The 115,343-nt window shown below is 49.1% G+C and carries 106 protein-coding genes (2 of these 106 running past the window's edge); 43 read left to right on the top strand and 63 right to left on the bottom strand.

What is annotated here, in order from left to right:
- On the top strand, positions 1-504 hold the 3' end of the coding sequence (locus ACTHTQ_RS04590) for an alanine/glycine:cation symporter family protein (RefSeq protein ID WP_440363232.1). 927 nt of this gene lie to the left of the window's left edge; 504 of the gene's 1,431 nt are visible here — the last part of the coding sequence; its start codon lies off the left edge, out of view; the stop codon is at positions 502-504.
- A 58-nt stretch (positions 505-562) separates the two neighbouring features.
- On the opposite strand, the gene trhA is transcribed toward ACTHTQ_RS04590, so the two are convergent.
- A complete protein-coding gene (gene trhA / locus ACTHTQ_RS04585; protein WP_049329915.1) occupies positions 563-1,189 on the bottom strand; it encodes a PAQR family membrane homeostasis protein TrhA in 627 nt (208 codons plus the stop codon).
- 385 nt (positions 1,190-1,574) lie between these two features.
- Here trhA and ACTHTQ_RS04580 point away from each other — a divergent pair, with 385 nt between their 5' ends.
- Positions 1,575-2,138, top strand: a complete 564-nt coding sequence (locus tag ACTHTQ_RS04580) for an RBBP9/YdeN family alpha/beta hydrolase (protein ID WP_440363231.1) — start codon at positions 1,575-1,577, stop codon at positions 2,136-2,138.
- 128 nt (positions 2,139-2,266) lie between these two features.
- Here ACTHTQ_RS04580 and pyrC read toward each other — a convergent pair whose 3' ends face one another.
- From pyrC to ACTHTQ_RS04565, 3 genes are all read right to left on the bottom strand, one after another.
- Positions 2,267-3,301 carry a dihydroorotase gene (gene pyrC / locus ACTHTQ_RS04575; RefSeq protein WP_440363230.1) on the bottom strand — a complete coding sequence of 345 codons (1,035 nt, stop codon included), beginning with the start codon at positions 3,299-3,301 and terminating at the stop codon, positions 2,267-2,269.
- Between the two features lie 97 nt (positions 3,302-3,398).
- Positions 3,399-3,992, bottom strand: a complete 594-nt coding sequence (locus ACTHTQ_RS04570) for an NMCC_0638 family (lipo)protein (RefSeq protein WP_440363229.1) — start codon at positions 3,990-3,992, stop codon at positions 3,399-3,401.
- A gap of 12 nt (positions 3,993-4,004) precedes the next feature.
- Positions 4,005-4,229 (bottom strand): sulfurtransferase TusA family protein, encoded by a 225-nt coding sequence (locus ACTHTQ_RS04565; RefSeq protein WP_003681929.1) that lies wholly within the window; start codon positions 4,227-4,229, stop codon positions 4,005-4,007.
- Positions 4,230-4,338: 109 nt separating this feature from the next.
- Here ACTHTQ_RS04565 and ACTHTQ_RS04560 point away from each other — a divergent pair, with 109 nt between their 5' ends.
- The gene (locus ACTHTQ_RS04560) at positions 4,339-4,950 is read left to right on the top strand and encodes a CNP1-like family protein (RefSeq protein WP_440363241.1); all 612 of its coding nucleotides are present in this window, start codon (positions 4,339-4,341) and stop codon (positions 4,948-4,950) included.
- Positions 4,951-5,013: 63 nt separating this feature from the next.
- Here ACTHTQ_RS04560 and ACTHTQ_RS04555 read toward each other — a convergent pair whose 3' ends face one another.
- The gene (locus ACTHTQ_RS04555) at positions 5,014-6,129 is read right to left on the bottom strand and encodes a porin (RefSeq protein WP_440363228.1); all 1,116 of its coding nucleotides are present in this window, start codon (positions 6,127-6,129) and stop codon (positions 5,014-5,016) included.
- A 388-nt stretch (positions 6,130-6,517) separates the two neighbouring features.
- Here ACTHTQ_RS04555 and ACTHTQ_RS04550 point away from each other — a divergent pair, with 388 nt between their 5' ends.
- On the top strand, positions 6,518-7,264 hold the full coding sequence (locus ACTHTQ_RS04550; RefSeq protein WP_440363227.1) for a carbonic anhydrase: 747 nt from the start codon (positions 6,518-6,520) through the stop codon (positions 7,262-7,264).
- Between the two features lie 62 nt (positions 7,265-7,326).
- Here ACTHTQ_RS04550 and ACTHTQ_RS04545 read toward each other — a convergent pair whose 3' ends face one another.
- From ACTHTQ_RS04545 to ACTHTQ_RS04425, 25 genes are all read right to left on the bottom strand, one after another.
- Positions 7,327-8,961: a CTP synthase gene (locus tag ACTHTQ_RS04545; RefSeq protein WP_063076388.1), complete on the bottom strand. Its 1,635-nt coding sequence runs from the start codon at positions 8,959-8,961 to the stop codon at positions 7,327-7,329.
- Positions 8,962-9,084: 123 nt separating this feature from the next.
- Entirely contained in the window at positions 9,085-10,740 is a 1,656-nt protein-coding gene (locus ACTHTQ_RS04540) for an AMP-binding protein (protein ID WP_440363226.1), read from the bottom strand.
- 94 nt (positions 10,741-10,834) lie between these two features.
- On the bottom strand, positions 10,835-11,938 hold the full coding sequence (gene mnmA, locus ACTHTQ_RS04535) for a tRNA 2-thiouridine(34) synthase MnmA (protein WP_440363225.1): 1,104 nt from the start codon (positions 11,936-11,938) through the stop codon (positions 10,835-10,837).
- 126 nt (positions 11,939-12,064) lie between these two features.
- Positions 12,065-12,538, bottom strand: a complete 474-nt coding sequence (locus ACTHTQ_RS04530) for a copper chaperone PCu(A)C (protein ID WP_440363224.1) — start codon at positions 12,536-12,538, stop codon at positions 12,065-12,067.
- Positions 12,539-12,669: 131 nt separating this feature from the next.
- On the bottom strand, positions 12,670-13,053 hold the full coding sequence (locus tag ACTHTQ_RS04525; RefSeq protein WP_440363240.1) for a diacylglycerol kinase: 384 nt from the start codon (positions 13,051-13,053) through the stop codon (positions 12,670-12,672).
- Between the two features lie 67 nt (positions 13,054-13,120).
- A complete protein-coding gene (gene gshB / locus ACTHTQ_RS04520) occupies positions 13,121-14,077 on the bottom strand; it encodes a glutathione synthase (protein WP_440363223.1) in 957 nt (318 codons plus the stop codon).
- Positions 14,078-14,192: 115 nt separating this feature from the next.
- Complete coding sequence (gene recN, locus ACTHTQ_RS04515) at positions 14,193-15,854, bottom strand: DNA repair protein RecN (protein WP_440363222.1); 1,662 nt, start codon at positions 15,852-15,854, stop codon at positions 14,193-14,195.
- 199 nt (positions 15,855-16,053) lie between these two features.
- Positions 16,054-16,728 carry a BCCT family transporter gene (locus tag ACTHTQ_RS04510; RefSeq protein ID WP_440363221.1) on the bottom strand — a complete coding sequence of 225 codons (675 nt, stop codon included), beginning with the start codon at positions 16,726-16,728 and terminating at the stop codon, positions 16,054-16,056.
- A gap of 71 nt (positions 16,729-16,799) precedes the next feature.
- Positions 16,800-17,408, bottom strand: coding sequence for an SMC-Scp complex subunit ScpB (gene scpB, locus ACTHTQ_RS04505; protein ID WP_003683204.1), 609 nt, complete (start codon positions 17,406-17,408; stop codon positions 16,800-16,802).
- A 69-nt stretch (positions 17,409-17,477) separates the two neighbouring features.
- Positions 17,478-17,711 (bottom strand): glutaredoxin family protein, encoded by a 234-nt coding sequence (locus tag ACTHTQ_RS04500; RefSeq protein ID WP_036472354.1) that lies wholly within the window; start codon positions 17,709-17,711, stop codon positions 17,478-17,480.
- A gap of 149 nt (positions 17,712-17,860) precedes the next feature.
- Positions 17,861-18,061 carry a (2Fe-2S)-binding protein gene (locus tag ACTHTQ_RS04495; protein ID WP_003681978.1) on the bottom strand — a complete coding sequence of 67 codons (201 nt, stop codon included), beginning with the start codon at positions 18,059-18,061 and terminating at the stop codon, positions 17,861-17,863.
- A 227-nt stretch (positions 18,062-18,288) separates the two neighbouring features.
- Positions 18,289-19,167: a site-specific tyrosine recombinase XerD gene (xerD, locus tag ACTHTQ_RS04490; RefSeq protein WP_440363220.1), complete on the bottom strand. Its 879-nt coding sequence runs from the start codon at positions 19,165-19,167 to the stop codon at positions 18,289-18,291.
- 74 nt (positions 19,168-19,241) lie between these two features.
- Positions 19,242-19,685, bottom strand: a complete 444-nt coding sequence (locus ACTHTQ_RS04485; RefSeq protein WP_003683206.1) for a peroxiredoxin — start codon at positions 19,683-19,685, stop codon at positions 19,242-19,244.
- A 36-nt stretch (positions 19,686-19,721) separates the two neighbouring features.
- A complete protein-coding gene (locus ACTHTQ_RS04480; protein WP_049329897.1) occupies positions 19,722-20,357 on the bottom strand; it encodes a deoxynucleoside kinase in 636 nt (211 codons plus the stop codon).
- 97 nt (positions 20,358-20,454) lie between these two features.
- Positions 20,455-20,943, bottom strand: a complete 489-nt coding sequence (gene folK / locus ACTHTQ_RS04475) for a 2-amino-4-hydroxy-6-hydroxymethyldihydropteridine diphosphokinase (protein ID WP_070631607.1) — start codon at positions 20,941-20,943, stop codon at positions 20,455-20,457.
- Positions 20,944-20,958: 15 nt separating this feature from the next.
- Positions 20,959-21,333, bottom strand: a complete 375-nt coding sequence (locus tag ACTHTQ_RS04470) for a SirB2 family protein (RefSeq protein WP_049350659.1) — start codon at positions 21,331-21,333, stop codon at positions 20,959-20,961.
- Positions 21,334-21,388: 55 nt separating this feature from the next.
- On the bottom strand, positions 21,389-21,958 hold the full coding sequence (locus ACTHTQ_RS04465) for a tRNA (mnm(5)s(2)U34)-methyltransferase (protein ID WP_440363219.1): 570 nt from the start codon (positions 21,956-21,958) through the stop codon (positions 21,389-21,391).
- A gap of 78 nt (positions 21,959-22,036) precedes the next feature.
- Entirely contained in the window at positions 22,037-22,333 is a 297-nt protein-coding gene (hfq, locus tag ACTHTQ_RS04460) for an RNA chaperone Hfq (protein WP_308887736.1), read from the bottom strand.
- Between the two features lie 298 nt (positions 22,334-22,631).
- A complete protein-coding gene (gene der, locus ACTHTQ_RS04455; protein ID WP_440363218.1) occupies positions 22,632-24,089 on the bottom strand; it encodes a ribosome biogenesis GTPase Der in 1,458 nt (485 codons plus the stop codon).
- Between the two features lie 141 nt (positions 24,090-24,230).
- Positions 24,231-24,860 carry a YfgM family protein gene (locus tag ACTHTQ_RS04450; protein ID WP_440363217.1) on the bottom strand — a complete coding sequence of 210 codons (630 nt, stop codon included), beginning with the start codon at positions 24,858-24,860 and terminating at the stop codon, positions 24,231-24,233.
- On the bottom strand, positions 24,861-26,156 hold the full coding sequence (hisS, locus tag ACTHTQ_RS04445; RefSeq protein WP_440363216.1) for a histidine--tRNA ligase: 1,296 nt from the start codon (positions 26,154-26,156) through the stop codon (positions 24,861-24,863). It abuts the gene before it with no gap.
- Between the two features lie 117 nt (positions 26,157-26,273).
- Positions 26,274-26,930: a C39 family peptidase gene (locus tag ACTHTQ_RS04440; RefSeq protein ID WP_440363215.1), complete on the bottom strand. Its 657-nt coding sequence runs from the start codon at positions 26,928-26,930 to the stop codon at positions 26,274-26,276.
- A gap of 64 nt (positions 26,931-26,994) precedes the next feature.
- Positions 26,995-27,264: a hypothetical protein gene (locus tag ACTHTQ_RS04435; RefSeq protein ID WP_440363239.1), complete on the bottom strand. Its 270-nt coding sequence runs from the start codon at positions 27,262-27,264 to the stop codon at positions 26,995-26,997.
- 68 nt (positions 27,265-27,332) lie between these two features.
- Positions 27,333-27,770 carry a hypothetical protein gene (locus tag ACTHTQ_RS04430; protein WP_440363214.1) on the bottom strand — a complete coding sequence of 146 codons (438 nt, stop codon included), beginning with the start codon at positions 27,768-27,770 and terminating at the stop codon, positions 27,333-27,335.
- Between the two features lie 42 nt (positions 27,771-27,812).
- Positions 27,813-28,682: a meta-pathway of phenol degradation family protein gene (locus ACTHTQ_RS04425; RefSeq protein WP_440363213.1), complete on the bottom strand. Its 870-nt coding sequence runs from the start codon at positions 28,680-28,682 to the stop codon at positions 27,813-27,815.
- A gap of 337 nt (positions 28,683-29,019) precedes the next feature.
- On the opposite strand from ACTHTQ_RS04425, the gene ACTHTQ_RS04420 reads away from it, so the two are divergent.
- Entirely contained in the window at positions 29,020-29,943 is a 924-nt protein-coding gene (locus ACTHTQ_RS04420; protein WP_440363212.1) for an RluA family pseudouridine synthase, read from the top strand.
- Positions 29,944-30,012: 69 nt separating this feature from the next.
- Here ACTHTQ_RS04420 and adhP read toward each other — a convergent pair whose 3' ends face one another.
- Entirely contained in the window at positions 30,013-31,056 is a 1,044-nt protein-coding gene (gene adhP / locus ACTHTQ_RS04415; protein WP_440363211.1) for an alcohol dehydrogenase AdhP, read from the bottom strand.
- 432 nt (positions 31,057-31,488) lie between these two features.
- Between adhP and ACTHTQ_RS04410 the strand changes: the two genes are divergently transcribed.
- The 5 genes from ACTHTQ_RS04410 (at position 31,489) to ACTHTQ_RS04390 (ending at position 35,435) form a co-directional block, all read left to right on the top strand.
- Entirely contained in the window at positions 31,489-32,964 is a 1,476-nt protein-coding gene (locus tag ACTHTQ_RS04410) for an aldehyde dehydrogenase family protein (RefSeq protein WP_049225633.1), read from the top strand.
- A gap of 100 nt (positions 32,965-33,064) precedes the next feature.
- Complete coding sequence (locus ACTHTQ_RS04405; protein ID WP_440363210.1) at positions 33,065-33,496, top strand: hypothetical protein; 432 nt, start codon at positions 33,065-33,067, stop codon at positions 33,494-33,496.
- 18 nt (positions 33,497-33,514) lie between these two features.
- Positions 33,515-33,946 carry a hypothetical protein gene (locus tag ACTHTQ_RS04400; RefSeq protein WP_440363209.1) on the top strand — a complete coding sequence of 144 codons (432 nt, stop codon included), beginning with the start codon at positions 33,515-33,517 and terminating at the stop codon, positions 33,944-33,946.
- A gap of 17 nt (positions 33,947-33,963) precedes the next feature.
- Entirely contained in the window at positions 33,964-34,425 is a 462-nt protein-coding gene (locus ACTHTQ_RS04395; RefSeq protein WP_308111465.1) for a hypothetical protein, read from the top strand.
- A gap of 26 nt (positions 34,426-34,451) precedes the next feature.
- Positions 34,452-35,435, top strand: a complete 984-nt coding sequence (locus ACTHTQ_RS04390) for a hypothetical protein (protein WP_440363208.1) — start codon at positions 34,452-34,454, stop codon at positions 35,433-35,435.
- 70 nt (positions 35,436-35,505) lie between these two features.
- On the opposite strand, the gene ACTHTQ_RS04385 is transcribed toward ACTHTQ_RS04390, so the two are convergent.
- The 3 genes from ACTHTQ_RS04385 to yjgA all read right to left on the bottom strand — a co-directional run bounded on the left by ACTHTQ_RS04385 (position 35,506) and on the right by yjgA (position 38,797).
- Positions 35,506-36,441, bottom strand: a complete 936-nt coding sequence (locus ACTHTQ_RS04385; RefSeq protein WP_440363207.1) for a DMT family transporter — start codon at positions 36,439-36,441, stop codon at positions 35,506-35,508.
- A gap of 18 nt (positions 36,442-36,459) precedes the next feature.
- Positions 36,460-38,160, bottom strand: coding sequence for a single-stranded-DNA-specific exonuclease RecJ (gene recJ, locus ACTHTQ_RS04380; RefSeq protein ID WP_440363206.1), 1,701 nt, complete (start codon positions 38,158-38,160; stop codon positions 36,460-36,462).
- 103 nt (positions 38,161-38,263) lie between these two features.
- Positions 38,264-38,797 (bottom strand): ribosome biogenesis factor YjgA, encoded by a 534-nt coding sequence (gene yjgA / locus ACTHTQ_RS04375; protein ID WP_440363205.1) that lies wholly within the window; start codon positions 38,795-38,797, stop codon positions 38,264-38,266.
- Positions 38,798-38,921: 124 nt separating this feature from the next.
- On the opposite strand from yjgA, the gene pmbA reads away from it, so the two are divergent.
- From pmbA to ACTHTQ_RS04360, 3 genes are all read left to right on the top strand, one after another.
- A complete protein-coding gene (gene pmbA / locus ACTHTQ_RS04370; protein WP_440363204.1) occupies positions 38,922-40,253 on the top strand; it encodes a metalloprotease PmbA in 1,332 nt (443 codons plus the stop codon).
- 87 nt (positions 40,254-40,340) lie between these two features.
- Positions 40,341-41,510, top strand: a complete 1,170-nt coding sequence (locus ACTHTQ_RS04365) for a glycosyltransferase (protein ID WP_440363203.1) — start codon at positions 40,341-40,343, stop codon at positions 41,508-41,510.
- Positions 41,511-41,664: 154 nt separating this feature from the next.
- Positions 41,665-42,174: a cold-shock protein gene (locus ACTHTQ_RS04360; RefSeq protein ID WP_440363202.1), complete on the top strand. Its 510-nt coding sequence runs from the start codon at positions 41,665-41,667 to the stop codon at positions 42,172-42,174.
- Positions 42,175-42,267: 93 nt separating this feature from the next.
- Here the strand turns inward: ACTHTQ_RS04360 and smc are convergent, their stop codons facing one another.
- The gene (gene smc, locus ACTHTQ_RS04355) at positions 42,268-45,753 is read right to left on the bottom strand and encodes a chromosome segregation protein SMC (protein WP_440363201.1); all 3,486 of its coding nucleotides are present in this window, start codon (positions 45,751-45,753) and stop codon (positions 42,268-42,270) included.
- Between the two features lie 134 nt (positions 45,754-45,887).
- Entirely contained in the window at positions 45,888-46,682 is a 795-nt protein-coding gene (locus ACTHTQ_RS04350) for a thymidylate synthase (RefSeq protein ID WP_070591013.1), read from the bottom strand.
- Between the two features lie 413 nt (positions 46,683-47,095).
- On the opposite strand from ACTHTQ_RS04350, the gene gdhA reads away from it, so the two are divergent.
- The gene (gene gdhA / locus ACTHTQ_RS04345; RefSeq protein ID WP_440363200.1) at positions 47,096-48,430 is read left to right on the top strand and encodes an NADP-specific glutamate dehydrogenase; all 1,335 of its coding nucleotides are present in this window, start codon (positions 47,096-47,098) and stop codon (positions 48,428-48,430) included.
- A gap of 70 nt (positions 48,431-48,500) precedes the next feature.
- Here the strand turns inward: gdhA and recG are convergent, their stop codons facing one another.
- From recG to grxC, 4 genes are all read right to left on the bottom strand, one after another.
- Positions 48,501-50,540 (bottom strand): ATP-dependent DNA helicase RecG, encoded by a 2,040-nt coding sequence (recG, locus tag ACTHTQ_RS04340; RefSeq protein ID WP_440363238.1) that lies wholly within the window; start codon positions 50,538-50,540, stop codon positions 48,501-48,503.
- 248 nt (positions 50,541-50,788) lie between these two features.
- Positions 50,789-53,833, bottom strand: a complete 3,045-nt coding sequence (locus ACTHTQ_RS04335; protein WP_070631395.1) for a TonB-dependent siderophore receptor — start codon at positions 53,831-53,833, stop codon at positions 50,789-50,791.
- 258 nt (positions 53,834-54,091) lie between these two features.
- Positions 54,092-54,526 carry a protein-export chaperone SecB gene (secB, locus tag ACTHTQ_RS04330; protein WP_003684095.1) on the bottom strand — a complete coding sequence of 145 codons (435 nt, stop codon included), beginning with the start codon at positions 54,524-54,526 and terminating at the stop codon, positions 54,092-54,094.
- Positions 54,527-54,547: 21 nt separating this feature from the next.
- Positions 54,548-54,805 (bottom strand): glutaredoxin 3, encoded by a 258-nt coding sequence (gene grxC, locus ACTHTQ_RS04325; protein WP_003684090.1) that lies wholly within the window; start codon positions 54,803-54,805, stop codon positions 54,548-54,550.
- 239 nt (positions 54,806-55,044) lie between these two features.
- Between grxC and ACTHTQ_RS04320 the strand changes: the two genes are divergently transcribed.
- Entirely contained in the window at positions 55,045-56,538 is a 1,494-nt protein-coding gene (locus ACTHTQ_RS04320) for an Rne/Rng family ribonuclease (RefSeq protein WP_440363199.1), read from the top strand.
- A 57-nt stretch (positions 56,539-56,595) separates the two neighbouring features.
- Here ACTHTQ_RS04320 and ACTHTQ_RS04315 read toward each other — a convergent pair whose 3' ends face one another.
- From ACTHTQ_RS04315 to ACTHTQ_RS04300, 4 genes are all read right to left on the bottom strand, one after another.
- On the bottom strand, positions 56,596-57,264 hold the full coding sequence (locus ACTHTQ_RS04315) for a DUF3108 domain-containing protein (RefSeq protein ID WP_440363198.1): 669 nt from the start codon (positions 57,262-57,264) through the stop codon (positions 56,596-56,598).
- Between the two features lie 30 nt (positions 57,265-57,294).
- Positions 57,295-57,921 carry a phosphoribosylglycinamide formyltransferase gene (purN, locus tag ACTHTQ_RS04310; RefSeq protein WP_308111478.1) on the bottom strand — a complete coding sequence of 209 codons (627 nt, stop codon included), beginning with the start codon at positions 57,919-57,921 and terminating at the stop codon, positions 57,295-57,297.
- A 96-nt stretch (positions 57,922-58,017) separates the two neighbouring features.
- On the bottom strand, positions 58,018-58,833 hold the full coding sequence (locus ACTHTQ_RS04305; RefSeq protein ID WP_063076016.1) for an FKBP-type peptidyl-prolyl cis-trans isomerase: 816 nt from the start codon (positions 58,831-58,833) through the stop codon (positions 58,018-58,020).
- A 160-nt stretch (positions 58,834-58,993) separates the two neighbouring features.
- Positions 58,994-60,259, bottom strand: a complete 1,266-nt coding sequence (locus ACTHTQ_RS04300) for a Glu/Leu/Phe/Val family dehydrogenase (protein WP_003685975.1) — start codon at positions 60,257-60,259, stop codon at positions 58,994-58,996.
- Between the two features lie 420 nt (positions 60,260-60,679).
- On the opposite strand from ACTHTQ_RS04300, the gene ACTHTQ_RS04295 reads away from it, so the two are divergent.
- From ACTHTQ_RS04295 to ACTHTQ_RS04285, 3 genes are all read left to right on the top strand, one after another.
- Entirely contained in the window at positions 60,680-61,393 is a 714-nt protein-coding gene (locus ACTHTQ_RS04295) for a phosphoglycolate phosphatase (protein WP_440363197.1), read from the top strand.
- Between the two features lie 98 nt (positions 61,394-61,491).
- Complete coding sequence (gene recX, locus ACTHTQ_RS04290) at positions 61,492-61,953, top strand: recombination regulator RecX (protein ID WP_070734648.1); 462 nt, start codon at positions 61,492-61,494, stop codon at positions 61,951-61,953.
- A gap of 75 nt (positions 61,954-62,028) precedes the next feature.
- Positions 62,029-62,190: a hypothetical protein gene (locus tag ACTHTQ_RS04285; protein ID WP_440363196.1), complete on the top strand. Its 162-nt coding sequence runs from the start codon at positions 62,029-62,031 to the stop codon at positions 62,188-62,190.
- A gap of 120 nt (positions 62,191-62,310) precedes the next feature.
- Here the strand turns inward: ACTHTQ_RS04285 and ACTHTQ_RS04280 are convergent, their stop codons facing one another.
- The 3 genes from ACTHTQ_RS04280 to gmk all read right to left on the bottom strand — a co-directional run bounded on the left by ACTHTQ_RS04280 (position 62,311) and on the right by gmk (position 65,448).
- The gene (locus ACTHTQ_RS04280) at positions 62,311-64,467 is read right to left on the bottom strand and encodes a RelA/SpoT family protein (protein WP_440363195.1); all 2,157 of its coding nucleotides are present in this window, start codon (positions 64,465-64,467) and stop codon (positions 62,311-62,313) included.
- 104 nt (positions 64,468-64,571) lie between these two features.
- On the bottom strand, positions 64,572-64,778 hold the full coding sequence (gene rpoZ / locus ACTHTQ_RS04275) for a DNA-directed RNA polymerase subunit omega (RefSeq protein WP_003682294.1): 207 nt from the start codon (positions 64,776-64,778) through the stop codon (positions 64,572-64,574).
- Between the two features lie 52 nt (positions 64,779-64,830).
- Entirely contained in the window at positions 64,831-65,448 is a 618-nt protein-coding gene (gene gmk / locus ACTHTQ_RS04270) for a guanylate kinase (protein WP_003686079.1), read from the bottom strand.
- Between the two features lie 168 nt (positions 65,449-65,616).
- On the opposite strand from gmk, the gene ACTHTQ_RS04265 reads away from it, so the two are divergent.
- Positions 65,617-66,177, top strand: coding sequence for an adenine phosphoribosyltransferase (locus tag ACTHTQ_RS04265; protein ID WP_003682296.1), 561 nt, complete (start codon positions 65,617-65,619; stop codon positions 66,175-66,177).
- A 45-nt stretch (positions 66,178-66,222) separates the two neighbouring features.
- Here the strand turns inward: ACTHTQ_RS04265 and ACTHTQ_RS04260 are convergent, their stop codons facing one another.
- From ACTHTQ_RS04260 to ACTHTQ_RS04250, 3 genes are all read right to left on the bottom strand, one after another.
- Positions 66,223-66,960, bottom strand: a complete 738-nt coding sequence (locus tag ACTHTQ_RS04260; protein ID WP_440363237.1) for a toxin-antitoxin system YwqK family antitoxin — start codon at positions 66,958-66,960, stop codon at positions 66,223-66,225.
- A gap of 225 nt (positions 66,961-67,185) precedes the next feature.
- Entirely contained in the window at positions 67,186-68,085 is a 900-nt protein-coding gene (prmB, locus tag ACTHTQ_RS04255) for a 50S ribosomal protein L3 N(5)-glutamine methyltransferase (protein WP_440363194.1), read from the bottom strand.
- A 95-nt stretch (positions 68,086-68,180) separates the two neighbouring features.
- Positions 68,181-70,436 (bottom strand): nitric-oxide reductase large subunit, encoded by a 2,256-nt coding sequence (locus tag ACTHTQ_RS04250; RefSeq protein ID WP_440363193.1) that lies wholly within the window; start codon positions 70,434-70,436, stop codon positions 68,181-68,183.
- Between the two features lie 398 nt (positions 70,437-70,834).
- Here ACTHTQ_RS04250 and nirK point away from each other — a divergent pair, with 398 nt between their 5' ends.
- The 4 genes from nirK (at position 70,835) to ACTHTQ_RS04230 (ending at position 75,673) form a co-directional block, all read left to right on the top strand.
- Positions 70,835-71,992 (top strand): copper-containing nitrite reductase, encoded by a 1,158-nt coding sequence (nirK, locus tag ACTHTQ_RS04245; protein WP_308186713.1) that lies wholly within the window; start codon positions 70,835-70,837, stop codon positions 71,990-71,992.
- A 173-nt stretch (positions 71,993-72,165) separates the two neighbouring features.
- Positions 72,166-72,921: a formylglycine-generating enzyme family protein gene (locus tag ACTHTQ_RS04240; protein ID WP_440363192.1), complete on the top strand. Its 756-nt coding sequence runs from the start codon at positions 72,166-72,168 to the stop codon at positions 72,919-72,921.
- Between the two features lie 210 nt (positions 72,922-73,131).
- Complete coding sequence (gene rpsO / locus ACTHTQ_RS04235) at positions 73,132-73,401, top strand: 30S ribosomal protein S15 (RefSeq protein ID WP_003679932.1); 270 nt, start codon at positions 73,132-73,134, stop codon at positions 73,399-73,401.
- 178 nt (positions 73,402-73,579) lie between these two features.
- Positions 73,580-75,673 (top strand): AsmA family protein, encoded by a 2,094-nt coding sequence (locus tag ACTHTQ_RS04230; RefSeq protein ID WP_440363191.1) that lies wholly within the window; start codon positions 73,580-73,582, stop codon positions 75,671-75,673.
- A 267-nt stretch (positions 75,674-75,940) separates the two neighbouring features.
- Here ACTHTQ_RS04230 and ubiD read toward each other — a convergent pair whose 3' ends face one another.
- Positions 75,941-77,419, bottom strand: coding sequence for a 4-hydroxy-3-polyprenylbenzoate decarboxylase (ubiD, locus tag ACTHTQ_RS04225; protein ID WP_440363190.1), 1,479 nt, complete (start codon positions 77,417-77,419; stop codon positions 75,941-75,943).
- Positions 77,420-77,668: 249 nt separating this feature from the next.
- On the opposite strand from ubiD, the gene ACTHTQ_RS04220 reads away from it, so the two are divergent.
- From ACTHTQ_RS04220 to trmA, 7 genes are all read left to right on the top strand, one after another.
- Positions 77,669-78,331 carry a DedA family protein gene (locus tag ACTHTQ_RS04220; RefSeq protein WP_440363189.1) on the top strand — a complete coding sequence of 221 codons (663 nt, stop codon included), beginning with the start codon at positions 77,669-77,671 and terminating at the stop codon, positions 78,329-78,331.
- Positions 78,332-78,397: 66 nt separating this feature from the next.
- Positions 78,398-79,381: an asparaginase gene (locus ACTHTQ_RS04215; RefSeq protein ID WP_440363188.1), complete on the top strand. Its 984-nt coding sequence runs from the start codon at positions 78,398-78,400 to the stop codon at positions 79,379-79,381.
- A gap of 13 nt (positions 79,382-79,394) precedes the next feature.
- Complete coding sequence (locus ACTHTQ_RS04210) at positions 79,395-80,162, top strand: TatD family hydrolase (protein ID WP_440363187.1); 768 nt, start codon at positions 79,395-79,397, stop codon at positions 80,160-80,162.
- 287 nt (positions 80,163-80,449) lie between these two features.
- Positions 80,450-81,718 carry an Nramp family divalent metal transporter gene (locus tag ACTHTQ_RS04205; protein ID WP_440363186.1) on the top strand — a complete coding sequence of 423 codons (1,269 nt, stop codon included), beginning with the start codon at positions 80,450-80,452 and terminating at the stop codon, positions 81,716-81,718.
- Between the two features lie 156 nt (positions 81,719-81,874).
- Complete coding sequence (gene prfA / locus ACTHTQ_RS04200) at positions 81,875-82,951, top strand: peptide chain release factor 1 (protein WP_440363185.1); 1,077 nt, start codon at positions 81,875-81,877, stop codon at positions 82,949-82,951.
- Positions 82,952-83,099: 148 nt separating this feature from the next.
- Complete coding sequence (pta, locus tag ACTHTQ_RS04195) at positions 83,100-84,602, top strand: phosphate acetyltransferase (protein ID WP_440363184.1); 1,503 nt, start codon at positions 83,100-83,102, stop codon at positions 84,600-84,602.
- Between the two features lie 117 nt (positions 84,603-84,719).
- Positions 84,720-85,802, top strand: a complete 1,083-nt coding sequence (gene trmA / locus ACTHTQ_RS04190) for a tRNA (uridine(54)-C5)-methyltransferase TrmA (protein ID WP_440363183.1) — start codon at positions 84,720-84,722, stop codon at positions 85,800-85,802.
- Positions 85,803-85,871: 69 nt separating this feature from the next.
- Here the strand turns inward: trmA and ACTHTQ_RS04185 are convergent, their stop codons facing one another.
- A complete protein-coding gene (locus ACTHTQ_RS04185) occupies positions 85,872-86,912 on the bottom strand; it encodes a zinc-dependent alcohol dehydrogenase family protein (RefSeq protein ID WP_440363182.1) in 1,041 nt (346 codons plus the stop codon).
- A gap of 162 nt (positions 86,913-87,074) precedes the next feature.
- Here ACTHTQ_RS04185 and mutY point away from each other — a divergent pair, with 162 nt between their 5' ends.
- On the top strand, positions 87,075-88,109 hold the full coding sequence (mutY, locus tag ACTHTQ_RS04180) for an A/G-specific adenine glycosylase (protein WP_440363181.1): 1,035 nt from the start codon (positions 87,075-87,077) through the stop codon (positions 88,107-88,109).
- 6 nt (positions 88,110-88,115) lie between these two features.
- On the opposite strand, the gene ACTHTQ_RS04175 is transcribed toward mutY, so the two are convergent.
- Together ACTHTQ_RS04175 and ACTHTQ_RS04170 are read right to left on the bottom strand one after the other, a co-directional pair.
- A complete protein-coding gene (locus ACTHTQ_RS04175) occupies positions 88,116-88,472 on the bottom strand; it encodes a hypothetical protein (RefSeq protein ID WP_440363180.1) in 357 nt (118 codons plus the stop codon).
- 3 nt (positions 88,473-88,475) lie between these two features.
- Positions 88,476-88,673, bottom strand: a complete 198-nt coding sequence (locus ACTHTQ_RS04170) for a zinc-finger domain-containing protein (RefSeq protein WP_003745781.1) — start codon at positions 88,671-88,673, stop codon at positions 88,476-88,478.
- A 113-nt stretch (positions 88,674-88,786) separates the two neighbouring features.
- Between ACTHTQ_RS04170 and ACTHTQ_RS04165 the strand changes: the two genes are divergently transcribed.
- Positions 88,787-89,281: a DMP19 family protein gene (locus ACTHTQ_RS04165; RefSeq protein ID WP_440363179.1), complete on the top strand. Its 495-nt coding sequence runs from the start codon at positions 88,787-88,789 to the stop codon at positions 89,279-89,281.
- A gap of 63 nt (positions 89,282-89,344) precedes the next feature.
- On the opposite strand, the gene ACTHTQ_RS04160 is transcribed toward ACTHTQ_RS04165, so the two are convergent.
- Entirely contained in the window at positions 89,345-90,118 is a 774-nt protein-coding gene (locus tag ACTHTQ_RS04160) for a M48 family metallopeptidase (protein WP_070749039.1), read from the bottom strand.
- A 108-nt stretch (positions 90,119-90,226) separates the two neighbouring features.
- Positions 90,227-91,135, bottom strand: coding sequence for a serine hydrolase (locus ACTHTQ_RS04155; protein ID WP_371440889.1), 909 nt, complete (start codon positions 91,133-91,135; stop codon positions 90,227-90,229).
- Between the two features lie 313 nt (positions 91,136-91,448).
- On the opposite strand from ACTHTQ_RS04155, the gene clpX reads away from it, so the two are divergent.
- Positions 91,449-92,714 carry an ATP-dependent Clp protease ATP-binding subunit ClpX gene (clpX, locus tag ACTHTQ_RS04150; protein ID WP_440363178.1) on the top strand — a complete coding sequence of 422 codons (1,266 nt, stop codon included), beginning with the start codon at positions 91,449-91,451 and terminating at the stop codon, positions 92,712-92,714.
- Between the two features lie 208 nt (positions 92,715-92,922).
- On the opposite strand, the gene ACTHTQ_RS04145 is transcribed toward clpX, so the two are convergent.
- On the bottom strand, positions 92,923-93,258 hold the full coding sequence (locus tag ACTHTQ_RS04145) for a hypothetical protein (protein ID WP_440363177.1): 336 nt from the start codon (positions 93,256-93,258) through the stop codon (positions 92,923-92,925).
- A gap of 429 nt (positions 93,259-93,687) precedes the next feature.
- On the opposite strand from ACTHTQ_RS04145, the gene ACTHTQ_RS04140 reads away from it, so the two are divergent.
- Positions 93,688-95,082 carry a DEAD/DEAH box helicase gene (locus tag ACTHTQ_RS04140; RefSeq protein WP_440363236.1) on the top strand — a complete coding sequence of 465 codons (1,395 nt, stop codon included), beginning with the start codon at positions 93,688-93,690 and terminating at the stop codon, positions 95,080-95,082.
- A gap of 180 nt (positions 95,083-95,262) precedes the next feature.
- Here the strand turns inward: ACTHTQ_RS04140 and acnB are convergent, their stop codons facing one another.
- Together acnB and ACTHTQ_RS04130 are read right to left on the bottom strand one after the other, a co-directional pair.
- Positions 95,263-97,848 carry a bifunctional aconitate hydratase 2/2-methylisocitrate dehydratase gene (acnB, locus tag ACTHTQ_RS04135; RefSeq protein WP_440363176.1) on the bottom strand — a complete coding sequence of 862 codons (2,586 nt, stop codon included), beginning with the start codon at positions 97,846-97,848 and terminating at the stop codon, positions 95,263-95,265.
- Between the two features lie 201 nt (positions 97,849-98,049).
- Positions 98,050-99,087: a sensor histidine kinase gene (locus ACTHTQ_RS04130; RefSeq protein ID WP_440363175.1), complete on the bottom strand. Its 1,038-nt coding sequence runs from the start codon at positions 99,085-99,087 to the stop codon at positions 98,050-98,052.
- A gap of 93 nt (positions 99,088-99,180) precedes the next feature.
- Here ACTHTQ_RS04130 and argH point away from each other — a divergent pair, with 93 nt between their 5' ends.
- Complete coding sequence (argH, locus tag ACTHTQ_RS04125; protein ID WP_440363174.1) at positions 99,181-100,560, top strand: argininosuccinate lyase; 1,380 nt, start codon at positions 99,181-99,183, stop codon at positions 100,558-100,560.
- A gap of 743 nt (positions 100,561-101,303) precedes the next feature.
- Here the strand turns inward: argH and fumC are convergent.
- The gene (gene fumC, locus ACTHTQ_RS04120) at positions 101,304-102,692 is read right to left on the bottom strand and encodes a class II fumarate hydratase (protein ID WP_440363173.1); all 1,389 of its coding nucleotides are present in this window, start codon (positions 102,690-102,692) and stop codon (positions 101,304-101,306) included.
- Positions 102,693-103,016: 324 nt separating this feature from the next.
- Between fumC and ACTHTQ_RS04115 the strand changes: the two genes are divergently transcribed.
- From ACTHTQ_RS04115 to ACTHTQ_RS04080, 8 genes are all read left to right on the top strand, one after another.
- Positions 103,017-104,936 (top strand): TonB-dependent receptor, encoded by a 1,920-nt coding sequence (locus ACTHTQ_RS04115; protein WP_440363172.1) that lies wholly within the window; start codon positions 103,017-103,019, stop codon positions 104,934-104,936.
- Between the two features lie 59 nt (positions 104,937-104,995).
- Positions 104,996-105,973, top strand: coding sequence for an ABC transporter substrate-binding protein (locus ACTHTQ_RS04110; protein ID WP_440363171.1), 978 nt, complete (start codon positions 104,996-104,998; stop codon positions 105,971-105,973).
- 491 nt (positions 105,974-106,464) lie between these two features.
- Entirely contained in the window at positions 106,465-107,103 is a 639-nt protein-coding gene (locus tag ACTHTQ_RS04105; protein WP_440363170.1) for a hypothetical protein, read from the top strand.
- A gap of 106 nt (positions 107,104-107,209) precedes the next feature.
- Positions 107,210-107,653 (top strand): hypothetical protein, encoded by a 444-nt coding sequence (locus ACTHTQ_RS04100; protein WP_440363169.1) that lies wholly within the window; start codon positions 107,210-107,212, stop codon positions 107,651-107,653.
- A 190-nt stretch (positions 107,654-107,843) separates the two neighbouring features.
- A complete protein-coding gene (locus ACTHTQ_RS04095; RefSeq protein WP_304669581.1) occupies positions 107,844-108,641 on the top strand; it encodes an ABC transporter permease in 798 nt (265 codons plus the stop codon).
- Positions 108,641-109,333, top strand: coding sequence for an ATP-binding cassette domain-containing protein (locus ACTHTQ_RS04090; protein WP_206193499.1), 693 nt, complete (start codon positions 108,641-108,643; stop codon positions 109,331-109,333). The genes ACTHTQ_RS04095 and ACTHTQ_RS04090 overlap by 1 nt, the downstream gene beginning before the upstream one ends.
- 309 nt (positions 109,334-109,642) lie before the next feature.
- Entirely contained in the window at positions 109,643-110,257 is a 615-nt protein-coding gene (locus ACTHTQ_RS04085; RefSeq protein WP_049335602.1) for a CadD family cadmium resistance transporter, read from the top strand.
- Between the two features lie 295 nt (positions 110,258-110,552).
- Complete coding sequence (locus tag ACTHTQ_RS04080; RefSeq protein ID WP_440363168.1) at positions 110,553-111,650, top strand: NnrS family protein; 1,098 nt, start codon at positions 110,553-110,555, stop codon at positions 111,648-111,650.
- Positions 111,651-111,701: 51 nt separating this feature from the next.
- Here ACTHTQ_RS04080 and pgi read toward each other — a convergent pair whose 3' ends face one another.
- The 3 genes from pgi to ACTHTQ_RS04065 form a co-directional block, all read right to left on the bottom strand.
- A complete protein-coding gene (pgi, locus tag ACTHTQ_RS04075) occupies positions 111,702-113,345 on the bottom strand; it encodes a glucose-6-phosphate isomerase (protein WP_440363167.1) in 1,644 nt (547 codons plus the stop codon).
- 143 nt (positions 113,346-113,488) lie between these two features.
- On the bottom strand, positions 113,489-114,337 hold the full coding sequence (gene hexR / locus ACTHTQ_RS04070) for a DNA-binding transcriptional regulator HexR (RefSeq protein WP_049329830.1): 849 nt from the start codon (positions 114,335-114,337) through the stop codon (positions 113,489-113,491).
- Positions 114,338-114,414: 77 nt separating this feature from the next.
- Positions 114,415-115,343, bottom strand: the 3' portion of a protein-coding gene (locus ACTHTQ_RS04065) for a glucokinase (RefSeq protein WP_070632210.1). 52 nt of this gene lie beyond the right edge of the window; the window shows 929 of its 981 coding nt (coding positions 53-981); the start codon falls outside the window, past its right edge — the gene reads right to left on this strand; the stop codon is at positions 114,415-114,417.

Below are 115,343 nucleotides of genomic sequence, written 5' to 3'. Positions count from 1 at the left end.
GGTATGGCTGCATTTATCGGTATTTTTATCGATACGCTGATGGTCTGCACGGCAACCGCGCTGATTATCCTGCTGACCGACGCCACCTTGTCCGGCGAAACCGGCGCGGCAGTTACCCAACTGGCGTTTAACAAAGCCTTCCCGGGTTTTGGTTCGCAATTGCTTGCCGTCTGCCTGACCTTCTTCGCCTTTACCACCATCATCGGCTGGTACTACTTCGGCGAATCCAATATCCGCTTCCTGTTCCGCGGCAAACACTTGGGCATTTACCGCGCACTGGTTTTGGTGGCCATCGTATTAGGTACCTTGGGCAAAGTGGATTTGGTTTGGAGTATGTCCGATATGTTCAACGGCTTTATGGTCTTGCCGAACTTAATCGCCCTCTTCCTGCTGCGTAAGGAAATCCGTGCGGTTTACGACGACTATCTGGCGCAAACCAAAGCTGGCAAAGAGCTGACCTACAACTACGAATTCCACGAATTCCACGACAAAAACCCAGGTTAACGACAAACAAAAACCTCTCAGTCAAACTGAGAGGTTTTTTATTTCAGGCCGTCTGAAACTACAACACATAAAAATAAATGCTGATAAATTGCGTCAAACTACCTGCCAAGACAAACAAGTGCCAGATACCGTGGCCGTGGCGTATTTTCGTATCGTTGATAAACCAATAAATCCCCGCGCTATACAATACGCCGCCCAACACCAGCCAAAACAACCCGCCGGCCGAAAGCGACTGTATCAGCGGCCATACCGCCACCACAATCAGCCAGCCCATCAACACATAAATCACCATCGACAGCAGCCGTTTCTCGCTTTTGCGCCCAATCGTCAGCTCCTGAACAATGCCCAGCAAAGCCAGTCCCCACGACACGCCGAAAAGCGACCAGCCCCAACCGCCCTGCAGGGTAATCAGCGTAAACGGCGTATAGCTGCCTGCAATTAAAAGATAAATCATGCAATGATCGACCTTTTGCAAAATCGCCTTGGCCTTCGGCTGCGGAATACTGTGGTATAAGGTTGAGCCCAAATACAGAAGCAGCAGGCAGACTCCGTAAGTCAGTGCACCGGCAATCCGATAGCCGTCCGCCGATTCTACCGCTTTCACCAGCATCAGCACCAAGGCTGCCACTGCCAACAAGAAACCGGCCAAATGGCTGTACGCATTAAATCTCTCGCCGTGATACATAAACCATTCTCATTTATAAAAAACCAAAGTGTACGCCAAGACAGGCACTTCGTCAGAGAAATCGGGTTAAAAATAAGTTAAAGCGTAAAGGCCGTCTGAAAAACACGGCCTTGCAATATAACAAAAACATCTTTGCAACAAACAAACCATTCTTTCCCTTTTTCAGACGGCCCCTATATATTTCAAACCCGAACAACACGGCAAAGCCATCCGCCCCTGCCGTGTTGTTTGCTTTATTATTCTTGCAAATATCATTTAACAACAAAAACTTAATCAATCATCCTTACAAAGCAACAAATAATAAAACATAAACAAACATGGTATAATGAACGCTTACAGGCAGAGATTTAGACAAAAGTCTCAGGCCGTCTGAAGGAGGAGAAATATGAATCAACGCGTTTATATCGTACATGGCTTTGAAGGCAATCCGCACGGCAACTGGTTTGACTGGCTTTGCACCCAAATCAAAAGTACCGGCGCACAAGCAATCTCCCTTGCCATGCCCAATCCCGACAAACCAAGCACGACTGCGTGGCAGTTTACCCTTGACCAGCACATCGGCAAGCCCGATGCCCATACCTTCCTAGTCGGCCACAGCCTCGGTTGCATTACCCTCCTTCACTTCCTCAGCCGACAACAGCCGCAAAAAATCGGCGGTCTGTTGCTTGCCGCCGGTTTTGCCGATATGCTACCGCCCCTGCCCACGCTCGATGCCTACATTAAAGCAGCGTCCCCCGATTTCGACATCCTGCGCAAAATCGATATGCCCAAACACTGCCTGGTTTCCGACAATGACACCCATGTTCCGCCCGAACTGACTTTGGACATGGCGGCCAAACTTAAAAGCCCTGTTACCCATATCCCCGAAGGCGGCCATTTGATGGCTTCGGACGGCTTTACCCAACTGCCGCAGGCTTGGGAAGCGCTGAAACCCATGTTGATAGACTAAACGTAATAATTGGTTTTCAGACGGCCTTATTTGTCTTCCCTCCCCATAACAGGCCGTCTGAACGACAATAAAAAACAACCTGCCCTTTCAAGCAGGTTGTTTCTTTTTATGCCTTATTGACGGCAAATTTAATATTGCATTGTCCATTCAATCTCGCCGCCGGCCCTCATCGGTACAAGCTCGCCATCGCCGTAAGGTACGCTGGCAGGAACGATTTGCGTTTGTTTGACCAATGTGATGGTATCGGTATTTTCAGGCAGACCGTAGAAACGCGGGCCGTTTTTAGAAGCAAAGGCTTCCAGTTTATCCAGCGCGCCTGCTTTCTCAAACACTTCGGCATAAAGCTCGATAGCAGTCATCGCGCTGAACATACCGGCACAACCGCAAGCATTTTCTTTGGCAGTTTTGGCATGTGGTGCAGAGTCCGTGCCGAGGAAGAATTTGTGCGCCTTATCGCCGGTAACGGCGGCAACCAAAGCCTGACGGTGGGTTTCACGTTTGAGTACAGGTAGACAGAAATGATGAGGGCGCACGCCGCCGACCAAAAGGTCGTTGCGGTTGAGCAGCAAGTGTTGCGGCGTCACGGACGCGGCCACATTATCGCCTGCTTCCAATACCAGTCGGGCAGCCTCGGCAGTGGTGATGTGTTCAAACACGACTTTAAGATTCGGCACTTGTGCCAAAACCGGCTTCATCACGCGCTCGATAAAGGCGGCTTCGCGGTCGAAAATATCGATTTCAGGATCGGTTACTTCGCCGTGAACCAAGAACAAAATGCCCTGTTTCGCCATTTCTTCCAACACGGGAATCAGTTTGAACAAGTCGGTTACGCCGGAATCGGAATTGGTAGTCGCGCCTGCTGGATAAAGTTTGAAAGCCACAATACCGGCAGCTTTGGCTTCGCGCACGAGTTCGGGAGTGGCATTGTCGGTCAAATAAAGCGTCATCAACGGCTGGAAGGTGCTGCCTTCTGGCAGGGCGGCCAGAATGCGCTCTTTGTAGGCTTGGGCATCGGCAACGCTAACGACGGGCGGCTTCAGGTTGGGCATGATAACCGAGCGACCCATTTGTCGGGCGGTGTACGGGGCAACGGCTTTGAGCGCATCGCCGTCGCGCAGGTGTAAGTGCATATCGTCGGGGCGGATGATGGTCAGGGTTTGCATAGCTTACTTTCGAGTGGTTTGGTTTGATAATGTTTCAGACGGCCTTTATTCGGCGGTAACGGTTTCTATTAATTTGATGTTTCAATCGTCAACCGGCCTAAGGCAAAACGGGGGCCTTATTGTCGTAAGAATGATGGGTCAAATAAAAAACAGCCTGTACCGGAAAATGCTCGGACGACGTTGTTTTGACGGTCAGCAAGGTTTCTTTCGGGCTGCCGGACGCGCGCCATGCGTAGGAAATCTGACGCATAGGCAACGGGGCTTCCGCCAAATTATCGGCACGCAATTCAGCGTTCAAACCTTGTGGCGGATTTTCTGCCAAAGCCAAAAATTGTTTGAAAATCAGATGGTCGTCGGCTTTAGCCGTGCGTACGCTGCAACTGTCTTCAGTTAGGCTCAAATAATAATCTGCGCCGTTTTCCGTTTTCTTCCAAATGCTTAATGCCTCCAAATCCATCATTCCGGCAGGCAAATCGGCAATATCTTTTTTCGACAATAAAACCAGTTTGTTGGCATTGGCAAACTCGCCGACAAGGGCGGCATCGCCGTCTGCGGCCACGCAGCTTTGGCGGAACAAGTCGGTTACATTTTGGGCATAATCGGCAACGTTCTGCGGCGAAACGCCTTCATTGCCGCATGCACTCAGGCAGACAGCCAATACAGCAGCAGACAACGCGACGGCTTTAGACATTTCAGACGGCCTTTATTTGTGTTTCAACACCAGCTTGAACACGCCGTCAGCCTCGCTCGATTCCAACAAAACATGCCCGGTCTGACGGCAAAACGCTTCAAAATCGCCGGGCGCACCGCCATCGGTGGCCAATACGGTCAGCACTTCACCCTCCTGCATTTGCGCCAAAGCCTTCTTGGCACGCAAAATCGGCAGCGGGCATTTCAAACCGATGACATCCAGAGTTTGTGTATTCATGATGAAAACTCGTCATATTAATCAGAATTAACGTCAATTATACCGCACTTACTTGCACCCCACCCTGCAAGCCCATAAAATAAAGCCGTTTTTCACTTTGGAGCTGTCTATGCGCCGTTTTGCCCTTCTCGCTCTCAGCCTTGCCGCGACTCAAGCATTTGCTTTAGGTTTCAGCCAAAAGGACACGCTGACCAACACGCGTTATCAGGAAAACCCTGAAGAAGTTGCCGCACGCGAATTTAAAGAACACAAAGCCGAGTTGCCGCCCCTGCCCGATACCCAATCGGGCGATTGGTTCGACCTCTATGTCAACGAAACCTACGGCAAGCAGCCCAAAATCCTGCTCAGCAGCCTGCAAATCATGCCTGCGCCTGACAACAGCATCCGCTACGTCTTGAACGTGCGCTCCGACAAAGGCTACGACAACCTCTCCGTCGAAGGTCTCTATTGCGCCCGCACATCCTTTACTTACAGCAACGACAAGCGTTCATCTTACAAAGTATTCGCTTACGGCGACACAGTAAACCACCGCTGGATCGAGCCACGCAAAGGTGATTGGAAGCTGATCGGCAATGCGTTCAGCCGCAACGATGCCCTGCATACCGCCCTGTATCAGGCATTCTGTATCGACGGTATGCCGACAACGGTCGAAGGCTTGGTACAACGTTTGAAAGAACGCGGCGGCCGTCACGGTACAACGCTGACCAACCACGACAAATAAACCGCTTTAATCAACAAAAAGGCCGTCTGAAATTTTTCAGACGGCCTTGTCTTTCAAGACGGCTTAGAATTTGTGATACAGGCCCACAGAAGCGGCTTTTTGTTCAATGCTGCCGTTATTGGCTGCAGTCAGACGGGTTTTGTTACTGACTTTCAAATACGCCAGTTGGGCAACTACGCCGGTGCGTTTGCTGAAGGTGTATTGGCCGCCGACAACGACTTGGTCGAATTTATCCACCAATTTCTCGCCGCTGTTCACGCCCTTGGCAGGCCAGCCGTGTGCGTAAGTAATGCGTGGGGTGACATTGCCCAATTTGTAGCCGACAGTTACCGCTGCATCAACCACTTTCACGGCTTCAGATTTGCCTGAATCGGCAGTGATGTCACTACCCTTGTACTCATTAAAACCATCGGTGAAATAGCCTAAATATTCGTTGGCTGTCTCATGGCCTTTGGCATAATGTACGCCGCCGCCGACAAAGAGATTGTCTTTGTCGTAATAAGTTTCGACTTTGGCGATTTGTGCCGCTTTGACTTTGCCGGAATTATCGGTGTACGCGCCGTTATAGTGGCCGTAAGCCGCATTGGCAGTAAAGCCGTTTTTAGAGAAGCTCACGCCGCCGGTGTATTGGTCTTTGGCCGCTTGGGTGTGCGTGTATTTGTCTGAAGGATTGCGGTTGTCGCGCGGTGCGTAAGACACGTTGAATTTGAATCCGCCAAAATCCGGGCTGTCGTAGCGTACAGCGGCATTACGGTTGCCGGTACGGGTAAAGATGCCCAAGCCTGCGGCATTGGTTTTGTACATCCACGGATCGATGGTGTCTATTTCGTTCAGCATATTGCTGAGTTTACCGGCACGGACTTTACCGAATTTACCTTGCAAACCAATAAAGGAATCGCGATTGGCAAAACCTTGAGAGCCGCCGGTAATGGCTGTTTTTTGTTCAACTTGCCAGATGGCTTTCAAATCGCCGCCGAGGTTTTCGCTGCCTTTGAAACCGATACGGGAAGTATTGTCATTGATGCTGGTTGCAGTAGAGCTGGTTTCAGAACCTGCGTCACCTTTGATTTTTACTTGACCGACGGTCACGCTGCTTTTGATTTGACCATACAGAATGACTTCTGCAGAGGCAGCCAGCGGCAAACCGGCAATAACCAAAGCGATAATCGATTTTTGCATTATTCTCTCCAAAACAAAGTTAAAATCTCGTGAAAACACGTTTAGCAATATTAATGTTTTCCAACGATACAAACAACTACTTTCATCTTGATAGACACTTTTATTCATTAGAGTTTAGACTTTTTACAACATTTTCAAATAAAACAGGCCGTCTGAAAAAAATTTCAGACGGCCTCTCCCATTCAAAGTCATGGCAAGGACAATCATCCCTACCATTGTAATCATTTAATCAAAAATGATTGCTTGATAAATGTTTGCCATATATCAACCCAACATTCCCAAATTACCACTATCATTAACTTTCTTCTTATAAAGAAACTTTTTTATATCAATAATTTATTTGGTATAAATTTTTCCTTTTACCTAATATAAATAAATAGGAGTCCTTATGTTGAACAAACATCTCTTTTTATCTTTGCTAATGGCTGTCTCCACTGCAACAGTATACGCTGAAACCCATCATGCGCATTGGTCTTACACAGGTGAAAACGATGCTGCACACTGGGGCGATTTGAGTGAAGACTTTGCTGTCTGCAAAACAGGCAAACAGCAATCTCCAGTGGACTTCTCCACGACAAAAGCAGTAAAAGGCAAACAACTGGCATACCGTTACAACGTTGCCGACTACAAAGTAGAAAATAACGGCCATACCCTTCAAGCCACGCCGCAAGGCAAGGCCCAAACCATCGTGATTAACGGTAAAACCTATACCTTCAAACAATTCCACTTCCATACGCCGAGCGAACATACTTTCAAAGGCAGACATTTCCCGATGGAAGCGCATTTCGTCCATCAAGCCGAAGACGGTACTTTGGCAGTCATCGGCTCTGTATTTAAACCGGGCAAAAACAATCCTGCCTTATCCGCACTCACTGCCAAAAAACTGAAAGCAGGCGAATCCGTAACGTTAAAAAACTTGAATATCCAAGCCCTGCTGCCTAAAGATAGCAAGTCCTTCCAACTGAAAGGCTCGCTGACAACGCCGCCTTGCAGCGAAAACGTTACTTGGGTTGTCTTAAAAACTCCGGTTCAGGCAGATGCGGCGCAGTTTAAAACCATGCGCGACATTATCGGCGGCGAAAACAACCGTCCCGTACAACCTTTGAACGACCGCGAAGTCAATGAAGACAAATAACTTCTAAGGCCGTCTGAAAACAAAAAAGCACCCGGAAACGGGTGCTTTTTCAATCACATCAATCAGGCTTTTTTGTTACCCAACGCGGCTTTCACAAACGCGCTGAACAAAGGATGGCCTTTGCGCGGATTGGAAGTAAATTCCGGATGGAACTGACACGCGAAGAACCAAGGATGATTTGGCAATTCGATGGTTTCAACCAAACGCTCGCGGCCTGCGGATACGCCGCCAATGACTAAACCGGCTTTTTCCAACTGAGGAACATAGTTGTTGTTAACTTCGTAGCGGTGGCGATGGCGTTCGCGGATATGTTCGCTGCCGTAGATTTTTGCGGCGAGGCTGCCCGGTTTGAGGTCAACTTCTTGCGCACCCAAACGCATGGTGCCGCCCAAATCGGCAGATTCGTCGCGGGTTTCTACGCTGCCGTCGGCAGTTTGCCATTCGTCAATCAGTGCAACGACAGGTGCGGCGCATTTCAAGTCAAACTCGGTAGAGTTCGCACCCTTCAAGCCTGCAACATCGCGGGCATATTCGATCAGGGCGATTTGCATACCCAAGCAGATGCCCAAGTATGGTACGTTATTTTCACGCGCATAGCGTACGGCGGCAATTTTGCCTTCTACGCCGCGTGAACCGAAGCCGCCCGGCACCAAAATCGCGTCCATGCCTTTGAGCATGGAAACGTCGCCATTGCCCTTTTCGATGCTTTCGCTGTCAACAAAGGTAATTTGTACGTCGGTTTCAGTGTGAATACCGGCGTGTTTCAGGGCTTCGATCAATGATTTGTAGGACTCGGTCAAATCAACGTATTTGCCGACCATCGCAATTTTGACGGTATGTTTCGGATTTCGAATCGCGTGAACGATTTTCTTCCATTCGGTCAAATCGGCTTGTTTGACATTCAGTTGGAGCTGCTCGGTAATGATGCTGTCGATGCCTTGGTTGTGCAGCATTTCAGGGCATTCGTAAATGCTGTCCACATCGTAGCTGCCCACGATGGCACGTTCTTCAACGTTACAGAACAAAGCAATCTTACGGCGCTCGTCCGCAGGCATTTCTCTGTCCATACGGCAGATCAGGATGTCCGGTTGCAAACCGATGCTCAACATTTCTTTAACGGTATGTTGGGTCGGTTTGGTTTTGATTTCACCGGCAGCGGCAATGTAAGGAACATAGCTTAGATGGGCAAACAATGTATTGTTGCGGCCGAGCTGGCTGCGCATTTGGCGGATGGCTTCCAAGAAAGGCAACGATTCGATATCGCCGACTGTACCGCCGATTTCGACAATCGCCACATCATAACCAGCCGCGCCTTCATGGATACGGCGTTTAATTTCATCAGTAATGTGCGGAATCACTTGTACGGTACCACCCAAATAGTCGCCGCGGCGCTCTTTGGCAATCACGTTTTCATAGACTTGGCCGGTACTGAAGCTGTTGCGGCGGGTCATGGTGGCGTTGATGAAACGCTCGTAGTGACCGAGGTCGAGGTCGGTTTCCGCGCCGTCATCGGTCACGAATACTTCGCCGTGTTGAAACGGGCTCATGGTACCCGGGTCAACGTTGATATACGGGTCGAGCTTAAGCATGGTCACGTTCAAGCCACGCGACTCGAGAATAGTAGCAATAGAAGCGGCGGCGATACCTTTACCCAAAGAAGATACAACGCCGCCGGTTACGAAAATAAATTTAGTCATGATGTGATACCCATGTTGGAATGTGTGATTTTAACTTGAAGCAGCATATTCTGGCAAACGACAAAAGCTTCAGGCCGTCTGAAATAGCGTTTTCAGACGGCCTTATCATACTGATTCTATATATCAGCGCAGCTCGCGGCGCAGGATTTTGCCAACGTTGGATTTTGGCAACTCGTCGCGGAATTCGATGTCTTTCGGCACTTTATAAGCAGTCAGTTCTTTACGGCAGAAATCAATCAGCTCTTCCTTGGTCAAAGACGAGTCTTTGCGTACGACGAAGACCTTAATCGCTTCGCCGGTTTTCTCACTTTTCACGCCGATACAGGCGACTTCCAAGACTTTGTCGTTGCCGGCCACCACTTCTTCGATTTCGTTCGGATACACATTGAAACCGGATACCACAATCAAATCTTTTTTGCGGTCCACCAGTTTCAACCAGCCTTTTTCATCCATGACGGCAATGTCGCCGGTCTCCAAAAAGCCGCGTGCATCGATTGCTTTGGCGGTTTCTTCAGGACGATTCCAATAGCCTTTCATCACTTGCGGGCCGCGCACCCACAATTCGCCCGGTTGTCCGATAGGCACTTCTTTGCCGTCTGCATCGCGCAATTCTATCTCAGTTGAAGGAACAGGCAGGCCGATACCGCCGCTGTAAGCTTCGATATTCAAAGGATTGCAACATACGCCCGGACTGGCTTCAGTCAAGCCGTAGGCCTCCACAATCGGCGTACCGGTGATTTTTTTCCATTTTTCCGCCACGGCTCTTTGCGTTGCCATACCGCCGCCCAAAGTCAGCTTCAAACGGGAAAAATCGACTTCGGCAAAATCTGGACGGTTGACCATCGCATTAAACAGGGTATTCACACCGATGAATACGCTAATCGGCTCTTTTTTCAATTCACCGATAAATCCTTTCATGTCGCGCGGATTGGTAATCAGGATGATTTTAGAACCGGTATTCGCAAAGATCATCAGGTTCACCGTCAAGGCAAAGATATGATACAGCGGCAACGCGGCAATAACCGTTTCTTTGCCTTCGTGCAGGCTGTTTTTAATCCATTCTTTTGCCTGCAACATATTGGCGCAGATATTGCCGTGACTGAGGACGGCGCCTTTCGCCAAACCGGTCGTGCCGCCTGTATATTGCAGCAAGGCAGTATCGTCGCGCGTCAATTCGACAGGCTTGAACGTATTTGCCGCACCTTGCTTCAAGGCCGTCTGAAAAGTCACGGTATTGGGAATGCGGTATTCCGGCACCATTTTTTTCACTTTGCGGATGACGAAGTTCATCAATGCGCCTTTAATCATGCCGAACATCTCGCCGACCGACGCGACAATCACATGTTTGATTTGCGTACGCGGCAACACCAACTCCAACGTATTGGCAAAGTTCTCCAACACGACAATCGTTGTCGCGCCACTGTCTTTCAACTGATGCTCCAACTCGCGCGGCGTATAAAGCGGATTGGTATTCACTGCCACCAAGCCTGCCTGCAAAATACCGAAAAGCGCAATCGGATATTGCAAAACGTTCGGCATCATAATCGCCACACGCTCACCGCGCGGCAGTTTCAATACGTTTTGCAGGTAAGAAGCAAAATCGGTAGCCAACTTGCCCACTTCGGCATAAGTCAGCGTTTTGCCCATGTTTTGAAAAGCAGGTTTATCCGCGAATTTCTCGACACTTTGACGGAATACGTCGCTGATGGAGCTGTATTGAGAAATATCGATTTCAGAGTTTACGCCTTGTTCATAGCTTTTGAGCCAGAGTTTTTCCATATTGATCAGTCTTTTATTTAGTCGTTTTTTGAAATCGAGGCCGTCTGAAAGGCTTTATTTCAATCCGCCGCTTCGTTTTCAGACGGCCCTTTTATTAAGCAGTAATAATGACAGGCTTGTCGGTGGACATGATGATACCGCCGCCCAAGCACACATCGCCGTCATACAGTACCGCAGATTGTCCGGGGGTTACCGCCCATTGCGGCTCGTCAAAGACAAGCTCGATGGTTTCATCATTCAAGTAACGCAACGTACAAGGCGCGTCGGCCATACGGTAGCGCGTTTTGCAGGTATAGCGTCCTTCTTTCGGACGTTCGGGCAATGTAAAACTCAAATCGTTCATAATCAGGCTTTGCGTATAAAGCAAAGGATGATCATGACCTTGCACGACAATCAGTTCGTTTTTGGTCAAATCCTTGGCCGCGACAAACCATGGTTCGCCTGCGCCGCCGATACCCAAACCTTTGCGTTGACCCAGCGTGTAAAACATCAAGCCGACGTGTTCGCCGACTACTTTGCCTTCAGGGGTAACCATTTTGCCATTATTGGTCGGCAGGTATTTTTGCAGAAATTCGCGGAATGGACGTTCGCCGATAAAGCAAATACCGGTACTGTCTTTTTTGGTTGCAGTCGGTAATTTGAATTCTTCGGCAAGACGGCGGACTTCAGGCTTTTCTAACTCGCCCAATGGGAAAATCGCGCGCTCAAGTTGGAAAGGTTTGAGGCGGTACAAGAAATAGCTTTGGTCTTTGTTTTGATCCAAGCCTTTGAGCAGGTAATGCACGCCATTGCGAACTTCTTTGCGGGCATAGTGTCCGGTGGCAATGGTATCGGCGCCCTGCTCAATGGCATAATCCAAAAAGCATTTGAATTTGATTTCGGCATTGCACAAGACATCCGGATTTGGCGTGCGGCCTGCGCTGTATTCTTTGAGGAAATAGGCAAATACATTGTCTTTATATTGCGCGGCAAAATTGACGATGTCGATATCGATACCGATGATATCGGCAACGGCAATGGCATCAAAGGAGTCTTGTTTGATGCTGCAATATTCGTCGTTGTCGTCATCTTCCCAGTTCTGCATGAACACGCCGCTGATTTGATGGCCTTGCTGTTTGAGCAGGGCCGCGGTAACAGATGAATCGACGCCGCCGGAGAGGCCGACGATGATGTTTGTTGGTGTGTTAGTAGTATTCATGAGGGGAATGTGGGTTTTAAATACATTTTTTAAAACGTGATTTTAGCACATTTTGATTTAACGACAGAAAAGGCCGTCTGAAAGCCTAATGACTTTCAGACGGCCTTTATATGAAAATTCAAGCAATTAGTGTTGATGCGCACCACCGTGACCATGACCGTGATCCATACCGGATTGCGGTGCGGTTTTCACTTCCAGTTGTACGGTTTGAGGTTTGGCATTTTTGAATTTCAGGGTAACAGGTACTTTTTCGCCTTCTTTCAGCGTTTTTTTCAGGCCCATGAACATAACGTGGTAGCTGCCTGGTTTCAGCTCGGTTACGCCTTTTTCTTCCAGCGGGATGCCGCCTTTAACTTCGCGCATGCGCATTACGCCGTTGTCGTTTACATGGGTATGTACTTCGATACGCTCGGCTACTGGGCTACTGCCGCCAACCAAGAAGTCTTTTTTAGCTTCATCGTTGTGGATTTTCATGAATGCGCCACCCATTTTCATACCTTCAACGGTAGAACGTGCCCAACCGTCTTCAATATGGATACCGGCTGCAGATACGGAAGTTGCCAAGCCTGCCAGAATCAGGGTTGCCATTAATTTTTTCATGTTTTGCTCCTTATGTTTGCCAAATGGCTGGGATATACAGCTTTCATCTTACAACCGAAGGCCGTCTGAAAACTTTGATATAGATTAAGTAATACTATCTAATCCTAATGAATTATCATATTACCACATTTCTAAGCAGTTAATGCAACAATCCAAACAATAAATAACATTAACAAAGCCATCAGTTGCGCGGCCGAACCGGCATCTTTGGCACGCTTGGCCAGCTCGTGTTTTTCAGTAGAGGTATGGTCAACAGTTGCCTCGATGGCGGTATTAAACAATTCGGTAATCAGTGAAATAAACGATGCGACAACAAGCACCATTTTGGTGACCGGGCCGAAATCAAGGAACAAAGCCAAGACAATTAAAATCAGGTTCAGCCAAAAAACTTGGCGAAATGCGCTTTCATAACGATACGCGGCAGCCAGTCCGTCTTTGGAATAACCAAACGCATTGATAATGCGCTTGATACCGTTTTTTCCTTTTTTCTCGGAAGCGTAGGAAGATGGTTTCATCATATACTCAACATAAAAAGGCCGTCTGAAAAAAACGGTCGGATCAATTTTCAGACGGCCTTTGGATTTATTGTTTTGCCCAAGATGCCACGGCATCTGCGAACATGGCGGCAACGTCGAAATCTTTTTGCTTCATGATTTCTTGGAAGCCGGTCGGGCTGGTTACGTTGACTTCGGTCAGGTTGCTGCCGATGACATCCAAACCAGCAAGCAAAATACCGCGGTGCTTCAATTCAGGCGCAAGGGTTTCTGCAATCTCACGGTCACGCTCGCTCAACTCCTGTGCCACGCCGCGGCCGCCGGCAGCCAAGTTACCGCGTGTTTCGCCGTTTTGCGGAATACGCGCCAAAGCATACGGAACAACTTCCCCGCCGATAATCAGAATACGCTTGTCGCCATGTACGATTTCAGGAATATAACGTTGCGCCATGATGGTGCGTGAATCAAGCTGCATCAAGGTTTCCAAAATACTGCCGATATTGGGGTCGGATTCGGTCAGGCGGAAAATGCCCATACCGCCCATGCCGTCCAACGGTTTGATGATGATGTCGCCGTGTTCTTTCAAAAAGGCACGGACATCGGCGGAACGTGTGGTAACCAAAGTTGGCGCGGTAAACTGGCTGAAGTTCAAAATCGCCAATTTCTCATTGAAATCGCGCATTGCTTGTCCGCTGTTAAATACTTTTGCGCCCTGCTGCTCTGCCAAAGTTAAAAACTGGGTCGCATACAGATATTGCATATCAAACGGCGGATCAGTGCGCATAATGACCGCATCGAAATCTTTTAAGGCCGTCTGAACTTTTGCCTCTGCTTTAAACCATTCATGATCGTCATCGTTCTTCGCGCCGACAAACTCAAATGCCGCTGCCTGAGCCACCACCAAGCCTTCACGGACGGACAATTCTCCGCTCAAGGTATGAAAAAGCTGCCAACCGCGCTTTGCCATTTCACGCATCATGGCGTAAGTAGTGTCTTTATAGGTTTTAAAACTTGCCATCGGATCGGCGATAAACAGGACTTTCATCAAAATTTCCTTGTAAACAGACGATATAATCATACCTTGTATTCTGCCTGCCTGAAAAGGTGGCAGAATATAGAAAAGGCCGTCTGAATTCTATTTTCAGACGGCCTTGAGGCTTTTAGGCGGCTGCCAAATGCAAGAGTTCGGCGGCATGGCTGCGTGTGGTATCAGTAATGATTTCGCCACCCAACATACGCGCGATTTCCTCAATGCGCTGATGATGGTTCAAGACGCTGATTTCGCTGACGGTTTGTTCGCCTTCGCTATGCTTGCGCACCTGCCAATGGTTTTCACCGCAAGAGGCAACTTGAGGAAGATGGGTTACCGCCAAGACTTGATGTTTTTTACCTAAGGCACGCAAAGCTTTACCGACCATTTCAGCGACGCCGCCACCAATACCGGTATCCACTTCGTCAAAAATTAATGTCGGCACTTGCGTGTATTGGCTGGCAACCACTTGCAAAGCCAAGCTGATACGCGCCAATTCGCCACCGGAAGCCACTTTGTTCAAAGGACGTGACGGATTGCCTTTATTCGCCGCCACTTGGAATTGCACCTGCTCCAGACCATGTGCGGTCGGCGAAGACGGCAACAAGACGATATCAAAACGTGCGCCTTTCATAGCCAAATGCTGCATATGCTCGGTGGTCTCTTTGCCCAAACGGCCAGCAGCCTGATGGCGCATGGCGGAGAGAATATGCGTGGCTTCGTGGTATTCTGCAAGATTGCGTGCGACTGTATTTTCCAAGGCTTCCAAATCGGCAGCCGCTTGCAGGTTTTGCAGGCGTTCGTCGATTTCTGCCAACTTTTGCGGCAACTCTTCCGGTTCAATGCGGTATTTGCGCGCCATGCTCATCAATTCGCCCATACGACTTTCTTGTGCGGCCAATTCATTAGGATCGATATCGCTGCGACCGGCCACATCGCGCATATTGGCACTGATTTCACCCAATTCTGCTTCAATACTTGCCAACATATTCAGGCTCTCGGCAAAGCGCGGCTCAATGTTTTGCAGATTGCCCAGTAGTTTTTGGCATTGGTAGATTTGACGTTGGATGCCGTTGTCCCCGTCTATACTGTCGCCCACCTGCTCGGCGGTTTGCAGTAGCTCGGCCGAATGCGCCAGGCTGTCGTGGCTTTGGCTTAAGGTTTCCCATTCGTTGGGTTTGAGCTCCAATTGGTTTAATTCATTAAACTGCCATTCCAAACGCTCGCGTTCGATGGCCATGGTTTCTGCCTGCTCTTGCGCCTCTTGTAATGCCTTTTTCGCATTGACCCAATTTTGATAAAGCTGCTTGACTGTTTCTGCCTGCTCTTTGCTGCCGGCAAACGCATCCAACAACTCGCGTTGCGCAGATTCTTGATTCAATGAGTGATGGGCATTTTGGCCGTGAATATCGATTAACTGCTCGCCGATGGCTTTCAGTTGCGCCAATGTTGCTGCCTGATTATTGATATAACTGCGGCTTTTGCCCTTGGCATCGATAATACGGCGGATGCTGAGCTCTTCGGCATCTTCTTCCAAAAGGCCTTGTTCCTGCAGCTGCGCTTTCAGTTCGGGCAAACCGCTGATGTCGAATAAAGCCGACAACTGCGCTTCTTTGGCGCCGCTGCGCACTTGGCTGTAATCGGCCTTATCGCCCAACAACAGGCCAATCGCATCCAGAGTAATCGATTTGCCTGCACCGGTCTCGCCCGTCAATACGGTAAAGCCGTTTTGAAAATCAAGATTTAGGTTTTCAACAATGACAAAATCACGCAAAGAAAGTGCCAACAGCATTGCAGTATTCCTTAGTAAATTACCCGCACCTATGCGGAATAGCTTTAGATAAGCTGATTATAACTAAGATTTTTTATAGTTTGAATCAGATTTTTCTTATTATTTATCTAAGATATTTATTTTAAACAAATTATTTTTAAAGCAGTCAATAAAAAGGTCGTCTGAATATTGCTACATGTTCAGACGGCCTAAATTTATTTTACTCTGCCAGTTCTACTTGTTCATGCCCCATCAATTCCTGCCCCACTCCGGCAAGCAGGTTCAGATAACGCTCATACTGCTTGAGCATATCGGCAATCAATTCTTTTTGCGTCATATATTGCACATCGTATCCATCGCGCCCATCCGAGAAATACGTCAACGGTATGAACGCTGCCGCATATTTGAAATGAGGTAAGCTGTCTTCGCGAATCAACTGGTCGGTAATTTCCCGCTTTACGGATTTAATCCCATAGACAAAATCCCTTACCATCCCTTTATGTACCACCAGCTCCACCGACGGCTCATCCTGTTGCAACAGGCAATGGATTTCTACATCCATATTGTATTTTTCGGTCAATTCGTCTTTCAATTCCTGCATTGCCGGAAGCGCCGTATTTTTCATAAATTTGATGATATCGACTTCCTGCATCTGATTTATCATTTGGCCAAGGCGTTCCCTCCAATGATCGCCCGACCAGAAAATACTGCCCGGATTGACGGCGGTTGCAAAACATTTGGCATCGTTGTTCAGGGCTTTCCACAAAGAAACCATCATAAAAATCATCAACACAGCAAACGGCAGAGACGCAATCAGAGTCATGGTTTGCAAGATGAGCAAACTGCCGGCACCCAGCAACACAATGGCCACAGCCGAAATCAACAAGCCCCACATAACATCATGATGTTATACAACAATAAAGGCCGTCTGAAACACGATTGTTTCAGACGGCCTTTACATTCAAATCAGTTAATCAGTCTATTTCCTGATTCAACTGCTTCTTCAGCTTCCTCATCGCCTGTCGGCGGCGTTTCCATCAAATCAGGCAACACCAGCTCGCCCAATTCAGTCAGCGGCGGCAATTCTTCCAAACTTTCCAAACGCAAATCGCTTAAGAATGTTGCCGTCGTCGCCCACAAAGCCGGACGGCCGACAGAATCACGGTGGCCGATGACTTCAATCCAGCCTCTATCCTGCAAGATTTGCATGACATTTTGCGACACCGCCACGCCGCGTATACCTTCGATATCGCCACGCGTTACCGGTTGCTGATAGGCAATAATCGCCAGCGTTTCCATCACGGCGCGGGAATAACGCGGCGCGCGCTGCTCTTGCAGGCTGCCCAGTCGTTCAAATGCGGCTTGGGCGATTTGGAAGCGCCAGCCCTCATGGGTATGCACCAGTTGCAAAGCCCTGCCCTGCCAGCGAGCCTTCAGTTGCGCCAACACATCAATCAGCTTGTCTTGCGACAACGGCGGCACGCACAATTCGCGCATGGTTTTTTCGTTTAAGGGTTCGACTTGCGTCAACAGCGCCGCTTCAATCAGCGCATCGGGAGAAAGTTTTTCAGTCATAATAAAATCAATGTTCAGACGGCATGAACAACCAAAGGCCGTCTGAAAGATAATATGGTCAACGGTTTGTTACGCGCTCAAATGCGCTTTCAGTTTTTCTTCGTCCAAAAACCAATGGCAGATTTCGGTATCGCCATCCAGCAAAACAGGCACCAGCTCATTGTACTTTTCTTCTAAAACCGGATCTTCATCAACATCGACAATATCCAGCTCAAATCCAAACTGCTCCTGATAAGGCTTTAATTGTTCGCGCATTTTGTGGCACAGGCTGCAATACTCCCGAAACATCAAGGTCAGTTTCATGGCGGTTACTCTCGGAGGGACAAAAGCGGCCATTGTATAGCAAAATGCCTCCAAACCATACAGGCATGACAAAGGCCGTCTGAACAGGCGTGAAACGAAATCAAGGATTTCTGTCACGCCTTCAGACGGCCTTTGTGTACATTCTAAAATTAAGACTGAACGTTGATACCGGCAGTCACGGTATTTTGGGCACTGCTTGCAGTCAAAAATGACGCTGCCAATTCGCCGCAACAACCGCAACAAGTCGCCACACCTAATTGAGCCTGCAAATCGCTCATGGTGGTTGCACCGGCGGCGATAGTCTCTTTGATGTCGTGGTCAGTAATGGCATTGCAGATGCATACGAACATGATGTGCTCCAATTATTTTGTTACTCTCTGTAATTGAGAGTAGGATTTATTCTTAAACGTAAATATAAATAAAAACGGTTTGCATTGCAATATTGGCACTGTCCTTTTGTTTTGAAATTTTTCTATGTAAATTTGTATTTTGATTGTTATTTTATAAATAATAAACTTTATAACCGTTCAGACGGCCTCAATAACAAAAAGCGGCATCTTCGAGATGCCGCCTTTATTTATGAACGGGAATGGTGTTCATCGACCATGTTTTTCAAACGGATATTGGCAACATGGGTATAAATCTGCGTGGTGTTGATATCGGAATGTCCCAACATCATCTGGACTGAGCGCAAATCGACGCCGTGATTGACCAAATGCGTGGCAAAAGCATGGCGCAAACCGTGCGGACTGAGTGAAGCAATACCAGCCGCTTCGGCATATTCTTTAACTATCATCCATGCAAGCTGACGGCTGATGCCGCTGCGTTTCTGGCTGACAAACACTTCGTCGCAGATTTTGTTTTTTAGCAACAACGGGCGCGATTCGTTGCAATAGCGTTCTACCCAATATGCCGCTTCCTGCCCCAACGGAACCAGACGCAATTTGTCACCCTTGCCTATGGTACGGATACTGCCGCGATGTAAATCGATATCGCTGAGCGTCAATTTGACGGCTTCGGTCACGCGCAAACCTGTTGCATACATGACTTCGAGCAAGGCTTTGTCGCGCAGTCCGTGCGGCGTTTCCACATCCGGTGCAGCCAGCAGCACGTCGATTTGGGATTCGGTAATCAGCGTGGGCAGTTTGCGTTCCGATTTTGGCGCTTTGAGAAAACGGGTGGGATTGTCTGCTCTTTGGCCTGTTTCTTCCAGCCAGCCGTACATACGCTTGCAAGCCGACAATGCCCGCGCTTGGGACGTGTTTTTTTCCCCTTCCGCATACACAGCATCAGACAGGGCAAACTCATCGGCACTCAACCAATCCTGCCCGCCCTCGGCCAAACGCGCTGCGACTTTGACCAAATCACGGCGGTAACTTTGCAGCGTATTGTGACTGAGCCTGTCTTGCAGCCAAAGGGATTCAAGCAGTTTGTCTATTAAATCGTCCATATTCATCAAACTGTATTGAAAGGCCGTCTGAACGGCATGACTTTACATCCGTTCAGACGGCCTTAGATTTTCAAAGCCTATTAAGAGGCTTGAGAAATTGTATCCAACACTTCCTGTGCGTGTCCGGCCACTTTGACTTTGCGCCATTCATGGGCGATTTCGCCGTTTTCGTCCAACACAAATGTGCTGCGCTCGATGCCGAGGGATTCTTTGCCGTAAAGCTTTTTCAGCTTGATCACGTCAAACAGTTTGCAGACGGTTTCTTCTTTGTCGCTCAACAATTCAAACTGAAATCCTTGTTTGGCGCAGAAATTCTGATGCGATTTGACACCGTCGCGCGAAATACCGACAACGGTATAGCCCAATGCTTTAAATTGTTCCAATCGGGCATTGAAATCCAAGCCTTCGGTGGTACAGCCGGGCGTGCTGTCTTTAGGATAAAAATAGACAACCAACGGCAAATGTTCGGCGGAGTTAAAATCGCTGCCGGAAGAAGATGGGAGTGTGAATTGATATTTTGACATATTATTCCTTTCAGACGGCCTAAACCTAGCCTACGTTTATTTTTCGCTTAAATTCAAATAACTGCGCGTACCTTGAAAATCCTCCAATGCGCGCAACAAAAGCTGGAAGTGGTCGTCATTGCCGGCCAAATCCAACTCATCGGCATTGACGGTCAGCAAAGGCGCGCTTTGATACAAATGGAAGAAATGGCTGTATTCGTCATGCACCCGTCCCAAATAGCCTTCGGGAAACAAGCTGATAATGCCTTCGTGACGTTTTTGCAGGCGTTTGCGATTGTTTTCGACGGCGGTTTGCAGATAAATCACCACATCGGGCTCTGCGTATTGCGGCAGAATGCGTTGCTTCATATCAGCAAAAAGCTGCTGCTCGTCATCATTCAAAACGATAGGTGTAAAAATACGGTCTTTTTCCGGCAAAAAATCAGCCACGACCATTCCGCCTTGCGCGCATTGGTCTTCAATAATATTCACGCTTTCTGCGCGACGCGTCAGGAAGAAAAGCTCTGCAGCCAAGCCATTATTGGAAACATTGTTGTAAAACTTCATGAGAAACGGATTGTGATCCGGATTCTCCGACAACAGCAACGCGCTGAAATGCTCTGCCAAGCGGCGGCTCAAAGCGGTCTTGCCGCTACCGATAGCACCTTCAACAACAATATAACGAGGATTCATAGTAACTCTTTGTAATGTGTTTCCCAACAATATTTTATAGCAAAAAAGGCGTGTCCAACACGCCCTTTCTTGTTTTCGTCCGTTTTTCAGACGGCCTTTATTCTTTCAGCAGGCGAATACCCTGCCCGCCCAAAGCCTGAGCCAAATCAGCCGCACGGCCATGCTCACCCAACTCAAAATCCGGCAGAATTTCAGCCAGCGGCAACATCACGAAACTGCGCTCATGCGCGCGCGGATGCGGCAAAGTCAGATGCGGGTCATCGCTACGGATACCGTCAAAATCGATGATGTCTAAATCCAAAGTACGCGGCGCATTACGGAAGGTACGTTCGCGCCCAAATTCGGCCTCGATGCGGTTTAACTCCGCCAACAGCGCCACGCCGTCCAATGAAGTTTTCACGGTACAAACGGCGTTCACAAAATCGGGCTGATCGTCATAGCCGACTGGTGCAGTCAGATACAGGGAAGAAGCCTTTTCGAGCCGGATATGCGGATGCGCGTCCAATTCGGCCAATGCAGCGCAAACCTGTTCGGCAGGATTGGCGAGATTACTGCCCAAAGCGATAACGGCAAAATGCGGATACATTTCAGACAGCCTCGTTTAAAACGGCAGCGTTTTGGTTTTAGCAAGGAAAACAATCGTGGCAACACACGACATGGACAAAACGTAGACAATATAGAATTTCGGCGAACGCGGACGCGAACGCATCATAATCATGCCCAATACAATATAAACCAGCAAAAGCAAGATTTTCATGCCGAGCCACGGCGCATTAAACGGCGAAAAATGGGTAATCTTCATCAGCCACAAGCCGGTAAACAGCAACATGGTGTCGTTCAAATGCGGCATGGCTTTCCAAATGCCTGCCAACGGCTTCTCAGGATGACGCCAGAGCAGGAAAAAACGAATGTTGAACAACAGGATGGTGATGGCAACGAAAATCTGATGGCTGTATTTTACAAACAGATATTGCATGGCAGTTTCTTATGTTGAGAGTTGAAAAACAAAGCAGCTATTTTACCGCAAACATCTATTTCTGACGCAACTTTTCAATTGCCAGCAGATAGGGCGGCGCATTACGGCGGTTGACAAAGCCATAGCGTAACACGGCAAAAGCTTCCTGCGGCAAAGTTTCCGCCCATTGCACAATCGCTTCAGCCTCTATTCGGCCGGCTTCATGTCCCGGATACAATACCGCCACGGCAAGCCCGCCCTCTTTCAACAAACCCAAAGTATCCGTCAGCGCACAGATACTGCTTGCCGCTTCAGTTGTACAGCTTTTATCGCCACCCGGCAGCCAACCGAAATTAAATACTGCGGCATCTAAAGGCTCGTCGATATAAGATAAAAGGTTTTCATGGCCGTCATGTATCAGGGCTACCCGACCATCTACGCCGTTTTCTTTCAGACGGCCTTGGGTCTGCATTAATGCTTTAGATTGCACATCAAACGCCCATACCCTACCCGTCTCGCCAACCAACTGTGCCAACAGCAAAGTATCATGCCCGTTTCCGGCCGTCGCATCCAAAGCGCGGCCACCTAATTTTAAGGCTTGTCGTAACAGGGAGTGTGCAAAGGGAAGAATGTTTTCAAGCAGCATGATAAAGGTCGTCTGAAAATAAAAATACCCTACCGCGAAAGCGGTAAGGTATTGAAAAACAGGAATGCGTTACATCATTTATTCGGCAGGTTGTTGCATAGTCTCAACTTGAACCGGAGCAGCTGCGGCAGCAGCTTGAGGTTGTTTGTTTTCGTGTTGCAGGCTGACTGCGCGTGCAGGAACGATTGTTGAGATAGCGTGTTTGTAAACCATTTGAGTCACGGAAGTATTACGCAGCAGAACAACGTACTGGTCGAATGATTCCACTTGACCTTGCAGCTTGATGCCGTTTACCAAGTAGATTGAAACCGGAACGTGCTCTTTACGCAACGCATTCAAAAAAGGATCTTGTAACATTTGTCCTTTAGCTGTCATATTCTTGAGCTCCATTATTATGATTGTAAAGACGCCAAAATCGGCGTTTGATGGGATTGTAGCCCCGAATAGGATAAATTACCAACTATTTTTTTCTATCACACCGTTTAGGAATCCAGTAATAAGGGAACTTCCCGTCAAACCGACTGTTTCATTTCCATATTCACAACAATCCCAAATCCAAATTTAATGTTTTTTTTAAATTCGGCAAGCCCTATCGAAAATATGCCATAAAGCTCTAACAAGCTGTTTTTCATTATAAAAAGGCCGTCTGAAATTGTTCAGACGGCCTTTGTGCTTATTTGCTAAATTGTTTTTTCACGCTGACTTTGGTTTTCTTCTTGAAGCGGTTTTTCTCTTCCTTGCGGCCTTCGCGTTTCTCAATACGGTTGCTCAAGCTGACACGGCGCAGCGGTTTTTTCTTCGGTTTGTCTTCCGCATTTTCATACGGGTTTTCCGAAACATTGTATTGAATTCTGAGCGGCGTACCTTGCAGATTGAAGGCTTTGCGGAATGTTTGGGTCAGATAGCGTGTGTAGCTGTCTGAAATCGCGTGCAGCGAATTACCGTGAACCACAATCACCGGCGGATTCATGCCGCCTTGGTGGGCATAACGCATTTTCGGACGCACCAAACCAGCACGCGGCGGCTGTTGACGCTCAATCGCGCTTTGCAATACGCGTGTAATTTTCGGCGTCGGCATCTTAATCATCGCCGCATTATAGGCAGCCTGAATGCTTTCAAACAAACCGTCTATACCGCGCTCTTTCAACGCAGAAATAAAGTGAAACTTAGTAAAATCAAGGAAATACAGTTTGCGGTTGATATCGCGTTTCACTTGCTCGCGGCGCTCTTCGCTGATACCGTCCCATTTATTGACCGCCACCACCAAAGCACGGCCTGCTTCCAAAGCAAAACCTGCAATCGTCGCATCTTGGTCGGCGATATCTTGTTGAGCGTCCAACACCAAAACAGCAACGTTTGCTGCTTCAACCGCCTGCATGGCTTTGATAACGGAGAACTTTTCCACTGCTTCATCCACTTTGCCGCGACGGCGCACACCTGCGGTATCGATGATGGTAAACGGTTTGCCTTCACGTTCAAAATCGATGTGGATACTGTCGCGCGTCGTGCCTGCCATATCAAAGGCAATCACGCGCTCTTCGCCGAGGATGGCGTTTACCAAGGTCGATTTGCCGACATTTGGACGGCCGATTACAGCAAAAACAGGATGTTTCGCTTCTTCCTCTTCCTTTTCAGGCTCTGGGAAGTTTTCCAAAATATCTTCAATCAGATAATACACGCCATCGCCGTGCGCACCTGAAATCACATAAGGATCGCCCAAAGCAAGTTCGTAGAACTCGGCGGCAAGCACGGCCCTATTGCCGCCCTCGCCTTTATTTACGGCCAAATAAACGGGACGCGGGCTTTGGCGCAAACGGTCGGCAATGATTTTATCTTGCGGTGTCAAACCGGTGCGTCCGTCCACCAAAAACACAACCGCATCGGCTTCATCGACAGCCTGCAAGGTTTGTTTTGCCATTTCGTGCAAAATGCCGCTGTCCACAACCGGCTCAAAACCGCCGGTATCGATGACCAAATAAGGTTTACTGCCGACTTTGCCATGACCATAATGTCGGTCACGCGTCAGGCCGGGCAGGTCATGCACGAGCGCATCTTTGGTACGCGTCAAACGGTTGAATAAAGTAGATTTGCCGACATTGGGGCGGCCGACAAGCGCGATGGTTGGTTTCATGATTGAGTCTTTCTGTGTCAAGTGCCGCCTAAAAACGGGAGCGGAACACAAGCAGGTGTTTTAAAAACACGGTTGATAAGGATAAGTGTAGGCCGTCTGAAAAGTCATTGCAACTTCAGACGGCCTTGATTTCAAACAAACTTATTTCAAGCTGTCGATTTTCATTTGCAGCAATTCGCGGCCTACTGCGGTTTGCGGCATTTTGCTCAAAGCAGCTTCGTAACTTTGTACGGCTTCTTTGGTTTTATTTTGGGCAACGTAAACATCGCCTTTGGTTTCCAGCATCAAAGGCTCGAAATCAGCCTCAACCTGAGTATTCAGGGCATTGATGGCGGCATCGTATTTTTTTTGCTGCAACAGGACAACGCCCAAACGCTGCGCCGCCAAAGCTTGAACCAGCGGTGCGTTTTGGTTTTTCAGCACCCAATTCAAATGACCTTCCGCCACATCATAACGGCCGGCATCAAACTCGGTTGCCGCTACCATCAAAGTGGCTTGGGCTGTCGAAATAGAATCAGGATAGTTTTTTTGCAATTCGGCCAAATCAGCGTTGATGGCTTTAGGGTCGGTTTTTTGCTGCGCCTTTTCCACCATTTGCGCCAATACGGCGGCGGCTTCCTGATCTTTTGAAGCTTTTTGGCCTTGGTAAATGGTGTAACCCAAATATCCCAAAGCCGCCACGATCAGCAAGGCAAAGATCCAACGGCCGATGCGTTTCCAAAAATATTTAAAGTTGTCTAACTCTTGTTGTTCTTCCAAATGGGCTGCCATTTATGCGTTCTTCCATTGTTGTAAAGTGTCTGTCAAATCAGCGGCGGCAACGGTTTGTTGTTCGTGTTTGCCCTGCATATCTTTCAGGGTAATCGTACCGTTTGCCAGCTCATCCTGAGCCACAATCAGGGCAAAGCGTGCGCCACTGTTGTCTGCTTTTTTCATTTGCGCTTTCAGGCTCTGATAGCCGGAATGCTGCATCACATTGAAACCTTGGGCGCGCAAGGCTTGCGCGTATTTCATCACCTGCAAGTCCGCACCTTCGCCTTGGTGCATTGCATAGACATCAGGCGCGGCGTTCACTTCCAGCGAGCCGTATTCGCTCACCAAAAGCAGCAGGCGCTCAATACCCATCGCAAAGCCGATAGACGGCGCAGGTTTGCCACCAAGTTCTTCAATCAAACCATCGTAACGGCCGCCACCGCACACAGTTGCCTGTGCGCCGAGTTTGTCGGTCGTCCACTCAAAAACCGTCTGATTGTAGTAATCCAAACCGCGGACCAAGCGCGGATTTTCAATATATTGAATACCCAAACCGTCCAACATCGCCTTGAAGCGTGCATAGTGGTTTTGCGAAGCTTCGCCCAAGTAATCCACCAGACGCGGCGCCGCGTTGCAGATTTCCTGCAAATCAGGGTTTTTCGTATCCAAAACGCGCAAAGGATTGGTTTTCAGACGGCGTTTGCTGTCTTCATCCAATTTATCTTCATAACGGGTCAGATATTCAACCAATGCCGCACGGTGTGCCGCGCGTTCCTCACGATTGCCCAAGCTGTTGATTTCCAAAGTCAGGTATTCGCGAATACCCAATTTTTCCCATAAGTCAGCAGACATCGCGATAATTTCCGCATCGATATCCGGCCCTTCAAAACCCAAAGCCTCGATACCGACCTGATGGAACTGACGATAACGGCCTTTTTGCGGACGCTCGCGGCGGAACATCGGCCCCATATACCACAGCTTTTGCGGGCTGTTGTACAGAAGGTTGTGTTCGACCACCGCACGCAGACAAGAAGCCGTACCTTCAGGACGCAGGCTCAAACTCAAAGAATCGTTTGAATCGGAGAAGGTGTACATTTCCTTGCCGACCACATCGGTTTCCTCACCGATGGAGCGGACAAACAAACCGGTTTGCTCGACAATCGGCGTACGGATTTGCTGATAGCCGTAAGCGCGTGTCCAACGGCCGACCGTATCTTCAAACGCCTGCCAAAACGCAGCCGTCAGTTTGAAATCTTTTTGTTCGACAGGTAAAAGGTCGTTCATACCTTTTACAGATTGAATTTTTTGTGCCATTTCAATATGGGATAAGCGAAAATCAAATAGTTGGGCATTATAGCTGATTTTTAAGGGTTTGTGAGGTTGGGAACAAATCAAAAGGCCGTCTGAAACAGTTTTCAGACGGCCTTTGACTCACTCTACACGCCTTAGCCTGATTTGTTTGACTGCAAATTCCGTCTGCCGCTTGGGATGATGTGTAAAAAACAATTTATTTAAAATCGTCTCCGCTTTTTTCGGTACGACAGCCAAAATCTTACCTGCCAAATTTCCCTCACGGGTTTTCCAAGCATCCAAAAACTGCGCCCTGCTCATGGAAACATGACCCAGCGACGGGTCGGCAAGCAAAACCGTATTGCCGTCTATGCCGCGCAATACCGAGAAATGATCGTCCTTGCGGTATTTCAGATACACGATGACGGGGATTTTCAACTGCGCGAGCTGCTCGAAAGACAGGGCATAGCCTTTCGCCTCAAAACCCAAATCAGGCATAATGCGCTGCATATCCTCAAACGACGCGCGCATCTGTTCCTTATCCAGCTTTTTCAACACTTCTTCCTCCGTCAGCTTTTGCCCGTAAAAATTGTTCAAAAGCGTCGCCACCGAAGCCGCCCCGCAGGAAAAATCCAAATCCTGTTTTACAATATTGAAATCGCGCCTCTCTTTCCAACTTTGCACTTTGATTTTTCCGTAAACAACAGGATTATCGTTAAACATAGGTGCAGCATTCAGAAGACCGGATAAAGAAACGGCAATCGGCACTGACAGACAAATACGTTTTAACATCATCATACCTTCTAAAGATATATGTAAGAGGTATTAGGGGCAAACCATGTTGCACCATGACCTACTGCCCTTACCGCTTCTTAGACAGTCTTTTTACGAATACCATCATCAGGATTGTCCAAAAAAAAATATTTGATAAATATATTGCAAGATATTTTATTCCAACCTCATCCGAAACAGAAACCAATATATTTTTAATTAATACATAGCCGATTATTACATTTATTATTCCTATAACATATAAGGATCTTCCCAAAATTTTTTTTGATTTTATTTTAGGCATATCTTTTATCCATACTAAAATACAGCCCAATGTCGAAAAGAAAATAACGGGAAACACCACCTTACCTCCTCTTGCTTCCAACCAAACCGATAGCAGGCTTGGTTGGAAGTTGGTTTATCTATTATTTAACGGCGAATATTGGTGTTCTTACCCATAGAACCTGCATAACCAGTTATGCCACCAGCAACCGTTCCCACTGCTACACCTCGCATACCATTAATCAGTGCTCTTCCTCCGTTAATAGGGCTTGCTGCACCAATCACCGCACCAGTTCCAATTGCTGCCCAATGTGCATTTCGATTATACGAGCCGCCAGCAACAGCACTCGCCATGTAGCTGAAATGCCCTCCAACTCCTCCCATAATGCCTCCAACAGCATTAGCAATCCACGCCCCTTCAGTTTCTTTCATCTCCTTCTGAGAAAGCTCCGCCAACTGCATAGGCGTATTTGCCTGCATGTGGAACACTTGGTTTTCAAATGCCTGATTATCCATGCTGTTTGCCATTGCGGGAGCGGCAATCATCGTCAGAATCATCATGGCTGCGGTAATTTGTTTTTTCATAATAAGTCCCTTTGCTTACAAGGTTGGAAAATCAAAGCCTGCTTAAAACGTATGCTGTACGCCCAATTTCAGTTCGGAGCTGCTCTGCCCTGAAATATTGAAGCGTGCGGATGCGTTTAAAGACGTGGCTTTGGAGAAGCCGAAGCCTGCGCCGAGATGGGCGTAGGTAGATGTATTTCTTGCGGATTCTTTTTTGCCATCCAGACGGTCGGGCTGCTTGCCCAGCCATTGGATGCCGCCCGTGAGGCTGATCCTGTCGTTGGCGGCGAAGGAGATATTGGGATTCAGCATCCAGTAGTTGCCTGCTTTGTATTTGACGTCGTCTGAAAGGGTTTTGCTGCTGTTTATTCGGTAGGCGGCAGTCAGGGCGAGGACGACGGGGTCGATGGCTTTGTAAGTCGTCGCACCAATCAGCCATGATTTGCCCGACGAGGCTTTGCCGCGTGATTTTTCGTAAACCGTACCTTCGAGAAAGCCGATAAGGGCGGGATTTTTGTCGTCTTTGAGGAAGGTATGGCTGATGCCAAGAGATACGTCGGATAGGTGCTTGTCGCGGGTTTTGCTGCTTTCGCCGTCGAATCTGCGGTCTTCGCGCCCCAAGTAGCTGCCGCTGCCGTAAATTTCGGTGTTTCCGGTCAAACCATAGCGCAGGCCGAGCGTACCGACGAGCATATCGCTGTTGCTGCCGTTTTCCTGAATTTCGGTCGGGACGGGGATAAAGGAAGCGGAGCCTGTTTGAATGTAAATTGGCGCAGCAAGTTCTGAACGGCTGCTTTCACTGTTGATATAGGTAACGGAAGCGTCGAGTTTCAATTTGCCCTTGTCCGTCATGATGTCTTCGATATTCAAAGGCAGATCTGCATGTGCGCAAAATGAAATAAAGCTAACAAATGCAATAAGGATATTTTTCATATTATTGTTCTACCAAGTCAAATTAAATTTAACGGATATTAATGAAATTTAGTGTAGTTTGTCTAAATTATATTTTTAATGATGACATGAAAACTTATTGCTTTCTTCTATTAAGGTATTTCTGCAAGAGTTCGTCTGAAGACGAAAGCTTTGGGTTTCGATCCACGTTTTCAGACGACCTTAACTGCTAAACCGTCCATTAATCTGAAACAGGTCACCAGTCATCAAAGATGAATTCCTTTCTGCTCTGAAATGATGGCGGCAACAGAAAATCGTGTCCGCCCCTAATGAAAAACATCGTCTGAAAAAATCCTAAAAACCGAGTACAATCCGCCGCATGAAAAAACGTACCAATCCCCTCCCTCTTTTAGACGGTGTCAAACCCAGCTACTTGGTTTTGCCACATGAAAAGCAGTTTTACGGCTTACCGCTGCTGCATTTTTTATGCGCTCATTTTCCCTTTGTCGGCGAAGAAAACTGGCGGCGGCGACTGAACAGCGGTTTTGTGGTGGGTGCGGATGGCGTGCCGTTTGATGAGAATACCTTGTTCGAGCCCGGCAAGACGATGTTTTATTACCGTGAAACCAGCCGTGAGAGCGAGCCGCGTATTCCGTTTGAAGAAAAGATTTTGCATTTTGATGAGCATTTGATTGTGGTGGACAAACCGCATTTTCTGCCCGTCATCCCCAGCGGCAGGTTTTTGCGGGAGACCCTGCTCACGCGCCTGCGTTTGCGACCTGAATTGCAGCATTTGAATGTTGAAGACATTACGCCGATTCATCGCTTGGACAAAGATACGGCAGGCGTTATGCTGCTTTCGCTTAACCCTGCCACGCGTCGCGATTATCAGACCATGTTCCAAGAAAAAACCGTCCGAAAAACCTATGAAGCGGTTGCGCCGACCAGGACGGATTTGGACTATCCGCTGGATATTTCATCCCGAATGGAACGCGGCGAAAAATTCTTTCTCACACGGGAAACGGAAGGCGAACCCAACGCCCACACAACCATCGAACTTATCGAAAACCGCGGCGCATTCAGCCTCTACCGCCTTACGCCGCATACCGGAAAAAAACACCAGCTCCGCGTGCATATGATGAGTTTGAACATGCCGCTGATGAACGATGCGCTTTACCCTACCCCATTGGCAGCCGGTGATGAAGACTACGATAAACCTTTAAAACTTCTGGCCAAAAGAATAGAGTTTACCGATCCTATCAGCGGAGAAATCCGCGTATTTGAAAGTAGCTTTACGCTTTAAGTTATTCAATCCAATGAAAAAGGCCGTCTGAAATTGTTCAGACGGCCTTTTTATCACGGAATCATTTGATTAGTGATGAATGCAGCTGCACTCTTTGTTCATATCAATCACCATGCGGCCGGTAATTTTACCTTCGCGCATTTCTTGGAAGATGGCAGGCGCTTCATCCAAAGCACGCAACTGGACTTTAGGCACAACCAAGCCTTCTGCGCCGAATTGGAATGCTTCTTCCAAATCTTTGCGGGTACCGACCAAAGAGCCGACCACTTCGATGCCGTCCAAGACCAGACGCGGGATGGACAGGTCCATAGATTCGGGCGGCAGACCAATGGCAACGACGCGGCCGCCTGCACGGACGCAGTCCACAGCGGAGTTGAACGCGGCGGCGGATACGGCGGTAACAACGGCTGCATGTGCGCCGCCGGTTTTTTCCTGAATCACTTTGGCTGCGTCTTCTTTGGCAGCGTTGATGACTAAATCTGCGCCGCTTTCTTTAGCGAATGCCAGTTTTTCATCATTGATGTCGATGGCGACAACGTGTGCGCCGAATACTTTTTTCGCGTATTGGACACCCAAGTTGCCCAAACCGCCCGCGCCGTAAACGGCAATCCATTGTCCCGGACGCACGCCGGAAACTTTCACGCCTTTGTAAGTGGTTACGCCGGCGCAGGTGATGCTGGAAGCTTGCGCGGGATCGAGGCCGTCGGGTACTTTGACGGCGTAGTCTGCATCGACGATACAGTGGGTCGCCATGCCGCCGTCGGCGGTGTAGCCTGCGTTCAATACGGAACGGCACAAGGTTTCGCGGCCGGTATTACAGTATTCGCACGAACCGCAGCTTTGGAACAACCATGCGATGCTGACGCGGTCGCCGACTTTCAGGGCGTTCGCGCCCGGAGCGACTTCTTTGACGATGCCGATGCCTTCGTGTCCCAACACGCGGCCCGGTTTTTCGCCGTAGTCGCCCGCCGCAACGTGCAAGTCGGTATGGCACACGCCGCAATATTCGACTTCAACCAACGCCTCGCCGTATTCCAACGGGCGCAGTTCGCGTTCTACAACTTCTACATCGCCTGCTACATTTTGATTCACAACAACTGCTTGCATCTTCATGGTGTTCTCCTTGGCATTCGTAAGAAATCCGTAAAAGGTCGGGTAGGAGGTAAACCCCCTGTAAATGAGAATACTCCCCTTCATTTCGCCGTGTCAACACCCTATCTTTTTGAAAAATAAAGAATAAAATGTTATACCATAACATTTTACCTACCTGAAAATATACCTACCAAGCCGCTGAAAAATTCTTACACATATCATGTAAAAAAGGTTGTCTGAAAAATTTAAATATATTAACAAACATGCTTCATTCCCATACGGGGTCAAATCTTATCGGCTTAAATTCCATATTTTAGAAAATTACATATTTGGAATTTTGAGAACGTTATCATTTTTAGTGCTTGAACTGAAAGAGAAAAAATATTATCCTGTTTTCAGATGACGTTTGAGGAACGTCCAAAACCTAAGAAAGATAACTAAGGAGACAGCATCATGGCAAAAGATTTAAATGTGTTTGATAAAGAGTACGGCCTGTTGATTAACGGCGTGTGGACGAAACCCGGCGCGCTTTTGGATTCGTACAATCCCGCCAACGGCGAAGTATTGGCGAAATTCACCGACGCGACCGACGCCGATGTGGATGCTGCCGTCGCCGCCGCGCAAGAAGCGTTCAAAACATGGCGCAAAACCACCACCACCGAACGCGCCGCCATACTCAACAAAATCGCCGATGTGATTGACGAAAACTTGGAATTGTTCGCCTTGCAGGAAACGCTGGACAACGGCAAACCCATCCGCGAAACCCGCGCCGCCGACATCCCGCTGGCTTCCGACCATTTCCGCTACTTTGCCAGTGTGATCCGCGGCGAAGAAGGCACTGCCACCCAGCTTGACTCCGAAGACCTGTCTATCGTCCTGCGCGAACCCATCGGTGTCGTCGGGCAGATTATTCCGTGGAACTTCCCCTTCCTGATGGCGGCTTGGAAAATCGCGCCCGCACTCGCCGCAGGCTGTACCATCGTTATCCACCCGTCTTCCAGCACTTCGCTGAGTCTGTTGTCGTTCGCCCAAAAAATCAACCACTTGCTGCCTAAAGGTGTGTTAAACATCATCACCGGACGCGGTTCTAAATCCGGCGAATACATGCTGCACCACAAAGGCTTCAACAAGCTCGCCTTTACCGGTTCGACCGAAATCGGCCGCCACATCGGCATCGCCGCTGCTGAAATGCTGATTCCCGCCACCTTGGAGCTGGGCGGCAAATCTGCCAACATCTTCTTTGACGACATGCCGTTTGACAAAGCCCTCGAAGGCGCGCAAAAAGGTATTTTGTTCAACCAAGGCCAAGTATGCTGCGCCGGTTCGCGTATCTTCGTTCAGGAAGGCATTTACGACAAATTCGTCAACGCCTTGGCGGAAGAATTCAAAAAAATCAAAGTCGGTCTGCCTTGGGAAGACGACACCCAAATGGGTTCGCAAGTCAACGCCGGTCAGCTTGAAACCATTTTGAAATACGTCAAAATCGGCGAACAGGAAGGCTGCCGCATTATCACCGGCGGTAAGAAAATCGAAGGCGAGTTGGGCAAAGGCGAATTTGTCGAGCCGACCCTGATTGAAGCCGGCAGCAACAGCGCCCGCGTCGCCCAAGAAGAAATCTTCGGCCCGGTTGCCACCGTGATTAAATTCAAAACCGAAGAAGAGGTCATCAAAATGGCGAACGACAGCGAATACGGCCTGGGCGGCGCAGTGTGGAGTACCGACATCAACCGCTGCCTGCGCGTTTCCAATGCGCTGGAAACCGGTCGCGTCTGGGTGAACTGCTACAACCGCCTGCCCGCAGGCGCACCGTTTGGCGGCTACAAAACTTCAGGTATCGGCCGCGAAACCCACAAAATGATGCTCGCCGCGTACACGCAGGTGAAAAACATCTACATTTCCACCCGTGAAGAACGCGAAGGCTTCTATTAATTGAATGTTCGCATGATAGCGGTTTGAACATGATAGGGCAGTTTGAAAACTTTTCAAACTGCCCTATTAATTACACAATAACTTTTTTAGGAGATAAATTATGTCGAAACACAAAACACGTTACATTCTGCCACTGCTAGCCGTAATGGCATCCGCTGCCTATGTTGGTGCAGCAGGGTCGTCTGATAAAGCTGCAAATGCACTTAAACCTCAGAAGGAAAAGAATCTTTGCCCTGAACCTGTTGACCAAATGGATGAAGATTGTTTAGAAATTACTCTGCTGAAACTTGAAAACAAACTGGATATGAAGTACAAAGATTTATTTCGACGTGCCGCTACCAAAGATTCAAAGCTACATGGGCTGTCCAAACAATATTTTATAAATGTCCGTTCAAAATGGAAGGCTTATAAGGAGGAACTTTGTTCCGACCCGACAATCACAACCGATTTGAAAACTCCTTCAGATAAAATCCTCTATCTGTGTGACGTTCAACAAACACAATATCACTTGAAAGCATTGGAACGTTTTTAATTTTTATAGGAGACTGATATGTCGAAACACAAAATCCGTTACATTCTGCCGTTGCTGGCAATAATGACATCTACCGCCTGTATCGGTGCGGTAGGGTCGTCTGGAAAAGCTGCAAATGCCGTTAAACCAAAACAGGAAAAGAATCTTTGTCCCGAACCTGTTGACCAAATGGATGAAGATTGTTTGAGGCTTACCCTATTAGATTTTGAAATTGCATTAAATAAGAAGTACGAAGATTTATTTCGACGTGCCGCTGCCAAAGACCAAAAACTTCATGGCATGACAAAACAGTATTTTGCAAGCATCCGCTCAAAATGGGAGGCTTATCAGGACGAACTATGTTACGACCCGACGGTAACGACCGATTTGAAAACACCGGCGGATCGGATTCACACTCTTTGCGCTATCGAACAGACGCAGCTTCACTTGAAAGCATTGGAACGTTTTTAATTTTTTAGGAGACTGATATGTCGAAACACAAAATCCGTTACATTCTACCGTTGCTGGCAATAATGACATCCGCCGCCTGTGTCGGTGCGGCGGAGCCGTCTGAAAAAGCTGTTCCAAAGGTAACAAGGCAAAAACAGGACAGTAAGGACATTTGTCCTCAGAGCATGATGAAAGACATAGACGGACAAGGCTATGAATGTGTGGATATTTTCAGTATGAGGTTGGAAAAGCAACTGAATAAGAAATACGAAAATCTGCTGCACCGTATCGATTCAAAAGACCCAAAATTGAATGGAGTATCCAAAGAATATTTTTTGACTATCCGTAAGAATTGGGAAAGTTATACGGAAATGCTGTGTTCAGACCCATCCGTTACGACGAAAGTTCGTCCTCTTGCAGGACGCTACATCCGTATTTGCAGATTCGAGCAGAATTTAAACCATTTGAAAGCGTTGGAACGCTTTGAAAATTCTTTATAAAGCTGATAGATAGTTAGGAGGCTGATATGAGTCGTTTTACAGGCGGAGACCATCTGAAACCAGAAGACGGTTTGAAATACTATATACATCAAGCCATGATGGTAAACGAGTTGTCGGGTGGGCGCGGCGCGTACAAAATATCAAATGCGGAGAAGGCTGCCAGCGGTCCGAGTTTCGGTCCTATCCAGTACGACATAGGCGGCAATAATGAAGGGAGGAATTTGTTGGAACGGATTGCGCGAGAGGCAACAGACTCAAAAGGCAACCGTTTTATTTCCGATAATGAAATAAAGCAGATGCAAATCCATCTATACAAGCCATTCAATAAAATGTCTGCCGAAGACAAACAGGTGTATCAAAATCTGAAACCGAAATTGAATCAGGCTTTGGCTTCCGAAATCGGTATCTCATTAATCAATCGGGATTATGATAAGGCACTTGATGACAAAGTTAACAAGGTAAATAACGTTATCTCTAAAATTACAAATCCTGACAATAAAAAATTCCTGCAATCCAATATGCAGGCACAAGTCTTTATTGCCGATATACGCAACCAATATGGCGATAAAGTAAACGATGCTTTGAAGGAGTTCCTCAGCCAGAGTAAAGAAGATAACGGAGTAAGGCTGCCGGGAGGACGACAGGTCAAAGTCGAAGGCAAACTGGATATGGAAGATTTAAAAAACTTCCGTATTAATACGGCTTACGGCGTCAAACATCCCTCCGATGCCCGTCGCAGAGATAACAATATTGAGGAAATTACCGCCCCTACTCGTACAAAACCGTTATCCCAAACAGATAAATTCCATGCCTTAGTTCAAGGCTTGCTCAACGATAAGGACGGCTCTTTCGCCAAACAGGTTTTGGCAGAGAACCGCGAAGTTGTTGATGCTTTCAATGCAAAAGTACAGGAAAGAATGGAACAGGAACGGCAACAAACGGTAGCGAGGGAAATTTCTGTGCAGCAGAATCCTGCGGAAAGGGAATTTGGTGGGCGGTCTTTCGGCTAATCGCTCCACATGAGGCCGTCTGAAACCTGTTTCAGACGGCCTTGCTTTATTCTGTTTCACAATAAATGCTTCATATCTTTCTCAAAAAAAGCCCCATTACTTTCTCTCCGGCCACAGCCAGCAAGGCTCCGACCACAACCACCATGGCACCCACATAGCTGACGATATTCATATCCGAAGCGGCAAAATAATCGGGGGCGAGATGATGGCCGATGGTGGAAAATATCATGGTGAATACAGGAATCAGCGTGGTGACGATACTGACTTTTGAAGCGTCCCAATGATTGAGCGCTTCGCCGAATGAACCGTAGCCGATCAGCGTGTTCAGGCAGCAATAAATAAAGCAGCCCCATAAAAACGGATTGCCGATATGGGCAATTTGCGACGGTTCGGCAAACGGCAGGAAAACAAAGCTGCTGCAAAAATAAATCATGAGCAGGATTTGTTGCGAATTGAAATGTTTGGACAAAAGTTTTTGCGCCACGCCGTAGCACACCCAAATCATGCTGCCCGAAGCCGCCATCATCACGCCGACCGCGTAGCTGCCCAAGCTGAAAAGTTCGCCGAATTTGTCGTTGAAAAACATGGCCAAACCCGTCAGCAAAAGCATCAAGCCGATTTTCTGCCAGTGCGTAAAGGCTTCTTTAAACACACCTACTCCGACCAAAATCATGGTAAAGGGCGAGAGCTGCCACAACACCTGCGTGGTTGTCGGCGAAATATAGTGCAAACCCATGGCAACAAGCACGAAGTTGGCGGAAATGCCGATAATGCCCAGCACCAATAAAAATAAGGTTTGCTTGGAAAATTCAGACGGCCTCGGCAGCTTGCCGGTCAGTCCCAGCAATACAAACAACACCAGAGAAGCCACTAAAAAGCGTACCCACACCAGCGTGGGCGCATCGACGGCTTTTAAGGCCTGTTGCGCGATAACCGGCAGCGAGCCCCAAGTCATGGTGGCAAGCAGCGCCAATGAAAAGCCGAGCCAAGGTTTTTGTTTCTTCATTTTTCAGACGGCCTTTGTTTACGCGGCTTCCCAGTAGTCGATATAAAGCTGCAATTCAAGATTATTCCGCCATTCGTTGGCAACGGGGCGGTACACCGTGCGGATGTATTCGGGAATGTCTTCGCTGCAACGCCAAAACATGGCTTCAAATTCATAGCCGTCTTTTTGCAGCCAGACTTTTTTGTGTTTGCCTTCCGCACCCAAAGGCTGCTGGCGGACAACGTGAAATTCATCGGTAAAACTCGGCGGCGCGAAGCCCTGCCCCCAAACGTGTCGTGCAAGGTTCTGCGCCTGTTCCAGCGTAATGTCGCGTACAGGCAGGCTGCCGTCGGTGATGAAGGTTTGCGACAAATCGTCTTCGCACACCATTTCGCGCACGGCTTCTTCAAAGGCCGTCTGAAACGCGGGAATATTGTGTTCAAGTATGCTCAAACCCGCCGCCATTGCGTGTCCGCCGAATTTCAAAATCAAATCGGGATGACGTTTGGACACCAAATCCAAAGCATCGCGCAGGTGCAGATTGGGAATGGAGCGTCCCGAACCGCGCACTTCGCCGTTGTCGGCAGGCGCAAACACGATGGTCGGACGATAAAAACGGTCTTTGAGGCGGCTGGCAACGATGCCGACCACGCCTTGATGGAAGTCGTCGCGATACGCTACCAAAGTTGTTTGACCTGGAGGCAGGGTTTCGGGAAAGGCGTTCAGCGCGTCTTGTAGCATGGATTGCTCGATTTCGCGGCGCTCGATATTGAGGTCGTTTAACTGCGCCGCCAGTTCCTGCGCTTCGGCATCATCTTGCGCCAACAGACAGGCAATACCGACCGACATATCGTCCAGCCGTCCGGCCGCATTGATGCGCGGTCCCAACGCAAAGCCCATATCGAAAGGCTGAGCCTTGCGCCAATCCCGTCGCGCTACTTCAAACAAGGCGCGGATGCCGGGGCGCATTTTGCCCGAACGCATCCGTTTCAACCCTTGAGACACGAGGATACGGTTGTTGTGGTCTAGAGTAACGACATCGGCAACGGTACCGAGTGCGACCAAATCCAAAAGATCGCCCAGATTCGGCTCTTTCAGGCCGTCTGAAAAATAATTGCGGCGGCGCAGTTCGGCGCGCAAAGCCATCAATACATAAAAAATCACGCCCACGCCCGCCAAGCTTTTACTTTGGAAACCGCAGCCTTTTTGATTCGGATTGACGATGATGCAGTCGGGTACGGTCTCGGCAGGCAGATGGTGGTCGGTCACAATCACATCCAAACCCAATTCCTGCGCACGCGCCACGCCTGCAATGCTGGCGATACCGTTATCCACCGTCACCAATAAATCCACACCTTGCTCTGCCGCGATTTCAGCCAGCTCGGGCGTTAAGCCGTAGCCGTGTTCAAAGCGGTTGGGCACAAGGAAATCCACTTTCGCCCCCATCGCCGCCAAACCGCTCATACCGACGGAACACGCCGTCGCACCGTCGGCATCATAGTCGGCGACAATCAGGATTTTTTCCTGACGCTCAATCGCATCTGCCAAACGGCCGGCGGCGGCTTCGCAGTTTGTCAGCGTTTGATACGGCAAAAGCGCAGCAAGCTTGTCGTCCAACTCGGCCGGACTTTGCACATCACGCGCAGCACACAGCCGTGCAATCAAAGGATCGGTACCGGCAGTGAGCAAGTCGTTAAAAACAGTCGGATTAATGGAACGTGTTTGGATTTTGACGGACATGGTGTGTGGGATTAAATAAAGAGAAAATTAATATTTTTGAAGCGTTTATTTTAAGGAGGAGGCCGTCTGAAACCTGCAATCGGTTTTCAGACGGCCTTAAGGTTTATTTCTCCCAGTCCTGCCCTTCTTCTGAAGCGTCGGATTGACCGGCCTCCATCACTGCTTTAATTTCTTGGAACAGCGCGCGGAAGTTTTTCGGCGGTTTGTTTTGTTCCTGCTCTTTTTTGGTGTTGCGGATCAAGGTGCGCAATTTACCGGCGTCGGCTTGCGGAAAATCGGCCATAAATTGGGTAATCGCGCCATCGTCTGCCAACAGTCGTGTACGCGCCTGCTCGACACGTTGCAAAAAGGCATTGTGCGCCGTATTGTCGCCGCGCAGTTTGGCCAAAAAGGCTTCGATGGGCGCAGGGTCGGTATCGCGCATCAGGCGGCCGATAAATTGTGCTTGGCGTTTGAGCGCGCTGTTGGACGTGATTTTTTTATAGGCGGCAATCGCCTCGAACAGCTCTTCGTCCAAGCCGATTTTTTTCAGTGTATCGCTGGAAAGCTTGGTCAATTCCATACCCAAAGCCTGCAAATCGTTCATCTGCTTTTTCATTTGGGTTTTGCTGACCCATTCGTCTTCTTGTTCAAACATTGTGTTTCCCTGATTTTCTGAATCTGCCTATTTTATCAGTTTTCAGATGGCCTTTCCGTGCGATTTTTGCAGAGGCCGTCTGAAACAGTTAAAATGCCGCAAAACCCTGTCAGGAAACCTTTTTATGCTGTTTAACCACACACCGGACGAGCTGTTGCGCTTGTGCGGACACACGCTGGATTTGGCCAAACAATCCGGCGCCACCGCGGCCGAAGCCGATTTCAGCGAGTCGCTCGGCCAAAGCGTCAGCGTACGCTTGGGCGAAATCGAACAAATCGAGTTCCAACAAGATAAATCTTTAGACATTACGGTCTATGTCGGCCAACGCAAAGGCCGCGCCAGCACTGCCGACTTCTCCGAACGCGCCCTGCAAGATACGGTCAAGGCCGCCATCGATATTGCACGCTATACCGCCGAAGACGATTGCGCCGGCCTTGCCGATGCTGCCTTGATGGCAACCCACATCGGCGACCTCGACCGCTACCACGAATGGGATTTGAATACCGAATCCGCCATCGATTTGGCCAAACAATGCGAACAGGCCGCTCTGTCAACGGACGAACGCATTGAAAATTCCGAAGGCGCATCGGTTCATACCGGCCATTACCAATACGTCTACGGCAACACCCACGGCTTTGCCGCACACCAGCAAAGCACGCACCACAGCATTTCTTGCAGCGTGGTCGCCAGCGACGAACACGGCATGCAGCGCGACTATTGGTACGATTCTTCCTGCCGTCACGAAGACATGGACACGCCCGAACTTATCGGTAAAACCGCAGCCGAACGGACTTTACGCCGTCTGAACAGCCGCAGCGTTCCGACCGGCAGCTATCCCGTACTGTTCGACACCACTGTCGCCGTTGGTTTAATCGGCCACCTCATCGGTGCACTCAGCGGCGGTGCGCTCTACCGTCAAAGCAGCTTCCTGATTGACAGCATCGGCAAACAGGTGCTACCCGAATTTCTCAGTCTGCGCGAAGAACCGCATATCCTGCGCTCGTTCCGCAGCACTTATTTCGATGCCGAAGGCGTCGCCACGCAGCCGCGTTTTGTGGTGAAAGACGGCATCGTCGAAGGCTATTTCCTCAGCAGTTACAGCGCGAAAAAACTCGGCATGCAGACAACGGGCAACGCCGGCGGCGCGCACAATCTGTATCTGAACCACACCCACGCCACGCAGGCCGACCTGTTGAAAGAAATGGGAACAGGTTTGCTGGTTACCGAATTGATGGGGCAAGGCGTCAACGGCATTACCGGCGACTACTCGCGCGGCGCGGCCGGTTTTTGGGTGGAAAACGGCGTCATTGCCTATCCGGTTCAGGAAATCACCATTGCCGGACGTTTGCAGGATATGTACCGCGACATTATCGGCGTGGCAGACGACGCATTACGCCGTTCGTCCAACCAAATCGGCTCCATCTTGGTTTCCAACATGACGGTTGCCGGCAACTGATTGAACTAAATATACAAAAGGCCGTCTGAAAGATATCTTTTCTATTCAGACGGCCTCGCCGTTATCTACTTCCATAAAAAACACATCATGCATATTGTCGTCATCCCCTCTTGGTATCCTTCTTCCGAAACCGACGTGGACGGAATCTTTTTCCGCCTCCAAGCCCAAGCCCTGCAACGCGAAGGCATGAAAATCGGCATGGTCGTACCCATGTTCCGCTACTTGAGAAGCCAGCCGAAAACCATCTTCTCGCGCTTCTACGGCCTGCGCCGCCATCAGCAAGGCGGACTTAACACTTACGCCTACGACAGCATGTATTTCTTCCCGCGCTGTCCGGTTGTCGATATCGACCGCATCCGCTGGGTCAACGCAGGCATGAAAGCTTTTGAAGCCTATATCGCCGACAACGGCAAACCCGACGTAATTCACGCCCACTGCGTCAACTACGCCGGCATTTTGGCCTGCGCCATCTTCAAAAAATACGGCATTCCCTATGTGATTACCGAACACAGCAGCGCCATTTCACGCGGCCTTGTCCGCAAAAACCAATGGCCGTCCATGCACGAAGCCGTGCGCCACAGCGCAGCCCGGTTCGCCGTCAGCCGTGATTTCTGCCGCATTCTCGAAAAAACCTACGCCGGTACAGACTGGCAATACCTGCCCAATATGCTGGGCGGCAATTTTGAAGAGGATTTCGAGTTCCCCGAAAAAAACAATCAAGACTTCACCTTCTGCAGCGTCTCCCACTTGCGCCACCTCAAAGGCCACGACCTGCTCCTGCCTGCTTTTGCAGAAGCACTCAAAACCTATCCGCAGCTCAAACTCAAAATCGGCGGCGGCGGCGCAGAAGAAGGCCGTCTGAAACAATTGGCAAGCGACTTGGGCATCAACCACGCCGTTACCTTTACCGGCGCATTGACCACCGACCAAACCCTAGACCTCATGCGCCACAGCAACGCCTTCGTCCTCGCCAGCCGTACCGAGACCTTCGGCGTCGTCTATATCGAAGCACTGTCACAAGGTTTACCCGTTATCGCCACACGCTGCGGCGGCCCCGAATCCATCGTCACTTCCGACAACGGCCTGCTGGTGCCAATCGAAAACATACCGGAGCTGACCAAAGCATTGCTCACCCTCTACGAAAACCATGCACAATACGAACCCGTCCGTTTGCGCCAAGATTGCCTGCAACAATTCGGCAGCCGTGCCATTGCGCAACACCTGATCGACACCTTCCAAAAAGTGCTTAATAAGTAGGCATAAACCATACAGGCCGTCTGAAATCCTTCAGACGGCCTGCCTGCTTCCAACAAGACAAATCTAGTGTAAAATTAAGACAATAACTAAACTTTTTGATTTAAAATCAGTCCAAGGAAAAACTGTTACCTATAATAATATCCCCACATACATTATGCGCTATTACGGAACGATTACTCGCTGGAACAGCAAACGCGGCTTCGGCGCCGCTACCATAGAAGACACAGGTCAAGAAATCTTTCTTGCCCTTGCCGCCTTCACCACCCTTACCCGCCTTCCGGCCGAAGGGCAACACATCTCCTTCAACATCACAGAAGGCCGACGCGGCCGCAAAGAAGCCGAAAACGTCTGCTTCGCCCTCGATTGCGCCGACTGCTTTGATGTCCTCGTCCCTCCCCCCGAAAACCCCCTCGCCGGCAAACAAGCCATCGTCGGCCTGATCGCCGTTATCTTCGTCTGCAGCATTTTTGCCACCTTGTGGTACGGCCTCCACTTTTCCGATAACACACCGGAAGAGCCGGCCATCAAAAAACAAGAAACCATGGTTCACGAAGTAGCCGCGAAAATCGAAGCGGAACGCAAAGCATGGCGTGATGCCGTCAACCGCAGCAACCAACGCTCGGGGCAGCCTCAACGCGCCAACGATAATACTTCAAAACAATAACACTTTATCCAATACAAAAAGGCCGTCTGAAAAAATGGGAAGATGAAATTATAGATTTCTTCCTCATTCTTTCAGACGGCCTTTGTTCTTACCTCAATTCGGCTCTGCCATTTCCAACGCTTGTTTGATGTCCACGGCAACGACGCGCGAGACGCCTTTTTCCTGCATGGTTACACCGACCAGCTGCTCCGCCATTTCCATGGTTAGGCGGTTGTGGGAGATGTAGAGGAACTGGGTTTGCGCCGACATTTCTTTGACCAGGTTGCAGAAACGCGAGGTATTGGCGTCGTCCAGCGGGGCGTCGACTTCGTCCAGAAGGCAGAAGGGGGCGGGGTTGAGGCTGAACAGGGCGAACACGAGGCTCATGGCGGTGAGGGCTTTTTCGCCGCCGGAGAGGAGGTGGATGGTGCTGTTTTTCTTGCCGGGCGGACGCGCCATGATGGATACGCCGGCGGTCAGGAGGTCGTCGCCTATCATTTTGAGGGTGGCTTCGCCGCCGCCGAACAGGGTCGGGAAGAAGGTTTGGACTTTGCCGTTGACGGCGTCGAAGGTCTCTTTGAAACGCGCTTTGGTTTTGTCGTCGATTTGGGCGATGGCTTCTTCCAAAAGGGTGATGGCGGCCTGCACGTCTTCGCTTTGGCTGCGGTAGTAGCCGTCGCGTTCGCGCGCTTCTTCGAGCTCTTGCAGGGCGGCGAGGTTGACGGCGCCGAGGGCTTCGATTTGCTGGGTGAGGCTGCCGATGCTGCTGTTCAATACTTTCGGCGATTCTTTTGCCAACGCTTCGAGCGCGTCCAAATCGGCGGCGCGTTCGGTCAGGTTTTGATGGTAGCGTTTGGCGTTAATCAGGGCTTCCTGCTGCTGCAACAGGGCGGTTTGGGTGGCGGCCTGAAGCTGCGGCAGCTTGGTTTGCAGGGTTTGTACGCGGGCGTATTGCTCCCTGCCCTGTTCCTGAATCTGCGCGAGTTTTTCCTGCACGGCGATGTATTCTTCGTCCAGCGTGTGTACGGCTTCGGTCAGCTCGTCGAGCTTGATGTGCTGCTCGTCGTTTTGGAACTCGGTTTCATAGGCGAGGGCAAGCTCTTGCTGGCGTTCCTGCCAGTCGAGGGTTTGCTGTTCGAGTCGGGCGATTTGCTGTTGGTAGTTTTGTTTTTGCTGGTTGAGCTTGTGGACGGCGACTTCGGCAAGCCCGTATTGGCGGTTGGCTTCCAACAGGGCAAGCTGCGCCTGTTTCAGACGGCCTTGCTGCTCTTGGCGGCTGTGCGCGGTGGTTTGCTGCTGGTGTTCGAGTTCGGCGGCGGCTTCCTGCAAAGTAACGATGTCGTCTGAAAGACCGTCGGACGCGTGTTGCAACACGGTCTGTTCTTCCGCCAACTGCGCCAGTTCGCGCCCGATGTGTTCGCGGCGGATTTGCCCTTGGTTGGTACGCGCCAGAAGTTCGGCGGCGCGTTGCTGCGCTTGACTGTATTGGCGCGTGTGTTGTTGTTGCTGCTGCATCAGGTTTTTGTGCTGCGTTTCAGACGAGCGCACGGCAGCCTCTGCCTGTTTGAACGCGGCTTCGGCGGCGGAAAGTTCGGGGGCGAGGTTTTCCAGTTCGGACGCGATGCCGTCGAGACGGGCTTTTTGGGCAATCAGGCTTTCCTGCGCGGGTTTGGCATAGAGCAGGACGCTGACTTTGTCGACCTGATGGCCTTCGGGAGTGAGCCAGATTTGATGCGCGCCCAAATCGCTTTGATGCGCGAGGGCGTAGCTCAAATCGGGCGCGCACAATACGCCGTCAAGCCAGTGGTGCAATGCCGTCTGAAACGGCGGCTGCGCTTGGATTTGGTTCAGCAATGCCTGTACGGGCAGGGATTTTTTAATGCCGCCGGAGAGATCGTCTGAAAGCCATGCCGCCTGCCCTTGCGGCAAAGGCGCGGGCGGAACGAAGCCGTTCGGTACGGCGCGGGCGTGCAGGCGTTCGGCAAGGATGACGGACAAGGCGTGCTGCCACTCGGCGGGCGCGGTGATGTGTTGCCACAGTTGCGGCGCGGCGGCGTGGTCGGTTGCCTGCCAGAAGTCGGCGGCTTCCTGCTGTTGCGACAGGATTTGCGACAACGCCTGCTGCTGCGCCTGCAAGGTAATGTGTTGCTGCTTCAGGCTTTGGAAGCGGTTTGAGGCCGTCTGAAACGCTTCGCGGGCGGCGTGTAAGGCTTCTTCGGCGGCAATGATTTGTTCTTCGTAATGCTCTTGTTGGCTTTGCAACAAGGCGGCGGCTTCCTGCGCGGCGGCGGTTTCGGCTTCGTCGGGCAGGTTCAGGGCTTGGTTTTCCTGTTTCAGACGACCTTTGCGCTCTTCGTGCTTGGCAACGGTTTGTTCGGCATGGGCAAGCTGCTGCTGCTTCAACGCCAGTTCGCGGCGAATGCGGTTTGCCTCGTCCTGCTGGGTTTGGAAGGCGGCGTTGAGCGTGGCTTGGGCTTCTTCCAATTCGGGCAGACGCTCTTCGTGTTCGGCAACCTGCATCGCCCATTCTGCCAACTCGGTTTGCTTTTCTTCGGCCTGCAACTCGTTTTCTTCAAGCTGCACGCGGATTTGCTGCTGCTCCTGATGGATGCGCTGCATCTGCGCCTGCGCCGCCTGCTTGTCGCGTTCGATGCGTTGGCGCAGGTTTTGCTGATGGCGGATTTGTTCTTCCAAACGGGCAATCTGCTCGCGCAACACGCCGCGTTTGTTGCTCAATTCGTGTACCGCCTGCTGCTGCGACTGTTCGGCGGTCTGCAAGGCGTGTACTTCGTCGTTTAACGCCTGAACCTGCGCGGCGGTTTCATCCTGCTGCGCCTGCAAAGATTGATGCTGCGCGGTCGCCTTGTCGGCGGTGGCAAGCGATTGCCGCCATTGGGCGTAATCGAGCAAATCCTGTTGTTGGTTCAACTGCGCGGTCAGGGATTTGTAGCGTTCGGCGGTTTCCGCCTGTTTCTCCAGTTTTTCCACCTGACGCGCCAATTCGTTCTGCAAATCGCCCAAACGCTGCAAATGCTCGCGTGTGTCTTTCAGACGACCTTCCGTCTCCTTGCGGCGTTCCTTATATTTGGACACGCCCGCCGCCTCCTCGATATAGGCGCGCAACTCCTCCGGCCGCGCTTCGATGATGCGCGAAATCATCCCCTGCTCAATAACGGCATAACCGCGCGCACCCACGCCCGTACCCAGAAACAAATCGGTAATGTCGCGGCGGCGCACGGTCTGATTGTTGATGAAATATGTTGATTCACCCTGACGCGTCAGCTGCCGCTTGATGCTCACCTCGGCATACTGCCCCCACGCCCCCTGCAAACTGTGGTCGCTGTTGTCAAACACCAGCTCCACCGAAGCTCTCGGCGCAGGACGGCGCGTCGCCGCACCGTTAAAAATCACGTCCTGCATACTCTCGCCGCGAAGCTGCTTCGCCGAAGCCTCACCCAGCACCCAGCGCACCGCGTCAATCACATTCGACTTGCCGCAGCCGTTCGGCCCGATAACCGCAACAAGCTGCCCCGGCACATGAATCGTGGTCGGGTCGGTAAAAGATTTGAAGCCGGAGAGTTTGATGTGGGTAAGGCGCATGGCAATGTTTCGAATCGGAAAAGAAGGCGTATTTTAACGGAAATACGCTTATCCGTTGAGAGAAAATCTGACAACTCAAATCAAATAAAAAGGCCGTCTGAAGTTTCAGACGGCCTTTTTATTTTTAATTTGAATTACACCGATACGGCTGCTTTGATGTGCGGATGCGGATCATAGCCTTCCAACTCGAAGTCTTCAAATTTGAAGGCAAACAAATCTTTGACTTCAGGGTTGATTTTCATGGTCGGCAGGTTTCGGAAATCGCGGCTTAATTGCAGCTGGGCCTGCTCGATATGGTTGCTGTACAAATGCGCATCACCAAACGTATGAATAAACTCACCGGCTTCCAAGCCGCACACTTGCGCCATCATCATGGTCAACAATGCATAGCTGGCGATATTGAACGGCACGCCAAGGAAAATATCGGCGCTGCGTTGGTAAAGCTGGCAGGACAGCTTGCCGTTGGCAACGTAAAACTGAAACAGCGCGTGGCAAGGCGGCAAGGCCATTTCGTCGACCAAAGCCGGATTCCATGCCGATACAATCAGGCGGCGCGAGTCGGGGTTTTTCTTGATTTGTTCAACCACATTGGCAATTTGGTCGATATGGCGGCCGTCGGGTGCGGGCCAGCTGCGCCATTGATAGCCGTAAACCGGGCCCAAATCGCCGTTTTCATCCGCCCATTCGTCCCAAATGGAAACGTTGTTGTCTTTCAGGTATTTGATATTGGTATCGCCTTTGAGAAACCAAAGCAGCTCATGAATAATCGAGCGCAGATGCAGTTTTTTGGTGGTCAACAGCGGAAAGCCTTCACTCAAATCAAAACGCATTTGGTAACCGAACACGGAACGCGTGCCGGTGCCGGTACGGTCGGATTTATCGATACCATTGTCGAGAACATGGCGCATAAGGTCGTGATAGGCTTTCATGTGTTTCCTTAATGTATGTGTTGTGGGAATTTCGTGTGTATTGTACCGAATTTTCAGACGGCCTGCCTCCCTGTCTTCAATGGGGCAACCTTCCCCATATTCTCGTAGTACACTCATTAACAATGTTGACAATTTAGCGCTAATTTACACAAATTTTGAGCTGAATTAAATTTTTACAAAAAATTTTTCAACATTTTCTAGTTTAATTACTTAGTATTTTATTTTTATAAAAACATATTTTATGAAATATTTTTATATATTTTTAATTAAATTTAAAATATAATTCCATTTTTACAAATTGGTAAAAAAATAATGTCAACAATCTAGGCAAAATTTTTCTTGGCAAGTAAAATTTTTACAGCTATATTTCAAAACATAAATATTGAAATATCTCACTCAATAGGAGTAGGAAAATGACCGACCTGAACACTCTATTTACCAATCTCAAACAACGCAATCCCAACCAAGAACCCTTCCATCAAGCTGTTGAAGAAGTGTTCATGAGTTTGGATCCGTTTTTGGCGAAAAACCCGAAATACACCCAACAAAGCCTGCTTGAGCGTATTGTTGAGCCGGAGCGCGTGATTATGTTCCGCGTCACTTGGATGGACGACAAAGGCCAAGTCCAAGTCAACCGCGGCTACCGCATCCAAATGAATTCTGCCATCGGCCCTTACAAAGGCGGCTTGCGCTTCCACCCTACCGTCGATTTAGGCGTGTTGAAATTCCTCGCTTTTGAACAAGTCTTCAAAAATGCGCTGACCACCCTGCCTATGGGCGGCGGAAAAGGTGGTTCCGACTTTGATCCTAAAGGCAAATCCGATGCTGAAGTAATGCGCTTCTGCCAAGCCTTTATGACCGAACTCTACCGCCACATCGGCGCCGACACCGACGTTCCTGCCGGCGACATCGGCGTAGGCGGCCGCGAAATCGGCTATCTGTTCGGCCAATACAAAAAAATCCGCAACGAATTTGCTTCCGTCCTGACCGGCAAAGGCCTCGAATGGGGCGGCAGCCTGATTCGCCCTGAAGCCACCGGCTACGGCTGCGTGTATTTTGCCCAAGCCATGTTGGAAACCCGCAACGACAGCATCGAAGGCAAACGCGTGTTGATTTCCGGCTCCGGCAACGTGGCGCAATACGCTGCCGAAAAAGCCATCCAACTGGGTGCAAAAGTATTGACCGTTTCCGACTCCAACGGCTTTGTCCTCTTCCCTGACAGCGGTATGACTGAAGCGCAATTGGCCGCTTTGATCGAGCTGAAAGAAGTACGCCGCGAACGCATGGCCACTTACGCCAAAGAACAAGGCCTGCAATACTTTGAAAACCAAAAACCGTGGAACATCGCGGCCGAAGTCGCCCTGCCTTGCGCCACCCAAAACGAATTGGATGCAGACGCTGCCAAAATCCTGCTGGCCAACGGTTGCTATGTGGTTGCCGAAGGTGCGAACATGCCGTCAACTTTGGGCGCAGTCGAACAATTTATCAAAGCCGGCATCCTCTACGCTCCGGGTAAAGCCTCCAACGCCGGCGGCGTAGCGACTTCAGGTTTGGAAATGAGTCAAAACGCCATCCGCCTGTCTTGGACACGCGAAGAAGTGGACAGCCGCCTGTTCGACATCATGCACAGCATCCATGAGTCTTGCCTGAAATACGGCAAAGTCGGCGACAAAGTGAACTATGTCAATGGTGCGAACATTGCCGGTTTCGTTAAAGTTGCCGATGCCATGTTGGCGCAAGGTTTCTAAAAGCTGTATCAACGCAAATCATAAGGCCGTCTGAAATATTTCAGACGGCCTTTTTCTTTTCAAATAAATTTTATACGCCCAAATAACCTTCCCTGCTGGAAAGCCATCTTGCCAAATGCGCTTCGACGATTTCAGGGTTTTGCTCAATCAGCAAAGGGGCGATTTCGCGCGCTTGTTCTAAAAGGTGTAAGTCTTCTTCAAGGTTGGCAAAGCGCAGCATGGGAACGCCGCTTTGGCGCGCGCCGAGAAATTCGCCGGGTCCGCGGATGTTGAGGTCTTGGCGGGCGATTTCGAAGCCATCGGTGTGTTCGTAGATGACTTTCAGCCGCGCTTTGGCGAGTTCGCTCAAGGGTTCGGCAAACAGGAGGACACACACGCTTTCTGCCGCGCCACGCCCTACCCGTCCGCGTAATTGGTGTAGCTGCGCCAAGCCCATGCGTTCAGCGTGTTCGATCACCATCAGGGCGGCATTGGGCACATCTACGCCGACTTCGATGACGGTGGTGGCGACCAAGACGTTCAGACGGCCTGCGGCAAACTCCGCCATGACTTCGGCTTTTTCAGCGGCTTTCATGCGCCCGTGTACCAAGCCAATGCTGAGTTCGGGTAAGGCCGTCTGAAGTTGCTCGAGGGTTTCGGTAGCGGTTTGCAGTTGCAGGGTTTCGCTTTCTTCAATCAGCGGGCAGACCCAGTATGCCTGCTGCCCTTTGCGGCAGATGTTGAGAACGAAGCCTTCGACTTCGGCGCGGCGGACGTTGTTGACGAGGCGGGTTTTAATCGGGGTGCGCCCGGGCGGTAATTCGTCGATGACGGACACGTCCAAGTCGGCGAAGAAACTCATGGCAAGCGTGCGCGGGATGGGCGTGGCGGACATCATCAGCTGGTGGACGTCGCGCCCTTTGTTTTTGAGGGCGAGGCGTTGGGCGACGCCGAAGCGGTGTTGCTCGTCCACAATCACCAAGCCCAGATTTTGGAACTCGACGTCGTCTGAAAACAGGGCGTGCGTGCCGACAGCGATTTTAACGGTGCCGTCGGCAAGTTTGGCTTTGGCTTCGTCTTTGGCTTTTTTGCGCTGGCTGCCGGAAAGCCAGACGACTTCGAGTCCTAAAGGTTCAAGCCATTGTTTGAACTTGATGAAATGCTGTTCGGCAAGGATTTCAGTCGGCGCCATCACAGCCGCCTGCGCGCCGGATTCGATGGCGGTCAGCGCGGACAAGGCGGCGACGATGGTTTTGCCACTGCCGACATCGCCTTGCAGCAGGCGGTGCATCGGGTGGGTTTGCGCCATGTCGCGGCGGATTTCGGATACGACTCTTTCTTGGGCATCGGTCAGGGCAAACGGCAAAGCGTGGCGCAGGGCTTGGGTCAACGTGCCGTCGCCGCCCAATGCCGCCGCCGTGCCGCTGACGCGCTTCTGTCGCGCCAGCCGCATGGACAACTGTTGTGCCAAAAGTTCGTCGAATTTGAGCCGCTGCCATGCGGGAAGCGCGCCGTCGGAAAGCTGGTGGATGGTAAAACTCGGCGGCGGCGAATGCAAAAGGCGCAGACTTTCGGCGAGGTGCGGCAGTTTCAGACGACCCAATAAGGCATCGGGCAGCGTGTCGTGCAGCGGCGTAACGTCCAAGGCCGTCTGAATAATACGGCGCAAAGTGGGTTGATTTAAACCGTTTACGGTCGGATAAATCGGCGTAAGGCTTTCTGCCAAACCGCTGCTCTCGGCATCGCGGATTTTAGGATGAATCATCTCGTCGCCGTAAAACCCGTGTTTGATTTCGCCCACGGCGCGGATGCGCTTGCCGACCGCCATCTGTTTCTGGTTGCTGGCATAAAAGTGGATAAAGCGCAGAAAAAGGACGTTGCCGGAACCGTCGGCGATTTGAACGATCAGCTGCTTGCGCGGCTTAAAAGTCACTTCCTGATGAATGACTTCACCCTCGACCTGACACGGCACGCCGATCGGCGCATCCTTAATCGGCATGATGTGCGTCTCGTCCTCATAACGCAACGGCAGGTGCAACACCAAATCCCATGCGGTATGGAGGTTGAGTTTTTCGAGTTTCTTGGCGGAAACATCGGTGATTTTGAGCTGTTTTTGGGTTTCGGGCGTCATCTTAAAAGGCAGCTGATTTAAAGTTTGCTGTATTTTATCCGAAAACAAAAAGGCCGTCTGAACGTAATGTTTCAGACGGCCTTCAAAGCTGAATACTTGAAACAAATTAATATTTGAAAATACGCCGGCTATCGAATCAACTTCAGCCATTGTTAGAAAACAGCTTTCAAAAAAGAAGGATGTTCAATCCATACTTTTATCAGGAATTTAGCCAATAATGTTTACATACCCAATCATTATCCATTCTCCTAAAAATGCCAATCCAATTTCAATTTGACTGTCCGCGGTTCGCCATAGAAATTGTTTTGACCTCGCGTACGGTTGTAGTTATTTTCAAAATACGTCCTGTCAGCCAGGTTAGTTCCGATCAAGCTGATTCTGCCGTGTTTGTGAAAGTCATATTGAACAAAGCCATCGATAAGTCCGTAGCCTCCTTGGCGAATATTGTAAAGGCTACTTGTGCGACTTTGCGCAGATATTCCGCCGCCCAAGGTCAACTTAGTCTGAGGCAAGCGGTAGCTTGTACCGAGGCGGAACATATGTACCGGCGTGAAGTTACTGAAGTTATACGGGTCGGCAGTCGTGTTTTTCTCCAACCGCTCCGCATTGACTTCTGCAGCATTTTTATACTTACTTTTGTTATATGTGTAGCCAACAAAAATACGCCAGTTTTCCGACAATTCGCCAGCCAATTCAAGTTCTGCACCGCTGCTCTTAACCTTACCCACAGGTTTAGCGATGGTTTGGAATGAACCTCCGTTACGACTAGTATCGGGAACAAATCCGAAATCGACAACGGTTCGGTTTTTCTGCTGTAAAACAAATAAGGCAAGCGAAGCATTCAGACGGCCTTGCAAGAACGACCCTTTCCAACCTATTTCATAGTTAGTACCGATGAGTGGTGGAAGAACGGATTTGCTGGTTACATCAACGTTATCCTGTTGTTTAAAAATCTTAGTATAGCTGGCATACAAGCTTTGTTGCGGTGTCAGGTCGTAGGTAATGCCGGCATATGGCGTGAACCTATGACTTTGCATTTTTGAGGTGTAGTGTTCTTTGTCGATTTTGTTACTACTCTCAGTTTGAAATGCCGTAGCAGGCTGGCCGTAGCGTACAGGCATTTCTTTGGCTTGTGTGGTTTCATAGCGCGTATAGTGCATACCACCCAAGAGATGCAAACGGTTGGTTGCATTAAAGCGGGTACTGAAAGTCAAAGAATGTGTTTTATTCGTGTTAAGGTATTTCGAATAATTGTATAACGCCGGAACATGATCATCTGCAACCTGAACAGTTTTCCACAGCGGCGTTTTCAGATATTGGTTTGCCCATTTCAAATTTCCCTCTTCATCCCGCTCCTGTATTTTGTTTCCATTTGCATCCAATTCGTAAACAGGATCTTGCACCATTACGCGCTCACCATTGTCATTGACTGTCCAGACAGGCTTGCCCTCCGCATCCAAACGAGGAGTATATTTGGTAATATGCGCGCCACTGCATTCCGGCACATAGATTTTGTTATTACCTTTTTCGTTATAAATATGCCAATCTGGTTCGACAATGCCTTTTTCTAAAGGATTACGCTCCGGACCATCGGGATGAATGCCGCAACTGCCTGCACCTGCATAACCTTGAGGACGGACAAAATAACGGTTTTGATATATTTCCGTATAGGCAGAACGGATTTTTTCATTGTTATACGCATAACCGACAAAGAAATCATGTTCACGTCCAAGCAGGCGGTAGTTACCTGTCAGATCCAACTTAAAGCCCCATTGCACATCATGTTTGGTATAGTGCAACGGCATGAAGTTGTAACGGCGGTTGTATGTGTAGCGAAGATTGTATGCTGAGTCGTATAGACGGTTGGGAAACAGGCCTTCTGCATTGTTAATAATGCCTTGCTTTGCAAGCTCCTTATCAACAAACTCTTTTTTATCTACTTCTACACCAGGATCCTGCCAATCGTTGCACAGAAAATCCAAACCAATGTCCTGCATACATTGATCAAAACCTGCCCGACGTGCTGCCGCCCTTTGGGAGCGATATTGTTCAAAAGCAGATGCATCGAAACGGTGGGCAACGTAATCTGCTTTTTTCTCTTCATATGTTTTAGTGACGCCATCACGATATTCTTTTAATTTTGCCAACGCCTTGTCTTTAGGCTCAAAAGGGATAACCTCTCCCTTCTCGGTCAAGAAACCCGTTGCCGCAGATGCTGAAATACCTGCCGCATGTTCGTTTTTTAAGAAAAATTGTCCGACTTTGGCATCTGAATCATTACGCGTATAAGAAATTTCGGCATTGAGTTGCCATCCATTGTCAAAGACATGTTTGAAACCGGAAAAAATATTGTATTTATCAGCCTTCAGGCGTGACCATGAGGTTTCACCCAAATAAGTATTACGTGGCAATTTCAAAGGATTGTTACAGGCCGGACTGGAGCTGAAGGCCGCAGTTTTTTGATCCTCACAAGGTAAAATCACGCCGGCAAAATCGGGAATGTCTTTATTTTTCTGATAAGTACCACCCAAAGTCAGCATACTGTTATCACTCAAATCCGTATCAATCACACCATAAACCATGTCTTTCTTGTTCCATACACCCTCTTTAAAAGAGCGGTGGTCCTCATGAACACCAACCAGCCTACCGCGTACCGTATGTTCATTATTCAAGCTTCCAGATACATCCAAAGCCAAACGCTTGCTGCCCCTATGGTCAGTGCTGATTTCACCTGTATGCTTAAACAGAGCTGTTGGTCGCTTACGGATTAAATTAATGGTTCCACCCGGTTCAGAATTGGACTGAGTAAGACCGGTTGCACCTCTGACAACCTCAATGTGGTCATAAACAGCAAGATCTGTACTTGGTGAGACATCGATTTTTGCCGTATAGCCTGAACGTCCAGACACATTAGTGGTAATACCGTCTTCACCAATCTGATCAACATAGAAACCACGAGACAAAAAACGAGTTTGTAGGCCCGAATCGCGAACCACGTTGATTCCCGTAGTGTTTTTCATTGCATCTTCTAAAGAATATATTGCTTTATCATCTAGCTGCCGACGCGTCATTACGCTCACCGACTGCGGTGTATCCTTGCCTGAAATACGCAACCCAGTCGCCGTTGTCATCGTTCCGATTGTATAAGACTGACTGCGCTCGGTATTCCTTTGTGCCTGCCGTTTGCCACTGACCTTGACCGTATCCATATCTACATGTTCAACTTCTTGATGTCCCGTATCTGCAAAAACAGCTTGGCAAGGCAGCACCAATAACAAACAAATTGTTTTCATTTGAAAATCAGGTTTCACAACTATTTCCTTAATTAATAGAATCTACTTACTGGATAAAATTCTAATTTGTTGATTTTAAATGGTATATAAACCTATAAAAATTAAAAATATTATCGTAATGATAAACGATATCATTATATACTTATTACATTAATATATGAATTTCTTATTATAGATTTTTCTTATGTCCTAATTTTCAAATAAAAAAGGCCGTCTGAACGTAATGTTTCAGACGGCCTTAATTTAGGTATAACGCGATTAAGCGTTAGCTCCCTGTTGTTCTTCGTAGATTGCTTCGAAGTTGATCGGAGCAAGCAGTACAGGTGGGAAGCCGGCGCGGGTTACGCTGTTGGAAATGGCTTCGCGTGCGTAAGGGAACAGGATGTTTGGACAAGCAACGCCCAGCAGCAGTTGTACGTCTTCTTCAGGAATGTTTTCCAGACGGAAGATGCCGCTTTGGGTTACTTCGTTCAAGAACATGGTGCGCTCTTCGTTCAGTTTGGCAGTCACGGTCACGGTAACGTCAACGCTGTAGAAGCCGTCTTCCAGTTTGGTGCTGCCGGTAGAAACGCGCATATCCACTTCAGGCTCGCCTTGTTCCAAGAAGATTTGTGGTGCGTGAGGCACTTCCAAAGACAAGTCTTTTACATACAGACGCTCAACGCTGAATACGGGTTGCAATTCTTCGCTCATTTTATTTTCCTAAGTTAAGGGTTAAGGATTCAGTAATTCGTCCAACTTGCCTTCCTGCTGCAAGCGGTACAAATCGGTAAAGCCACCGACATGGGTGTCGCCGATAAAAATCTGCGGCACGCTGCGCTGGCCGGAAAGCTGCTGCATTTCGGCAAAAACTTCCGGATTGCCGTCGATGCGGATTTCGTTGATTTCTTTCACACCCACCGCCTGCAACAGCCTTTTCGCCATGGTGCAGTACGGGCAATATGGACCGGTATAAACAGTAACGGTTTGCATGATTTCTTCCAAAATACCAATGTTCATGACTATATGGGCATAGATGCTATTTTACAAGTATTCCCGCCGTACGGTTGTAAAAAACATTCAGACGGCCTCTTGACCATAAACATTTGTGCAGATGCGGAAAAACCATAATTAAAGTATGATAAGCGCTTTCGCAGAATAACTTTTGCCATTTGTTTTTTTTGGAGAAGAACACATCGCAAAAGTTTTTCTATTCAAAATCAGGTATCCCCATGCTTTCAGGAATTCCCATCCCCAAGGACGCCGTGCGTCCGTCCGAAACCGTCCTCGTCAACATCACGCCACAAGAAACGCGTGTGGCCGTTTTGGAAGAGAACAATATCTGCGAGCTGCACATCGAGCGCAACAGCGGCCATAGCTTGGTCGGCAATATTTATTTGGGCGTCGTCAAACGCGTCCTTCCCGGCATGCAAAGCGCGTTTATCGATATCGGCTTGGAACGCGCCGCGTTTTTACATATCGTCGATGTCCTCGAACAACGCCGCAATCCGGACGAAACCCAACGCATCGAACACATGCTCTTTGAAGGTCAGTCCGTCTTGGTTCAGGTCATCAAAGACCCCATCAACACCAAAGGCGCGCGCCTGTCCACCCAAATCTCGCTGGCCGGCCGTTTCCTCGTCCATCTTCCGCAAGAAGACCACATCGGCATTTCACAACGCATTGAAGACGATGCCGAACGCAGCAATTTAAGGGAGCGCCTCAACAACCTGCTGCCCGAAAACGCCTGCCACGGCTACATCATCCGCACCAACGCTGAAAACGCTTCCGATGACCAACTGCAATCAGACATCAACTATCTGACCAAAGTGTGGGAACACATTCAAAAACAGGCAAAAATTCAGCCGCCCGAAACCCTCCTCTATCAAGATTTGCCTTTGAGCCTGCGCGTATTGCGCGATATGTTCAGCCTCGATACGCACAAAATCCTGGTCGACTCGACTGAAAACCACCGCCGCATGACTCAGTTTGCCGAACAATACGTTCAAGGTGCATTGGGCAGGATCGAATTGTTTAAAGGCGAACGCCCCCTATTTGAAACCCACAACATCGAGCAGGAAATCGCCCGCGCCCTGCAACCGCGCGTCAATCTCAACTTCGGCAGCTACCTCATCATCGAGTCCACCGAAGCCATGACCACCATCGATGTCAACACCGGCGGCTTTGTCGGCGCGCGCAATTTTGATGAAACCATCTTCCGCACCAACCTCGAAGCCTGCCACACCATCGCCCGCGAACTTCGCCTGCGCAATCTCGGCGGCATCATCATCATCGACTTCATCGATATGGCGCAGGAAGTCCACCGCGAAGCCGTCCTGCAAGAGCTTGCCAAAGCCCTCGCCTTCGACCGTACCCGCGTCACCCTCAACGGCTTTACCAGTCTGGGCCTTGTCGAACTGACCCGCAAACGCTCGCGTGAAAACTTAAGCCAAATCCTCTGCGAACCCTGCCCTTCCTGCCAAGGCCGGGGCCGTCTGAAAACGCCGCAAACCGTGTGCTACGAAATCCAACGCGAAATCGTCCGCGAAGCGCGCCGCTATGATGTCCAAGCCTTCCGTATTTTGGCCGCTCCGAATGTCATCGACTTGTTCCTAGACGAAGAATCGCAATCGCTGGCGATGTTGATAGACTTTATCGGCAAGCCGATTTCGCTGGCAGTCGAAACCGCCTACACGCAGGAGCAATACGATATTGTGTTGCTGTAAAGATAAAAGGCCGTCTGAAAACTTTTCAGACGGCCTTCTTGTTTGAGCAAATAAAGATTACGGTTTCACTACTTTACCGTTGATTTTGACAGAGGTCAGTTTCAGGTTGTAGGTTTTGCCGTCATCGGTATAGCTGATTTGCGCAGGGATATTGTCGATATCGGAAGCAAAAGAGTAAGTTACGGTATCGTCGCCACGGCGGACGCGATATTTGCTCACTGGCGTTGTACCGCCGTTCAGTTTATAGCTTTCGCTGCCGATTTTGTTCATGCTGCCGACGGTGTACAGTTTTTTACCGTTGGTAATTTTCAAACCTGACGGCAGGCGCACGTCATTGGCGGCCAATTGCCATGCCAAAGTGAACAAGTCCATGGCCGGGCTGGATTTTTCGGTTTTCAAATCACCGGCTTTGCCATAAGTGATATTGCCGCCGGAGAATTTGGCCTCGGCATACACTTTGCCGCCGCGTACATCTTTGTAGTAAGACGGATGCAAGGTTGTGCCGTTGATGCTGCCGCCGGATTCAAAACGGATATTGTAAAGCGGTACTTTGATGGTAGAGACGATTTTGTATTGGTTGCCGCTGCGTGTGAAGGTCATGGTCGCAGGAATACCGTAGCTGCCTGAGTATTGCAAAACGGCAGATTGCGGCAATTCAGCGGCTTGTGCGCCGATAGAGGCAGTGAGCAGGGAAAGTGTCAGCAGGGTTGTTTTAATCGGATTCATGATGTTTTCCTTGTGTGTATGGTGTTTGAATTAAGCCAACAGGCTTTGACCGGCGGCATTGCGTTGTGCATTCAAAACGCGGTTGCCTTCGATTTTCAGACGGCCTGCAACAAAGTCGGCAACGGCTTGCGGAAAAAGCTGGTGTTCAACCGTCAACACGCGTGCGGCAACATTGTCAGCAGTATCGCCGTCCAAAATAGGAACAATGCCTTGTGAAATAATCGGGCCGCAATCCAGCTCGGGCGTCACGAAATGGATGGTGCAGCCTGCCACTCGGCAACCTGCTTCCAATGCTCGTTCGTGGGTGTGCAGACCGGTGAAAGAAGGCAGGATGGACGGATGGATGTTGATCAGGCGGTTTTCATAATGTGCGCAGAATTCCGGAGTCAAAATACGCATAAAGCCCGCCAATACAACCAAATCGGGCTGATAGGCATCGATTTTTTCCATCATGGCTTGATCAAATGCCAGACGCGAGTCGAAGTTTTTATGGTTCAAACTGTCAGTGGCAATACCGCGTTCTGCCGCCCATGCCAATCCGGCTGCGGTCTCGCTGTTGCTCAATACGGCTGCAATGTTGGCATCGGGAATATTGGCATTCACAATCGCCTGCATATTGCTGCCGCGTCCGGAAATAAGGATGACGATATTTTTCATCACAATTCCTTGTTGGTTTGGAACAAAGGCCGTCTGAAACGGAATTTTTCAGACGGCCTTTTATCCGTTGTTTAAGGGCGTAAGCCTTGATTCGGATTATTGAACTTTTTGTACGTCAACTTGTACAGGTTGTTGTGCGGCAGCATCAGGCGCGCCGACTTTAACCAGTTTCACGTCGAATACCAAAGTAGCGTTCGGGCCGATTTTATCGCCGGCACCCACTTCGCGGTAAGCCAATTTGGCAGGGATGTAGAATGTTGCTTCGCCGCCTTCTTTCAAGAGTTGGATACCTTCAGTCCAACCTGGGATTACTTGGCTTACAGGGAAGCTTACTGGGCCGCCGTTGGCTTTGCTGCTGTCAAATACGGTACCATCAATCAGACGGCCTTCGTATTCAACGGTAACGATGTCGTCTTTAGTCGGTTTTTTGCCTTCGCCTTCTTTGGTGATTTTGTATTGCAGACCGGAAGCGCTGGTTTTCACGCCTTCTTTAGTTGCGTTTTCTTTCAAGAACGCTTCGCCTTTTTCCAAGTTTACTTTGGCATCTTCAGCACGTTTGGCAGTGGCTTTTTCTTGTTGCTCTTGCAGGAATTTCATCATCACTTCCTGAGCTTGGGCTTCAGTCATTTTGACTTCTTTACCTTCAAACATGGCTTCCATGGCTTCGGTGAAGACTTTCAAATCGATTTCCGTACCTTGGTCTTTCATTTGTTTCAATGAACGGCCGATGTCCACACCCATTGCGTAGCTGGCTTGTTGGGCAGTAGAACCGATGGCAGAAGCATCTGCAGCCGCATTTGAAGCTGCGGAAGCAGCAGGGGCGTCTTTAGCGGCAGTGTCTTTTTGGTTGCAAGCAGTCAGTGCCAACAAAGCAGACAAAGCCAATGCGCTGAATTTGAAAGTTTTGTTCATGATTATGTCTTTTCCGGAAAGGTCAAAAAAGGGGATTATAGCTGAGTTTGAATGAAATGGAATCAAGGTGGATTAAAATTTGTAAAGGCTCTTATCAAAAACATTAAGGCCGTCTGAAAACAGGTTTCAGACGGCCTACTCTTAGCTATCGGTCAAACGATTAATACCAGCCGCGCAGTTTCATTGCTTTTTCAACACGACGGATACTCATCATGTAAGAAGCGGTACGCAGGTCGACATCGTATTCTTGAGCCAAGTTCCAAATATCGCGGAACGCACGGCGCAGGACAACGGTTTCTTTCTCTTGAACTTCGTCAAATTCCCAGTAGTAGCCTTGCAGGTTTTGTACCCATTCGAAATAGGATACAACCACGCCGCCGCAGTTTGCCAAAATATCAGGAACAACCAGTACGCCGTTTTGACGCAGGATAACGTCGGCTTCAGGAGTAGTCGGGCCGTTTGCGCCTTCAACCACGATTTTCGCGCGGACTTTACCGGCGTTTTCAGAAGTCAGTTGGTTTTCCAGCGCGCAAGGGGCGAGTACGTCCACATCCAAAGCCAAAAGTTCGGCATTGCTGATTTCTTTGCCGTAGCCTGCTTCATTGGTGATGAAACCTTTGGTTTGGAATTCTTTGATGATTGCTTCCATATCCAAGCCGTTTTCGTTGTAGATGGCAACGTCAACAGTAGATACGGCAACGATTTTCGCACCGGCTTTGTGTGCATAGTAACCGGTGTGGTAGCCCACGTTACCGAAACCTTGAATGGCGTAAGTTGCACCCTTCACGTCTTTGCCCAGTTTTTCCAAAGCTTGGACAGCGGCGAAGTTTACGCCGTAACCGGTGGCTTCGGTACGCGCTAAGGAACCGCCAAACTCAACCGGTTTGCCGGTGAATACGCCCGGTGCAGAATGTTTCACTACGTTTTCATAGGCATCAACCATCCAAGACATGATTTTGCCGTTGGTGTTCACATCAGGGGCAGGAATATCGATTTTCTCGCCGATCAGCGGAGAAATGGCTTCGGAATAAGCGCGGGCGATGCGTTCCAATTCCGCTTCGGAATAGTTACGCGGATCCAAAGTAATACCGCCTTTACCACCGCCGTAAGGAATACCGGCCACGCAGCATTTGATGGTCATCCAGATAGACAGGGCTTTAACCTCGTCCATATTCACATTAGGATGGAAACGTACGCCGCCTTTGTAAGGGCCGACGGCATTATTGTGTTGTGAACGGTAGCCGGTGAAGTTTTCTACTGTACCGTTGTCGAGTTTGACAGGGAAGTTGACTTCCAAAACACGTTGCGGCTTTTTCAAGATTTCAAATACTGCTGGGTCGGCATTCAAACGGTCGCAGGCAGTTTTCACTTGTTTTTGCGCAATTTCAAACGGATTCAGCGTTTCTTTTACAGCAGATGCGGACATGTATTTTTCCTTTTCATACATATGATTAGACGAGAGCCATACCCGTTACTATATATAAAAACGGACAAAAATGTAATAGCATGTAGTCGATAAAAAGCAAATCTATTCATTTATATATGAATTTAGTTTGAGGCCGTCTGAAAATATCGGCACACTAGCCGGAAATTTTTCAGACGGCCTAGTATAAATGCTCATCAAATCATTCAAAAACACACACAAACCCTTTGTTTTTTAATGCCTACCAAACCACCCTTTTTGTTGACAAAATCCCTTTCACATTCCCAATAGGCTGACAGTCTTACACCATCAAAAATTGTTAACAATTTAACCAAATATCCCTTAAAGAATCAGCAAAACATCGGCAAATCAGGCAAATAATGTTAGAATAACCGCTTGAATAATATGACAGAAAGTTACTCAATGACCACAGCTGCTTTAGAACACGTTCAAGCCGTTGCCTTTGATTTGGACGGTACCTTATGTGATTCCGTTCCCGATTTGGCCGCAGCAGCCCAAGCCATGTGTGCGCACTTGGGTTTACCTGTTTTACCTACCCAAACGGTTGAAAGCTATGTCGGCGACGGCATCAGCAAGTTGGTTCATCGCGTCATTACCAATGATCGTGAAAAAGAAGCCGATCCTGAAATCTGGGAAAAAGGCTTTGTGTTCTTTATGAAATATTATCGCGAGCATTTGAGCGACTTTACTCGCCCCTACCCTGAAACCGAAGCCGGCCTCGGCCTGCTCAAGTCCTTGGGTATTCCATTGGTTGTCATTACCAACAAAAATGAAATTCTGGCTGCTGAGTTGCTGAAACAACTTAATCTCGACGACTACTTCAGCCTGGTTCTCGGCGGCGACAGCCTGACTGAGAAAAAACCCAGCCCATTGCCGCTTCAACATGCGGCCGAAGTTTTGGGCATCGACGTTGCCAATATGCTGATGGTAGGCGACTCTAGGAATGATATTCTTGCCGCCAAAGCGGCCGGTTGCTTTAGTATCGGCGTAACATTCGGCTACGGCGACATGACCTTGCTCTCCCAAGACAAAGCGACCAAACCTGATTTGTTGATTCGCGCCCTGCCTGAAATCTACGAAAATCTGCAACCACAAAAAAACAAAGACGAAGAATAATTCGGCTTTATTTTCAGACGGCCTTTTCGGTGCTTTCACCCAATCAGGCCGTCTTAAATGTAATTCAATGTAGTTAAATCCCTCCCCTTCCATATCCCATGAAACCTCCCAAAACCTTACGCGCCCGCGCCTTGGATATTCTTTCCCGTCAGGAAGTCAGCCGTGTCGGCTTGAAACGCAAACTGGCTCCCCATGCTGAAAGCGAAGAAGAATTGGAAAAGGTTTTGGACGAATTCGTCGAACGAAATTGGCAATCCGACCAGCGTTATGCAGAAGCCTATATTCACAGCAAAAGCAACCGTTACGGCACGCTCCGCCTCAAACAAGCCTTGGCGCAACAAGGTATCGATGCAGACGACTGTCGGGAATTCTTACCCGACAGGGAGGACGAGCTGCAAACCGCCATTTCCGTCTTGCGTAAAAAATTCAAGCAAGAAGCTCAAGATTTGAAAGAAAAACAAAAACAAGCGCGTTTCCTTGCCTATCGCGGCTTTGGTGCCGACACCATTCAGACGGCCTTAAAAACCGCGTGGAATGAAGACGAAGACTTCTATCAATAATCATTCCCACTTGAATCTTTGCTTCTATCGGCGTACCCTTACGCTTTTATTCAATAATTCAATCAGAGCTTCATCATGTCCGACAAACCGCACGATACACCTAATCCCCTAATCGAAGACGAACGCAAAAATCCTGTTTACCGCTTGGGTCAGGCAGTAGCCAGATTCATGTTGCTGGTTTGGGCCGGCGTTTTGGCCTTGGTTTTCTTCTTGGTTTTCCGTTTTTGGTTGAATTAAACCCAATCCAATTACAAAAAAGCCATAAACCCTCTTAAAAAGAAGCCAACAGCTTTTATTTGTAAACATCAAAAAGGCCGTCTGAAAATGCTTTCAGACGGCCTTTGCTTATTAACAAGATTATCCTCGAATCACTTTACGGATATTCGGATTGGCATGCATTGCATGAATAATCTGATTAACCTGATCCAAGTCTTTGACTTTAATTGTAAATTTAAATTCTACAAAACCTTCTGTTCCTGCTTGCGCTTTGGTTGGCGTATCGACAGATTCAATGTCCGCACCGGAATTGGAAATCGCTTGCGCCATTGAGGCCAACAAACCATGCGCATCTTCGGATTTGACGTTGAGGATGGTGCGGTACGTTTGATTACGCAAACTGTCCCAGCCCGCATCGAGTTGCTCTTCCGGATCGGCTTTGACCAAAGTTTGACAGGTATCACGGTGGATAATCATACCCTTGTCTTTGACCAATAAGGCGCGGATCGCATCGCCGGGAATCGGATGGCAACATTCGGCAAAATGAATCCGGCCGGTTTCCTGATCGTTGACTTTGATCGGGCTGAGTTTGACCGCGCTGCCAAAATGTTGGCCTGCCAACTCGGCAATGTGCATGGCAACGTGTACCGGCAAAGTATGCCCCATACCGACATTGTAGAGGACCTCTTCAAACGAGGTTTGTTTGGTATTCAAATCGGTAAGGTATTTTTCTTTGAGGTCGTCTGAAAGCAGGATGTCTTTAGGCAACAGGCTGGATAAAGCTTTTTGCAGCAGGTTTTCACCCAAAACAACAGCATCGTGACGATTCAGATTTTTAATGTATTGGCGGATGGCACTGCGCGCACGACTGGAAACGGTAAAGTTCAGCCATGCTACATTAGGCTTGGCATGCTCGGAAGTAATGATTTCTACCGTATCGCCGGTTTTCAGCTTGGTGCGCAACGGCATCATGACGTTATTGATACGCGCGGCAACGGTTTTATGACCGATATTGGTGTGTACGGCATAGGCAAAGTCAATCGGCGTCGAACCCTTAGGCAGGGTGAGGATTTTGCCTTTGGGCGTCAGGATATAGACTTCGTTGGGGAACAGATCGACTTTGACGTGCTCAAGAAATTCGATGGCGTTCGCGCTGCTGGCTTGCAAATCAAGGATGTTTTTGAGCCATTGGTTGGTATGGAGGACGGCTTGATCCGGAGTATTTTCACCGGATTTGTAAATCCAATGGCCGGCAATACCTCCCTCAGCCACAGCATCCATTTCACGCGTACGGATTTGCACTTCGATCGGCAAACCGTAAGGGCCGACCAAGGTCGTGTGCAGGCTTTGATAACCATTGCTTTTCGGAATGGCAATATAGTCTTTAAAACGGCCAGGCTTGGGATGGTATAAATTATGCAATGCGCCCAACGCGGCATAACAGGCAGGAATGCTGTTTACAATGACCCGAAAGCCGTAAATATCCATCACTTCTGCAAAACGCAGCTTTTTGGCCAGCATTTTTTGATGGATGTTGTATAAGTTTTTCTCGCGGCCTTTGATTTTGGCTTCAATATTGACACCGACCAAACGCTGACCAAATGCACGCAACACTTTGCCGACAACATCGCGGCGATTTTTGCGGCTGTTGTTCATGGCTTTTTTCAGGGTTTCGTAGCGTCTTGGGTGGAGGTTTTGGAACGATAGGTCTTGAAGTTCTTGATATGCATTGTTCAGGCCAATGCGGTTGGCGATTTGAGCATAGATTTCGAGGGTTTCTTTGGCGATGCGGCGGCGTTTTTCCGGACGCATAGAGCCAAGGGTGCGCATATTGTGCAATCGGTCGGCAAGTTTGACGACGATGACACGCACATCTTTAGTCATGGCGAGGATAAGCTTGCGGAAACTTTCCGCCTGATGCTCGGCATGATCTTCAAATTTGAGTTTTTCCAGTTTGGAGAGGCCGTCTACCATTTCGGCAATGGTATCGCCGAATTCTGCCGCCATTTCGACTTTGGTCACGCCCGTATCTTCCAATACATCGTGCATAACGCCCGCGCAGAGGCCTTGAACATCCATGTGCCAAATCGCAAGCTGCGTGGCAACGGCAAGGGGATGAGTGATGTAGGGTTCGCCGCTTTTACGGGTTTGTCCGTCATGGGCGTGGAAAGCGTAGGCAACGGCTCTTTCAAGCTCGGCCTGCTCGTTGGTATTGAGATAGGATGCGGTGCGAAACAGAAGCTCGCGCGCTTCTGCTGTCAACGGATCATAGGGGGCGGTAGGCAGTGGGGCTGGCATTTTCAGACGGCCTTTTATGGCTATTTTTAAGCCGTCAGACTGTATCGGTTGTGATATCGCACCAATACAGTCCGCGCGGCGGTTTTATCGGTTTGCCGGTTGGTTTATTTGTTGCGGGTCAGCAGCTCGGTTCCGATTTGTCCGGCTGCGATTTCGCGCAGGGCGGTTACGGTTGGTTTATTGTTGCGGATGTCGTCAACCAAAGGCGTATTGCCGTTTTCTAATTGGCGTGCGCGACGGGCGGCAACGAGGGTAAGGTCGAAGTGGTTAGGGATTTTACCTGTGCAATCTTCAGTAGTAATACGGGCCATGTTTGCTTGCTTTCTTTCTATGTTTCAAATAAACGGTTATTTTCGCTGTTTTTTACGAATTTTCCAACAGGTTTGAGATAAATCCCTGTTGAGAGGATTTTTTCAGACGGCCTGCTTTAATAATGTGGAACAAATCGGCTTCGGCACGATCCAAATCGTCATTCACAACGACGTAATCGAACAAAACGGATTGCTCAATCTCATGACGGGCTTTTGAAAGGCGTGTTTGAATAACTTCTTCGCTGTCTGTACCACGGCCAATCAAACGTTGCGCCAATACTTCAAAGGAAGGCGGCAGGATAAAAATACTGCTGGCTTCAGGCAACGATTTACGCACTTGTGCAGCACCTTGCACATCGATTTCCAAAATTACGTCATAGCCCTCTTCACTCAAGGAATTCACGCCGGCGATGCTGGTGCCGTAATAGTTACCGAACACATTGGCGTGTTCCAAAAAGGCTCTTTGCTCAATCAGTGATTCAAATTCTTCTTTGGGAACAAAGTGGTAATGCACACCATGTGCCTCACCCTCACGCGGCTGGCGCGTAGTATGAGAAATGGAAACACGGATGTCGTCATGATTTTTCAACAGGCGCGACACCAAGGTCGTTTTACCTGTGCCGGAAGCGGCAGAAATGATGTAAATATTGCCTTTTTTATGATTTTGCATAGTGGTTCAGCCGATGGTATGTACCTGTAAATTATAACACAACACAATGTTTCTCGGAATTTCAGACGGCATGTTGCAAAATTTGGCTATTGTATCGATTAATTTGGCAAGTCCGCATATGACCGCTACAATATCGTGTTAAAAACTTTTTGATTTCGGAATGTCGAAATGTTGATTCATCCTGAAGTAATGGGCGTAGAAGCTTTGGCGGACAAAATCCGTAAAATTGAAAACTGGCCGCAAAAAGGGATTTTGTTTCATGACATTACTCCCGTTTTGCAAAGCGCAGAATATTTCCGCCTGCTGGTCGATTTACTGGTTTACCGCTATATGGGGCAAAAAGTTGATGTCGTTGCGGGCTTGGATGCGCGCGGCTTCATCATTGGCGCGGCTTTGGCCTATCAGCTGAATGTCGGCTTTGTCCCCATCCGCAAAAAAGGCAAACTGCCGTTTGATACGGTTTCTCAAAGTTACGCTTTGGAATATGGCGAAGCGACGGTAGAAATCCATACCGATGCCATCAAGCCGGGCGCACGCGTTTTGTTGGTAGATGATTTGGTGGCAACCGGCGGCACAATGCTGGCAGGTGTCGAGCTGATCCGCAAACTGGGTGGCGAAGTAATCGAAGCAGCTGCCATTTTGGAATTTACCGACTTGGACGGCGGCAAAAAAATCCGTGAAAGCGGCGCACCGTTATTTACCCTATGCCAAAACAAAGGCTGTATGTAATAAAAAACCGCAAGCTGCTCAGCCTGCGGTTTTTTATGATCAAAATTATTCAAGGACGTATCCGTCCGTATCCCAAAAAGTTTTTTTCACCAACTGGTCGTCTTTATAAACCAACTCGGATTTCTTCGCACCATCATCATACCAATCCAAAATGATGCCGCTGCGTTTACCGTTGCGAATACTCAATTCAGACACGATGCGGCCATTTTCATCCCAACTGATAATCTCCGTCGGTTTGTCATTGCTCATCATCATTTCGGTTTTCGGGCTGCCGTCTGAATACCACTGTTTCCAATGGCCATTGGCTTTATCGTGCTTAAACTGAATTTCGCTTTCTTTCACACCATTTCGGTAATAGCGGGAACCCACGCCCTCACTCAGGCCATTTTGATAAGGCATCACCGCAGATTTTTTGCCGTTTGGATACCAGTTCACCCATTCGCCATGCGGTTTTCCGTTGCGATAGCTGCCAACCATCTTTTTCTGACCGTTGAAATGCCACAGGATCAGCGTACCATTATCCAACGCCGGCACAAAAACCTTAATCTGACTAGCAGGTACTTCATAAGGATCAGAATATTTTTTCATCGATGGATAGTAAAAATCCTGCACCTGCGCCTTGCCTGCCTCAATCTTGTATTGGCGGACATAAGCAACCGAAGGCATGGTCGCCGTCAGTTTACCGTTTTGATTGAAATAAACGGTATGTTGCTGGGCAAAGGCGGCAACGGGCATACTGAACAAGGCAGCAGCCAACAGGCCTGATTTTAAATAATTATTCATAATATGGAGTTTGGCAGTATATGTTCTACAAAAAGTCAGTAATAAAAATTCACTGACATTAGAAACTATGACGAATATTATAAGCCATAGTTTCAAAGCCTGCTTGGATTTCATATTCGGCATACCATAGACATTTGTATTTTCTTTAAATATTAAAGATTATACAAAACAAAGGCCGTCTGAAATTTTTTCAGACGGCCTTTGTTTTATTTATATCAAAATAAACTATTCTTCACCCAGTAATTGCTCGCGGGTCAACAGGAATACAAACCCATCGCCACCGCTGGTTTCCAACCAAGTAAACGGTAATTCGGGATAAGCCGCTTCCAATACCTCACGGTTGTGACCGATTTCAACCAGCAATACACCTTTCGGATTCAAATATTTCGCCGCTTGCAGAATGATTTGACGTGTAGCATCCAAACCATCTTCGCCACTGCCCAAAGCCAATTCCGGCTCATGCAGGTATTCATCAGGCAATGCTTCCACAGATTCCGCATCGACATAAGGTGGATTGGAAACAATCAAGTCGTATGTTTCATCCAAGCCTTCAAACAAATCGGTATGCACCAAGCTGATGCGGTCTTCCAAACCATAATCTTCAATATTAATGGCAGCCACTTCCAGCGCATCCAAGCTTAAATCAACGGCATCGATTTGTGCGTCGGGATAGTGGTGCGCCATTTGAATGGCCAAACAGCCGCTACCGGTACACAAATCCAAAGCTCGATGCACCAACTCATCGTGTTCAATCCAAGGACGGATACCGTCGCCAAGCAATTCGTAAATGAAAGAACGAGGCACAATAACGCGCTCATCGACATAAAAATCAAACTCGCCCTGCCATGCCTGATGCGTCAGATACGCGGCAGGAATATGCTCAACTGCGCGACGTCCGATAATGGACAATACTTCTTCCCTCTCACTTTGCAACAATTTGGCATCCAAATAAGGCTCCAACGTATCTAAAGGCAGGTTCAAAGTGTGCAAAATCAGATAGACTGCCTCGTCATGGGCATTATCACTTCCGTGTCCGAAAAACAGTCCGGCATCATTAAAACGGCTGACGGCAAAACGCAATAAATCGCGAACAGTGGCCAGCTCTTGAGCAGCTTGGTTGAACATAATGTTTTGTCTTGTCAATTTAAGAATGTTGAAATTATAACAGAAAGGCCGTCTGAAAACTTTTCAGACGGCCTTCGATTTAATTCAGCTTAAGATTATTTATCGCGGCTGAATACGATTTTGGTAGCTTGGACAGCAACGCAGACAGCACCACCGATGAAGATCAAGTCAGCAGCGGTACGAACCCAACGCAGGGTATCCAGGATTTCCATTTGCAGGAACTCTTCGCTACGTGCATACCACAGACCATGAGTGATAGAAGCGTAAGCTTGAATCACGCCGACCGGCAACAGGCTGATGGCAATCATACCCACCAGACCGCCGTTCAGCAGCCAGAAGCCCCAAGTCATCAGTTTGTCGTCAAATTGAACATTAGGTTTCAGGTAGCGTGCAACCAGCAATACGAAGCCCAGAGCCAAGAAACCATACACACCGAACAGAGCCGCGTGAGCGTGAACTGCAGTAGTGTTCAGACCTTGGATGTAGAACAGGGAAATCGGCGGGTTAATCAGGAAGCCGAATACGCCGGCACCGATCATGTTCCAGAAGGCAACTGCTACGAAGCACATCAGAGGCCAACGCAGACGTTTCGCCCAGTCAGACAGGTGTTGGTAAGACCAGTGTTCGTAAGCTTCACGACCGAGCAGAACCAAAGGCACAACTTCCAAAGCGGAGAAACATGCACCGATTGCCATAGAAGCAGAGGTAGAGCCGGAGAAGTACAAGTGGTGCAATGTACCTGGAATACCACCCAACATGAAGATTGCAGCAGCTGCCAGAGTAGAAGCAGTAGCAGTACTACGGCGGACAAAGCCCATGTTGTAGAAGATGAATGCGAAGGCGGCAGTAGCGAACACTTCGAAGAAGCCTTCTACCCACAGGTGAACCACCCACCAACGCCAGTATTCCATCACTGCGATTGGAGATTTCTCACCGTAGAACAAGCCAGGAGCGTAGAACACACCCACACCGACCATAGAAGCTACGAAGATAGCCAACAGGTTTTTGTCTGTACCTTTTTCTTTAAAGGCAGAGATAGTACAACGCAACATCAGGAACAGCCACAACAGCAAGCCGACCATCAGCAGAAGTTGCCAGAAGCGACCCAAATCCAAGTATTCGTAACCTTGGTGGCCGAACCAGAAGTTCAGTTCAGGTGGAATGATGTGAGTTAAAGCAAAGAAATTACCTGCGTAAGAACCGCCGACTACGATGAACAGGGCGATGTACAGGAAGTTCACACCGGCACGTTGGAATTTAGGATCTTTACCGCCGTTCACAATCGGAGCCAAGAACAGACCTGCTGTCAGGAAGCCGGTTGCAATCCAGAAAATAGCGGATTGGATGTGCCAAGTACGAGTCAATGCATATGGGAACCAATCGGCCATTTCAAAGCCCAGTGCGGTATCGATACCGTAGAAGCCTTGACCTTCGACAGTATAGTGAGCGGTCAAACCACCCAACAGTACTTGTACGACAAACAGCGCAACAGTCAGGAATACATATTTGCCCAACGCTTTTTGAGAAGGAGTCAGTTGTACTTTAGAGATAGGATCTTCAGTAGGTACTTCAACCTCTTCATGTTTGGTCAGGAAAGAGTAACCCCACATCAGTAAGCCGATACCCATCAGCAACAATACCACGCTGGTGAAAGACCACATGTAGTTTTCAGTAGTCGGTACGTTGTTGATCAAAGGCTCGTGAGGCCAGTTGTTGGTGTAGGTAAAGTTCTCGTCAGGACGGTTGGTCGAAGCAGACCAAGAAGTCCAGAAGAAGAAGTTGAACAGTTTCTCACGCGCTTCTTGGCTTGGCAATGTGTTGTTTTTCATTGCAAAGTGTTCGCGAGTGGTTTGGAACTTAGGATCGTCGCTGTACACACCGTGGTAGTAAGGCAGGATGCTTTCGATCGCTTTCACGCGGGTTTCGCTGACAACGACAGAACCATCTTCCTTAACACGGCTTTGGTTGCGGTATTCGTCAGCCAAACGTGTTTTCAGAACAGCTTGTTCTTCAGGAGAAACTTCGTCAAATTTTTTGCCGTAAGTTTCTTGCGCAGTCAGATCCAACCATGCAACCAGCTCGCGGTGCAGCCAGTCGGCAGTCCAGTCCGGAGCTTGGTATGCACCGTGACCCAATACAGAGCCGACTTCCATACCGCCGGTAGTTTGCCATGCAGATTGACCTGCCAAAATATCGTCTTTGGTCATCAGGACTTTGCCGGATGCAGAAACGACTTGTTCAGGGTATGGCGGAGCCTTTTTATAGACTTCGCTACCCATATAACCAAGAATGGTAAAGCATACTGCCAGTACGGCAAACAGCAAGTACCAAAGTTTCTTGTACTGTCCCATTTTAAGTACTCCTTAATTTTGGTAAAAAGTGGTTGGGTATTAATTCATCAAATATGAATGTTAAAGATTGTATCACGGTTTAATAAGTAAAGAAATATTTTGTCAATAATATTCCTTTAAAACCATTAACTTATATGATATTGATTCCCATTTACCTATACAAGCACTCCTTCATCGTATTTTGTGTTAAGTTTTCGCTAATATTTTTACACAAAAATAAACTTTTCGATGTATTTTTTTATACTTCTAAAGGAGTATTTAGGGATTAAAAGATTCATATTCCCTGAACAATTTGATTTACATCAAAATAGGACCAAACAAGCACCTACATAATCATACAAAATTTCAAACCATCCTATCAGGATTCTTACTTTTCTTACTATAAGGAAACTTTAAATATGAAACGCCAAACCTTAGCCGCACTTATCGCTTCTGTATTTGCACTGGCCGCATGCGGCGAGCAAGCTGCTAAACCTGCTGAAACTCCAGCTGCTACCGCTTCTGCTGAAGCTCCTGCCGCTTCCGACTCACAAGCTGCTGCAGAAACTCCTTCTTCAGAACTGCCTGTAATCGATGCTATCGTAACTCACGCTCCGGAAGTTCCACCTCCAACTGATCGCGATCATCCGGCTAAAGTACGCGTTAAAATGGAAACCGTTGAAAAAACCATGACCATGGAAGACGGTGTTGAGTACCACTACTGGACATTCAACGGCGACGTTCCAGGTCAAATGATCCGTGTACGTGAAGGCGATACTGTTGAAGTTGAATTCTCTAACAACCCTTCTTCTACCGTTCCTCATAACGTTGACTTCCACGCTGCAACTGGTCAAGGCGGTGGTGCAGAAGCTAGCTTTACTGCTCCTGGCCACACTTCTACCTTCAGCTTCAAAGCGCTGCAAGCTGGTTTGTACATCTACCACTGTGCCGTTGCTCCTGTAGGTATGCACATCGCCAACGGTATGTACGGTTTGATCTTGGTTGAACCTAAAGAAGGTCTGCCTAAAGTGGACAAAGAGTTCTACATCGTACAAGGCGACTTCTATACTAAAGGTAAAAAAGGTGCTCAAGGCCTGCAACCTTTCGATATGGATAAAGCGATTGCTGAACAACCTGAATACGTTGTATTCAACGGTCACGTAGGCTCTATCGCAGGAGACAACGCTCTGAAAGCTAAAGCTGGTGAAACTGTTCGTATGTACGTTGGTAATGGTGGTCCTAACTTGGTATCTTCTTTCCACGTTATCGGCGAAATCTTCGACAAAGTATATGTTGAAGGTGGTAAACTGATTAACGAAAACGTACAAAGTACTCTGATTCCTGCCGGTGGCGCAGCGATGATCGAATTCAAAGTCGACATTCCAGGCAGCTACACTGTGGTTGACCACTCTATCTTCCGTGCGTTCAACAAAGGTGCTTTGGGTCAATTGAAAGTTGAGGGTGATGAAAACCCTGAAATCATGACCAAAAAACTGAGCGACACCGTTTACCAACCTGCCGGTGCTGCCGCTTCTGCTCCAGCAGCTGCGTCTGGTGCTTCTGAAGCCGCTAAATAATCTCTCGGTTTAATACGCCAAGCCACTGCTGCCCTACTCTTTAGAGCCGCAGTGGCTTCCATCACGATTAATCTTCCTGTTCAATCAGACAGATTGATTTTTCAGACGGCCTTGTTATGATTAGGCTATCTGAAAAATAAATTTTCTGTTTCAATCGATAATAAGGGCGTACCATGAAACTCATACGACTCCTCCTCTTAGGCAGTGCCTTAATCTGCGGCAATACATTTGCTGCCGAAATGGTAAAAATCGAAGGAGGCAGCTACCGTCCTCTCTATCTCAAAAAAGAAACTTCCCTTATTAAAGTCAAACCCTTCCAGCTTGACAAATATCCGGTGACTAATGCTGAGTTTGCCGAATTTGTAAACACACATCCGCAATGGCAAAAAGGCAAAATCAGTTCCAAACATGCTGAAAAAGCTTACCTGAAACATTGGGTAAAAAACGGCAGCAACAGTTTTGCGCCTAAAGCCAGCGAATTCAAACACCCGGTAACCAATGTTTCATGGTTCGCCGCTAATGCCTACTGCGTTTCTAAAGGCAAACGTCTGCCGACTATTGACGAGTGGGAATTTGCAGGCTTGGCTTCTGCCACTCAAAAAGACGGCTCTACCGAGCCTGGCTATAACCGCACCATCTTAGATTGGTATGCAGACGGCGGCCGCAACGGCCTGCACGACATCGGTAAAAACAAACCCAACTACTGGGGCGTATATGATATGCACGGCCTGATTTGGGAATGGACTGAAGACTTCAACAGCAGCCAACTCTCTGCCGGCTCGTCCAATACGCAAATGTTCTGTAGCGGCGCATCCGTGGGTTCAAGCGACCCATCCAACTATGCGGCATTCTTACGCTACGGCATCCGCACCAGTCTGCAGTCCAAATATGTTTTAAATAACTTGGGCTTCCGCTGCGCGAGCAAATAAAGTTTAGTTTTTATCACCAAAGCAGCTTTGGCGGTACTGAAAGGTATCGCCGCTTTTTTTGGCCGTCTGAAAAGATATGGCGCACAAAGAAAAATTGTGGCATAATCCGCCCGTCTTTATAAAAAGGCACTTAGGAGTTTGCTTAGGTCGTTCGGCTTGGCAAACTTGTCCGAACCTGAAAAGGTTCTTTTATTTTCGGAGTTATCCATCATGGCATTGACCGTAGAACAAAAAGCACAAATTGTTAAAGATTTCCAACGCAAAGAAGGCGATACCGGCTCTTCTGAAGTACAAGTCGCTCTGTTGACTTTCCGCATCAACGACCTGACTCCTCACTTCAAAGCCAACCCTAAAGACCACCACAGCCGTCGCGGCCTGTTGAAAATGGTTAGCCAACGTCGTCGCCTGTTGTCTTACCTGCGTCGTACTCAGCCTGATACTTACCGTACACTGATTACCCGCCTGGGTCTGCGTAAATAATTTATGCTTAAATCAACACCGCCTTCGGGCGGTGTTTTTTATTAACATACCGATGCCGTCTGAAACACAGGCCCACGCTCTGTGTTATACTTCCACACGCTTAAGCAGCAAGGCTTAAACTTCCAATCACTCCTTAAAGCTCCCATCAAAGCGAGAATCTGAATTGTCTGTTCATTCCATGTTGCACTCAGGAAAATTTTGGCTGAAAACCCTGGTTTTCAGCATCGCCGTGCTTTTATGCCTCGCGGCGGTCTTGAATGCCTTAATGTTCCGCATATTCAATACAGAAAACATCGACGCATTCATACAGAAAAACTTTTCTGCCCATGGCTGCCAAGTCAAATACAATGCCAATATCAGCAGAAAATGGCTGCCGCGCCCTACGCTTATTTTAAAAGATCTAAGCCTTTCATCTTCCGAACCAGACACGCCGACGCTGAGCATTGCCGAATCCAAAATGGGCTTTGGCTGGAGCAGCCTATGGTCAGACGCCCCCATTATTGAAAAATGGATTCTTTCTAATCCGTCGCTGACGCTGAGTCCCAAAAACCACCTGCCTGCCTGCCTGCAACAAAACCACACATCAAAAGAAAGCTTCCAACTCAACCGCGTCATCATCAATAGCGGCAACATCCGCTATCACAATAAAGAGCAAGATATTGCCTTAAACGATCTGCAATTTTCCCTGCGCAGAGCCGATTCAGACGGCCGTCCATTTGATATTAGCGGCACACTGCAAAACATCGGCAACCCCATCAGTTGGCAGGGTGCCGGCCATCTTGTACAAGATGATGCCGGCTGGAGCGTTCCCGCTCTCAAATTAAACCTGCAAACCGTATTACTCAAAAACAAGCTGGATGCCCAAATCGCAGGCAGCCTTAATTGGCAAAACCAAACCGCCCTTTTCCGCGATTTCAATCTGCAAGCCGAAAGCAATTATCAAAACTTGCATATCAACGCACGTTCGCCCCTCTTACAATTCAAAAATGGCTATTTGCACCTCAACACACTCAACGGCGCATTGACTGCCGGCAGTGAAAACAACCAATGGGACGGTTCATTCAAACTGGACAAAGCCAACCTCTATCCAACCGTTTTGACCGCCGCCAATTTTGAACTCAAAGGCAGCCATAAAAACGACCGTCTCCAAACCAACTTTACCTTTTCCAGCCCATTGGTTTGGCCAAAAGGCAAAGGCATCGATGCACCCAAACTGCACCTCAGCACCCTGCAAGACACCATCAACCGCCTTCCTCGTCCCCGATTCATCAGCACCCTTGAAGGACAGGCCAATTTCAGCCTCAATACATGGGAAGGCCGTCTGAAAGGCGCATTTGACAGACAAGCCCTTGCCTTGGCCTTTAAATACCAACGCGATGCCCAACCGCGCCCGCACCTTGACGCCGGTATCGCCTTACAAAAACTCAATCTGACCCCTTACTTGGAAGATCTGAAAACCCAGTCATCACTAAACCTTCCTTCCCTGCTAGCTAAATCCTGGTTGCCCGACATTGAGGCCAACCTCCAAATCGGCAGCATTCAAACTGCCGGCCTGCAATTAGAAAACATCGAATCCCTGCTCACCGCCGATAAAGAACATATCGCCCTGCACCGTTTCAAAGCCGGGCTTTATGGCGGCAAAACCGAGGGCGGCCTGAGTATTGCGGCGACCCAACCTGCTTCCTACCACCTTCAGCAAAACGCAAAAGGCATACAAATTCAGCCGTTACTACAAGACCTGTTCGGTTTCCACAGCTTCAGCGGCAGCGGCGACGCCGTTATCGATATTAAAACCACCGGCAACGACCGCGCCCAAATGATACAAGCCCTAAACGGCAGCCTGCTCCTCGATATTACCAACGGTGCATGGCACGGTATTGATATGGACAGCATTCTGAAAAACGGCATCTCTTCGGAAAAAATCGACAACAGCAACCTCAAAACCCCTTTCCATCATTTCACCCTCAATAGTGAAATCGAGAAAGGCATCAGCCATCATATCAATACCGAACTGTTTTCCGACAGCTTGCACGTTGTCAGCAGCGGCTATACCGATTTGAATACCCAAAAACTATCGGAAAACCTGCTTATCAGCAACGTACTGCAACCTAAAAACAAACCGATTCCCCTAAAAATCGGCGGAACCGTACAAAACCCTTCCATTACCCTTGATTACAGCCGCTTGACCAATGGCATGAACACACCTGCAGAAAAACAAAAAGCCCTGCAAGAAACCATACAAGAACAATGGAAGTGGCTCAAACCGCGCTAAGTTTTCAAATCAAAGGCCGTCTGAAACCCAAAACGTTTCAGACGGCCTTTTAACAGATACCTTGTCAGAATAAGATGTTTACTGAGGAATGACCATATACACAATCAGTGCAACAATGATGGCAAACCATATCACCAACATTATCAAGCCTTTTTTGGAGAGTTTTCTTTTTCTCCAATCAAGCCTCAATATTTCTACCGTACCCTCAAACATAGACCCAATTATTTCCATCAATATTTGAAGTAGAAATTCCAATAAATCCGACATCTACAAACCCAAACTCTCCCAAATCTCATCGATTTTGGCCGTAACGGCAGGGTCTTTTTTGATCACACGACCCCATTCGCGGTCGGTTTCGCCCGGCCATTTGTTGGTCGCATCCAAACCCATTTTGCCGCCGAGTCCGCTGACAGGGCTGGCGAAGTCGAGGTAGTCGATGGGTGTGTTTTCTACCAAAACAGTGTCGCGTACAGGGTCCATACGCGTGGTGACCGCCCAGATGACTTCTTTCCAGTCGCGCACGTCCACATCGTCATCAACCACGATGATGAATTTGGTGTACATAAACTGGCGCAGGAACGACCAGCAGCCCATCATCACGCGTTTGGCGTGTCCGGCGTACTGTTTTTTCATGCTCACCACCGCCATGCGGTAGGAGCAGCCTTCGGGCGGCAGGTAGAAATCGGTGATTTCGGGGAACTGCTTTTGCAAAAGCGGTACAAATACTTCGTTCAACGCCACGCCCAAAACGGCAGGCTCATCAGGTGGTTTGCCTGTGTAGGTGGAATGGTAAATCGGGTTTTCGCGCATGGTGATGCGTTCGACCGTAAACACAGGGAAATGATCCTGCTCGTTGTAATAGCCGGTATGGTCGCCGTATGGGCCTTCCAACGCGGTTTCGCTCGGATGAATCACGCCTTCCAATACGATTTCTGCACGGGCAGGCACTTGCAAATCATTGCCGATACATTTCACCAGTTCCGTCCGCGAACCGCGCAGCAATCCGGCAAATTGGTATTCGCTCAAGGTATCGGGAACAGGCGTTACCGCTCCCAAAATGGTGGCAGGGTCACAACCGAGCACGACGGCGACAGGATACGGCGTATCTGGATTGAGTTTGCGGAATTCCTGATAATCCAACGCGCCGCCGCGATGCGATAGCCAGCGCATAATCAGCTTGTTTTTGCCGATTAATTGTTGGCGGTAAATGCCGAGATTTTGGCGTTTTTTGTGCGGCCCGCGCGTGACGGTCAAGCCCCACGTTACCAACGGCGCAACGTCTTCCGGCCAGCAATGCTGAATCGGAAGTTTATACAAATCAACGTCTTCACCTTCCCACACAATTTCCTGACACGGCGCGTTTTTCACCACGTTCGGCGCCATGCTCCAAATGTCTTTCAACAGCGGCAGTTTGGAAAACGCGTCTTTGATGCCTTTGGGCGGTTCGGGTTCTTTCAAATACGCCAGCGTCTGCCCGATTTCGCGCAGCTTGGACACGCTGTCCGCGCCCATGCCCATCGCCACGCGTTCGGGTGTGCCGAACAGGTTTGCCAATACGGGATAATCGTAACGCGTACCGTCAGGCTTAATCGGGTTTTCAAACAACAACGCCGGCCCTTCGGCACGCAGCACGCGGTCGGCGATTTCGGTCATTTCCAAATGCGGCGACACCGGATGCTGAATGCGCTTGAGTTTGCCATCAGCTTCCAATCCGGCGATAAATTCTCGCAAATCTCTGTATTTCATGATTTCATTTTCCTGAACAGGCCGTCTGAAAACAGACTGCCATTTCGGGTTTGAAAGATAAACCAGCGGCTATTGTACCTGCCAAATCTGTTCAAATCTCAACTTTCCACGTCCGAATTTCGAGATTTTTTGCAAACTACCGTCAAATTTAAACAATATCTGCTTGTGATTGCTTTCAGACGGCCTTATCTTTGGTAAAATTCCAACTTAATCCAGTTATCAATCAATATCTATCGTGGGACAGCGGCCATGTTTGCTTTTTTGGAATCTTTTTTCGTTGAATACGGCTATGCGGCCGTGTTTTTCGTTTTGGTTATTTGCGGCTTTGGCGTGCCGATTCCTGAAGATTTGACACTGGTTACAGGCGGCGTGATTTCCGGATTGGGTTATACCAATTCGCATTGGATGGTTGTCGTCGGTATGCTCGGCGTATTGGCGGGTGACGGATTTATGTTTGTTGCCGGACGCGTGTGGGGGCAGAAAATCCTCAAGTTCAAACCCATTGCGCGCGTGATGACACCCAAACGCTATGCCCAAGTACAGGAAAAATTCGACAAATACGGCAACTGGGTTTTATTCGTCGCCAGATTCCTGCCCGGCCTGCGTACTGCCGTTTTTGTGAGCGCAGGTATCAGCCGTAAAGTTTCCTATACTCGTTTCATCCTGATGGACGGGCTTGCCGCGCTGATTTCCGTTCCGGTTTGGATTTATCTGGGCGAATATGGCGCACGCAATACCGACTGGCTGATGAAAAAAATGCACAGCCTGCAATCCGGTATCTTTATCGTACTGGGCATCGGCGCAGTCATTGTCGGCTGGATTTGGTGGAGAAAACACCGCCGCCATACCTTCTTCCGCGAGAAATTACACGAAAAACGCGCTGCAAAAGCCAAAAAACAAGCCAATCAATAAACCATTCCAGGCCGTCTGAAACACTTACCCGCTTTTAGACGGCCTCTATCATTCATCAGAAACACCATGAAACAAAAAATCTTCGTCCTCTACACCGGCGGCACCATCGGCATGACCCAAAGCAGCGCCGGCCTGCGTCCCGACACCGCTCTCGTTGATAAAGCCCTTGCCCCCTTTTCAGACGATCTTGATTTCGAATGGCACGTTTGCCAGCCGCTTATCGATTCGTCCGCAGTAACGCTGCAAAACCAAAGCGACTGGCTGGAGCTTATTATTGCCAAACTGCCTGACTATGACGGTATTTTGGTGCTGCATGGTACGGATACCATGGCATACACCGCCAACCTCTTCGCCCTTTCGCTGCAAGGTTTGGACAAACCTATTATCCTGACCGGCTCACAATGGCCTTACGATGCCGCCAACAGCGATGCGCCGCGCAACCTTGCCACCGCCGTTTCCGCCTTCTCGCTCAAACTCAAACAAGTGGCGATTGCCTTTGACGGCAAACTCTTCCCCGCCGTCGGCAGCAGCAAGGTCAGCACCGAAACCGCCGCAGGTTTTAACAACCTGCATTTTGGCGCGCTCGCCGAATGGGAGGAAAACAAAGGTTGGCACAATATCCGTACCGCCCTGACCCAACATTCAGACGGCCTCACACCGCGTCTTCCAAACCCTGAAGCCAAAATTTCCGTCCGCACGCTGATTCCCGGTTATGCCGCGCAAGAACTTTCAGACGGCCTGCCCCACCTTTCCGCACAAGCCCTGATTCTGCAAAGCTACGGCCACGGCAATGCGCCGAGCAACGATGCCTTTGTCCGAGCCGTCCAAGCCTTTACACAACAAGGCAAATTGCTGCTCAACATCAGCCAAGTGCCGCAAGGTTGCGCCGCTGCCGTCTATGCCCAAGGCGATGCTTTGCGTCAGGCAGGTATCATCAACGGCGGCAAATGCAATCTCGAAACCGCCACTGCGCTGATGACCCTCGCCGTATCTCATGACTGGAATGCAGATAAGGTGCAACAAGAATTGCGTCAATTAAATCTGCTGTAAACCGCCATTAAATATGACTTTCACCGACACCCACTGCCATCTTGCCGATCCCAAACTTGCCGACACGCTGCCTGCCGTGCTTGCCGAAGCGCAAGCCGTCGGCGTGGCTCGTTTTATCGTACCTGCTACGTCTCCCAAGGATTGGCAGGCAGTGGCGCAGTTGGAAAGGCCGTCTGAAAACATCCATATCGCTTTGGGCATTCATCCGTGGTTTTCAGACGGCCTCAACGAGGCGGCATTCCACGAGTTAGAGTCCGAATTAATCCGGCATCCGCAAGCATGGGTTGGCGAAATCGGCTTGGATTTTTATGGCAAAGAGCAAACCCAAGCACAACGCGGCACGCAAACTGACGTCTTTATCCGCCAACTCATCCTCGCCCAAAACCTCAACCGCCGCGTCATCATCCATAATCTGAAAGCCACTGCCGCCATTGCCGCCGCTGTCAAAACCGCCGGTTTCACGCAAGGCGGTATCGTTCACGCCTTCTCCGGCAGCGTAGAAGAAGCACGGATTTTGGTGAAACTCGGCTTCAAAATCGGCATAGGCTCGCTGCTACTCAATCCCAATGCAAAAAAAGTCCGTGCCGCCTTACAAGCTTTAAACGACACAGATTTCGTTCTCGAAACCGACAGCCCTTTCATGCTCGGCCATGAAACCAATACACCAGCCAACATTCGACGTATCGCCGAAATTGCCGCCGAATTGCGCGGCATACCGCTGACACAACTGGCTGAAATCACCGAGCAAAACGTGGATTCCCTGCTCCATACTTCCCCTTAATATGCCGACCTCAAGGCATCAAAAAGCCTTGCCCTGCCATTTCGTTTCCAAACCGACACACTCTGCCTTTCCTACCCCATATTCATGAATAAAAAGCGATACAAGGCCGTCTGAAAAAATGTTTTTGGCACAAAATATCGTTCATTGCACCATTTCAGCTTTTTCAAACCGTATTTCTCCTTTGATTGATAAAAAGTATTACGCATATTATTGGGCAAACTTTTTATTTACGTTAAAATATGCTTTTTTTTGATAATAAGGCCGTCTGAAACAGGCGGAAAATACTTATGGCAGAACAACATACACACTCCTCTACTTGGCAGAGCAAAATTAATGCCCTCGGCCCGGGCATCATGATGGCTTCGGCAGCGGTCGGCGGATCGCACCTGATTGCCTCCACGCAGGCAGGTGCGCTTTACGGCTGGCAGCTTGCGTTGATTATTATTTTGACCAACCTCTTCAAATATCCGTTTTTCCGTTTCAGCGCGCATTACACGCTGGATACAGGCAAAAGCCTGATTGAAGGCTATGCGGAGAAAAGCCGCGTTTATTTGTGGGTATTCCTGATTTTGTGCGTTATCTCTGCAACGATTAACGCGGGTGCGGTCGCCATCGTGACCGCCGCCATCGTCAAAATGGCGATTCCTTCGCTGACGCTGAATGTCGGCGCAATCTCCGCGCTGATTATGGCTTCCTGCCTGATTATCTTGGCAAGCGGACGCTACAAAGCCTTGGACAACGTTTCCAAAATCATCATCGTCAGCCTGACAATCGCCACAGTCGCCGCCGCCGCCATCGCCATGTCGCGCGGCATGCAGATGAAACCCGACTTTATCGAGCCCACCCCATGGACACTGGCAGGCTTGGGCTTCCTCATCGCGCTGATGGGTTGGATGCCTGCACCAATTGAAATTTCAGCGATCAACTCGTTGTGGGTAACGGAAAAACAACGCATCAATCCTTCCAGCTACCGCGACGGTATTTTCGACTTCAACGTCGGCTACATCACCAGCGCAGTGTTGGCGGTCGTCTTCCTCGCCTTGGGCGCGTATGTGCAGTACGGCAACGGTGAGGCAGTGCAAATGGCGGGTGGCAAATATGTCGGCCAGCTGATTAATATGTATGCCGTGACCATCGGCGACTGGTCGCGTCCTATGGTGGCATTTATCGCCTTCGCCTGCATGTACGGCACGACGATTACCGTAGTGGACGGCTACGCGCGCGCGATTGCCGAGCCGGTACGCCTGCTGCGCGGTAAAGACAAAACCGGCAACGTCGAACTGTTTGCTTGGAACGTCTGGGTTGCAGGCTCGGGCTTGGCCGTGATTTTCTGGTTCAACAGCGCGATGGCAGAGCTGCTCAAATTCGCCATGATCACCGCCTTCGTTTCAGCCCCTGTGTTCGCTTGGCTGAACTACCGCCTCGTCAAAGGCGACAAACGCCACAAACTGACCATGGGCATGAACTTCCTTGCCATCCTCGGCTTGATTTACCTGACCGGATTTACCGTTTTGTTCCTGCTGAACCAAACAGGCATCTTGGCTGCGCCTAAATAAGCCCATACTAAAAAAGGCCGTCTGAAACTCAAAAACAGGTTTCAGACGGCCTTTCCAATCAATCATATCTTTTTGAATTTTCATTCAAACCCATTATAATGACTCCTTATTTCGCCGTTGCAGACCACTCGACGGCATCCGTATTTTGGAAAATTTATGAAGCCGTCTATTTTAGAAAAACTACAACAACTCAGCGACCGACTGGAAGAAGTCACCCACCTGCTCGGTCAGCCTGAAGCCACGTCCGACATGGACAACTACCGCAAACTCACACGTGAACACGCCGAACTGACCCCCGTTGTCGAAGTCTTCCAAAACTACCAGCTGGCGCAAAGCGACTTGGCAGATGCCGAAGAAATGCTGTCCGACCCTGAAATGAAAGACTTTGCCGCCGAAGAAATCGAAGCGGCAAAAGCCAAAATCGACGAACTCGATACCGAATTGCAAAAACTGCTGCTGCCAAAAGATGCCGACGACGACAGAAATATCTTTATCGAGGTACGCGCCGGAACGGGCGGCGACGAAGCCGCGCTGTTTGCAGGCGATTTGCTGCGTATGTACAGCCGCTACGCCGAGCGCAACCGCTGGCAGGTCGAAATCGTTTCCGCCAATGAAAGCGAATTGGGCGGCTATAAAGAAGTCATCGCCCGCATTATCGGCTTGGGCGCATACAGCCGTCTGAAATTTGAATCCGGCGGCCACCGCGTGCAACGCGTCCCTGCTACCGAAAGCCAAGGCCGTATCCACACCTCCGCCTGTACCGTTGCCGTCATGCCCGAAGCGGACGAACTCGAAGACATCGAATTGAACCCCGCCGACCTGCGCATCGACACCTTCCGTGCATCCGGCGCGGGCGGTCAGCACATCAACAAAACCGACTCCGCCGTCCGTATTACCCACTTGCCGACAGGCATGGTGGTCGAATGCCAAGACGGCCGCAGCCAACACGCCAACAAAGCGCAAGCGATGAAAGTCCTCGCTGCCCGCCTGAACGACGCGCAAAAACGCGAAGCACAAGCCAAAGAAGCCGCCGAACGCAAATCCCTGATCGGCAGCGGCGACCGCAGCGAACGCATCCGCACCTACAACTACCCACAAGGCCGCGTTACCGACCACCGCATCAACCTTACCCTGCACAAACTGGATTTTGTGATGGACGGCGATTTAGAAGAAATCACCAATGCCCTGATTGCCGAGCATCAAGCCGAGCTTTTGGCAGCAATGGGGGATTGATGAATTTGGTCCATTGCGTTTATACTTTTCAGACGGCCTGATGACATATGTTAATATGGCCATGTATATGTTATCCCGAAGTGATAAATGCAGCACCAGCTGCGCCACAGCAACACCCTTCTACAATCACCGAATGAGAGGACACAAAATGGCAAAAATCCTGATCGCACCGGTATCTGCCGGTCTGAGCGCCGATGCAGCGGCAAAAGCATTTGCAGCAGCATTAAATGCGCAAGTTTTCCAAGCCGTTGACCCTGCTGCCGAAACCCTGCTGGCTCAAGGCAAAAGCGACGATTGGTTTGACGCACTTGTCGGTAAAGTTGCAGCATTGAATGCAGACAATCTCGTTATCGAAGGCATCACTCCTGATGCGGACAAATTGTTCTTGGCAGGCAAAAACGTTGAATTGGCGCTGTCTTTGGATGCAGGCGTTGTATTGGCGCTGAAATCCGACAACACTGATGCCGCTGCCGTCACTCAACAATTGAATCTTGCCAAACAGCTCTATACCAACTCTCCAGGCTTATTGGAAGGCTTTATCATTGACGGCGCAGCCACTGCTTTGGGCGCACAAGTTGCCGAACAAACCGGCCTGACTTTCTTCGGCTCCAGCGACAAACTGCAAGACGTATCCGCTTTGGCCAAACGCGAAGCCAAACGCCTGTCTCCAGCCCAATTCCGTTACAACCTGATCGATTTTGCCCGCAAAGCCGATATGCGCATCGTTCTGCCTGAAGGTGCAGAACCACGCACCGTCGCCGCCGCCGCCATCTGTCACGAAAAAGGCATCGCCCGTTGCGTACTGTTGGCGACCCGTGAAGAAGTTGAAGCCGTAGCAAAAGAACGCGGCATCTCCCTGCCTGATTCTTTGGAAATCATCGATCCTGCTTCTTTGGTTGAGCAATACGTTGAGCCAATGTGCGAATTGCGCAAATCCAAAGGCCTGACTCCTGAAGATGCACGCAAACAGCTGCAAGATACCGTCGTACTGGGTACCATGATGATGGCTCAAAACGACGTAGACGGTTTGGTTTCCGGTGCAGTCCACACCACCGCCAACACCATCCGCCCTGCCCTGCAACTGATTAAAACCGCTCCGGGCGCAAGCCTTGTATCCAGCGTATTCTTCATGTTGCTGCCTAACCAAGTATTAGCATTTGCCGACTGCGCGGTTAACCCAAACCCAACTCCGGAACAACTGGCCGACATCGCCATCCAATCTGCCGACAGCGCCAAAGCCTTCGGTATCGATCCAAAAGTAGCCATGATTTCCTACTCTACCATCAACTCAGGCAGCGGCCCTGATGTCGATGCGGTGATCGAAGCAACCAAACTGGCGAACGAAAAACGCCCTGATTTGGCCATCGAAGGTCCGTTGCAATACGATGCGGCTACCGTTCCATCTATCGGCCAATCCAAAGCTCCGGGCAGCGCTGTTGCCGGTCAAGCAACCGTTTTGGTTTTCCCAGACCTCAATACCGGCAACTGTACTTACAAAGCCGTACAACGCAGCGCCAACGTCCTGAGCGTAGGCCCGTTGTTGCAAGGTTTGCGCAAACCGGTTAACGACTTGTCCCGCGGCGCATTGATTGAAGACATCGTCTTCACCATCGCCCTGACTGCCGTTCAAGCCAAACAAATGCAAGGCTGATTGACAAGCTGATGCTTTAAAATCAAAGGCCGTCTGAAACCGATGTTTCAGACGGCCTTTCGTATCTTTGCGCCAACTATATTATAATTCGCCATTATTTTCCGAAAGACTGCCCCAATGACTGCCTACCAGCAACAACTAGCCGACAAAAAGCAATATCTTCAGCAACTTTTCCAAGGACTGGATTTCCCTGAAATCGAAGTCTTTGAATCTCCGGAACAGCATTACAGAATGCGTGCCGAGTTCCGTATCTGGCATGAGGGCGGTGAAATGTTTTACGCCATGTTTGAGCGCGGGCAAAAGGCAAGCGGGGCAAGCCTGATCCGTTGCGACCAATTTCCTGCCGCATCCGAATCCATCAATGCCTTGATGCCGAAATTGATTGAAGCCACATCCAATCATCCCGAACTGAAAAACCGCTGGTACGCCGTCGAATTTTTGTCCACGTTAAGCGGCGAAATGCTGGTTACCATGATTTACCACAAGAAACTGAACGAAGCATGGCAACAAGCCGCGCAAGAGTTGGCGCACAATTTGGGTATCCACATCATTGGCCGCAGCCGCGGACAAAAAATCGTATTGAGCCAAGATTTTGTGACCGAAGCATTAGAAGTCAACGGAAAGACCTTCTGCTATCGTCAAATTGAAGGCAGCTTTACCCAACCCAATGCCCAAGTGTGCCAAAAAATGCTGACGTGGGCGTGTGATGCTGCGCAAAACTTAGGCAAAGACCTACTTGAGCTGTACTGCGGCAACGGCAATTTCACCCTGCCACTTTCGCAACATTTCACTCAAGTATTGGCAACCGAAGTCTCCAAAACTTCCGTCAACGCCGCCCAATGGAATATTGAAGCCAACCAAATTACCAATCTCAAAGTCGCCCGCCTGTCTGCTGAAGAATTTACCGAGGCCTACACGCAAAACCGCGAATTCCGTCGCCTGCAAGAACAAGGCATCAACTTGAAAGACTATGATTTTTCAACTATTTTTGTCGATCCTCCACGCGTCGGTGTTGATGATGAGACGCTCAAATTGGTTGCCCGATTCAACAACGTCCTCTATATTTCCTGTAACCCTGAGACCCTGCGTGCCAACCTCGACACGCTCTGTCAAACCCATACCATCGAACGCGCCGCCCTATTCGACCAATTCCCATTTACCCACCATATCGAAAGCGGCGTTTGGTTGAAGAAGAAATAAAACCATACAAAAAAGCCGTCTGAATGTTCAGACGGCCTTTAATTAACGGCATATTAAACGATTTTCAAATCAATCCGCTTCCAAAACCACTTTCATGGCTTGGTTTTCAGCAGCATGCTTGAATACATCGTAAGCTTTTTCCAATTCGCTGAATTTGAAATGGTGGGTCATCATTTTGGTGTAATCCACTGAGCTGCTGGAAATGGCTTTCATCAGCATTTCGGTGGTATTGGCGTTAACCAGGCCGGTAGTGATGGCAAGGTTTTTAATCCACAGTTTTTCCAGTTTGAAATCAACGGATTGACCATGTACACCAACCACAGCAATATGGCCGCCGGGTTTCACGATGTCTTGGCACATATTCCAAGTTGCAGGGATACCGACCGCTTCGATGGCGCAATCTACGCCGTCTTCGCCGACGATATCGGCAACTTGCTTGCTCACATCGCCGGAAGCTGGATTGATGGTATGGGTTGCGCCCAATTCTTTCGCCAGTTTCAAGCGGTTTTCGTCCATATCGCAAACGATGATGGCGACAGGGCTATACAGTTGTGCGGTCAGCAACGCAGACATACCGACAGGGCCGGCACCGGCGATGAATACGGTATCACCAGGTTTCACATCACCATATTGCACGCCGATTTCATGGGCGGTCGGCAAGGCATCGCTCAACAGCAGGGCAACTTCTTCATTGACGTTGTCAGGCAGTGGAACCAAGCTGTTGTCGGCATAAGGCGTACGGACGTATTCGGCCTGAGTACCGTCAATCATATAGCCCAAGATCCAACCGCCGTTGCGGCAGTGTGAATAAAGTTGGATTTTACAATTGTCGCAAGTACAGCATTTGCTGACACATGAAATAATGACTTTATCACCGACTTTGATGTTTTTTACAGCATCGCCGACTTCTTCTACAATACCGATGCCCTCATGACCGAGAATACGACCGTCGGCAACTTCAGGGTTTTTACCCTTCCAAATACCCAAGTCAGTACCGCAAATCGTGGTCTTAACAATTTTGACGACTGCATCGGTCGGGTCGATGATTTGAGGACGAGGTTTTTCTTCGAAACGGATGTCGTTTGCGCCATGATAAACCATTGCTTTCAAGTGAATCTCCCTGGACGGTTAATAAATTTTAACAATACAACGTAAATCCACGTTAACTATATTTATATACCCCTCCATAAGATAAGTCAATCCTGATTATTATTTTGTATATTATAGTGTAATATACTGTTTTAAAAATAAATAATTAAAAAGTAAATATTAATGAACACACCCTCATCCTTCGCACGACGACTCATCAATTGGCAGCGCCAACACGGCCGTCACGACTTGCCTTGGCAGGTCAAAGACCCTTATTCCGTCTGGCTTTCAGAAATCATGCTCCAACAAACGCAGGTTGCTACCGTATTGGACTACTATCCGCGTTTCTTAGCCAAATTCCCAACCGTGCAATCACTGGCCACTGCGCCGCAAGACGAGGTTTTATCCTTGTGGGCAGGCTTGGGCTATTACAGCCGCGCACGTAACCTGCACAAAGCTGCGCAACAAGTCGTCGGACAATTCGGCGGTATCTTTCCATCCGAGCGCAAAGACTTGGAGACGCTCTGCGGCGTAGGCAGAAGTACCGCCGCCGCTATTTCTGCCTTTGCTTTCAACCGACGCGAAACCATCTTGGACGGCAACGTCAAACGCGTTCTCTGCCGTGTCTTTGCCCAAGACGGAAATCCGCAAGACAAAAAATTTGAAAACGCGCTTTGGACGCTTGCAGAAAGCCTGATGCCGTCTGAAAACGCCGATATGCCTGCCTATACACAAGGGCTGATGGATTTGGGCGCAACCGTCTGTAAACGGACAAAACCTTTGTGTCATCAATGCCCTATGGCAGAGATCTGCGAAGCAAAAAAACAAAACCGCATTGACGAGCTGCCCCGCAAAAAAACTGCTCCTGAAGTGCAAACCCTACCGCTTTATTGGCTGATTATTCATCACACTGACGGCGCATTATTGCTTGAAAAACGCCCTGCCAAAGGCATTTGGGGCGGTCTGTATTGCGTACCCTGTTTTGAAAAATTAGACGATTTGTATACTTACGCCGAACACTTCGGCATTGTTTTAGACGGCCTTGAAGAACAAACCACGTTTACCCACCGCCTGACCCACCGTTTATTGATGATTACCCCTTTTCAGACGCAACAAAGGCCGTCTGAACATCTTTCAGACGGCCTTTGGGTATCATTGGAACATTTGGCGGATTATGGTTTGCCCAAACCTTTAATCAAATATTTGGCTAAAGGCTAAACCGCCCTATTCCACAATCTCTTTAAATACAACTTCTTGCCCACCGCGAATCAGTACGGCAAACCCATCGCCAATTTGCCAACGTGAGCTCGGATTGGCGTACTCGACGCCCTGACTCCGCAAGCGGACTTGCACCAGTTTTTCAACCGTATTGCCTTCACGCAGCTCAACCATCATCGGGCTGTGGCTGTTGATATAAATTGCAGTAATCGTCCGACCTTGTGCGGATTGATAACGGACAGAATACGTCTGCGCTTGTGCAATGACAGGTAACGGCGCGTCAGGGCGCACGGCCTTATAAGAACCGCACGCAGCGCACAAACTCACGCACAAAGCGCAGATGATTTTGTTCAACATAGGCATAGATTAGTAATGGTGATGCGGAATCTCGCCATCAAGACGGTAATAAGTGCCGCAATACGGGCATTCAATCTCACTGTTGGACTGAATCGGTAAGAACACACGCGGATGGCCGTTCCACGTTTCATGATTAGGGCCGGAGCAATGTAGCGGCAAATCCTGCGGCTTGATGACTACAACGTTTTTTTCAGACTGTGTACTCATGGTTTGGTTCCTCACTATGTTTTCTTATCTTCCGATATTGTAAAGCAAAACGGCCGCCAGGTTCAGACTGAAAACATTATATAATGACTTTTTTCAGACGGCCTTTGATGATTATGACCACCCTACTCCGCCTTCAAGATTTCAATACTTCCGATTCCGCTTCATTTCTTTATACACTCAGCGCAGCCTATTTGGACCACACCGAACAGGCAGGCGACGAGGAAATGTCCGGCCTCAACGACGAACAGCATACATTGACTGCCCTTTGCTACCTCGACAGCCAAGTTCAAGAAGGCGGCTTCGTACAGCTTATCGCTTCAGGATACGGAGAATACATCTTCGGCAATCCAGTTGCCGACAGCCTGCGCCGCTGGCGCATCAAGCCGATACCGAAAATCTTAGACAAAGCCAAAGCCCTGTACGAAAAACACGGCGAAGCCATTGAAAAAATGGCAGATGAGCAAAGAGATTTCGATGAAATCCGCAAAGCGTTTCCCGATTTTGAAGAGCTTGACGGCGATTATTATGATGTTGCCGACGAAGACTTGGAAACCGCAGCAGCCTACGTTCAGGCAAATTGGGATAAATTTGCCAAACTGTCAGGCTGAAACCATAAAACTTTGCCGGTTTGAATCATCTGATCAAACCGGCAAAATCATCAATACGTCAAATTAACGTTTGTTTTTCTGATAAATCGGCATTACTTCAGGCAACATTTTGCGGATTGCATTGATACGCGCCTGATTGGTTGGGTGAGTCGACAAAATAGCCAATGAGCTGCCACCCTGTACTTTGTTCATTTTTTCCCACACGCTTACCGCTGCCTCAGGGTTGTAGCCTGCTTCAGCCATCAAACGCACACCGCCGGCATCCGCTTCGCTTTCCTGATAACGTGAGAACGGTTTGGTTGCCAACAAATCTGCACCCAAGCCGACCAAATCACCATCCACACCGGTTGAGCTGGCCAAAATCGAACCGCCCAAGCCGGTCAATACTTGTCCGCCCAAAGCTTTTTTACTGTGTTCCAACAAAGCATGGGTCATTTCATGGCCGACAACGGCGGCAATTTCATCATCAGTCAGCTTCAATTTTTCTACTATGCCGGTGTACACGGCCATTTTACCGCCCGGCATTGCCCATGCGTTCATTTCATCACTGCGGATAACGTTCATCTGCCAGTTGAAGGGCACGCCGGTTTTGTTGGCGCGCTCAGCATGAGGACGCAGACGTGCAAACACACGTTGAACGCGTTGAGCAGTTGGAGATGAAACATCCAAAGCTTTTTGACCACGCGCTTTTTGAATGACTTGTGTGTAACTTTTAGCCGCATCTTCATTTAAAGTCGCGGTATCGTAGCCAACCATATCTGCTACAGAAGTACAGCCGGTCAACGCCAAAATCACTCCCATGCCGGCCCAATATTTTTTATTCCATTTTTTCAACATGTTTTCTCTCTGTGTTTTAAAATTAATGTAACGACATTGTACCCAAATTTAATACACTTTACACAAAAGGCCGTCTGAACGGTTTCAGACGGCCTTTAAGCGCAATATTTAAGAGCGGCGCTGCAACATCCAAGACTCAATCTTACGCGCATCGTTCACGCGTGTTGTGGAAGACGGAGAGTTGAGCAATACGATGGTAATCGGCTGATTCTGTACATTGGCCTTAACCACCATAGAACGTCCTGCCTCGCGGATATAGCCGGTTTTCTGCAATTCAATATTCCAGCTACCTTCACGCACCAAGGCATTGGAGTTTTTGTAGTTTTGACGACCATTTGCCGTCCAAACCGAGCCATAATTTGAAGTAGAATTTTTGCGGATCAGCGGATATTTGCTGGCTGCCGCAACCATGCGGTTCAAATCGCGTGCAGTTGAAACGTTTTGGAAATTCAAACCGGTAGGCTCATAGAAACGGCTGCTGGTCATGCCCAGGCTTTGTGCTTTGGCATTCATTGCCGCAACAAACGCGCTCATACCACCCGGATAGGTACGGCCCAACGCATGGGTAGCACGGTTTTCACTGCTCATCAGGCTCAGGTGCAACAGTTCGCCGCGTGTCAGTGTTGTGCCGATGCTCAAACGGCTGCCTGTACCTTTCAAACGGTCGATTTCAGCCTCGGTAATCGTGATAGGCTCGTTCATATCCAGATGCGCATCCAACACCACCATCGCGCTCATCAATTTGGAAATAGAGGCAATCGGCATGACACGATCAGGGTTTTTCTGATACAGCACTTCACCGGTTTTATTATTGAAAATCAAAGCAGATTGCGAAGAAAGCAGAGGACCTGCCAAAGCGGCTTGAGCTTCGACTTGGTCAGCATGACTCAACGCAAAAGCTTCCATCGGGTCATTTTGCACTGGGAAATTTTGCTCCAAAAATTGTCCCAATACATCCATATCATCGGCAACGGCAGGCGCAGAAGCAAAGGCCAATGCCACACCTGTCCATACCATTCCTAAAGTTTTATAGAATTTCATATCTGCCAATTCAAAAAAATACATTTAATTCAACATTCTGTTAAATTTTTCGCTAATTGTAAAGCGAGTTGAGAAAACTTTGCGTTTGTTTGCGAGATATTCAAATCCAGCGCCCGCATCTGTTTCTTAGACGATACGGCGCAATGCCTGCTCTGATTTGAAAAAACACAAGATAGTCATTATACTTAGGCTCCTTTGTCAGAGGCATTCCCTCAATCCGGCAATACGCCCGAAATATCTGTTTCCCCTTTACAACACAGCCTCCATACAACCATACGAAGAAATTATTATGTCTGAAGAAAAACGCACCTGTTCATTCTGCGGAAAGTCCGAAAACGACGTTAAAAATCTGATCGAAGGCGAACACGCCTTCATCTGCAACGAATGTGTAGAAACTTGCGGCATGATGCTGCAAGACAACGAATCCGGCGAGATTGAAAACGAGCTTGTCAAAGCGAAAGAAGAAAACACCGAGAAAAAACTGCCTACTCCGGCCGAAATCGTTGCCAACCTCAATGACCACGTTATCGGTCAGGAACATGCAAAAAAAGCGTTGGCAGTATCGGTTTACAACCACTACAAACGCCTGCGCCACCCGAAAGCGGAGGGCAAAGTGGAATTATCCAAATCCAATATCCTGCTTATCGGCCCTACCGGCTCAGGTAAAACCTTGTTGGCGCAATCTTTGGCGCGCAAACTGGATGTACCTTTTGTCATGGCGGATGCCACAACTTTGACCGAAGCCGGTTATGTTGGTGAAGACGTCGAACAAATCATCACCAAACTTTTGGGCAAATGTGATTTTGACGTTGAAAAAGCCCAGCGCGGCATCGTTTATATCGATGAAATCGATAAAATTTCACGCAAAAGTGACAATCCGTCGATCACGCGCGACGTATCCGGCGAAGGTGTGCAACAAGCCCTGCTGAAACTGATTGAAGGCACGGTAGCCAGCGTTCCCCCTCAAGGCGGCCGTAAACATCCAAACCAAGAATTCATCAACGTTGATACCACCAACATCCTCTTTATCTGCGGCGGTGCATTTGCCGGCTTGGAAAAAGTCATCCGACAACGTACTGAAAAAGGCGGTATCGGCTTTGGTGCGGCGGTACACAGCAAAGATGAAAATGCCGATATTTCAGCCCTGTTTGAAACAGTCGAGCCTGAAGACTTGATTAAATTCGGTCTGATTCCCGAGCTTATCGGCCGTCTGCCCGTGATTGCCACATTGGCAGAATTGGACGAAGATGCTTTGGTCAACATTTTGACCGAACCGAAAAATGCCTTGGTTAAACAATATCAAACCTTGTTTGCAATGGAAGATGTCGGTCTTGAGTTTGAAGAAGATACCTTGCGCAGCATCGCCAAACTGGCGATGGAACGCAAAACCGGTGCGCGCGGCCTGCGCTCTATCGTCGAACGTTGCCTCTTGGACACCATGTACACCCTGCCAGATTTGAAAGGCGTAGCAAAAGTCGTCATCAATAAAGAGGTCGTGGAAAAAGGTGAACAGCCAAAACTTTTCCGTGAAGACGGCAGCGAATATAAGCAATAAGTCTCATTCTCCTAAAAAGACGTGTACCCATTACACGTCTTTTTTATTTTCTTTATAAAAGCAAAATCATATCTCTGAATAATGGTCTTATATATAAAAAAACAAAGGCCGTCTGAAATATATTCAGACGGCCTTTGTTTTCAAGTTGCTCTAAGTCTGCCTTCATCCGGAGTATTGATGAGAGTGGCTTCCTTGAATTTTATGACACTTATTTTTTTGCTTTCTTAACAGCTGCTTTTTTAGCAGGATCAGCTTTGGCGGCAGGCTCAGAAGCTGCAACTTCAGGAGTGGCAGTTTCAGAATCAGCTACAGGCTCAGATGCAGCAGGTTCGGAGGCAGCTGATTCAGCCGTACGTTGATAGCCTTTGCCTTTCATGCAGGCATCAAATACAGCGCGATCAGCATTTTCACCAGATGCTTGTTGACATTGAGTCATTGCTTCTTCAACAGTGATACGTGGCGCTGCCGCTTCTTCAGGTTTGGAAGAAGAACAAGCTGCCAACATCAGGCTACCGGTTGCAAGAGCGATCAATAAAGTTTTCATAATTGTATATTCCTAAATTTTGATTTTATGGTTTACCGTTAAACGGGAGATACAGGCTACAAAACAAGCTCTGCACCTCAATATTGAGTACGTGAGTACAATTTAGTTTCATTTCAACCTGTAAGTTTTTGATAAATTAATTCTATTGACGTTAAGACAAATGCTTAATTCCTAATAAACTCAAAACCTTGCAGACCAGTAAATTTTTCTGTTTTTGAACTGTAAAAATATCAAAACATGGCTGTTCCTAGCCGCAACCATCATTTGGGGAGTCCCTCTTTTTATGGCATAATGGACTACTTGACGGATTGTTCCGCCCCCATTTTTTTCAAACCGCAGAATCAAAATCATACTGCGGTTTGTCCATTTCAGAATCAGATTTTTCAGACGGCCTCATCATTCCAAAGGCCGTCTGAACAGAAAGCCACCATCATGAATCCTTTCTCTTCACTCGGTTTAGGCAGCGAATTGGTCTCCGCCCTGACCGATCAGGGTTATGAAAACCCGACGCCTATCCAAGCAGCAGCAATTCCCAAAGCCTTGGCAGGACACGACCTTTTGGCCGCAGCACAAACCGGCACAGGTAAAACCGCCGCCTTTATGCTGCCCAGCCTCGAACGTCTGAAACGCTACGCCACATCCAGTACCTCCCCTGCCATGCACCCTGTCCGTATGTTGGTATTGACCCCAACCCGCGAACTGGCCGATCAAATCGATCAAAACGTGCAGGCATACATTAAAAATCTTCCTTTGCGCCATACCGTCCTCTTCGGCGGCGTCAATATGGACAAACAAACTGCCGACTTGCGCGCCGGTTGCGAAATCGTTGTCGCTACGGTTGGCCGACTGCTCGACCACGTCAAACAAAAAAACATCAATTTAAACAAAGTTGAAATCGTTGTACTCGACGAAGCCGACCGTATGCTTGATATGGGTTTCATCGACGATATCCGTAAAATCATGCAGATGTTGCCCAAACAGCGACAAACCCTGCTTTTCTCCGCCACTTTCTCACCACCTATCCGCAAGCTTGCGCAAGATTTTATGCACACGCCCGAAATGGTTGAAGTGGCTGCGCAAAACACCACCAACGCCAATGTCGAGCAACACATCATTGCCGTTGATGCACTCAAAAAACGCAACCTGCTCGAGCGTCTGATTGTTGACTTGCATATGAATCAAGTCATTGTATTCTGCAAAACCAAACAAAGCGTCGATCAAGTTACCCGCGACCTCGTCCGCCGCAACATTGCCGCGCAATCCATCCACGGCGACAAATCCCAACAAAGCCGACTGGAAACCCTCAACGCCTTTAAAGAAGGTACATTACGCGTTTTGGTTGCCACTGACGTTGCCGCACGCGGCCTAGATATTGCCGAGTTGCCTTTCGTCATCAACTACGAGCTGCCAACCCAACCTGAAGACTACATCCACCGCATCGGACGTACCGGTCGGGCCGGTGCTGACGGCGTTGCCATTTCCTTAATGGATAAAACCGAACAGAAAATGTTTGAATCCATTAAAGAGCTGACCGGCAGCGATTTGAATGTGGAACGCATCGAAGGCTTTGAGCCGCATTGGTGGGGCAACGACAATCAAGATGAAGCCGAAGCGCAACCGGTTCAGCACAGCGACAGCCGCTCTCGCCGCGATGATAGAAACAAACGCAACGAATACTCGAATAAGTCAGACAAAAACTCGAAAAAAGCAGAAGAGAAAAACGATCCGGGTATTGTCTGCGGTAAAATTGCCGGCAGAACACGCCGCAGCCGTCACGAGCGTCAGCCTTGCGCCCTGCTCCAACCTGGTTTTGGCGTAAAGTAAACAACGCTGATTAATCGGTTTTCTGATTATTTATCCTAAGCAAAGGCCATCTGAAACTTATCTTTTAAACGGCCTTTTATTGAACTAAAAATAAAAAGGACGTGATGAACGCGTCCTTTTTTCCGTTTCAGACGGCCTTTATTATTTAAGGCCGTCTGAAAATCGGTTTACCTTGTTACATTAAACATTCACGGTTTCGGCTACTTCGTTGTAGCTGTCGATTTCGTTGAAGTTCATGTAGCGGTAGATTTGGTCACCCTGCTCGTTGATAATACCGATATTGGCTTGATATTCTTCAACAGTAGGGATTTTACCCAGTTTGGAGCAGATTGCCGCCAACTCAGCCGAGCCGAGGTAAACGAAGGTGTTTTTACCCAAACGGTTCGGGAAGTTACGGGTGGAAGTGGACATGACGGTTGCGCCTTCGTGTACTTGGGCTTGGTTACCCATACACAACGAACAGCCCGGCATCTCCATACGCGCGCCGGCGCGGCCGAGTACACCGTAGTGGCCTTCGTCGGACAACTCTTTCGCGTCCATTTTGGTCGGCGGCGCCATCCACAGGCGGACGGGGATGTCGGACTTGCCTTCCAAGAGTTTGGAGGCGGCGCGGAAGTGGCCGATGTTGGTCATGCACGAACCGATGAACACTTCGTCGATTTTGGTGCCGGAGCGTTCAGACATGAAGCATACGTCGTCAGGATCGTTCGGGCAGGCGATAATCGGCTCTTTGATGTCGTCCATGTTGATTTCAATCACGGCGGCGTATTCGGCATCTTTATCTGCTTCGAGCAGCTCCGGATTAGCCAACCATGCTTCCATGGCTTTGATACGGCGTTCCAAAGTGCGCGGATCTTGATAGCCGTCGGCAATCATGTTTTTCATCAACACGACGTTGGATTTCATGTACTCGATAATCGGCTCTTTGTTGAGCTTCACAGTACAGCCGGCGGCGGAGCGTTCGGCGGATGCGTCGGTCAATTCAAAGGCTTGCTCCACTTTCAAATCAGGCAGACCTTCGATTTCGAGGATGCGGCCGGAGAAGATGTTTTTCTTACCAGCTTTGGCAACGGTCAGCAAACCTTGTTTAATCGCGTAAAGCGGAATGGCGTTCACCAAATCGCGCAAGGTTACGCCCGGTTGCAGTTTGCCGCTGAAGCGTACCAATACGGACTCAGGCATATCGAGCGGCATCACGCCGGTGGCTGCTGCGAAAGCAACCAAGCCGGAACCTGCGGGGAAGGAAATACCGATAGGGAAACGGGTGTGGCTGTCGCCGCCGGTACCGACTGTATCAGGCAACAGCAGACGGTTGAGCCATGAGTGAATCACGCCGTCGCCCGGACGCAGAGATACACCGCCACGGGTAGAGATGAAGGCAGGCAATTCTTTATGGGTTCTAACATCGACAGGTTTTGGATAAGCCGCGGTGTGACAGAAAGACTGCATCACCATATCTGCTGAGAAGCCCAAGCAAGCCAGGTCTTTCAATTCGTCGCGAGTCATCGGGCCGGTAGTATCTTGCGAGCCGACAGTAGTCATACGCGGTTCGCAGTAAGTACCCGGACGCACGCCTTTGCCTTCCGGCAGACCGCAGGCGCGGCCAACCATTTTTTGGGCCAAGGTGAAACCGGCTTTGCTTTCGGCAGGCGCTTGAGGCAGACGGAATTCGGTAGAAGCAGGCAGTTTCAATGCTTCACGTGCTTTGGCAGTCAAACCGCGACCGATAATCAGGTTAATACGGCCACCGGCTTGCACTTCGTCCAGCAATACTTGAGATTTCAGACTGAACTCGGCAACGGTTTCGCCGTTTTTCACGATTTTGCCTTCATAAGGCAGGATATCGACGACATCGCCCATTTTCAGAGCAGATACATCGACTTCAATCGGCAATGCTCCGGAGTCTTCCTGAGTATTGAAGAAAATAGGAGCAATTTTGCCACCCAAGCATACGCCGCCGAAACGTTTGTTCGGTACGAACGGAATATCTTCGCCGGTATGCCAAATGACGGAGTTGGTCGCGGATTTGCGTGAAGAACCGGTACCGACCACGTCGCCGACGTAGGCAACGGGGTGACCTTTGGCTTTGAGTTCTTCCAACAATTTAATCGGACCGACTTCGCCCGGTTTGTCAGGATTGATGCCGTCGCGCGGGTTTTTCAACATAGCCAGCGCGTGCAGAGGAATATCAGGACGGCTCCATGCATCAGGTGCAGGAGAGAGGTCGTCTGTATTGGTTTCGCCGTCGACTTTGAAGACGGTAACAGTGATTTTTTCTGGAACTTTGGCACGAGAAGTGAACCATTCGGCATCTGCCCAAGATTGCAATACTTCTTGCGCGTATTTATTACCTTTTTCGGCTTTTTCTTGAACATCGTGGAAAGAGTCAAACATCAGCAGAGTGTGTTTCAGACCATTTGCAGCGATAGGCGCAAGTTTGTCGTTGTCCAAGAGTTCGATGAGTGCATGAATGTTGTAACCGCCAAGCATGGTACCCAACAGCTCGGTAGCATACTCAGGGGAAATCAGCGGACTGGATACGCTGCCTTCGGCAACGGCAGCCAAAAATGAGGCTTTAACTTTGGCGGCATCGTCCACACCGGGTGGTACGCGGTGAGCCAACAGCTCAACCAAGAACTCCCCTTCGCCTGCGGGCGGGTTTTTCAGCAGCTCAACCAAATCGGCGGTTTGCTGCGCGTTCAAAGGGAGGGGGGGGATACCAAGGGCGGCGCGCTCGGCGGCGGCTTTGCGATAGGCTTCTAACATCTCTTTGTTCCTTTTTTCTGTTTTTTCTTCTGACCGTTGCAAATGATTTGCAATCAAAGAATTGTAGACAATTCTTTTGGGTATCATAGACCAGTTTTCAAAAAATGGGAACAGTTATGTTACTGAATGTAATAAATTTAAACTATTTTATTTAATGTGTTAATAGTCTAACCTATCTAAAGCCACCCTCTTCTATGCGGTTTAGCCAAACAGACGGGAAACTTCGGCTGATTTTTTACGGTACGGCAATATGATTTCAACGCGGAAAAGGCCGTCTGATTGGATGTTTCTGATTTTCGCGTCGGTGTCATACATCAAAGTCAGACGCTCTTTCAGATTGCGTAAGGCCATAGAATTGCCTTTATGCGGCTTGGTATTTTCATTAGGTTCTTTTCCACACGGATTTTCGATACTGATGAAAATAGATGATTTTTCCAATTTTGTTAATACTGTAATTATCCCTGGGCGGTGGCTGGATTCGACACCATGGAATACAGCATTTTCCAAAAGCGGTTGCAGCAGCAGATGCGGCGTTTCCGCATCGTCGGGTGCATGGTGCTGCCACATAACCTGTACACGCATATGTCCCATGCGGATTTGCTCGATGGCAATATATTCCTGCGCCCACTCGATTTCCTGCCCCAAGGTGCTGTTTTGACTACCGTCGCGCAGTTGTGCGCGGAACAGGTTGGCTAGATTCTCCAGCAAAGTTTCCGCATCATACGGACGCAGACGGATTAAGCTGATGGCGGCATTCAGGCTGTTAAACAAGAAATGCGGACGGATACGCGCCGTCAACGCACTCAATCTGGCTTCGGAAATAGAAGGCGCAAGGCTGTTGCGGCGGGCCGCTTCGATGTACATGAAACTGAAACAAAAAAAGGTCAGCAAGAAGAAGTGCTGAATCAACGACCAAATATCTGTCTTCAAAATTACTAAATCGACAAACAAGAAAATCAGCAGGTTGGAGACGTAGGAAACCACAACGCTGTACTGCGAGCGAAGCAGGGACGGCGCAAATGCCTGTAAGAAATAGACTTTAAGTAAAATTAAAAGGATGACGGGGCAAGCCCATGAAAAATGTTGGAAAATCTGTTCCGGATAAGGCACGCCCGATACCGTCATCAGCGGAAAGATAAACAAACTGATTAACAAAACAATGAGTAGGCGCACCAAAGTTGCGGAATTGCGCAAATCCGGCACTGCGAAATTCTGGTTTATTTGACGTATAATAGACATGATTTCAACCGTTTTCTTTCATAATGTATAGACGGGTCTGCTATATTGAAGACGTAGACCCTGTTTTTTTATTTATATTTTAAGGATGCTGATATGAGCAAGGACAAAACCTGGTCAGGCCGTTTTAACGAACCTGTTTCCGAGCTGGTCAAAAAATATACCGGCTCGATTGATTTTGACAAACGACTGGCAGAATGGGACATCCAAGGCTCGCTGGCACACGCGCAAATGCTGACACAGTCGGGCGTTTTGAGCGAAGACGACCTCTCCGCCATCCGTCAGGGCATGGCCGAGATTATAGCAGAAATCAAAGAAGGAACGATTTCCTGGTCGCTGGATTTGGAAGATGTCCACATGAACATCGAACGCCGTCTCACCGACAAAATCGGCGATGCGGGCAAGCGCCTGCATACCGGCCGCAGCCGCAATGACCAAGTCGCCACCGACATCCGCCTGTGGCTGCGTGATCAGATTACCGTTATTCAAGACCTGATTCGAAGCCTTCAGACGGCCTTAGTCGATTTGGCGGAACAAAACGCCGAAACCGTTATGCCCGGTTTCACCCATCTGCAAGCCGCCCAGCCTGTCAGCTTCGGACACCACATGCTCGCCTATGTCGAAATGCTCGGCCGCGATTTCGAGCGTATGGCCGACTGCCGCAAACGCGTCAACCGTATGCCGCTCGGCGCCGCCGCCCTTGCCGGTACCACCTACCCGATTCAACGCGAAATTACCGCCGAGCTGCTGGGCTTTGAGCAAATCTGCCAAAACTCGCTCGATGCCGTGTCTGACCGCGATTTTGCCATTGAGTTCACGGCTGCCGCTTCTCTGATTATGGTTCACCTGAGCCGTCTTTCCGAAGAATTGATTTTGTGGATGAGCCCGCGTTTTGGCTTTATTGATATTGCCGACCGTTTCTGCACCGGCTCGTCCATCATGCCGCAAAAGAAAAACCCCGACGTACCCGAACTCGTGCGCGGTAAATCCGGTCGCGTGATTGGCCACCTGATCGGCCTGATTACCCTGATGAAATCGCAACCTTTGGCATACAACAAAGACAATCAGGAAGACAAAGAGCCTTTGTTTGACACTGCCGACACACTTATCGACACCCTGCGCATTTACGCCGATATGATGCGCGGCGTGACCGTCAAACCCGACAATATGCGCGCCGCCGTGATGCAGGGTTTTACAACGGCTACCGACTTGGCGGATTACTTGGTGAAAAAAGGCATGCCTTTCCGCGACAGCCACGAAGTCGTTGCCCAAGCCGTGCGCCATGCCGATGAAGCTGGCGTTGATTTAAGCGAATTGCCGCTTGAAGTCCTGCAAGGTTTCAGCGGTTTGATTGCCGATGACGTGTACAGCGTGCTGACACCCGAAGGCAGCTTAAACGCGCGCAACCACTTGGGCGGCACCGCGCCTGAACAAGTCCGTTTCCAAGTGAAACGCTGGCGTGAATTGTTGGCTTAACCCCATCTAAACACACAATAAAAGGCCGTCTGAAAATTTTCAGACGGCCTTTTGATTACCTGTGTTACACTCAATCTTACAATAAAAACAGATAAACCTAAACTTACCTTCAAACGAGAAAACACGCCTCCTGACTTTACCGCCATCTTCAAACAAAAGGAGCAAGGGTGAAAAACATTGTCTTAAAATTGATCATGATCTGCCTATTCAGCGGATGCTATGCCGTATTTGTCGCCTGGGAAAATGGTGGATTCAGCCAGCTCCATGATTTTCAATCAATAGAGAGCAACGGCATGAGCGCATACCTTCATCAAACCTCCCCCATAGCCATGCAGGCTGAAAAAAACGAGCTGTCGATTTTGCAAAACAACCAAAACAGCTTGGCCTCTTGTGTCGGCATTGAATCTTTATGCGAACAAGCCAAGCTGGGCATCTGGGTTGAGCATGCCAAATTCTTACAACACAAAGACACGGGCAAATTATTGGTACTTTCGTTGGACTATTTGGAAAACAATAACACCGCAAAAACCCTACACAACCGCTATACTGCATCGCTCCTACCCCAAGCAGACAGAACGGAGGCGTGGCATTATGCCTGGCGTACATTTCTAAGGTCAGTAACTTTCCTACTGCTCTTCAATTTACTGTCAATGATTTTTGCCCTATTTGAAAAAAAAGACAACCGCAGCATAAAAACATGCCGTCTGAAAACATTTTCAGACGGCATGTTTCATTATCAAAGCTTAACGCGGATGAACCATATCGGCAGGAACGACCAATTCGTCAAACTCTTCGCCTGTCAGCAAGCCCAACTCGACGGCGGTTTCGCGCAACGATTTGTCGTTTTTGTAGGCGGTTTTGGCAACTTTGGCGGCGTTTTCGTAGCCGATTTTACGGTTTAACGCAGTAACCAACATCAGGGAATGGTGCAGGAAATAGTCGATTTTTTCCGGTACGGGTTCGATGCCGACGGCGCAGTGTTCGTTGAAGCTGTTGCACGCGTCGCCCAACAGGCGGATGGATTGCAAGAGGTTGTAGGCGATAACGGGCATATAGACGTTCAGCTCGAAATTGCCCGACGCGCCCGCCATGCCGATGGTGACGTCGTTGCCGAACACTTGGCAGCACACCATGGTCATCGCTTCGCATTGGGTCGGGTTGACTTTGCCCGGCATGATGGACGAACCCGGCTCGTTTTCGGGGATTTTGATTTCGCCCAAACCGCAGCGCGGGCCACTTGCCAACCAGCGGATGTCGTTGGCGATTTTGTTCAGGCTTGCCGCCAGCGTTTTCAATGCGCCTGAAGCGGCAACGGCGGCATCGCGTCCGCCCAAGGCTTCAAATTTGTTCGGCGCGCTGACAAACGGCAGGCCGGACAATTCGGCGAGTTTGGCGGCGGCTTTTTCGGCGTATTTGGGATGGCTGTTCAAACCCGTACCGACCGCCGTGCCGCCCAAAGCGAGTTCATACAAGTCTTTAAGTGCATCGTTCAGACGGCCTAAACCGTGATCGAGCTGGGAAACGTAGCCGGAAAATTCTTGTCCCAAAGTCAGCGGCGTCGCGTCTTGCAAATGGGTGCGGCCGATTTTGACGATGGGGGCAAATTCTTTGGCTTTTTTGTCCAATGTATCGCGCAAGGCTTTTACCGCCGGAATAAGGTGGCGGTTGATTTCAATCGCGGCGGCGACGTGGATGGCGGTTGGGAACGCGTCATTGGTCGATTGCGCGTGGTTCACATGGTCGTTGGGATGGACGGGCTGATACGCCGCCAAGCCTGTACCGGCGATTTCGTTGGCGCGGTTCGCCAGCACTTCGTTCATGTTCATATTGGACTGCGTGCCGGAGCCGGTCTGCCAAACCACTAAAGGAAACTGCCCGTCGAGCTTGCCGTTCAACACGTCGTCCGCCGCCTGCGTAATCAAATCCGCCTGCTCAGGCTTAATCCTGCCGAGGGAAACATTAGTGGCAGCTGCGGCTTTTTTCACCAGCGCCAAAGCATAAATCAACGGCTGCGGCAGGGTTTCGCCGCCGATTTTGAAATTGTTGCGGCTGCGCTGGGTCTGCGCGCCCCAATAGGCTTCGGACGGGACTTCGACATTGCCCATGGTGTCGTGTTCGGTACGGGTACTCATGCGTTTCTCCTATATTTAAATAGAAATAATAATGATTCGTAAAATTCATTATAACCAGCAATAGGCCGTCTGAAAAGAGAGAGTTTTTTCAGACGGCCTATGCTACTCTATAAACGGAAAACACAACCGCAAGATGAAACGCAAATACAAACCTCGCTAACACTCCCCTCTTCTAAAAGTTTTTAGCCCGTATCGGCTTGTGTTCAAGGCTAAAGCTTTCCTTACCGACAATAAAGTTTTATCGGCTTCAGATACTTTATCGTTTCTTTACTTTGCTTCTCTCTAAGAGCATAATAAATAAAAATGATTATCAGGATATAAATAATGAAACAAAACCATTTGATTTGCTTATTAATGAGCAGTTTTGCCGCCGCAAACGGCTTTGCCGAAACCTTGGCAGACCCTGACAAAATCCAGCCTGTCAAAACCTTCTCCCCGCCCAAACCGATTGCACCGACCGCGGCTCAGGGCTACTTCCCCGGAAACCAATTCGACCGCACCGACCGCAGCGATCATTACTTTGTTACCGAAAACATAGACCAAGCCTTCCGCCCGCTGAAGGCAAACAGCGGCTTTTACGGCAAAAGCTTTTACAACTCCGTTACCGCGCAAGCACGCGGGGCGAAGGTATACGGCGTGGCCAATCTCAATCACACCAAGGCAAACGGCTACAAAGACGGCGGCGGGCGCGATACCGATTGGAAATACAGCCGCTTCAATCAGGCTTTGGTACTCGGTTTCGTGCCGTCTGAAAATCAGGAATACCGCCTCACTTATCTGCACGACGACATCAACAACGACCGCCAGCCGCAGTTCGTCAACGACGCATTGGATACCGAACGCCACATCGCCAAACTCAACGCGCGTTGGGGCAATGCCGATTTGAGCAATACGGTCAGCGCGGAAGCAGGCGTCATCAAACTCAAACGCCGCGCCGACAATTACTCCCTGCGTCAAAACAATACGCAGCAGAAAGTGTTCGTGGAGCTTGACCGCAAAGTGTACGACTTCTCGCTCAAACACGACGCAGATTTCGGCAAGTTCCACAACACAGCCGCCGTCAGCTACCGCAACGACAGCCAAAACGGCGAGCGCAACGCCCACACTCCCATGCGCGACTTCCTCAACGGCTACCGTTTCGCCGATGTGCACATCGACCGCTGGCGCATTGCCGATACCCTGTCTTACCAGTTTGACGACCAACACAAACTGGGCTTGGGCTTGAGCTACGAACTCAACGAAGCGGACGTTCGCAAAAATACGGCGCAACCCGCCCATCCGATGAACCGCAATCTCGCCTTCGCCTCAGCGCAGCAAATCTGGAAAACCCATTACGGCTACGACTTCAACGGCAAAGTGCGCCGTCATGCTTTGTCGGGCGAACTCAAATACGATTTCACGCCGTCTGAAACGCAAAAATACAGCGTCTCCCTTACTCACTTAGAACGAATCGGCGACAACACCGAACGCTTCAACTCGCTTGCCGCCATCGTGCAAAACCGCATGAACGGCGCGCTGATGAACCAAAACCCAGCCGCCGCCATCGCAGGCAATCCCTTGCTGAAAACCGAAAAACACAACCGCATCAAGCTTACCGCCGACAGCCGCAACGACTACTACAACGGCTACATGAACTCGTTAGCAGGCGCAGGCTGGAACGTGGGCGGCACACTTGTGGCGGACAAAGTCAAAGACCTGATTATTTTTGACCGCGCACACGGACAAAGTGGCACGGCTTCCAAAGGCGGCGGCATCATCACACGCAACGTGGACGCACGATTGTTTACCGCGCAGGCCTATGCACGTTACAACTTCAATCCGCATTGGGCCGCAGGCATCAAAGCTACCTACAACTACGGACACAATGAAACCGACGGCAGGCCGCTTTATCAAATCCGTCCGTTTGAAGCCGCCGTCCAAGCCGACTACAAAAACTACTTTGCCTACGGCAGCTACAACATCGGCGCGGCGGCACGCTTTGTCGCCAAACAAACGCGCGGCGATTTTGACGCGGCAAGCGGTCTGGGCATAGACAAACGCGAAGCCGCCAAAGGCTTTTCCGTTGCCGACGTGTACGCAGGCATGAACATCAAAGACAAATACGGCTTGCGCTTGGGCGTGAACAACGTGTTCAACAAAAAATACGCCGAACACATCAGCGGCGACCACGTCCTCGCCCTGTCGCCCAGCGTAGTGTATGCACCGGGCAGGACGTATTGGCTGAGTTTGCACGCGGCGTTTTGAGTATCAGGCCGTCTGAAAGAATGCCTACACTGGCTTATGTAAGAATTAGGAGATAAAAAATGGATATGAAAAGACGTGATTTCTTAAAAATGACCGCCGCGCTGGCAGCCGCAGGCGTTTCGCCTTCGCTGTTGGCGGCGGGGAAAGAACAATTTACCGTGTACGGCGCACCGGCAATGCCCAGCGTAACCATTGCCGTAGCGGCGTTGCAAGGCAAGCTGGCAAAACAAGCGGATGTGTCGCTGAAAATCTGGCGTTCGCCCGACCAACTTCGCGCGGGCGTAGCGAGTGGACAATTTAAAGTGATGATGAGTCCGAGCAATGTCGGCGTAAACCTGCGCAACCAAGGACAGAAAGTCGGCATGGTGAATATTTTGACCAACGGCATCACGCAGTTGGTCTGCAAAGGCAGCGCGATTGCCTCGCCGCAGGATTTGGTCGGCAAAAAAATCCTCGTTCCGTTTAAAAACGACATGCCCGACATCGTGCTGCAAGCCTTGTTGAAAAAACTGAAAATCGACGCGCACAAAGTCGGCATCACTTACACCGCCACGCCGCCCGAAGCGGTCGGGCTGTTTTTAAGTAAGGACTACCACGCCGCCATCCTGCCCGAACCAATGGCAAGCGCCAGCATGCTCAAAGGCAAAACCATGGGCGTAAACGTCGTGCGCGGCTTTGATTTGGTGAAGGCATGGGGGCAGGCGTTTGACACCAAACCGCTGATTCCGATGGCGGGCATCATCGCCAACGAAGAATATTTCCACGCACACAAAGCGCAGTTCGACATCTTCCATCAGGATTTGAAAAACGCGCTCAACTGGATACTGGCCAACCGCCAAAGTGCCGCGAAAATCGGCAAAAACTACCTCCCCGCACCCGAACCCGCCCTAGTCATGGGCTTGGACGGCGCGCGGCTGACGGTAACCAAAGGCAGCGAAGTGAAGAACGAGATTTTGAAGTTTTACGAAATCCTGATGCAGTTCAATCCGAAACTTCTGGGCGGCAAGCTGCCGGATAACGGGTTCTTCTTGGCTTAAAGGGAGGGGAGGTCGTCTGAAAAAGGGCAGGGTGGTTGTGAATACCTGATTTATCATTTTTCAGACGACCTATCAGCAACGTAGGTCGGATTCTTGAATCCGACATTTCGGTTAAACAGGGCTGTCGGATACGAGTATAAGACATACTCTTTTCAGACGACCTATCAGCAGCATAGGTTGGATTCTTGAATCCGACATTTCGGCTAAACGGGGCTGTCGGATACGAGTATCCGACCTACTTTTTCAGACGACCTATCAGCAGCGTAGGTCGGGTTCTTGAATCCGACATTTCGGCTAAACGGGCTGTCGGATATAAGTATCCGACCTATTTTTTTCAGACGACCTATCAGATAATAGTTAGAACAGTACATAAATAGCCGTCATTCCCACGCAGGCGGGAATCCGGTATCTAAATTGGTTGATACAGATAACGAAAAATATGTGAGTATTTGAAGGAGTGATGATGGAATTTTGCCGATGGAGCAATGTTTATGTTCATTAAAAAATTTCTTTTTACATGTTTTATTGCCATCGTTTTTGCCGGTGCCAATGCTTGTACCCGAAATATTAACGAGGGTTGTGAGAAAATTATTCAATTTACAATGGATGACAATATTACCGTCTCCAATGTGATCCATTGGGAAATTATGCCCGGAAAATATGTTCTAAATTTTAGACATTATCAGGCATCAGACTCAGAAGGGGTGGTTCATCGTTTGACTGAAGATCAGCTCATTAATGCCATTAAGTACTCCATTGCGCAAATCGATAAAAATAAATTGTATGAAATACAGTTAAACTGGAGCAGCAGCGAGACATCCAGAAAGTCGATTGAGAAAGCACTTAAGGAAAATACTTTGTTGGGCGGCAGGTATTCGGCATTCGATAAAAAGATACAAAAGATTACAACGAAATCTTTTGTTCAAAGCCCGTTCATACGGAAGTTGTGCATGCAGATTGATAATCTGAAGATGAGCTGTAATTTCAAATCATATTTCTTGGAGCCCATTTTATTTAAGACGGGCGAGTATAGCTCCGGAAAAACTATTCGCTCAGATGAAAATGCAAATATCGACTGGATTGGTTTAGCTTCATATGAACTATGGTTTGGTATTCCTATTAATCAGTAAGTAAGGTTGGGTTGTCACCTCCCAAAAACCGTCGAATTACCTGAAATGTTAGGGTATGAGTCCAATCTACACTTAGTTATCAACTGCTATTATTGGAGATTTAAAAATGGATTTTAAATTTAAAAATATTGGACATATCGTTTGCAAAGCAATTACAGAATTTATGCTTCAAAAAAAAGAGTCTTATAATCTGGGAGATAATGATGTCGCGTTTAGTAAAGCATCTAAAGTATATGAATGCTATTTAAACGAAAATTTAGTAGCTTTTATCATATTGACGTATTGTTTTAAAACGAATGAGGAGATTGAGGATAATTATTTTTATGAAATTATATTTGGTAAGTTAACAAATGATGAAAATGTAAAATTTAAAGAAATACTAAAACAATTCCTTCAAAACGAGTACAAGGAAGATTTAAAGATTTTTGCGGTTGTAAAAAACACTAATAAAGATAAGGACAAGGTATTTAACATTTTAGAGGAAAATGGGTTTGTTACAACTGAAAATCCCAGCGAACGTATTTTTATTCCTAATAATAATTGTCAGTAACCAAAGGTTGGCTTAGCAGCAGTCGTATCCCAACCCAAATACTGAAATTCTAAACCAAGGTCGTCTGAAAAACACTATTTGGAAAAACCAAACCGTTTCGTTGAATTACGGTGTTCCATCTAACCCAATCAACCATTTTTCAGACGACCTATCGTCCCTAAACCATCCCCATCAAACCAACAACCAAACCATGATTAAAACCGACAAAATCCGTAAACCGCAGCCTGCGGTGTTTTACATCATCGACTACCTTTGGAGCGGCTTTGCCGGTCTGAGCGTGGCGATGGTGGTGGTGGCGTTGTGGGCGTGGGGCAGCGCTGTGTTCGGTGAGTTTATGCTGCCTGCGCCGGTGGAGGTGTTTCAAAAGTCGTTTGATTTATTGAAACATTTTCAGGAAAACGAAATCGGGATTTCGCTGTGGCGGTCGGTGGTGGGTATTTCGGTTGCACTGGTAGCGGGATTGGCGGCGGGGCTGGTGGCGGGCAGTTTTAAGACGGCGATGGCGTTGCTCAAGCCTGTGATTACGGTTTTGTTGGCGATGCCGCCGATTATTTGGGTGGTGATGGCGTTGTTTTGGTTCGGTTTCGGCAATCCGAGCGTGTTGTTTACCATCATTGTGTTGGTTGCGCCGCTGACGTTTGCGAGTGCGGCGGTCGGGATGGCGAGTGTGAACAAGCAGCATGAGGAATTGTTTGACGCTTATAAATTAGGTCGTCTGAAAAAAATCCGCTATCTGTATATCCCGCATCTGACGGGCTATGTGATTTCCAGCATCGGCGTGGCGGTGGCGATGGGGGTGAAGGTGGTGATTATGGCGGAACTCTTGGGCGCGAGCGAAGGCGTGGGCGCGCGGATTGCGGATGCGAGGGCGATGCTGGAGACTTCGACGGTGATGGCTTATGTGGTGCTGGTTATCGTGTTTGTATCGCTGTTTGAATACCTGATTACCAAGCCTTTGGAAATTTTGTTTATGCCGTGGAGGAGATGATGCTCTGTCTTGAAAACGTGCGTTTTGAAATTCTCCGCGATCCCATTGTGCGCGATTTCAGTTTGAACCTGCAACACGGCGAAGTAAAAGCTTTGTTCGGGCCGAGCGGCTGCGGCAAGACGACGGTTTTGCGGCTGATTGCGGGTTTGGAAACGCCGAAATCGGGCACGATACGCAATACTTTCCGCAAAACGGGTTTTCTGTTTCAGGAAAACCGCCTGCCGGGAAACTTGACCGCGATGCAGAATATCGCTATTTTTATGGACAAACTCGATGAAGGCGAAATCATCGCGCTGGCGGCGAAAGTCGGGCTGACTGCGGGCGATTTGAACAAATATCCGACCGAATTGTCCGGCGGCATGGCGAAACGGGTAGCATTTTTGCGCCTGCTGCTGTGCGGCTGCGACCTTGCCTTGCTGGACGAGCCGTTCGTCGGTTTGGACCGCGATTTGCGCGATATTTTGGTCGCCATGCTGGTGGAAAAAATCGAGCGGCAGGGCATGGCGTGTATGCTGGTAACGCACGACCGCTTCGAAGCCGCACGCCTGAGCCATGAAATCATGCTGCTTTCCACTAAGGGCATGAACGTGCAAAACGTGATTACCCTGCCTACGCCGCTGTCCGAACGCGATTCGGCTTTTGAAGAAGCCGTGGTGGCAAGAGAGTTTCAGGGGATTCATTATTATGAGTGATAGGAATTTAAATTTCTGACAAACCTTGCGGTTCGTTGCCCTCTCACTAACCCTCTCCCACGGGGAAAGGGGATCAGGTTTCTCAAAATCAGAGAGCCGTAGAATTGGGAATCAGATGTCAGGTAAACCTGAAAATGTTCAGGCTCGACAGCCCAATTCCCTCTCCCCGTGGGAGATGGCTAGGGAGAGGGTAAGCAAGCCGCAGGCTTGCCTCTTTAGCGAAAGATACGAATCTGTTATCCGAACGCGATTCGGTTTTTGAAAAAGCCGTGGTGCCAAGGGGGCAGGGGATTCATTATGAGGTGCTTTATGTTTTCGACTGTGATTACTGCTGCTGTTTTATATATTGCTACAGCAGTAGATTTGTTGGTAATACTATTAATATTTTTTGCTAGAGCAAATACTAGAAAAGAATATCGAGATATTTATATCGGACAATATTTAGGTTCTGTAATTTTAATATTAGTTAGTTTATTTCTAGCTTTTGTTTTGCATTATGTTCCGGAAAAATGGGTGTTGGGTTTATTAGGTTTAATACCGATTTACTTAGGTATTAAAGTTGCTATTTACGACGATTGTGAGGGCGAAAAAAGAGCTAAAAAAGAATTGGATGAAAAAGGGTTGTCAAAATTAGTCGGTATTGTTGCTTTGGTTACAGTTGCTAGTTGTGGTGCAGATAATATTGGACTTTTTGTTCCTTACTTTGTGACTTTAGATCTTGTCGACTTATTAGTTACTCTTCTTGTATTTTTAATATTGATTTTTGTTTTAGTATATACAGCACAAAGATTGGCTAATATTTCAGGTGTTGGTGAAATTGTAGAGAAGTTTAGTCGTTGGATAATGGCTGTTATTTATATTGGTTTAGGGTTATTTATTATTATTGAAAATAATACAATTCGAACAATAATATCAATAATATGAATGATACGGGCATTTGAGTATCTGACAAACCTTGCGGTTCGTTGCCCTCTCCCTAACCCTCTCCCACGGGGAGAGGGAATCAGGTTGCTGAAAATTAGAGAACGTAGGATTGAAAATCAGATGGTAGGCAAACCTGAAAATATTCGGGTTTGGCAGCTTAATCCCCTCTCCCCGTGGGAGAGGGCTAGGGAGAGGGCAAGCATGCCGCAGGCTTGCCTCTTTAGCAAAAGATACGGCCCTGTCCACCCAATAAATCCATATCCGAAAGCATCTTCATGCAGAATCAAGCCAAGCCATGAATAAATTTTTCACCCACCCCATGCGGCCGTTTTTCGTCAGCGCGGCGGTACTTGCCATACTCGGCGCGTTGGTGTTTTTTATTAGCCCCGGCGCCGTTATTTTGCACCGCCAAATCTTCTTAGAACTTATGCTGCCTGCGGCATACGGCGGTTTTCTGACTGCCGCCATGCTCGAATGGACGGGGTATAAAGGCCGTCTGAAACCCGTTGCCACCGTCTTGGCGGCGTTGTTGCTCGCCGCAACCGTCATGCTGCCGTTTTCGCCGCAAACCGCTTCGTTTTTCGTCGCCGCCTATTGGCTGGTGTTGCTGCTGTTCTGCGCCTGGCTGATTTGGCTCGACCGCAATACCGACAACTTCGCCCTGTTGATGCTGCTCGCCGCGTTCACCGTTTTTCAGACGACCTATGCCGTCAGCGGCGATTTAAACCTGCTGCGCGCGCAAGTGCATCTGAACATGGCTGCGGTGATGTTTGTATCCGTCCGCGTCAGCATTCTTTTGGGCGCGGAAGCCCTTAAAGAATGCCGTCTGAAAGACCCTGTTTTTATTCCAAATATCGTTTATAAAAACATCGCTATTACTTTCCTGCTCTTGCACGCTGCCGCCGAACTTTGGCTGCCTGTGCAAACCGCCGGTTTTACCGCGCTCGCCGTCGGCTTTATCCTGCTCGCCAAGCTGCGCGAACTGCACCATCATGAACTCCTGCGCAAACACTACGTCCGCACCTATTACCTGCTCCAACTCTTTGCCGCCGCAGGCTATTTGTGGACAGGCGCGGCGAAACTGCAAAACTTGCCTGCCTCCGCGCCCCTGCACCTGATTACCCTCGGCGGCATGATGGGCGGCGTGATGATGGTGTGGCTGACCGCCGGACTGTGGCACAGCGGCTTTACCAAACTCGACTACCCCAAACTCTGCCGCGTCGCCGTCCCCATCCTCTTCGCCGCCGCCGTCTCGCGCGCTGTTTTAATGAACGTGAACCCGATATTTTTCATCACCGTTCCCGCAATTCTGACCGCCGCCGTGTTCGTGCTTTATCTGTTGACGTTCGTACCGATTTTTCGGGCGAATGCGTTTACGGATGATCCGGAATAAAACAAAAGGCCGTCTGAAAATTTCAGACGGCCTTTGCTTTAAATAAATGCTTTATTTGTTGGCATTCAAATAAAGATTAATCAGACGTGTAGTCGAGCTGTCATGTTTTTGCACTTCGGTCTCGCCGGTCAATTCGGCAAGAATGGTTTTGGCCAGTTGTTTGCCGAGCTCTACGCCCCATTGGTCAAAGCTGTTGATGCCCCAAATAATGCCTTGAACAAAAGTTTTGTGTTCGTACATGGCAATCAGGCTGCCCATATTGCGCGGGTTGATTTTGTCCATGAGGATGAGGTTGGTCGGACGGTTGCCGGAGAAGGTTTTGTGCGGAACCAGCTCTTCGATACGTGCTTCGTCCATGCCTTGGGCTTGAAGCTCGGCGCGTACTTCGTCAGGCGTTTTGCCGCGCATAAAAGCTTCGGCTTGGGCAAAAACGTTGGCCAGCAGGATTTCGTGGTGGCCGCGCAGGTTGCTGCGTTTTTCGAGCGAGGCAATCAGGTCAATCGGCGTGATGTGCGTACCTTGGTGCAGCAGTTGGAAGAAGGCGTGCTGGCCGTTGATACCGGTTTCGCCCCAAATAATCGGCGAAGTTTCGTAACCGACAGCTTTGCCGTCAAGGGTCACTTGTTTGCCGTTGCTCTCCATATCGAGCTGCTGGATAAATTTGGGCAGGCTGTGCAAATGTTGGTCGTAAGGCGCGATAACGTGGCTGCCGCCGCCGTAGTAGTTGATGTACCAAATGCCGATAAGGGCAAGGATAACCGGCAGGTTGCGCTCCAGCGGCGTGTTGATGAAGTGTTGATCCATCAGGTGCGCGCCGTTGAGCATTTCGATGAAGTTTTCTTCGCCGAGGTACAGCATAATCGGCAGGCCGATGGCAGACCACAGGCTGTAACGGCCGCCGACCCAATCCCAAAATTCAAACATATTGACGGTATCGATACCGAATTCGGCAACGGCTTTTTGGTTGGTCGATACGGCAACGAAGTGTTTGGCGACGGCGCTTTCATCGCCTGCATGATCTAAGAACCATTTACGCGCGGTCAGGGCGTTGGTCAGGGTTTCTTGGGTGGTGAAGGTTTTGGAAGCAATGATGAAGAGGGTGGTTTCAGGGTGGACTTTAGACAATACGTCGCGCAGTTGGGAGCCATCCACGTTGGAGACGAAGTGCATATTCAGGCGCGGATGACCGAAAGGCTTGAGCGCGGTACACATCATCAGAGGGCCGAGGTCGGAGCCGCCGATACCGATGTTGACGACATCAGTAATGACTTGATTGGTGTAGCCCAACCAGCTGCCGCTGCGGACTTCGTGTGCGAACTCGCCCATGCGTTGCAGGACATGGTTGACCTTAGGCATGACATCCTCGCCATCCACGACGATCGGGGCATTGGTGCGGTTGCGCAGGGCAACGTGGAGTACGGCGCGGTTTTCTGTCGTATTGATTTTTTCGCCGCGGAACATTTGCTGCATCCGTTCCGGCACGCCTGCTTCACGCGCCAACTCGAACAAAAGCGACATGGTTTCGTCGTTGATACGGTTTTTAGAATAATCCAAAGTCAGGCCGCCAACTTGCAGCCAGTAGCGCTCGGCACGTTCAGGATCTTGCTCGAACATTTCACGCATATGTTGTTCTTTGGTTTCGTCAAAATGTATCCATAATTTTGACCAAGCTGGTAAATCGTAAAGCTGTTTCATCGGATGCTCTCCTGGATAATGGACAGTTTTGTTGAGAAAACGGCCGTGAGGTCGTCTGAAACGGGAACGGGGTGGTTTCCGTTTTTTGAGGTTTCAGACAGCCTTGATGTGGGTTAAGGCCGTCTGAATATATCAGTGAAGAATCAATCTTTATCGTATTCGATGTGTTTGTTATGTATGCTTTTTTTACTTTTTTGCAGTTGAATGCTGGCCGTGTCGCCCAAGCGTAAAGCCAAGCCGATGGCAAGAATGTCGATAACGGCCAGCTGCAGAAGACGGGACACCATAGGCGTATAAAGCTCGGCATTTTCCTGAGTGGCAATGCTCAATACGCAGTCGGCCATTTGGGCCAACGGCGAATCATTGCGGGTCAGCGCGATAACGGCTGCACCGTTTTCTTTGGCAATACTGGCCGCATCCAACAATTCGATAGATGAGCCGGTATTGGAAATCGCCACCAATACATCCTGCTCGGTCAATACGGAAGCCGCCATCAACTGGGTATGCGTATCGACATAGGCGACGGTTGACATACCGAAACGGAAGAATTTGTGCTGCGCATCTTGGGCAACAATGCCGGAGTTGCCGACACCATAAAACTCAACGCGTCGCGCGTGCATCAGAATGGCAATCGCGTTTTCCAGCTCAGACTCTTTCAAGAAACGGCGCTCACCCAAAAGGGAGGCTGCGGCATTGCCCAATACTTTTTCGACCACGCTGCTCATGTTGTCATCGGCGTTCAATTCTTCATGAACGTAAGGCATACCTTCATGACCGATGCTGGCAGACAAAGCGAGTTTGAACTCAGGTAAGCCTTTGTAACCCAAACTGCGGCAGAAACGGATCACTGTCGGCTGACTGACGGATGCACGCTCGGCGATTTCCGCCACAGCGGCATGAACAAACCATTTCGGCTCGGCCAGCGCAGATTCGGCAACTTTGCGTTCTGCACCGGAGAGATTGGACAATGATTCGCTGATTTTGCTTAACATATACTCTACCCTTTGATTCTTTGACGTTCAGGACAAGATACATTTTCGTACCCTGCCCTGCACCGCCGTTTGTGTGTTTAAACGTTATTTAAATGATTGTCTAATGCCACCGTCGCGCCGACGATGCCCGGAAATTCGCTCAATACGACATACACGGGAATGGCGGCAAGATAAGCTTCAAAGCGGCCTTTGTTTTCAAAGCGGCTTCGGAATGGAGACGTTTTAAAGTAATCCAACACGCGCGGGATAATCCCGCCGCACAAATACACGCCGCCGCGCGCGCCCAAGGTCAAAGCCAAATTGGAAGCGACCGTACCCAACATGGCGCAGAAAATATCCAAAGTCTGACGGCAAATCGGCGATGTTCCGCTCAATGTCTTATCGGTAATTTCAGAGGGCTTCAGACGGCATTGTTTGATGTTGTCGCGTTTGGCCAATGCTTCATAAATTAGGCTTAAGCCTGAGCCGCTCAAGAAACGCTCGGCAGAAACATGACCGTATTTGTTTTTAGCGTATTGCCAAATCAACACTTCCATATCGTCAAACGGCGGGAAGCTGGTATGACCGCCCTCGCCTGCCAACGCTACCCAGCCGGCAGCGCTGTGCACCAAACCGCTGACACCCAAACCGGTACCCGGGCCGATAACGGCTTTAGGCGCAAATTCGATTGGTTTTTGACCGCCGATTTGTATCAAGTCTTTCTTATCGGTTTGTGTTACCGCCAAAGCTTGGGCGGTAAAGTCGTTCAACAGAATCAACGTTTCAAAACCCAAAGCCTGACGGGTGGTTTCGATGGAGAATGCCCAGTGGTGGTTGGTCATCTGCACCCAGTCGCCCAAAATCGGATTGGCAATCGCAAAGGCAGCGTGCAAAACTTTCGGTCTGCCTGCGCGTTCCAAATAAGTTTTGACGGCATCGACGATGGTGACGTAATCCTTACAAGGCAAGACTTCAGCCTTTTCAATGACCTGTGGTGCAGTTTCAAGTGCAAAACGGGCATTCGTAC

The sequence above is a fragment of the Neisseria sp. P0020.S003 genome, assembly GCF_051957095.1.
GTDB lineage: Bacteria > Pseudomonadota > Gammaproteobacteria > Burkholderiales > Neisseriaceae > Neisseria > Neisseria subflava.
The sequence above is the reverse complement of the archived record's forward strand: the minus strand, read 5'-3'. Positions and strand labels throughout refer to the sequence as shown.

Bases quoted from the DNA above. Each gene is read 5' to 3' on its own strand.
- ACTHTQ_RS04565 (WP_003681929.1), bottom strand. From the start codon at position 4,229: ATGAATACACAAACTCTGGATGTCATCGGTTTGAAATGCCCGCTGCCG.
- ACTHTQ_RS04160 (WP_070749039.1), bottom strand. From the start codon at position 90,118: ATGTTGAAAAAATGGAATAAAAAATATTGGGCCGGCATGGGAGTGATT.
- argH (WP_440363174.1), top strand. From the start codon at position 99,181: ATGAGCAAGGACAAAACCTGGTCAGGCCGTTTTAACGAACCTGTTTCC.
- ACTHTQ_RS04240 (WP_440363192.1), top strand. From the start codon at position 72,166: ATGAAACTCATACGACTCCTCCTCTTAGGCAGTGCCTTAATCTGCGGC.
- ACTHTQ_RS04530 (WP_440363224.1), bottom strand. From the start codon at position 12,538: ATGAAAAAATTAATGGCAACCCTGATTCTGGCAGGCTTGGCAACTTCC.
- mutY (WP_440363181.1), top strand. From the start codon at position 87,075: ATGAACACACCCTCATCCTTCGCACGACGACTCATCAATTGGCAGCGC.
- ACTHTQ_RS04470 (WP_049350659.1), bottom strand. From the start codon at position 21,333: ATGCAATATCTGTTTGTAAAATACAGCCATCAGATTTTCGTTGCCATC.
- pta (WP_440363184.1), top strand. From the start codon at position 83,100: ATGGCAAAAATCCTGATCGCACCGGTATCTGCCGGTCTGAGCGCCGAT.
- ACTHTQ_RS04440 (WP_440363215.1), bottom strand. From the start codon at position 26,930: ATGATGATGTTAAAACGTATTTGTCTGTCAGTGCCGATTGCCGTTTCT.
- acnB (WP_440363176.1), bottom strand. From the start codon at position 97,848: ATGTTAGAAGCCTATCGCAAAGCCGCCGCCGAGCGCGCCGCCCTTGGT.
- recN (WP_440363222.1), bottom strand. From the start codon at position 15,854: ATGCTGTTGGCACTTTCTTTGCGTGATTTTGTCATTGTTGAAAACCTA.
- recJ (WP_440363206.1), bottom strand. From the start codon at position 38,160: ATGTCCGTCAAAATCCAAACACGTTCCATTAATCCGACTGTTTTTAAC.
- hisS (WP_440363216.1), bottom strand. From the start codon at position 26,156: ATGGCACAAAAAATTCAATCTGTAAAAGGTATGAACGACCTTTTACCT.
- ACTHTQ_RS04400 (WP_440363209.1), top strand. From the start codon at position 33,515: ATGTCGAAACACAAAATCCGTTACATTCTGCCGTTGCTGGCAATAATG.
- pgi (WP_440363167.1), bottom strand. From the start codon at position 113,345: ATGAAACAGCTTTACGATTTACCAGCTTGGTCAAAATTATGGATACAT.
- ACTHTQ_RS04165 (WP_440363179.1), top strand. From the start codon at position 88,787: ATGACCACCCTACTCCGCCTTCAAGATTTCAATACTTCCGATTCCGCT.
- ACTHTQ_RS04465 (WP_440363219.1), bottom strand. From the start codon at position 21,958: ATGCTGCTTGAAAACATTCTTCCCTTTGCACACTCCCTGTTACGACAA.
- ACTHTQ_RS04110 (WP_440363171.1), top strand. From the start codon at position 104,996: ATGGATATGAAAAGACGTGATTTCTTAAAAATGACCGCCGCGCTGGCA.
- ACTHTQ_RS04480 (WP_049329897.1), bottom strand. From the start codon at position 20,357: ATGAATCCTCGTTATATTGTTGTTGAAGGTGCTATCGGTAGCGGCAAG.
- nirK (WP_308186713.1), top strand. From the start codon at position 70,835: ATGAAACGCCAAACCTTAGCCGCACTTATCGCTTCTGTATTTGCACTG.
- scpB (WP_003683204.1), bottom strand. From the start codon at position 17,408: ATGACTGAAAAACTTTCTCCCGATGCGCTGATTGAAGCGGCGCTGTTG.
- ACTHTQ_RS04115 (WP_440363172.1), top strand. From the start codon at position 103,017: ATGAAACAAAACCATTTGATTTGCTTATTAATGAGCAGTTTTGCCGCC.
- gdhA (WP_440363200.1), top strand. From the start codon at position 47,096: ATGACCGACCTGAACACTCTATTTACCAATCTCAAACAACGCAATCCC.
- ACTHTQ_RS04540 (WP_440363226.1), bottom strand. From the start codon at position 10,740: ATGGAAAAACTCTGGCTCAAAAGCTATGAACAAGGCGTAAACTCTGAA.
- rpsO (WP_003679932.1), top strand. From the start codon at position 73,132: ATGGCATTGACCGTAGAACAAAAAGCACAAATTGTTAAAGATTTCCAA.
- ACTHTQ_RS04510 (WP_440363221.1), bottom strand. From the start codon at position 16,728: ATGTGGGGCTTGTTGATTTCGGCTGTGGCCATTGTGTTGCTGGGTGCC.
- recG (WP_440363238.1), bottom strand. From the start codon at position 50,540: ATGACGCCCGAAACCCAAAAACAGCTCAAAATCACCGATGTTTCCGCC.
- ACTHTQ_RS04390 (WP_440363208.1), top strand. From the start codon at position 34,452: ATGAGTCGTTTTACAGGCGGAGACCATCTGAAACCAGAAGACGGTTTG.
- ACTHTQ_RS04265 (WP_003682296.1), top strand. From the start codon at position 65,617: ATGTTGATTCATCCTGAAGTAATGGGCGTAGAAGCTTTGGCGGACAAA.
- ACTHTQ_RS04525 (WP_440363240.1), bottom strand. From the start codon at position 13,053: ATGAAACCATCTTCCTACGCTTCCGAGAAAAAAGGAAAAAACGGTATC.
- rpoZ (WP_003682294.1), bottom strand. From the start codon at position 64,778: ATGGCCCGTATTACTACTGAAGATTGCACAGGTAAAATCCCTAACCAC.
- ACTHTQ_RS04555 (WP_440363228.1), bottom strand. From the start codon at position 6,129: ATGCAAAAATCGATTATCGCTTTGGTTATTGCCGGTTTGCCGCTGGCT.
- ACTHTQ_RS04385 (WP_440363207.1), bottom strand. From the start codon at position 36,441: ATGAAGAAACAAAAACCTTGGCTCGGCTTTTCATTGGCGCTGCTTGCC.
- secB (WP_003684095.1), bottom strand. From the start codon at position 54,526: ATGAGCGAAGAATTGCAACCCGTATTCAGCGTTGAGCGTCTGTATGTA.
- pmbA (WP_440363204.1), top strand. From the start codon at position 38,922: ATGCTGTTTAACCACACACCGGACGAGCTGTTGCGCTTGTGCGGACAC.
- ACTHTQ_RS04145 (WP_440363177.1), bottom strand. From the start codon at position 93,258: ATGAAAACTTTATTGATCGCTCTTGCAACCGGTAGCCTGATGTTGGCA.
- ACTHTQ_RS04085 (WP_049335602.1), top strand. From the start codon at position 109,643: ATGTTTTCGACTGTGATTACTGCTGCTGTTTTATATATTGCTACAGCA.
- ACTHTQ_RS04260 (WP_440363237.1), bottom strand. From the start codon at position 66,960: ATGAATAATTATTTAAAATCAGGCCTGTTGGCTGCTGCCTTGTTCAGT.
- ACTHTQ_RS04175 (WP_440363180.1), bottom strand. From the start codon at position 88,472: ATGCCTATGTTGAACAAAATCATCTGCGCTTTGTGCGTGAGTTTGTGC.
- smc (WP_440363201.1), bottom strand. From the start codon at position 45,753: ATGCGCCTTACCCACATCAAACTCTCCGGCTTCAAATCTTTTACCGAC.
- adhP (WP_440363211.1), bottom strand. From the start codon at position 31,056: ATGAAGATGCAAGCAGTTGTTGTGAATCAAAATGTAGCAGGCGATGTA.
- ACTHTQ_RS04210 (WP_440363187.1), top strand. From the start codon at position 79,395: ATGACTTTCACCGACACCCACTGCCATCTTGCCGATCCCAAACTTGCC.
- trmA (WP_440363183.1), top strand. From the start codon at position 84,720: ATGACTGCCTACCAGCAACAACTAGCCGACAAAAAGCAATATCTTCAG.
- ACTHTQ_RS04545 (WP_063076388.1), bottom strand. From the start codon at position 8,961: ATGACTAAATTTATTTTCGTAACCGGCGGCGTTGTATCTTCTTTGGGT.
- ACTHTQ_RS04295 (WP_440363197.1), top strand. From the start codon at position 60,680: ATGACCACAGCTGCTTTAGAACACGTTCAAGCCGTTGCCTTTGATTTG.
- ACTHTQ_RS04405 (WP_440363210.1), top strand. From the start codon at position 33,065: ATGTCGAAACACAAAACACGTTACATTCTGCCACTGCTAGCCGTAATG.
- ACTHTQ_RS04095 (WP_304669581.1), top strand. From the start codon at position 107,844: ATGATTAAAACCGACAAAATCCGTAAACCGCAGCCTGCGGTGTTTTAC.
- ACTHTQ_RS04220 (WP_440363189.1), top strand. From the start codon at position 77,669: ATGTTTGCTTTTTTGGAATCTTTTTTCGTTGAATACGGCTATGCGGCC.
- fumC (WP_440363173.1), bottom strand. From the start codon at position 102,692: ATGAGTACCCGTACCGAACACGACACCATGGGCAATGTCGAAGTCCCG.
- ACTHTQ_RS04315 (WP_440363198.1), bottom strand. From the start codon at position 57,264: ATGAATCCGATTAAAACAACCCTGCTGACACTTTCCCTGCTCACTGCC.
- mnmA (WP_440363225.1), bottom strand. From the start codon at position 11,938: ATGAATACTACTAACACACCAACAAACATCATCGTCGGCCTCTCCGGC.
- ACTHTQ_RS04285 (WP_440363196.1), top strand. From the start codon at position 62,029: ATGTCCGACAAACCGCACGATACACCTAATCCCCTAATCGAAGACGAA.
- ACTHTQ_RS04170 (WP_003745781.1), bottom strand. From the start codon at position 88,673: ATGAGTACACAGTCTGAAAAAAACGTTGTAGTCATCAAGCCGCAGGAT.
- clpX (WP_440363178.1), top strand. From the start codon at position 91,449: ATGTCTGAAGAAAAACGCACCTGTTCATTCTGCGGAAAGTCCGAAAAC.
- ACTHTQ_RS04495 (WP_003681978.1), bottom strand. From the start codon at position 18,061: ATGTTCGTATGCATCTGCAATGCCATTACTGACCACGACATCAAAGAG.
- purN (WP_308111478.1), bottom strand. From the start codon at position 57,921: ATGAAAAATATCGTCATCCTTATTTCCGGACGCGGCAGCAATATGCAG.
- ACTHTQ_RS04155 (WP_371440889.1), bottom strand. From the start codon at position 91,135: ATGGTATGGACAGGTGTGGCATTGGCCTTTGCTTCTGCGCCTGCCGTT.
- ACTHTQ_RS04430 (WP_440363214.1), bottom strand. From the start codon at position 27,770: ATGAAAAAACAAATTACCGCAGCCATGATGATTCTGACGATGATTGCC.
- ACTHTQ_RS04320 (WP_440363199.1), top strand. From the start codon at position 55,045: ATGCTTTCAGGAATTCCCATCCCCAAGGACGCCGTGCGTCCGTCCGAA.
- ubiD (WP_440363190.1), bottom strand. From the start codon at position 77,419: ATGAAATACAGAGATTTGCGAGAATTTATCGCCGGATTGGAAGCTGAT.
- ACTHTQ_RS04335 (WP_070631395.1), bottom strand. From the start codon at position 53,833: ATGAAAACAATTTGTTTGTTATTGGTGCTGCCTTGCCAAGCTGTTTTT.
- ACTHTQ_RS04080 (WP_440363168.1), top strand. From the start codon at position 110,553: ATGAATAAATTTTTCACCCACCCCATGCGGCCGTTTTTCGTCAGCGCG.
- hfq (WP_308887736.1), bottom strand. From the start codon at position 22,333: ATGACAGCTAAAGGACAAATGTTACAAGATCCTTTTTTGAATGCGTTG.
- xerD (WP_440363220.1), bottom strand. From the start codon at position 19,167: ATGAATATGGACGATTTAATAGACAAACTGCTTGAATCCCTTTGGCTG.
- gmk (WP_003686079.1), bottom strand. From the start codon at position 65,448: ATGCAAAATCATAAAAAAGGCAATATTTACATCATTTCTGCCGCTTCC.
- ACTHTQ_RS04250 (WP_440363193.1), bottom strand. From the start codon at position 70,436: ATGGGACAGTACAAGAAACTTTGGTACTTGCTGTTTGCCGTACTGGCA.
- ACTHTQ_RS04300 (WP_003685975.1), bottom strand. From the start codon at position 60,259: ATGTCCGCATCTGCTGTAAAAGAAACGCTGAATCCGTTTGAAATTGCG.
- pyrC (WP_440363230.1), bottom strand. From the start codon at position 3,301: ATGCAAACCCTGACCATCATCCGCCCCGACGATATGCACTTACACCTG.
- ACTHTQ_RS04450 (WP_440363217.1), bottom strand. From the start codon at position 24,860: ATGGCAGCCCATTTGGAAGAACAACAAGAGTTAGACAACTTTAAATAT.
- ACTHTQ_RS04570 (WP_440363229.1), bottom strand. From the start codon at position 3,992: ATGTCTAAAGCCGTCGCGTTGTCTGCTGCTGTATTGGCTGTCTGCCTG.
- grxC (WP_003684090.1), bottom strand. From the start codon at position 54,805: ATGCAAACCGTTACTGTTTATACCGGTCCATATTGCCCGTACTGCACC.
- ACTHTQ_RS04420 (WP_440363212.1), top strand. From the start codon at position 29,020: ATGAAAAAACGTACCAATCCCCTCCCTCTTTTAGACGGTGTCAAACCC.
- folK (WP_070631607.1), bottom strand. From the start codon at position 20,943: ATGTATCCGCATTTTGCCGTTATCGCTTTGGGCAGTAATCTCGCCAAT.
- ACTHTQ_RS04365 (WP_440363203.1), top strand. From the start codon at position 40,341: ATGCATATTGTCGTCATCCCCTCTTGGTATCCTTCTTCCGAAACCGAC.
- ACTHTQ_RS04410 (WP_049225633.1), top strand. From the start codon at position 31,489: ATGGCAAAAGATTTAAATGTGTTTGATAAAGAGTACGGCCTGTTGATT.
- ACTHTQ_RS04205 (WP_440363186.1), top strand. From the start codon at position 80,450: ATGGCAGAACAACATACACACTCCTCTACTTGGCAGAGCAAAATTAAT.
- ACTHTQ_RS04580 (WP_440363231.1), top strand. From the start codon at position 1,575: ATGAATCAACGCGTTTATATCGTACATGGCTTTGAAGGCAATCCGCAC.
- ACTHTQ_RS04305 (WP_063076016.1), bottom strand. From the start codon at position 58,833: ATGAACAAAACTTTCAAATTCAGCGCATTGGCTTTGTCTGCTTTGTTG.
- ACTHTQ_RS04130 (WP_440363175.1), bottom strand. From the start codon at position 99,087: ATGTCTATTATACGTCAAATAAACCAGAATTTCGCAGTGCCGGATTTG.
- ACTHTQ_RS04090 (WP_206193499.1), top strand. From the start codon at position 108,641: ATGCTCTGTCTTGAAAACGTGCGTTTTGAAATTCTCCGCGATCCCATT.
- ACTHTQ_RS04280 (WP_440363195.1), bottom strand. From the start codon at position 64,467: ATGCCAGCCCCACTGCCTACCGCCCCCTATGATCCGTTGACAGCAGAA.
- prmB (WP_440363194.1), bottom strand. From the start codon at position 68,085: ATGTTCAACCAAGCTGCTCAAGAGCTGGCCACTGTTCGCGATTTATTG.
- ACTHTQ_RS04360 (WP_440363202.1), top strand. From the start codon at position 41,665: ATGCGCTATTACGGAACGATTACTCGCTGGAACAGCAAACGCGGCTTC.
- ACTHTQ_RS04485 (WP_003683206.1), bottom strand. From the start codon at position 19,685: ATGTCAAAATATCAATTCACACTCCCATCTTCTTCCGGCAGCGATTTT.
- ACTHTQ_RS04215 (WP_440363188.1), top strand. From the start codon at position 78,398: ATGAAACAAAAAATCTTCGTCCTCTACACCGGCGGCACCATCGGCATG.
- ACTHTQ_RS04395 (WP_308111465.1), top strand. From the start codon at position 33,964: ATGTCGAAACACAAAATCCGTTACATTCTACCGTTGCTGGCAATAATG.
- ACTHTQ_RS04350 (WP_070591013.1), bottom strand. From the start codon at position 46,682: ATGAAAGCCTATCACGACCTTATGCGCCATGTTCTCGACAATGGTATC.
- yjgA (WP_440363205.1), bottom strand. From the start codon at position 38,797: ATGTTTGAACAAGAAGACGAATGGGTCAGCAAAACCCAAATGAAAAAG.
- der (WP_440363218.1), bottom strand. From the start codon at position 24,089: ATGAAACCAACCATCGCGCTTGTCGGCCGCCCCAATGTCGGCAAATCT.
- ACTHTQ_RS04100 (WP_440363169.1), top strand. From the start codon at position 107,210: ATGGATTTTAAATTTAAAAATATTGGACATATCGTTTGCAAAGCAATT.
- ACTHTQ_RS04105 (WP_440363170.1), top strand. From the start codon at position 106,465: ATGTTCATTAAAAAATTTCTTTTTACATGTTTTATTGCCATCGTTTTT.
- ACTHTQ_RS04425 (WP_440363213.1), bottom strand. From the start codon at position 28,682: ATGAAAAATATCCTTATTGCATTTGTTAGCTTTATTTCATTTTGCGCA.
- ACTHTQ_RS04500 (WP_036472354.1), bottom strand. From the start codon at position 17,711: ATGAAACTGACCTTGATGTTTCGGGAGTATTGCAGCCTGTGCCACAAA.
- ACTHTQ_RS04560 (WP_440363241.1), top strand. From the start codon at position 4,339: ATGCGCCGTTTTGCCCTTCTCGCTCTCAGCCTTGCCGCGACTCAAGCA.
- gshB (WP_440363223.1), bottom strand. From the start codon at position 14,077: ATGAAAGTCCTGTTTATCGCCGATCCGATGGCAAGTTTTAAAACCTAT.
- trhA (WP_049329915.1), bottom strand. From the start codon at position 1,189: ATGTATCACGGCGAGAGATTTAATGCGTACAGCCATTTGGCCGGTTTC.
- prfA (WP_440363185.1), top strand. From the start codon at position 81,875: ATGAAGCCGTCTATTTTAGAAAAACTACAACAACTCAGCGACCGACTG.
- ACTHTQ_RS04230 (WP_440363191.1), top strand. From the start codon at position 73,580: ATGTTGCACTCAGGAAAATTTTGGCTGAAAACCCTGGTTTTCAGCATC.
- hexR (WP_049329830.1), bottom strand. From the start codon at position 114,337: ATGTTAAGCAAAATCAGCGAATCATTGTCCAATCTCTCCGGTGCAGAA.
- ACTHTQ_RS04550 (WP_440363227.1), top strand. From the start codon at position 6,518: ATGTTGAACAAACATCTCTTTTTATCTTTGCTAATGGCTGTCTCCACT.
- recX (WP_070734648.1), top strand. From the start codon at position 61,492: ATGAAACCTCCCAAAACCTTACGCGCCCGCGCCTTGGATATTCTTTCC.